The sequence below is a fragment of the Rhodoluna lacicola genome (assembly GCF_000699505.1).
Classification (GTDB): Bacteria; Actinomycetota; Actinomycetes; order Actinomycetales; family Microbacteriaceae; genus Rhodoluna; species Rhodoluna lacicola.
Window position 1 is genome coordinate 170,844 of record NZ_CP007490.1, and the last position, 115,343, is coordinate 286,186.

Annotated in this window: 105 protein-coding genes and 4 tRNA genes (2 of these 109 cut by a window edge); 77 read left to right on the top strand and 32 right to left on the bottom strand. The window is 51.9% G+C overall.

Annotated elements, in window-relative coordinates:
- From nrdE to RHOLA_RS00885, 6 genes are all read left to right on the top strand, one after another.
- A protein-coding gene (gene nrdE / locus RHOLA_RS00860) for a class 1b ribonucleoside-diphosphate reductase subunit alpha (protein WP_038501717.1) crosses the window boundary here: on the top strand, positions 1-929 show its final stretch. It extends 1,198 nt beyond the left edge of the window; only the last 929 of its 2,127 coding nucleotides appear in the window; the start codon falls outside the window, past its left edge; the stop codon is at positions 927-929.
- A gap of 62 nt (positions 930-991) precedes the next feature.
- Entirely contained in the window at positions 992-1,963 is a 972-nt protein-coding gene (nrdF, locus tag RHOLA_RS00865; protein WP_038501719.1) for a class 1b ribonucleoside-diphosphate reductase subunit beta, read from the top strand.
- Positions 1,964-1,994: 31 nt separating this feature from the next.
- A complete protein-coding gene (locus tag RHOLA_RS00870) occupies positions 1,995-3,170 on the top strand; it encodes an Nramp family divalent metal transporter (RefSeq protein ID WP_158384475.1) in 1,176 nt (391 codons plus the stop codon).
- Between the two features lie 103 nt (positions 3,171-3,273).
- Positions 3,274-5,757 (top strand): ATP-dependent Clp protease ATP-binding subunit, encoded by a 2,484-nt coding sequence (locus tag RHOLA_RS00875; protein WP_038501723.1) that lies wholly within the window; start codon positions 3,274-3,276, stop codon positions 5,755-5,757.
- 44 nt (positions 5,758-5,801) lie between these two features.
- Positions 5,802-6,308: an amino-acid N-acetyltransferase gene (locus tag RHOLA_RS00880; protein ID WP_038501725.1), complete on the top strand. Its 507-nt coding sequence runs from the start codon at positions 5,802-5,804 to the stop codon at positions 6,306-6,308.
- A 55-nt stretch (positions 6,309-6,363) separates the two neighbouring features.
- On the top strand, positions 6,364-6,999 hold the full coding sequence (locus RHOLA_RS00885) for a hypothetical protein (RefSeq protein WP_038501727.1): 636 nt from the start codon (positions 6,364-6,366) through the stop codon (positions 6,997-6,999).
- 6 nt (positions 7,000-7,005) lie between these two features.
- Here the strand turns inward: RHOLA_RS00885 and RHOLA_RS00890 are convergent, their stop codons facing one another.
- Positions 7,006-7,974 carry an AraC family transcriptional regulator gene (locus RHOLA_RS00890; RefSeq protein ID WP_084321303.1) on the bottom strand — a complete coding sequence of 323 codons (969 nt, stop codon included), beginning with the start codon at positions 7,972-7,974 and terminating at the stop codon, positions 7,006-7,008.
- Positions 7,975-8,283: 309 nt separating this feature from the next.
- Between RHOLA_RS00890 and RHOLA_RS00895 the strand changes: the two genes are divergently transcribed.
- From RHOLA_RS00895 to RHOLA_RS00915, 5 genes are all read left to right on the top strand, one after another.
- The gene (locus RHOLA_RS00895) at positions 8,284-9,615 is read left to right on the top strand and encodes an ABC transporter substrate-binding protein (RefSeq protein ID WP_051636149.1); all 1,332 of its coding nucleotides are present in this window, start codon (positions 8,284-8,286) and stop codon (positions 9,613-9,615) included.
- A 112-nt stretch (positions 9,616-9,727) separates the two neighbouring features.
- Positions 9,728-10,648: a carbohydrate ABC transporter permease gene (locus RHOLA_RS00900; protein WP_038501729.1), complete on the top strand. Its 921-nt coding sequence runs from the start codon at positions 9,728-9,730 to the stop codon at positions 10,646-10,648.
- Positions 10,648-11,460: a carbohydrate ABC transporter permease gene (locus tag RHOLA_RS00905; protein ID WP_038501731.1), complete on the top strand. Its 813-nt coding sequence runs from the start codon at positions 10,648-10,650 to the stop codon at positions 11,458-11,460. The genes RHOLA_RS00900 and RHOLA_RS00905 overlap by 1 nt, the downstream gene beginning before the upstream one ends.
- Positions 11,461-11,462: 2 nt before the next feature.
- Complete coding sequence (locus RHOLA_RS00910; RefSeq protein WP_038501733.1) at positions 11,463-12,935, top strand: mannitol dehydrogenase family protein; 1,473 nt, start codon at positions 11,463-11,465, stop codon at positions 12,933-12,935.
- A gap of 22 nt (positions 12,936-12,957) precedes the next feature.
- Positions 12,958-13,974: an NAD(P)-dependent alcohol dehydrogenase gene (locus RHOLA_RS00915; RefSeq protein ID WP_038501735.1), complete on the top strand. Its 1,017-nt coding sequence runs from the start codon at positions 12,958-12,960 to the stop codon at positions 13,972-13,974.
- Positions 13,975-13,987: 13 nt separating this feature from the next.
- Here RHOLA_RS00915 and radA read toward each other — a convergent pair whose 3' ends face one another.
- Complete coding sequence (radA, locus tag RHOLA_RS00920; protein WP_038501737.1) at positions 13,988-15,322, bottom strand: DNA repair protein RadA; 1,335 nt, start codon at positions 15,320-15,322, stop codon at positions 13,988-13,990.
- 79 nt (positions 15,323-15,401) lie between these two features.
- On the opposite strand from radA, the gene proC reads away from it, so the two are divergent.
- Complete coding sequence (proC, locus tag RHOLA_RS00925; protein WP_038501739.1) at positions 15,402-16,232, top strand: pyrroline-5-carboxylate reductase; 831 nt, start codon at positions 15,402-15,404, stop codon at positions 16,230-16,232.
- On the opposite strand, the gene RHOLA_RS07025 is transcribed toward proC, so the two are convergent.
- From RHOLA_RS07025 to RHOLA_RS00945, 4 genes are all read right to left on the bottom strand, one after another.
- Positions 16,233-16,910 (bottom strand): TetR/AcrR family transcriptional regulator, encoded by a 678-nt coding sequence (locus RHOLA_RS07025; protein ID WP_051636150.1) that lies wholly within the window; start codon positions 16,908-16,910, stop codon positions 16,233-16,235.
- A 77-nt stretch (positions 16,911-16,987) separates the two neighbouring features.
- Positions 16,988-17,392, bottom strand: a complete 405-nt coding sequence (locus tag RHOLA_RS00935; RefSeq protein WP_038501741.1) for an arsenate reductase ArsC — start codon at positions 17,390-17,392, stop codon at positions 16,988-16,990.
- Between the two features lie 61 nt (positions 17,393-17,453).
- A complete protein-coding gene (locus RHOLA_RS07030; RefSeq protein ID WP_051636151.1) occupies positions 17,454-18,317 on the bottom strand; it encodes an aquaporin in 864 nt (287 codons plus the stop codon).
- Complete coding sequence (locus RHOLA_RS00945; protein WP_038501743.1) at positions 18,314-18,838, bottom strand: SOUL family heme-binding protein; 525 nt, start codon at positions 18,836-18,838, stop codon at positions 18,314-18,316. Before RHOLA_RS00945 ends, RHOLA_RS07030 begins: the two co-directional genes overlap by 4 nt.
- A gap of 93 nt (positions 18,839-18,931) precedes the next feature.
- On the opposite strand from RHOLA_RS00945, the gene RHOLA_RS07180 reads away from it, so the two are divergent.
- Positions 18,932-19,030, top strand: coding sequence for a 30S ribosomal protein bS22 (locus RHOLA_RS07180; RefSeq protein WP_005504750.1), 99 nt, complete (start codon positions 18,932-18,934; stop codon positions 19,028-19,030).
- A 96-nt stretch (positions 19,031-19,126) separates the two neighbouring features.
- Here the strand turns inward: RHOLA_RS07180 and RHOLA_RS00950 are convergent, their stop codons facing one another.
- Positions 19,127-19,846 carry an HAD family hydrolase gene (locus tag RHOLA_RS00950; RefSeq protein ID WP_051636152.1) on the bottom strand — a complete coding sequence of 240 codons (720 nt, stop codon included), beginning with the start codon at positions 19,844-19,846 and terminating at the stop codon, positions 19,127-19,129.
- 66 nt (positions 19,847-19,912) lie between these two features.
- On the opposite strand from RHOLA_RS00950, the gene RHOLA_RS00955 reads away from it, so the two are divergent.
- Positions 19,913-20,185, top strand: coding sequence for a glutaredoxin family protein (locus RHOLA_RS00955; RefSeq protein WP_038501744.1), 273 nt, complete (start codon positions 19,913-19,915; stop codon positions 20,183-20,185).
- A gap of 38 nt (positions 20,186-20,223) precedes the next feature.
- On the top strand, positions 20,224-20,376 hold the full coding sequence (locus RHOLA_RS07360; RefSeq protein WP_158384477.1) for a hypothetical protein: 153 nt from the start codon (positions 20,224-20,226) through the stop codon (positions 20,374-20,376).
- 58 nt (positions 20,377-20,434) lie between these two features.
- Here the strand turns inward: RHOLA_RS07360 and RHOLA_RS00960 are convergent, their stop codons facing one another.
- The gene (locus tag RHOLA_RS00960) at positions 20,435-21,361 is read right to left on the bottom strand and encodes a PASTA domain-containing protein (protein ID WP_038501746.1); all 927 of its coding nucleotides are present in this window, start codon (positions 21,359-21,361) and stop codon (positions 20,435-20,437) included.
- Positions 21,361-21,714: a PadR family transcriptional regulator gene (locus RHOLA_RS00965; protein WP_038501748.1), complete on the bottom strand. Its 354-nt coding sequence runs from the start codon at positions 21,712-21,714 to the stop codon at positions 21,361-21,363. Before RHOLA_RS00965 ends, RHOLA_RS00960 begins: the two co-directional genes overlap by 1 nt.
- A gap of 114 nt (positions 21,715-21,828) precedes the next feature.
- Here RHOLA_RS00965 and RHOLA_RS00970 point away from each other — a divergent pair, with 114 nt between their 5' ends.
- The gene (locus RHOLA_RS00970; RefSeq protein WP_038501750.1) at positions 21,829-22,116 is read left to right on the top strand and encodes an AbrB/MazE/SpoVT family DNA-binding domain-containing protein; all 288 of its coding nucleotides are present in this window, start codon (positions 21,829-21,831) and stop codon (positions 22,114-22,116) included.
- On the top strand, positions 22,113-22,511 hold the full coding sequence (locus RHOLA_RS00975; RefSeq protein WP_038501752.1) for a PIN domain-containing protein: 399 nt from the start codon (positions 22,113-22,115) through the stop codon (positions 22,509-22,511). Before RHOLA_RS00970 ends, RHOLA_RS00975 begins: the two co-directional genes overlap by 4 nt.
- Here RHOLA_RS00975 and aspS read toward each other — a convergent pair whose 3' ends face one another.
- Positions 22,512-23,837 carry an aspartate--tRNA(Asn) ligase gene (gene aspS / locus RHOLA_RS00980; RefSeq protein ID WP_038501754.1) on the bottom strand — a complete coding sequence of 442 codons (1,326 nt, stop codon included), beginning with the start codon at positions 23,835-23,837 and terminating at the stop codon, positions 22,512-22,514. It abuts the gene before it with no gap.
- 35 nt (positions 23,838-23,872) lie between these two features.
- Between aspS and RHOLA_RS00985 the strand changes: the two genes are divergently transcribed.
- The 5 genes from RHOLA_RS00985 to ccsB are packed head-to-tail and all read left to right on the top strand — an operon-like array spanning position 23,873 to position 28,299.
- Positions 23,873-24,496 (top strand): histidine phosphatase family protein, encoded by a 624-nt coding sequence (locus RHOLA_RS00985; RefSeq protein WP_038501756.1) that lies wholly within the window; start codon positions 23,873-23,875, stop codon positions 24,494-24,496.
- Entirely contained in the window at positions 24,493-25,065 is a 573-nt protein-coding gene (locus tag RHOLA_RS00990) for a TlpA family protein disulfide reductase (protein ID WP_038501758.1), read from the top strand. The genes RHOLA_RS00985 and RHOLA_RS00990 overlap by 4 nt, the downstream gene beginning before the upstream one ends.
- A 3-nt stretch (positions 25,066-25,068) precedes the next feature.
- Positions 25,069-25,857, top strand: a complete 789-nt coding sequence (locus RHOLA_RS00995) for a cytochrome c biogenesis CcdA family protein (protein ID WP_227818785.1) — start codon at positions 25,069-25,071, stop codon at positions 25,855-25,857.
- A 22-nt stretch (positions 25,858-25,879) separates the two neighbouring features.
- Complete coding sequence (resB, locus tag RHOLA_RS01000; RefSeq protein WP_227818786.1) at positions 25,880-27,385, top strand: cytochrome c biogenesis protein ResB; 1,506 nt, start codon at positions 25,880-25,882, stop codon at positions 27,383-27,385.
- Positions 27,386-27,387: 2 nt separating this feature from the next.
- Positions 27,388-28,299 (top strand): c-type cytochrome biogenesis protein CcsB, encoded by a 912-nt coding sequence (gene ccsB / locus RHOLA_RS01005; protein WP_051636154.1) that lies wholly within the window; start codon positions 27,388-27,390, stop codon positions 28,297-28,299.
- Positions 28,300-28,302: 3 nt separating this feature from the next.
- Here the strand turns inward: ccsB and RHOLA_RS01010 are convergent, their stop codons facing one another.
- The gene (locus RHOLA_RS01010; RefSeq protein WP_084321305.1) at positions 28,303-29,292 is read right to left on the bottom strand and encodes an o-succinylbenzoate synthase; all 990 of its coding nucleotides are present in this window, start codon (positions 29,290-29,292) and stop codon (positions 28,303-28,305) included.
- A 17-nt stretch (positions 29,293-29,309) separates the two neighbouring features.
- Here RHOLA_RS01010 and RHOLA_RS01015 point away from each other — a divergent pair, with 17 nt between their 5' ends.
- From RHOLA_RS01015 to RHOLA_RS01025, 3 genes are read left to right on the top strand one after another with little or no spacing between them, the layout of a single operon-like run.
- Entirely contained in the window at positions 29,310-30,221 is a 912-nt protein-coding gene (locus tag RHOLA_RS01015) for a 1,4-dihydroxy-2-naphthoyl-CoA synthase (protein WP_038501761.1), read from the top strand.
- Between the two features lie 10 nt (positions 30,222-30,231).
- Positions 30,232-31,356 (top strand): AMP-binding protein, encoded by a 1,125-nt coding sequence (locus RHOLA_RS01020; RefSeq protein ID WP_051636155.1) that lies wholly within the window; start codon positions 30,232-30,234, stop codon positions 31,354-31,356.
- A complete protein-coding gene (locus tag RHOLA_RS01025) occupies positions 31,353-32,261 on the top strand; it encodes a 1,4-dihydroxy-2-naphthoate polyprenyltransferase (RefSeq protein ID WP_038501762.1) in 909 nt (302 codons plus the stop codon). Before RHOLA_RS01020 ends, RHOLA_RS01025 begins: the two co-directional genes overlap by 4 nt.
- Here RHOLA_RS01025 and RHOLA_RS01030 read toward each other — a convergent pair.
- Positions 32,258-32,497 (bottom strand): DUF4229 domain-containing protein, encoded by a 240-nt coding sequence (locus RHOLA_RS01030; protein WP_038501764.1) that lies wholly within the window; start codon positions 32,495-32,497, stop codon positions 32,258-32,260. The genes RHOLA_RS01025 and RHOLA_RS01030 overlap by 4 nt on opposite strands.
- A 38-nt stretch (positions 32,498-32,535) precedes the next feature.
- Between RHOLA_RS01030 and RHOLA_RS01035 the strand changes: the two genes are divergently transcribed.
- Together RHOLA_RS01035 and menD are read left to right on the top strand one after the other, a co-directional pair.
- On the top strand, positions 32,536-32,787 hold the full coding sequence (locus RHOLA_RS01035; protein ID WP_038501766.1) for a hypothetical protein: 252 nt from the start codon (positions 32,536-32,538) through the stop codon (positions 32,785-32,787).
- Entirely contained in the window at positions 32,774-34,351 is a 1,578-nt protein-coding gene (gene menD / locus RHOLA_RS01040; protein WP_051636156.1) for a 2-succinyl-5-enolpyruvyl-6-hydroxy-3-cyclohexene-1-carboxylic-acid synthase, read from the top strand. Before RHOLA_RS01035 ends, menD begins: the two co-directional genes overlap by 14 nt.
- Before the next feature lie 12 nt (positions 34,352-34,363).
- Here the strand turns inward: menD and RHOLA_RS01045 are convergent, their stop codons facing one another.
- Positions 34,364-35,593, bottom strand: a complete 1,230-nt coding sequence (locus RHOLA_RS01045; RefSeq protein WP_051636157.1) for an isochorismate synthase — start codon at positions 35,591-35,593, stop codon at positions 34,364-34,366.
- 120 nt (positions 35,594-35,713) lie between these two features.
- On the opposite strand from RHOLA_RS01045, the gene RHOLA_RS01050 reads away from it, so the two are divergent.
- The 4 genes from RHOLA_RS01050 to RHOLA_RS01065 are packed head-to-tail and all read left to right on the top strand — an operon-like array spanning position 35,714 to position 39,426.
- A complete protein-coding gene (locus RHOLA_RS01050) occupies positions 35,714-36,427 on the top strand; it encodes a hypothetical protein (RefSeq protein ID WP_038501771.1) in 714 nt (237 codons plus the stop codon).
- Between the two features lie 9 nt (positions 36,428-36,436).
- Positions 36,437-37,150: a demethylmenaquinone methyltransferase gene (locus RHOLA_RS01055; protein ID WP_038501773.1), complete on the top strand. Its 714-nt coding sequence runs from the start codon at positions 36,437-36,439 to the stop codon at positions 37,148-37,150.
- A complete protein-coding gene (locus RHOLA_RS01060) occupies positions 37,147-38,157 on the top strand; it encodes a polyprenyl synthetase family protein (RefSeq protein ID WP_084321307.1) in 1,011 nt (336 codons plus the stop codon). Before RHOLA_RS01055 ends, RHOLA_RS01060 begins: the two co-directional genes overlap by 4 nt.
- A gap of 12 nt (positions 38,158-38,169) precedes the next feature.
- Positions 38,170-39,426 carry an MFS transporter gene (locus RHOLA_RS01065; protein WP_038501776.1) on the top strand — a complete coding sequence of 419 codons (1,257 nt, stop codon included), beginning with the start codon at positions 38,170-38,172 and terminating at the stop codon, positions 39,424-39,426.
- Positions 39,427-39,458: 32 nt separating this feature from the next.
- Here the strand turns inward: RHOLA_RS01065 and RHOLA_RS01070 are convergent, their stop codons facing one another.
- Together RHOLA_RS01070 and RHOLA_RS01075 are read right to left on the bottom strand one after the other, a co-directional pair.
- Positions 39,459-39,947, bottom strand: a complete 489-nt coding sequence (locus RHOLA_RS01070; protein ID WP_038501779.1) for a YajQ family cyclic di-GMP-binding protein — start codon at positions 39,945-39,947, stop codon at positions 39,459-39,461.
- Positions 39,948-39,982: 35 nt separating this feature from the next.
- Positions 39,983-41,017: a LacI family DNA-binding transcriptional regulator gene (locus RHOLA_RS01075; RefSeq protein WP_038501782.1), complete on the bottom strand. Its 1,035-nt coding sequence runs from the start codon at positions 41,015-41,017 to the stop codon at positions 39,983-39,985.
- 158 nt (positions 41,018-41,175) lie between these two features.
- On the opposite strand from RHOLA_RS01075, the gene RHOLA_RS01080 reads away from it, so the two are divergent.
- Positions 41,176-41,257, top strand: a tRNA-Tyr gene (locus tag RHOLA_RS01080).
- A gap of 64 nt (positions 41,258-41,321) precedes the next feature.
- Here RHOLA_RS01080 and RHOLA_RS01085 read toward each other — a convergent pair.
- Positions 41,322-42,281 carry a sodium-dependent bicarbonate transport family permease gene (locus RHOLA_RS01085; protein WP_038501784.1) on the bottom strand — a complete coding sequence of 320 codons (960 nt, stop codon included), beginning with the start codon at positions 42,279-42,281 and terminating at the stop codon, positions 41,322-41,324.
- A gap of 86 nt (positions 42,282-42,367) precedes the next feature.
- Between RHOLA_RS01085 and RHOLA_RS01090 the strand changes: the two genes are divergently transcribed.
- From RHOLA_RS01090 to RHOLA_RS01105, 4 genes are read left to right on the top strand one after another with little or no spacing between them, the layout of a single operon-like run.
- Positions 42,368-43,315, top strand: coding sequence for a TerC family protein (locus tag RHOLA_RS01090; protein WP_084321309.1), 948 nt, complete (start codon positions 42,368-42,370; stop codon positions 43,313-43,315).
- 4 nt (positions 43,316-43,319) lie between these two features.
- Positions 43,320-43,589, top strand: coding sequence for a helix-turn-helix transcriptional regulator (locus RHOLA_RS01095; protein WP_038501786.1), 270 nt, complete (start codon positions 43,320-43,322; stop codon positions 43,587-43,589).
- Positions 43,590-43,642: 53 nt separating this feature from the next.
- The gene (locus tag RHOLA_RS01100) at positions 43,643-44,050 is read left to right on the top strand and encodes an acyl-CoA thioesterase (protein ID WP_084321311.1); all 408 of its coding nucleotides are present in this window, start codon (positions 43,643-43,645) and stop codon (positions 44,048-44,050) included.
- Between the two features lie 39 nt (positions 44,051-44,089).
- Positions 44,090-46,180, top strand: a complete 2,091-nt coding sequence (locus RHOLA_RS01105; protein WP_051636158.1) for an MMPL family transporter — start codon at positions 44,090-44,092, stop codon at positions 46,178-46,180.
- On the opposite strand, the gene RHOLA_RS01110 is transcribed toward RHOLA_RS01105, so the two are convergent.
- Positions 46,177-47,865 (bottom strand): glycoside hydrolase family 13 protein, encoded by a 1,689-nt coding sequence (locus tag RHOLA_RS01110; RefSeq protein ID WP_038501788.1) that lies wholly within the window; start codon positions 47,863-47,865, stop codon positions 46,177-46,179. The genes RHOLA_RS01105 and RHOLA_RS01110 overlap by 4 nt on opposite strands.
- A 2-nt stretch (positions 47,866-47,867) precedes the next feature.
- Entirely contained in the window at positions 47,868-49,571 is a 1,704-nt protein-coding gene (locus RHOLA_RS01115; protein WP_038501790.1) for a glycoside hydrolase family 13 protein, read from the bottom strand.
- Positions 49,572-49,633: 62 nt separating this feature from the next.
- Between RHOLA_RS01115 and RHOLA_RS01120 the strand changes: the two genes are divergently transcribed.
- The 6 genes from RHOLA_RS01120 to RHOLA_RS01145 all read left to right on the top strand — a co-directional run bounded on the left by RHOLA_RS01120 (position 49,634) and on the right by RHOLA_RS01145 (position 53,094).
- Complete coding sequence (locus tag RHOLA_RS01120) at positions 49,634-50,821, top strand: sugar ABC transporter substrate-binding protein (protein WP_038503614.1); 1,188 nt, start codon at positions 49,634-49,636, stop codon at positions 50,819-50,821.
- Between the two features lie 101 nt (positions 50,822-50,922).
- A tRNA-Thr gene (locus RHOLA_RS01125) sits at positions 50,923-50,994 on the top strand.
- 42 nt (positions 50,995-51,036) lie between these two features.
- Positions 51,037-51,110 (top strand) — tRNA-Met (locus RHOLA_RS01130).
- A gap of 63 nt (positions 51,111-51,173) precedes the next feature.
- Positions 51,174-51,617: an FAS1-like dehydratase domain-containing protein gene (locus RHOLA_RS01135; RefSeq protein ID WP_038501792.1), complete on the top strand. Its 444-nt coding sequence runs from the start codon at positions 51,174-51,176 to the stop codon at positions 51,615-51,617.
- Entirely contained in the window at positions 51,617-52,039 is a 423-nt protein-coding gene (locus RHOLA_RS01140) for a MaoC/PaaZ C-terminal domain-containing protein (protein ID WP_038501794.1), read from the top strand. Before RHOLA_RS01135 ends, RHOLA_RS01140 begins: the two co-directional genes overlap by 1 nt.
- Positions 52,039-53,094, top strand: coding sequence for a UDP-N-acetylmuramate dehydrogenase (locus RHOLA_RS01145; RefSeq protein ID WP_038501796.1), 1,056 nt, complete (start codon positions 52,039-52,041; stop codon positions 53,092-53,094). The genes RHOLA_RS01140 and RHOLA_RS01145 overlap by 1 nt, the downstream gene beginning before the upstream one ends.
- A gap of 70 nt (positions 53,095-53,164) precedes the next feature.
- Here the strand turns inward: RHOLA_RS01145 and RHOLA_RS01150 are convergent, their stop codons facing one another.
- Positions 53,165-54,364, bottom strand: a complete 1,200-nt coding sequence (locus RHOLA_RS01150; protein WP_038501799.1) for a pyridoxal phosphate-dependent aminotransferase — start codon at positions 54,362-54,364, stop codon at positions 53,165-53,167.
- A gap of 197 nt (positions 54,365-54,561) precedes the next feature.
- Here RHOLA_RS01150 and RHOLA_RS01155 point away from each other — a divergent pair.
- From RHOLA_RS01155 to RHOLA_RS01190, 8 genes are all read left to right on the top strand, one after another.
- A tRNA-Trp gene (locus RHOLA_RS01155) sits at positions 54,562-54,634 on the top strand.
- A 34-nt stretch (positions 54,635-54,668) separates the two neighbouring features.
- The gene (secE, locus tag RHOLA_RS01160) at positions 54,669-54,938 is read left to right on the top strand and encodes a preprotein translocase subunit SecE (RefSeq protein ID WP_038501801.1); all 270 of its coding nucleotides are present in this window, start codon (positions 54,669-54,671) and stop codon (positions 54,936-54,938) included.
- Between the two features lie 34 nt (positions 54,939-54,972).
- Complete coding sequence (gene nusG, locus RHOLA_RS01165) at positions 54,973-55,821, top strand: transcription termination/antitermination protein NusG (protein WP_038501803.1); 849 nt, start codon at positions 54,973-54,975, stop codon at positions 55,819-55,821.
- Positions 55,822-55,869: 48 nt separating this feature from the next.
- A complete protein-coding gene (rplK, locus tag RHOLA_RS01170) occupies positions 55,870-56,301 on the top strand; it encodes a 50S ribosomal protein L11 (protein ID WP_038501807.1) in 432 nt (143 codons plus the stop codon).
- 82 nt (positions 56,302-56,383) lie between these two features.
- Complete coding sequence (gene rplA, locus RHOLA_RS01175) at positions 56,384-57,085, top strand: 50S ribosomal protein L1 (RefSeq protein ID WP_038501809.1); 702 nt, start codon at positions 56,384-56,386, stop codon at positions 57,083-57,085.
- A 111-nt stretch (positions 57,086-57,196) separates the two neighbouring features.
- A complete protein-coding gene (locus tag RHOLA_RS01180) occupies positions 57,197-58,654 on the top strand; it encodes an aminotransferase class I/II-fold pyridoxal phosphate-dependent enzyme (protein WP_227818787.1) in 1,458 nt (485 codons plus the stop codon).
- Positions 58,655-58,659: 5 nt separating this feature from the next.
- The gene (locus tag RHOLA_RS01185) at positions 58,660-59,982 is read left to right on the top strand and encodes an MFS transporter (RefSeq protein WP_084321313.1); all 1,323 of its coding nucleotides are present in this window, start codon (positions 58,660-58,662) and stop codon (positions 59,980-59,982) included.
- Positions 59,979-60,719 carry a VIT1/CCC1 transporter family protein gene (locus tag RHOLA_RS01190; RefSeq protein WP_038501812.1) on the top strand — a complete coding sequence of 247 codons (741 nt, stop codon included), beginning with the start codon at positions 59,979-59,981 and terminating at the stop codon, positions 60,717-60,719. The genes RHOLA_RS01185 and RHOLA_RS01190 overlap by 4 nt, the downstream gene beginning before the upstream one ends.
- On the opposite strand, the gene RHOLA_RS01195 is transcribed toward RHOLA_RS01190, so the two are convergent.
- Positions 60,699-64,259 (bottom strand): TM0106 family RecB-like putative nuclease, encoded by a 3,561-nt coding sequence (locus RHOLA_RS01195; RefSeq protein ID WP_038501814.1) that lies wholly within the window; start codon positions 64,257-64,259, stop codon positions 60,699-60,701. The two genes, RHOLA_RS01190 and RHOLA_RS01195, sit on opposite strands and share 21 nt — an antisense overlap.
- Before the next feature lie 81 nt (positions 64,260-64,340).
- Positions 64,341-65,330, bottom strand: a complete 990-nt coding sequence (locus tag RHOLA_RS01200; protein WP_038501817.1) for a carbohydrate kinase family protein — start codon at positions 65,328-65,330, stop codon at positions 64,341-64,343.
- Positions 65,331-65,360: 30 nt separating this feature from the next.
- On the opposite strand from RHOLA_RS01200, the gene RHOLA_RS01205 reads away from it, so the two are divergent.
- The 12 genes from RHOLA_RS01205 (at position 65,361) to RHOLA_RS01270 (ending at position 84,926) form a co-directional block, all read left to right on the top strand.
- Positions 65,361-66,395 (top strand): hypothetical protein, encoded by a 1,035-nt coding sequence (locus RHOLA_RS01205; RefSeq protein ID WP_038501819.1) that lies wholly within the window; start codon positions 65,361-65,363, stop codon positions 66,393-66,395.
- A 1-nt stretch (position 66,396) separates the two neighbouring features.
- Complete coding sequence (locus RHOLA_RS01210) at positions 66,397-67,041, top strand: HAD-IA family hydrolase (protein WP_038501821.1); 645 nt, start codon at positions 66,397-66,399, stop codon at positions 67,039-67,041.
- A 14-nt stretch (positions 67,042-67,055) separates the two neighbouring features.
- Positions 67,056-67,304, top strand: a complete 249-nt coding sequence (locus tag RHOLA_RS01215) for a glutaredoxin family protein (protein ID WP_038501824.1) — start codon at positions 67,056-67,058, stop codon at positions 67,302-67,304.
- 2 nt (positions 67,305-67,306) lie between these two features.
- Entirely contained in the window at positions 67,307-67,957 is a 651-nt protein-coding gene (locus RHOLA_RS01220) for a response regulator transcription factor (RefSeq protein WP_038501827.1), read from the top strand.
- On the top strand, positions 67,957-69,699 hold the full coding sequence (locus RHOLA_RS01225; RefSeq protein WP_038501830.1) for a sensor histidine kinase: 1,743 nt from the start codon (positions 67,957-67,959) through the stop codon (positions 69,697-69,699). Before RHOLA_RS01220 ends, RHOLA_RS01225 begins: the two co-directional genes overlap by 1 nt.
- A 305-nt stretch (positions 69,700-70,004) precedes the next feature.
- Positions 70,005-72,536: a DEAD/DEAH box helicase gene (locus RHOLA_RS01230; RefSeq protein WP_051636160.1), complete on the top strand. Its 2,532-nt coding sequence runs from the start codon at positions 70,005-70,007 to the stop codon at positions 72,534-72,536.
- 290 nt (positions 72,537-72,826) lie between these two features.
- The gene (rplJ, locus tag RHOLA_RS01235; protein WP_038501832.1) at positions 72,827-73,336 is read left to right on the top strand and encodes a 50S ribosomal protein L10; all 510 of its coding nucleotides are present in this window, start codon (positions 72,827-72,829) and stop codon (positions 73,334-73,336) included.
- 42 nt (positions 73,337-73,378) lie between these two features.
- A complete protein-coding gene (gene rplL, locus RHOLA_RS01240) occupies positions 73,379-73,759 on the top strand; it encodes a 50S ribosomal protein L7/L12 (RefSeq protein WP_038501834.1) in 381 nt (126 codons plus the stop codon).
- A 193-nt stretch (positions 73,760-73,952) separates the two neighbouring features.
- On the top strand, positions 73,953-81,668 hold the full coding sequence (locus tag RHOLA_RS07035) for an InlB B-repeat-containing protein (protein ID WP_051636161.1): 7,716 nt from the start codon (positions 73,953-73,955) through the stop codon (positions 81,666-81,668).
- A 50-nt stretch (positions 81,669-81,718) separates the two neighbouring features.
- Positions 81,719-82,930 carry a multidrug effflux MFS transporter gene (locus RHOLA_RS01255; protein WP_038501837.1) on the top strand — a complete coding sequence of 404 codons (1,212 nt, stop codon included), beginning with the start codon at positions 81,719-81,721 and terminating at the stop codon, positions 82,928-82,930.
- A 12-nt stretch (positions 82,931-82,942) separates the two neighbouring features.
- Positions 82,943-83,533, top strand: a complete 591-nt coding sequence (locus tag RHOLA_RS01260; RefSeq protein WP_051636162.1) for an RBBP9/YdeN family alpha/beta hydrolase — start codon at positions 82,943-82,945, stop codon at positions 83,531-83,533.
- A gap of 106 nt (positions 83,534-83,639) precedes the next feature.
- Positions 83,640-84,926 (top strand): saccharopine dehydrogenase family protein, encoded by a 1,287-nt coding sequence (locus RHOLA_RS01270; protein WP_038501839.1) that lies wholly within the window; start codon positions 83,640-83,642, stop codon positions 84,924-84,926.
- Here RHOLA_RS01270 and RHOLA_RS01275 read toward each other — a convergent pair whose 3' ends face one another.
- The 3 genes from RHOLA_RS01275 to xylA are packed head-to-tail and all read right to left on the bottom strand — an operon-like array spanning position 84,927 to position 88,482.
- Positions 84,927-85,859 (bottom strand): aldose epimerase family protein, encoded by a 933-nt coding sequence (locus tag RHOLA_RS01275; protein ID WP_038501841.1) that lies wholly within the window; start codon positions 85,857-85,859, stop codon positions 84,927-84,929.
- A gap of 10 nt (positions 85,860-85,869) precedes the next feature.
- A complete protein-coding gene (xylB, locus tag RHOLA_RS01280) occupies positions 85,870-87,276 on the bottom strand; it encodes a xylulokinase (RefSeq protein ID WP_038501844.1) in 1,407 nt (468 codons plus the stop codon).
- Positions 87,277-87,291: 15 nt separating this feature from the next.
- The gene (xylA, locus tag RHOLA_RS01285) at positions 87,292-88,482 is read right to left on the bottom strand and encodes a xylose isomerase (protein ID WP_038501846.1); all 1,191 of its coding nucleotides are present in this window, start codon (positions 88,480-88,482) and stop codon (positions 87,292-87,294) included.
- Between the two features lie 143 nt (positions 88,483-88,625).
- Between xylA and RHOLA_RS01290 the strand changes: the two genes are divergently transcribed.
- Together RHOLA_RS01290 and RHOLA_RS01295 are read left to right on the top strand one after the other, a co-directional pair.
- A complete protein-coding gene (locus tag RHOLA_RS01290; RefSeq protein WP_051636163.1) occupies positions 88,626-89,849 on the top strand; it encodes an ROK family protein in 1,224 nt (407 codons plus the stop codon).
- A complete protein-coding gene (locus RHOLA_RS01295) occupies positions 89,850-91,556 on the top strand; it encodes a GMC family oxidoreductase N-terminal domain-containing protein (protein WP_051636164.1) in 1,707 nt (568 codons plus the stop codon).
- On the opposite strand, the gene RHOLA_RS01300 is transcribed toward RHOLA_RS01295, so the two are convergent.
- The 3 genes from RHOLA_RS01300 to gndA are packed head-to-tail and all read right to left on the bottom strand — an operon-like array spanning position 91,477 to position 94,787.
- A complete protein-coding gene (locus RHOLA_RS01300; RefSeq protein WP_051636165.1) occupies positions 91,477-92,403 on the bottom strand; it encodes a DMT family transporter in 927 nt (308 codons plus the stop codon). The genes RHOLA_RS01295 and RHOLA_RS01300 overlap by 80 nt on opposite strands.
- Positions 92,400-93,320: a DMT family transporter gene (locus RHOLA_RS01305; protein WP_038501849.1), complete on the bottom strand. Its 921-nt coding sequence runs from the start codon at positions 93,318-93,320 to the stop codon at positions 92,400-92,402. Before RHOLA_RS01305 ends, RHOLA_RS01300 begins: the two co-directional genes overlap by 4 nt.
- Positions 93,321-93,341: 21 nt before the next feature.
- The gene (gndA, locus tag RHOLA_RS01310) at positions 93,342-94,787 is read right to left on the bottom strand and encodes an NADP-dependent phosphogluconate dehydrogenase (RefSeq protein WP_038501851.1); all 1,446 of its coding nucleotides are present in this window, start codon (positions 94,785-94,787) and stop codon (positions 93,342-93,344) included.
- 326 nt (positions 94,788-95,113) lie between these two features.
- On the opposite strand from gndA, the gene RHOLA_RS01315 reads away from it, so the two are divergent.
- From RHOLA_RS01315 to RHOLA_RS01325, 3 genes are all read left to right on the top strand, one after another.
- The gene (locus tag RHOLA_RS01315) at positions 95,114-96,154 is read left to right on the top strand and encodes a sugar ABC transporter substrate-binding protein (protein WP_038501853.1); all 1,041 of its coding nucleotides are present in this window, start codon (positions 95,114-95,116) and stop codon (positions 96,152-96,154) included.
- Positions 96,155-96,241: 87 nt separating this feature from the next.
- Positions 96,242-96,991 carry an ATP-binding cassette domain-containing protein gene (locus tag RHOLA_RS01320; RefSeq protein ID WP_038501854.1) on the top strand — a complete coding sequence of 250 codons (750 nt, stop codon included), beginning with the start codon at positions 96,242-96,244 and terminating at the stop codon, positions 96,989-96,991.
- Complete coding sequence (locus RHOLA_RS01325) at positions 96,991-98,229, top strand: sugar ABC transporter permease (RefSeq protein WP_084321317.1); 1,239 nt, start codon at positions 96,991-96,993, stop codon at positions 98,227-98,229. The genes RHOLA_RS01320 and RHOLA_RS01325 overlap by 1 nt, the downstream gene beginning before the upstream one ends.
- A gap of 76 nt (positions 98,230-98,305) precedes the next feature.
- Here the strand turns inward: RHOLA_RS01325 and RHOLA_RS01330 are convergent, their stop codons facing one another.
- Complete coding sequence (locus tag RHOLA_RS01330) at positions 98,306-99,964, bottom strand: glycoside hydrolase family 13 protein (protein WP_038501857.1); 1,659 nt, start codon at positions 99,962-99,964, stop codon at positions 98,306-98,308.
- A gap of 124 nt (positions 99,965-100,088) precedes the next feature.
- Here RHOLA_RS01330 and RHOLA_RS01335 point away from each other — a divergent pair, with 124 nt between their 5' ends.
- The 3 genes from RHOLA_RS01335 to hrpA are packed head-to-tail and all read left to right on the top strand — an operon-like array spanning position 100,089 to position 106,840.
- The gene (locus tag RHOLA_RS01335; RefSeq protein WP_038501859.1) at positions 100,089-102,689 is read left to right on the top strand and encodes an MMPL family transporter; all 2,601 of its coding nucleotides are present in this window, start codon (positions 100,089-100,091) and stop codon (positions 102,687-102,689) included.
- A gap of 18 nt (positions 102,690-102,707) precedes the next feature.
- A complete protein-coding gene (locus tag RHOLA_RS01340; protein WP_038501861.1) occupies positions 102,708-103,181 on the top strand; it encodes a DUF3817 domain-containing protein in 474 nt (157 codons plus the stop codon).
- 17 nt (positions 103,182-103,198) lie between these two features.
- Positions 103,199-106,840, top strand: coding sequence for an ATP-dependent RNA helicase HrpA (hrpA, locus tag RHOLA_RS01345; RefSeq protein ID WP_084321319.1), 3,642 nt, complete (start codon positions 103,199-103,201; stop codon positions 106,838-106,840).
- On the opposite strand, the gene RHOLA_RS01350 is transcribed toward hrpA, so the two are convergent.
- On the bottom strand, positions 106,837-107,253 hold the full coding sequence (locus RHOLA_RS01350) for a hypothetical protein (RefSeq protein ID WP_051636166.1): 417 nt from the start codon (positions 107,251-107,253) through the stop codon (positions 106,837-106,839). The genes hrpA and RHOLA_RS01350 overlap by 4 nt on opposite strands.
- A gap of 47 nt (positions 107,254-107,300) precedes the next feature.
- On the opposite strand from RHOLA_RS01350, the gene RHOLA_RS01355 reads away from it, so the two are divergent.
- The 5 genes from RHOLA_RS01355 (at position 107,301) to RHOLA_RS01375 (ending at position 111,619) form a co-directional block, all read left to right on the top strand.
- Positions 107,301-107,747, top strand: coding sequence for a hypothetical protein (locus tag RHOLA_RS01355; RefSeq protein ID WP_038501863.1), 447 nt, complete (start codon positions 107,301-107,303; stop codon positions 107,745-107,747).
- Between the two features lie 108 nt (positions 107,748-107,855).
- Entirely contained in the window at positions 107,856-110,015 is a 2,160-nt protein-coding gene (gene katG, locus RHOLA_RS01360; protein ID WP_038501867.1) for a catalase/peroxidase HPI, read from the top strand.
- 52 nt (positions 110,016-110,067) lie between these two features.
- Positions 110,068-110,718, top strand: a complete 651-nt coding sequence (locus RHOLA_RS01365) for an aquaporin (RefSeq protein ID WP_038501869.1) — start codon at positions 110,068-110,070, stop codon at positions 110,716-110,718.
- Between the two features lie 22 nt (positions 110,719-110,740).
- Positions 110,741-111,211 carry a DUF4188 domain-containing protein gene (locus RHOLA_RS01370; protein WP_038501871.1) on the top strand — a complete coding sequence of 157 codons (471 nt, stop codon included), beginning with the start codon at positions 110,741-110,743 and terminating at the stop codon, positions 111,209-111,211.
- Positions 111,212-111,214: 3 nt separating this feature from the next.
- Complete coding sequence (locus RHOLA_RS01375; RefSeq protein ID WP_338050487.1) at positions 111,215-111,619, top strand: DUF1801 domain-containing protein; 405 nt, start codon at positions 111,215-111,217, stop codon at positions 111,617-111,619.
- On the opposite strand, the gene RHOLA_RS01380 is transcribed toward RHOLA_RS01375, so the two are convergent.
- Genes RHOLA_RS01380 through RHOLA_RS01390 form a run of 3 tightly spaced genes read right to left on the bottom strand, consistent with a single transcriptional unit; the run spans position 111,620 to position 114,303 of the window.
- On the bottom strand, positions 111,620-112,018 hold the full coding sequence (locus tag RHOLA_RS01380; protein ID WP_038501874.1) for a VOC family protein: 399 nt from the start codon (positions 112,016-112,018) through the stop codon (positions 111,620-111,622).
- A gap of 37 nt (positions 112,019-112,055) precedes the next feature.
- Positions 112,056-113,750 (bottom strand): ABC1 kinase family protein, encoded by a 1,695-nt coding sequence (locus RHOLA_RS01385; RefSeq protein WP_038501878.1) that lies wholly within the window; start codon positions 113,748-113,750, stop codon positions 112,056-112,058.
- Positions 113,737-114,303 carry a PadR family transcriptional regulator gene (locus RHOLA_RS01390; RefSeq protein ID WP_038501880.1) on the bottom strand — a complete coding sequence of 189 codons (567 nt, stop codon included), beginning with the start codon at positions 114,301-114,303 and terminating at the stop codon, positions 113,737-113,739. The genes RHOLA_RS01385 and RHOLA_RS01390 overlap by 14 nt, the downstream gene beginning before the upstream one ends.
- A 117-nt stretch (positions 114,304-114,420) precedes the next feature.
- Here RHOLA_RS01390 and RHOLA_RS01395 point away from each other — a divergent pair, with 117 nt between their 5' ends.
- Positions 114,421-115,050, top strand: coding sequence for an LON peptidase substrate-binding domain-containing protein (locus RHOLA_RS01395; protein ID WP_051636167.1), 630 nt, complete (start codon positions 114,421-114,423; stop codon positions 115,048-115,050).
- Positions 115,051-115,184: 134 nt separating this feature from the next.
- Positions 115,185-115,343, top strand: partial view of a DUF6421 family protein gene (locus RHOLA_RS01400; protein ID WP_038501882.1) — the 5' end (the start) only. The gene runs 1,935 nt beyond the window's last position; the window shows 159 of its 2,094 coding nt (coding positions 1-159); it begins with the start codon at positions 115,185-115,187; its stop codon lies beyond the right edge, outside the window.

Here is a 115,343-nt window from a genome sequence, read left to right on the forward strand (position 1 = left end):
ACGACAAGGTGGGCAAGGATATCTCTTGCAACCTTGGCTCACTCAACATTGCGATGGCCATGGACTCACCTGACTTTGGTCGCACCATTGAGGCTGCCATTCGTGCGCTAACCGCGGTTTCTGACTTGAGCGACATTGATTCAGTAACTTCAATCAAGTACGGTAACGAGCAGTCACACGCAATTGGCCTTGGCCAGATGAACCTGCACGGTTACCTGGCACGCGAGCGCGTTCACTACGGCTCAGAAGAGGGCATCGACTTCACCAACATCTACTTCTACACCGTTTTGTTCCACGCACTGAAGGCATCTAACAAGATAGCAATCGAGCGCGGCAAGACCTTTGGTGGATTTGAGAAGTCAAAGTACGCCACCGGTGAGTTCTTTGAGAAGTATGTTTCAAAGGAATGGAAGCCAGCGACTCCAAAGGTTGCCGAGCTATTCGCCAAGGCTGGAATTGCAATTCCAGACCAGACCGACTGGACTCAGTTGAAGAACAGCGTGATGACTCACGGTATCTACAACCAAAACCTTCAGGCGGTGCCACCGACCGGATCGATTTCTTACATCAACAACTCAACCAGCTCGATTCACCCGGTTGCGTCAAAGATTGAAATTCGTAAGGAAGGAAAGTTGGGTCGCGTTTACTACCCAGCCCCGTTCTTGACCAACGACAACCTTGAGTACTACGAGGATGCCTACGAGATTGGCCCAGAAAAGATAATCGCGACCTACGCCGCTGCCACCCAGCACGTAGATCAGGGTCTATCGCTGACACTGTTCTTCAAAGACACCGCAACCACTCGCGATGTTAACAAGGCGCAGATTCAGGCTTGGCGCGCAGGAATCAAGACCATTTACTACGTACGTATTCGTCAGATGGCGCTGGAAGGCACCGAAGTTGGCGAGTGCGTAAGTTGCATGCTGTAGAAATTTTTCAGCATAAAAACCGCTTAAGATAAATAACCCAAGATTCAAGAAGAGAGAACACGATGGCAACCACAACACTTGCTGGTATCACTCGTCCGGTCAACTGGAACAAGCTCGAGGACTCAATGGACCTTGATGTTTGGAACCGACTGACCTCTAACTTCTGGCTGCCTGAAAAGGTGCCGATGTCTAACGACATCCCATCATGGGCAACCCTGACTCCTCAGGAGCAAAACCTGACCCGTCACGTGTTCACCGGTCTGACCATGCTGGACACCATTCAGGGAACCGTGGGAGCCATTTCACTAATTCCTGATGCACTGACCTCACACGAAGAAGCTGTTTACACCAACATCGCCTTCATGGAGTCGGTGCACGCCAAGAGCTACTCATCGATCTTCTCTACCCTGTGTTCAACAGAAGAGATTGAAGAGGCTTTCCGCTGGGCAGAAGAGAACCCTTACCTGCAGAAGAAGGCCGAGATCATTCTTGGCTACTACCGCGGTGACGACCCGCTAAAGCGTAAGGTGGCTTCAACCCTGCTTGAGTCATTCCTGTTCTACTCAGGTTTCTACCTACCTATGTACTGGTCATCACGCGCCAAGCTCACCAACACCGGTGACTTGATTCGCTTGATCATTCGTGACGAAGCCATTCACGGTTACTACATTGGCTACAAGTTCCAGAAGCAAATGGAACTAGAGACCCAGGAGCGTCGCGACGAGCTGAAGTCTTACACCTACGACTTGCTTCTAGAGCTATACGAAAACGAAATCAAGTACACCGCGGATCTATATGACCCACTTGGCTTGACCGAGGACGTAAAGCACTTCCTGCACTACAACGCAAATAAGGCCCTGATGAACCTAGGTTTTGACCCGTTGTTCCCTAAGGAAGTTTCAGAAGTTAGCCCGGCAATCTTGTCTGCACTGTCACCAAACGCAGATGAGAACCACGACTTCTTCTCAGGATCAGGTTCGTCATACGTTATCGGTAAGCACGAAGCTACCGAAGACGATGACTGGGACTTCTAACAGATCATTTCCTAAGGCCGGGCTCGCATTTGTGGGCCCGGCTTTAGCAACTGGTGTTGCCTATATAGATCCAGGCAACGTGGCCACAAACCTAACCGGCGGAGCGCGCTTTGGCTACGCGCTTATTTGGGTAATTGTTTTTGCCAACATCGGTGCCTGGTTGGTTCAATATCTTTCCGCAAAGCTGGCGATTGCCAGCGGCAAATCCATGGCGGAACTACTGGGTTCGGCAATCAAAAAACGTTGGCTGCGTTTGCTTTATTGGCTGCAAGCCGAGGCCATGATTCTGGCCACCGAGTTGGCCGAAATCGTGGGTGGCGCGATTGCCCTGCACCTGCTGTTTGGTCTCAATCCAATATTTGGTGCGGTAATAGTTGGCGCAGCGGCGTTCCTGATTTTGTCACTTGCGCGTCAAGAAAAAGTTGGCATCTTTATTGCCGTTGTGGTCGGCCTGATGGCCGTGACGATTATTGGATTTGTATCCAGTCTCTTCACAAGTCAGATTGACGCGGCAGCACTTGCCCTTGGACTGGTGCCGCAAATTTCAGAGCGCGATGAACTGTTTTTGGCGCTTGGTATTTTAGGCGCCACCATCATGCCGCACGCAATCTACGTTCACTCGGCGCTAACCGCCGAGCGTTTTGGCAAAGCCAAAGATGACGAAAAGCGTCGCCTACTTAAGTGGACCAGGCTAGACGTTTCAGTTGCCATGGGAATTGCCGGCATTGCCAACATCGGTATTTTGTTGGTTGGTGCGGTCACAGTTGCCGGCGATGTTGAAGAGGTGACCATTGACTCAGCCGTGGCACACATTTCGGAATTCCACGGTCAGATCTTTGGCACCATGTTTGCCATCGGCCTGCTGGCCTCCAGCCTGGCTTCGTCAGCGGTGGGTGGCTACGCAGGGGCATCGGTGATGAGCGGGCTGACCAACCTAAAGGTCAGCGCTCGGGTCAGACGTCTGATCTCAATAGTGCCATCGGTGTTGATTCTGGCCCTGGTGCCCGACTCCACCGCGGTGCTGGTGATCAGTCAGATTGCCTTGGCCTTTGGCTTGCCGCTGGCCCTGGGGCCGCTGGTTTGGCTGACCGGTCAGAGCAAGCTGATGGGCAAGTACGTTAACCGTCTTCGCACCAAACTGCTTGCCGGCCTGCTGCTGGCCATTCTGGTTGGACTCAACGCGTGGAGCCTGCTTCCTATCGCCTGACCAACCGGCGCTGATTTACCCCATAGCGAACAGGCCACAAAAGGGTGGCAAGGCAACCTAGCATTTTTACATACGGTTCAATTGGGCTGGCAAAGGAGTAAAAATGTTCGAGAAATTCACCGATAAGGCTCGTCGCGTTGTGGTGTTGGCTCAAGAAGAAGCCAAGCTGCTGAATCACAACTACATCGGTACCGAACACATTCTTTTGGGTTTGATTCACGAGGGCGAGGGAGTGGCCGCAAAGGCACTTGAGTCGCTGGGCATCAATCTTGATTCCGTGCGCGAGCAGGTTCAGGAAATCATCGGCCAGGGTCAGCAGGCACCAACCGGACACATTCCTTTTACTCCGCGTGCAAAAAAAGTTTTGGAACTTTCACTTCGTGAAGCTCTACAGCTTGGTCACTCATACATCGGCACCGAACACCTATTGCTTGGTTTGATTCGCGAGGGTGAAGGCGTTGCGGCTCAGGTGCTTACCAAATTGGGCGCCGACACCAACCGCGTGCGTCAGCAAGTAATTCAATTGCTTTCTGGTTTCCAGGGTAAAGAAGCGGTTGCCGTTGGTGGCGACACATCAGAAAAGCAAAAGGGCTCACAAATTCTTGACCAGTTTGGTCGCAACCTAACTCAAGCCGCCGCAGACGGAAAACTTGACCCGGTGATTGGTCGCGAACGTGAGATTGAGCGCGTGATGCAAATTCTTTCTCGTCGCGGAAAGAACAACCCAATCCTGATTGGTGAACCGGGTGTTGGTAAGACCGCTGTTGTTGAAGGTTTAGCTCAGGCAATCATCAATGGCAACGTTCCTGAAACTTTGAAGGGCAAGCAGCTCTACACCCTAGACATGGGTTCTTTGATTGCGGGCTCACGTTACCGCGGTGACTTTGAAGAGCGCCTAAAGAAAGTGACCAAAGAGATTCGCACTCGCGGCGACATCATCACTTTCATCGATGAAATTCACACCCTGGTCGGAGCCGGTGCTGCCGAGGGCGCGATTGACGCCGCCTCAATCTTGAAGCCACTACTGGCCCGTGGTGAGCTGCAGACCATCGGTGCTACAACTCTTGATGAATACCGCAAGCACTTTGAAAAAGACGCCGCGCTTACCCGCCGCTTTCAGCAGGTAATGGTTAACGAGCCGTCACTGCCACAGGCAATCAATATCTTGAAGGGTCTGCGCGACCGCTACGAGGTGCACCACAAGGTGTCAATCACCGACAGCGCGCTAGTTGCCGCGGCTCAGCTTTCTGACCGCTACATCACCGATCGCTTCTTGCCAGACAAGGCGATTGACCTGATCGACGAGGCCGGTGCCCGTTTGCGTCTTTCGATTTTGTCGTCACCTCCGGAGCTTCGCGAGATCGAAGAGAAGATTGTTGCCATCAGGGTTGAAAAAGAAAAGGCAATCGAGGACCAGGACTTTGAGTTGGCCGCATCAAAGCGTGACCAAGAAAAGCAGCTGAACATTGAGCGCGTAAAGATGGAGAAGCAGTACCGTGCTGGCTCAGTTGCCGCGCAGGGAATTGTTGACGAGGGTCTAATTGCCGAGGTGCTTGCTCAGGCCACCGGCATTCCAGTATTCAAGTTGACTGAGGAAGAAAGCGCCAAGCTGATCTTCATGGAAGACGAGTTGCACAAGCGTGTGATTGGCCAAGAAGACGCCATCAGCGCGATCTCCAAGTCAATCCGTCGTCAGCGTGCTGGCTTGAAGGACCCAAACCGCCCATCGGGTTCATTCATCTTTGCCGGACCTACCGGTGTTGGTAAGACAGAGCTGGCCAAGGCGCTGGCAGAGTTCCTCTTCGACGACGAAGGTGCGTTGATCTCACTAGACATGTCTGAATACGGCGAGAAGCACACCGTGTCTCGTTTGTTTGGTGCGCCTCCGGGCTTCGTTGGATTCGAAGAGGGTGGCCAGCTAACAGAGAAGGTTCGCCGCAAGCCATTCAGCGTTGTGCTGTTCGACGAGATTGAAAAGGCTCACCCAGATATCTTCAACTCACTGTTGCAGATTCTTGAAGAGGGTCGTTTGACTGATGGTCAGGGTCGCGTTGTTGACTTTAAGAACACCATCATCATCATGACCACCAACCTTGGTACTCGTGATATTTCTCGCGGTGCGATGGGCTTCAACCTTGAGGGCGACAACGCCAACGACTACGAGCGCATGAAGGGCAAAGTCAATGAGGAGCTTAAGAAGAGCTTCCGTCCGGAGTTCCTAAACCGCGTTGACGAGACCATCGTGTTCCCTCAGCTCATCAAGAGCGAGTTAGTTCAGATTGTTGATCTGTTCATCAAGCGCCTTGCTGTTCGTCTAGAGGACCGTGACATGACAATCTCGGTAACTCAGGCCGCTAAGGACCGTTTGATTGAGATTGGCTTTGACCCAACGCTGGGTGCTCGACCATTGCGTCGTGCAGTGCAGCGTGAAATCGAGGACAAGCTCAGCGAGAAAATCATGCACGGAGAACTCAAGAATGCGTCACACATTGACGTTGATTTTGTAAACGGTGAATTCACCTTTAGTTCTCGTTTGCACTCAGCGCCGGTAGTTGTAGGCGGACCGATTGGTGAACTAGAAGCATAGTTTAGGCGTCATCTGTTTTTGGGTGGCATAACTATGCTTAAAGGATGACCAGCAAGATCAACGTAAGGCCTGCCCGCACCGCAGACGTAAAGGCAATTCAGGCCATGCGTCAGGAGCTTGAGGGCTCAAAGGTGCTACTTGGTCACGAACTGGTCAGTCTTTATGAAGCGGTGCCAGAGTTCTTGGTGGCAGTTGACGAATCTGGCCAGGTCATTGGTGCCGGCGCGCTGCACGTCATGTGGGAAGATCTAGCCGAAGTTCGCTCAATGGTGGTTCGTGAAAACCTAAGGGGAACCGGAGTGGGTCACGCGGTGCTCGAGGCTCTGCTGGCCAAGGCTGAATCGGTGGGCATCAAGCGGGTATTTTGCCTGACCTTTGAAACCGAATTCTTTGGCAAGCACGGCTTCAAGGAAATTTCTGATGTTCCGGTTGATGAGGTCACCTTTGAACAGATGGTGCGTTCCCACGACGACGGTGTTGCAGAGTTCTTGGATCTAGCCCGGGTTAAGCAGAACACTTTGGGCAACACCCGAATGCTCAAGACCCTTTAATTTCAAAGCCAGCAGCCTAAAGGCATTTATAAGGTTCGCTGGATACTCTATTTTTATGAGTAATTCGCGTCACGACCCAAGAAACCGCCAGCGTCCGGTTGCTCGCAGCAAGTCTGTTTACCTGCGTCGCCGGATTATCGCTCTGGTTGTGTTGGCAGCCCTGGTGGCTTTGGTGGGGGGTCTGGTGGCGGCAGCCGTTAGCTTTGTGCAGGGAATCTTTGGTGGCGGTAGCGCAGCCCCCGGTGGGTCAAATGCCAATGGCACTGTTGCGGCGTGTGCCGCCGAGAGCATTTTGCTTGAGCCAATTGTTGGTGATGCAAACGCCAATCCGCAGGCCAGTTTTGACACCGGGATAAATCCGTTCTTTGGTTATCGGATTACCAATGTGGGGGCTAAAGACTGCACCTTTGACGTAGGTGGCAAGGGCACCTTCTTTACTGTTACCAGCGGTAGCGAAACCATTTGGACTTCAGAAAATTGCGATCGGACGGCTTTGACCTCTGCGGTACTCACTTTGAAACCTAACGAACCCATTAAGAGCCCAATGAGTGATTGGTACCGAGTCAAATCTTCATCAACGGGCTGTGGAGCAGAGCAGGCACCGGTTACTGCTGGCGGAGCTTCGTATCACCTCAGCGTTGAAGTTGGCGGAGCGGTTTCTAAGGAAACCTCACAGTTCATCCTGAATTGAGCAGAATCACTCGCCAACAAGACCAAGACTTAAAATTCTTTTTTCTGGTCTCTTCTGATCATCAAGTAATCGATAGGAAGATGGAGTCATATCCATTTCGGCAAGAAACTGACGATTGAAATTTGCCAGATTGGTGTAGCCACTGGCGGCACAAATGCTTGAAATTGTTTCGTTAGTGTCTTCTAGCATTCGGCAGGCGTGGGCAATGCGCATCTTTCGCACCATTTCACTAAAGGTAAGACCGCTGGCTTTTTTGAAGTACTTTGAGAAAGTTGGTTCCGACATGTGGGCACGCTTTGCTGCCTCTGACATGCGAATGTTTTTAGTTAGGTTGTCAAAAATATATTTCACGCCGGACTCCACTGCTGAAATGCCTTCATCGCTTGCGTTAGGTGTAAACCACTGCTTGGCAATGGTTTGTTTTTCTTTCTTCGGTGCTTCAGCAAAGAGCACTAAGAGTGCAAGCAAGTGCAATATCCTTCGAGTACCAGAGCTTGAATTCACTGCTTCAATTTCTTTTGCGGCGCGCTTAGCAGTTTCACCGGAGTAGATAATTCCCTGACTTGATTCCTTTAGCAGAGGTTTTAAGTCACGCAACTCAGGCATTGTTTCCATTAGGCCGTTTATAAATTCTGGTAAGAACTGAATCACTGCATCGCGATTCTTTATTACTTGACCTGGTTGCAAATTACTCATCCAGTCGTGTGGCAAGCCTGAACCAATAAATGCCACGTGGCCAGCCTCAAAGGTTCCGATCACATCACCGATTAGGTAACTTCCGGTTCCCTCACGAATTAGGTGAATCTCGTATTCCGGGTGGTATTGCCAGCGCGCGATCTCGGCTGGAAAGTCGTGTGAGAAGCTGCGGAATGAGTGGAATGGGTTTGGTGGAATTACCTCAAGAGCAGCCGGTTTACCCAACAGGTTTTGCGCGATTTTTTCGGGCTGTAGCGTTTTTGGGGGTAACGGATTCATAACACTAATTTTCCTAAACTCGGTTTTTAGGGCATTTGCGTGAGTACAAAAAGCGCACTCTTAAATACACACTTTGCCTCTATTTTGCGGGTCTTGCGAGTATCTGATACTTTTTTGCCGATACTATTTTTCCAAATTGGTATTTTTTTGCTTGGCAAAATAGTACCAGTATTTGATGTCATTTGAACCATGAAGTTACTTCTTTGTTATCAAGCCATATGTAACTTCTAAATACAGATCAGCGCATTGGCGCTATCTTCCCGGTGAAAATCCGGAAAAACATGTAGCAACGAAAACAAGGGAGTATCAATGCTTTTGAAGAAGCGCGCAATGACCCTTGGTGCAATGCTGGGTATCTCAGCTCTAGCACTAAGCGGATGTGTATCAGATGCAGGCGCAGGGGAAGACGTAACTCTTACCTTGGCAACTGTTAACAACGGAAACATGGTTGACATGGAGTCGCTAAAGGGCGAGTTCGAGGCAGCCAACCCAGGTATCAAGGTTAACTTCCAGGTTATGGAAGAAGGCGACCTTCGTAGCGCAGTAACCGCTGACGTGGCTAACGCAGCTGGACAGTATGACATCGTGACTATCGGTGCTTACGAAGTTCCACAGTGGGGCGCTAACGGTTGGCTAACTGACCTAACTGCTGATCTAGCCGACGATACATACGACGTAGAGGACATCTTGCCTCCAGTTCGTTCAGCTCTATCAGTTGACGGCAAGCAGTACGCTGTTCCTTTCTACGGTGAGTCATCAATCCTTATGTACAACAAGGAAATTCTTGATGCTGCCGGTCAGAAGATTTCAAACAACCCAACCTGGCAAGAAGTTGCAAAGGTTGCAAAGGCTGTAAAGACCAAGGACACCGCAGGTATCTGTCTACGCGGCAAGCCTGGTTGGGGTGACTTGTTCGCTCCTCTAACTACCGTGGTTCAGACTTTCGGTGGTAGCTGGTACGACATGAACTGGGATGCACAGGTTAACTCACCAGCATTCGTAGAGGCAGTTACTTTCTACAAGAACTTGCTTGACGAGGCTGGCCAGCCAAACCCAGTTGACTACAGCTTCAACGAGTGCATGAACGCACTTAAGGAAGGAAAAGTTGCAATGTGGTACGACGCATCTGTAGCTGCTTCATTCCTAGAAGCTGATGACTCACCTGTAAAGGGCAAGCTTGCATACGCACACGCTCCGGTTGTAAAGACCAAGGAGTCAGGTTGGCTATGGAGCTGGAACCTAGCTGTTCCAGCTAACACCCAGCACAAGGATGCAGCTATCAAGTTCATCAAGTGGGCAACCTCAAAGGAATACCACAACCTAGTTGGAACAAAGCTTGGTTGGTCAAAGGTTCCACCTGGCGCACGTATCTCAACCTACGAGATTCCTGAGTACAAGGAAGCAGCAAAGGCTTACGCCCCAATTACCCTAGAGGTAATGAACGCTGTGAACCCAGTACAGCCTGGTGTAAACCCTCAGCCTTGGGTTGGTATCCAGTACGTAGCAATCCCTGAGTTCCAGGAAGTTGGAAACCAGGTTGCTCAGCTAGTAGCTGATGCGATTGCTGGACGCACCACCGTCAAGGAAGCACTTGATGCCGGTCAGAAGATCGCTCAAGTAGCTGGTGACGCACACAAGTAAAAAGCAGTAAAAAAGTAGTTCCCGGGGCCGGCCGATTTCCGGTTGGTCCCGGGAAACTATTTCTAGTAGTAAACAAAAACGCACTAAAAATTTTGACAAGGAAGTTCTCACGATGGCCTCAAAAACAACCGCTGCAGTTCCGGTTGTGAAGCAAAAGACTTATCTGAAAAAGGTCCGCCTTTCTCGTGCACTTATTCTTCCAGCTCTGATTTTCAGCATTGTGCTGACTCAGATTCCTTTCCTTGTCACCATATATTTCTCCACCCTTGAGTGGAACCTACTTAAGCCGACTGAAGTCAAGTTCGCGTGGTTTGAAAACTATCTAGCGGTTTTTGAAAAGGGTGACCTGCTGCCAGCAACAATTTCAACAGTGGGCATCACATCACTATCGGTGATTTTTTCTGTGGTCCTTGGCTTGGTGCTTGCCATCTTGCTCGACAGAAAATTCCGAGGCCAGGCACTAGCTCGCACTCTGCTAATCACTCCGTTTCTGCTGATGCCGGCGGCTGCGTCACTGATTTGGAAGTACTCAATGTTCGACAGCAACGTGGGCATTCTTAGCTGGGTCACCGAGGTTTTGGGTGGCACACCAATTCAGTGGACCACCGATCTACCGTTCGCAGTGGTTGTAATCATGCTGACCTGGCAGTACACGCCATTCATGATGCTGATTCTGTTGGCGGGTTTGCAGAGCCAGAGCCGTGAGGTGCTTGAAGCTGCATCGGTTGACGGCGCCGGAGCCTGGCGAACCTTTCAATGGATTACCCTGCCGCACCTTCGTCAGTATGTAGAAATTGCTGTGCTGCTTGGCACGATCATGCTGCTGCAGGTGTTTGACCCGATTGCGATTATCACCAAGGGCACCGGAGGCACCAAGACCCTTTCTTACCTCTTGTATGAAAGAGCATTCGTTGGTCTGAACGTGGGTGAGGCCGCTGCCTATGGTGTGGTCACCGTGTTGTTGACCATCGTGGTTGCGACTGTCGCGCTGCGCAATTTGTTCAAGGTGTTTATGGATGGAGGTAACCGCTAATGCGTAATCTAAAAGGCAATCTAATTACAGCGGGAACCTGGGTAATTGTGCTGCTGTTCTTCTTCCCGGTTTTCTGGATGTTCATCAACGCATTCAAGAGTGAGCAGGATGCATCAGCGATTCCGCCAACCATTTTCTTTGAACCGGATCTTGGTGGTTTCCAACGGCTTATGGACCGCGGCATGATTGACTACCTAACCAACTCGGTGACCTCAAGCGTGGTGTCTACCGTAATCGTGCTTTTGCTGGCCATTCCTGCGGCCTACGCGCTTTCAATTCGTCCAATCAAGAGTGTGCAGGATGCACTATTCTTCTTCATCTCAACTAGGTTCATGCCCGCCGCAGCTTCACTGCTGCCGCTGTACATGATCTTCAAGAGTTTGGGAATGCTAGACAACATCAACGCTTTGTCACTGGTTTACGCAGCCATGAACTTGCCAATTGCAGTTTGGATGATGCGCTCATTCTTCAACGAGGTACCAATTGACATCGTTGAGGCGGCTCAGATTGATGGAGCCAACTTCCGCACCGAGCTGATTCGAATTGTTTTGCCAATCGTCCTGCCCGGTATTGCAGCGGTGGCGCTAATTTGTTTCATCTTCTCTTGGAACGAGTACTTCTTGGCTACTCTGCTGACCACGTCAGACGCCAAAACAGCACCTCCGTTCCTTGCATCTTTTGTTGACGGTCGAGGCTTGTTCCTAGGTGTGCTCTCAGCTGCAGCCATGGTTGCCGCTCTTCCGGTTTTGATTGCCGGTTGGGTTGCTCAGAAGCAATTGGTTCGTGGTCTAGCGATGGGTGCAGTGAAGTAACAATGGCACAGCTTTCTATGGCGACTCTTAAGGATGTTTCCCCAGGTGTGGCGACACCTAATTACGACCGCACCCAATTGAAGACCGGCATTGTGCACTTTGGTGTGGGTGGTTTTCACCGCGCACATATGGCCATGACCATCGACCGCTTGCTAAACGCGGGCCTCGCGAAAGAGTGGGCAATCTGCGGAGTGGGCTTGCTGGAGCACGATCGCAAAATGCGCGACGTGTTTGCCGAACAGGATTGTCTTTACACCTTGGTTCTAAAGCACCCCGATGGTCGCCGCGAAACATCGGTGATTGGCAGCATTGTTGATTACATTTTTGCTCCCGATGACCCACAGGTACTGCTTGAAAAGCTGGCTAGCCCAGATACCAAGATTGTCTCGCTAACCATCACCGAGGGTGGCTACAACTTTGATCGGGTAACCGGCGAGTTTATGGCGGAGACCCCGGCCGTTGCTGCCGACCTGCAGGCTAACGCTGTGCCGTCAACCGCATTTGGTTACATCATTGAGGGACTTCGACTTCGCAGAGAACGCGGCATTGCTCCGTTTACCGTTCAATCCTGTGACAACATCCAGGCCAACGGTGAGGTGGCCAAGAAAATGTTTACGGCTTTTGCCAAGCTCAAGGATGCCGAACTAGGCGCTTGGGTTGAGACCAACGTGCATTTCCCCAACTCAATGGTTGACCGAATCACCCCGGTGACATCTGCAGAAGACATCGCCGAGGTACCAACCCTGACTGGTCTTGAAGACAAGTGGCCGGTTGTTGCGGAACCTTTCTTTCAGTGGGTAATCGATGACGAATTCAGTCTTGGTCGTCCGCCCCTCGAAGAGGCAGACGTGCAGATGGTTAAAGACGTTATGCCCTACGAGTTGATGAAGCTGCGTCTGTTGAACGCAAGCCATCAAGGCCTAACCTATTTCGGTTACCTAAGTGGATACCGATACGCCCACGAGGCAACTACAGATCCGGCGATTGCGAAGTTCTTGTTGAACTACATGGAGCACGAGGCAACGCCAACCCTGTTGCCGGTGCCGGGAGTGGACCTAAACGGGTATCGCCACATGCTCATTGAGCGCTTCTCTAACCCAGAAGTAAAAGACACTTTGGCCCGCCTATGCGCGGAGTCTTCCGACCGTATTCCTAAGTGGTTGGTTCCGGTCATCCATGAGCGCTTAGCTCAAGGGGGAGACGTCACCCTATCGGCTGCAATTGTGGCGAGCTGGGCTCGCTATGCAGAAGCAATCGACGAACAGGGTGAGCCAATAAACGTAGTTGATCCTCTTAAGGATGAGTTGATTGCCATCGCAAAGACTCAACGCGAACACCCATTGGCTTTTATTGAAAATAGACAGCTGTTTGGCAACCTCGTTGATAACGAAAAATTCACCAAGCCTTACTTGGCAGCGCTGAACTCGCTGTTTGAAGTCGGTGCGCACAAAACAGTTGAAGCATTAGTCAAGTAGAAATAAAGCAGAGAGAACTTGAATGAGTAACACAATGAGGGCGTCTTACCTGCTCAAGCAAGGTGAAGTGGCAGTCAAGGAAATTTCGATTCCAGAACTAGCCGCTGATGAGGTCTTAGTAAAGGTTGCAGCCGTAGGAGTCTGCGGCAGCGACGTTCACTATTACCAGCACGGAAAGATTGGTCCTTACATTGTTGAGCAGCCACTAATTCTGGGCCACGAACTTTCGGGAACCATCACCGCTGTTGGCTCTGCGGTTGATGCAAGCCGAGTTGGCCAACGTGTGGCGGTGGAGCCACAGCGCCCCTGCCGAGATTGTGAGCAGTGCAACGCCGGTCGATACAACCTTTGCCCAAACATCGAGTTCTATGCCACTCCGCCGATTGACGGCGCCTTTGCCGAGTTTGTGAAGATTCAGTCAGATTTCGCTTTTGAAATTCCAGACCATGTTTCTTTCGAAGCCGCCGCGCTCGTTGAACCGCTATCGGTGTGTATTTGGGCAGCGCGCAGAGCAGAGATCACAACTGGTAGCCGAGTTCTGATTGCAGGTGCCGGCCCAATCGGTGTGATCATGGCGCAGGTAGCCAGCGCGTTTGGTGCCAGTGAGGTAATAATCACCGACATCGCCGAGGATCGTCGCGACTTTGCCCTAAAACACGGCGCAACAAGGGCCATGGACCCAAGGACTGAAAACGTTGAGGGTCTTGCGGTAAATGCTTTCGTTGATGCCTCTGGGGTTGCCCAAGCCGTGTATTCCGGAATCAAGGCGGTTGGACCAGCCGGTCACGTGCTGCTGGTTGGTCTTGGTACCGAGGACATGAATCTTCCGGTTTCGCACATCCAAAATAACGAGATCTGGGTCACCGGGGTTTTCAGATACGCAAATACCTGGCCAACTGGAATCGAGCTGGTTGCATCAGGAAAAGTGAACCTAGATGTCTTGGTCACTCACAAATTTGGTTTAGACGATGTTGAGTCGGCATTGAACGCGGGCAAGCAGCCAGGTTCAATGAAAGTTATCGTCAACCCTGGTTCGTAGTTTTACCAGTTGACTACCAGTTAAGGCCTAAGGCAAGCGCGGCCTTCAAATCACCAACGGCGGAATCAACACTGCGCACAAAACCCAAACGGTTTGCCTCGCTGGCCCGCACCTTGCCATTGGAAACTTTTCGGATTTCACCGGCCAAAGAAATCTCACCAAAGGCAACCAGGTTGTGGGCAATTGGTTTGTCTTGAACCGCCGATGCAATTGCTAAAGCGATAGCAAGATCAGATGCGGGTTCGGTAAGTTTTACGCCACCCACTGTGGACACGTAAACATCCATGTCGCTCAAGCGCAATCCGGCACGACGCTCAAGCACCGCAAGCAACATTGCAACCCGGGCCGAATCAACGCCGTTGGTAACTCGGCGCGGTTGCGGAGTAGATGACTTAACCACCAGAGCCTGAACTTCAGCAATCAGCGGACGCTTGCCTTCAACGGTTACGGTAACACAAGTGCCGCTAACCGGAGCATCGCCTCGAGAAAGAAACATTCCTGATGGGTCTGGCACTTCGTTAATGCCCTCGCCGGTCATCTCAAAGCAGCCGACTTCATCGGTAGGTCCAAAACGGTTTTTCATGCTGCGCACGAAACGAAGTGAGGTTTGACGATCGCCTTCGAAGTGGCACACCACATCAACTAGGTGCTCAAGCGCGCGAGGACCTGCGATGTTGCCATCTTTGGTGACGTGACCAACCAAAATAACTGGCAGGGCGCGTTCTTTGGCAATGCGAATCAAATTTGCCGCAACCTCGCGAATCTGCGATGGCATTCCGGCGGCGCCATCAATTTCTGCGGCGGCAATGGTTTGCACCGAGTCAACCACGAGCAATTCTGGTGAGACGGCATCAATCTGCCCCAGCACGGTGGACAGGTCTGTCTCTGAGGCAATAAATAGGTTGTCGCTCATGGCGCCAGTGCGCTCGGCACGCAGGCGAATCTGGCCAACGGATTCCTCACCAGAGACATATAAAACGGTCTTGCCCGACTTGGCGGTGTTGGCGGCTACCTCAAGCAGCAGGGTGCTCTTGCCAACGCCGGGTTCGCCAGACAGCAGCACAACCGCGCCCGGTACCAACCCGCCGCCAAGCACCCGGTCAAATTCGCCGACCTGGGTAGACCAAGCAGCTACTCGCTCAGTCGAAACATGGGTGATTGGCTTTGCAGCAGATGAGCCCACAATGGCAACGGGCTTGATTTGGCGCACGGTGCCTAATCCGCGGCCGCCACCGGCCTTGCCCTCTTGCATGGTGTCCCAGGCTTGGCACTCGCCGCAGCGACCCACCCACTTGGGGGTGGTCCAACCGCAATCGGTGCAGGTAAAAGAGGATTTTGCAACAGCCATAGGACAAAACTACCAAGTGCTAGGGACACCGATAGTTCTCTCAACAGGCGAGGCAAGGTGCCTAACCTAAACTGAACAGGTGAACATCAAGCGCATCGCAATCATCGGCACCGGATCAATGGGTGGCGCAATTTTGAGCGGCCTGTTGAAGTCAGGTTTCAACCCGGACAACGTATCGGTGAGCACTAAATCCACCGATAGTGCCGAGCGGCTAACCGATGAAGTTGGCGTGCTGTCCTTCGCGATGGAAAACGGTGACGACGCAAACCAGATGGCGGTGGCCGGAGCGAACGTGGTTTTGATCTGCGTGAAGCCTGCATACGTAACAGAGGTATTGGCCGACATCGCCGATTCGCTTGATGACAATGCCCTGGTTATTTCTGTTGCCGCCGGAGTCACCACCTCAGCCATGGAAAAAGTTTTACCTGAAGATGTAGGTGTGGTGCGCGCGATGCCAAACACGCCATCAATAGTTGGCCGCGGCCTAACCGGAATTTCTGCCGGATCACGCGCTACCGATTGGGCAGTTGAAACAGCGGTGCAACTTTTTGAAACCGTTGGTAAAACGCTGGTGCTCGATGAATCAAAAATTGATGCCCTCAGCACAATTTCTGGTTCTGGACCCGCTTATGTTTTTTATTTGATTGAACAGCTAACCAGCGCCGCAAAACATCAGGGCTTCAATGATGAAGAAGCTGCGCTGCTAGTGAATGAAACTTTCCTTGGCGCAGCCGAACTGCTGGTTTCTTCAAAGAAAACACCTGAGGCGTTGCGTAAGCAGGTGACTTCACCAAACGGGACCACAGAACGCGCAATCGCACGCATGACGGAAACTGATTTGCAAAAGATGTTTATTGAAGCCACCGATGCCGCTCTCGCGCGTGCTAAAGAATTGGCTGCCGGAAAGTAATTAGTTTTGGTTTGCCAATCGATTCCAGATTGGTAGCTCGTCTGTTCCAACAAACAAACCGCTAAATGCAGTCAGCATTGATGCGTTCCACTGTTCGTCTTGCACCGGGGTGGAATCAAACTCTGCAATCACACGACCGTGCAACATTCCCAGAGTCATCACCGCTGCTGCACGTGGCTCAAGGTGCTTCTTCAGGATGCCCCGCTCCTTAAGTAGAGTCATTACCTCGGTCAGGCTGGTGATTAATTCCGATTGCACCGCGATGATTGCGTCGCGAAGTAGTGGGCGACCGGTTGTGCTGCCAATTGTGTTTGCGCGAGCACGGGCCGGAAACTGTTCAAAGTGATGATTCAAGAACGCGAGCATCTCGTCATAGTGCTCGGCCATCTCTTTGGCACTGGTCATTCGTGACATGAAGCGTTTGACCCTATCGATGTCACTTTGGATTGCAGTGCGAAATGTGTGCACGTAGGCGGCGCGAATCAAACCGTCGCGGTCGCCAAAGTGGTGATAAATGGAACCGATGGAAACCTTGGTCTGGGCGGAAATCTCTTGGACTCTAACCGCTGCTTCACCGCCGATCCTCATGGCGTCGCTGGCGGCGATTAGCACCGCATCAACGGTCTCGTGGGCACGAGCCTGCTTAGGCTGGGGTGCTGGTTTCTGCGAGTTTGGCATGGTGCCCTTCGGTAGTTTCTAGAAAGTTTGACACTTTCTTTCTAGAAATAACCGGAGGAGCGTCCTAAATAATCCCGCTATTTAGCGTCAATTTCAGCGATGAGCGCCTCTACCTTGGCGCGAACAGCGTCACGAATTGGGCGAACCGCATCCACACCCTGACCGGCCGGGTCATCAAGTGGCCAGTCCAAGTAGGTCTTACCTGGGAAGAAAGGGCAGGTGTCGCCGCAACCCATGGTGATGACGTAGTCGGATTCTTTTACAGCTTCATCAGTCAACTTCTTAGGAAAATTGACGCTGATGTCGATGCCTTCTTCGGCCATTGCCTCAACCGCTGCCGGATTTACTTTGTCTCCCGGGTCTGTTCCAGCCGATCTAACCTCGATTCGGTCACCGGCCAGGTGCTTTAGGTAACCGGCGGCCATCTGTGAACGGCCGGCGTTGTGAATGCAGACGAAAAGAACTGAAGCTTTGGTAGTCATAGAGAAAGGTTAAAGCAAAACGCGCCGGCTAACCGACGCGTTTTGCTTAACGAATAGTGAATTACTTCTTTACTTCAGCCTTTGCCGCTGGCTTCTTAGCTGCCGGCTTCTTTGCAACAGTCTTTGCAGCGGCAACCTTTGGCGCAGCAGCCTTAGCTGGTGCCTTCTTGGCTACCGGCTTCTTGGCCGCCGCAGGTTTTGCCGCCGCAGGCTTTGCTGCAACTGGGCTTGAAGCAGCAGCTGCTGGAGCAGCCACGATAGGAGCTGGCACAAACTTTGGAGCTTCCTGCTTGGCAGGCGCCTTCTTTGCGGTTGATGCACCGGTGATGATTAGCAACAGGATTGCAACCACAAGACCGGCTAGCTGCGCGATGATGATGCTTGAGGTGCTGCCGGTTGAGATTCCGTTGAACATCCAACCAAAAGAAACCGCAGGGTTTGCAAACGCGTTGGTCACTGTGAACGATGACGCTACGAAGAACCAGCTAGCAACACCAATCCAAACTAGGTTTGACTGCTTGTTGTTTACCAAAGTTCCGATGATGAAAATCAAACCTGCAGTTGCAACTACTTCACCCAAGAAGATCGGGGTGTTTACCTGGTTGCCAGCTGAAAAAGGCTGGATGGTCTTTTCCCAAAGAGCAAGACCAGCAGCGGTTCCGAAGAACGCGCCAACTAACTGAGCTGCAACGAATGCAACCAGTGTGCCAAATGAGATGGTCTTCTTGGCAAAGAAGTAAATAGACACAGCAGGGTTAAAGTGACCACCGCTGATGCCACCCAAAGAAAGAATCATTAGACCCAGGGTCAACGCAGCGGTGAGGCCACGGAATGGAGATTCAGATGCTGCTGCACCGGCAATTGCGAGAAGGTAAGTGAAGGTACCGAGGAATTCGGCGATTACCTTTTTTAGAGTTGCGTTCATAGAGCCTTAGGCCTTTCAATTTTTATGATTGCTTCGTTCCGCTTCAGGAAACCGGGTTTCCATGGAGGATCAAATCTTGCCCAGTATATTGCTCCAATTGGTACTAATCCGGCAGCCTTCACGGCGTTTAGCAATTGTTCGCCTTCGGTTTCAAATCGATGTTCGTTCCAACCACCACCAAAACGTCTAGCTGCGGCAAAGTGGGCCGGGGTGGGCACCATCTCAACTCGAGAATCGGTTGGCACGGGAACATCATCGGGGTTCATGCCAGCCGGAAGCACAAAGCTCACCAGATGCTGATCAGTAGCCGTGGGTTCCTGAATTACAGGTGCGGTCATTGCAATTTTCTGACCGGTTTGGTTGTTGCCGCTGATGAAGCGCACCAGTGGCCCAAAGGCCATATTCCCGGCCCGCATAAAGTCACCGGTCACGCTCACCTGCATCAAAACGCAGGGCTCGTACTCGCGAATCTCAAGGTCGTCTAGGCGTTTTACCACTCGGTATTTCTGCTGTTCGGTCACGGTAGAAGCGTACGCCCGATTCGGGCTAGAATAGGGAAATCGTTTTGCTTACGGCCTCCTGGTCGATAATCATCCAAAAACTGTGAGGTCCCTATGGGTTCAGTAATTAAGAAGCGCCGCAAGCGTATGTCTAAGAAGAAGCACCGCAAGTTGCTTCGTAAGACTCGTCACCAGCGTCGCAATAAGAAGTAAATCTTCTTATCGAGCTTTAGCCCGCCGGCATTTGTGCCAGGCGGGTTTTTGCGTTTGGAGGGGTTTTAAATCACACCGATACCGGTGAGCGCGTTGCTACTTTTTATTGGCGCGCAGTTCGCGCTTTTTGAAATCAAGAATTGGCCAGCCGGCTTCATTTGCGTAATAGCGAAGGGCAACATCGGGGTTTACGCAGTGCGGGTTTCCAACGGCAGTAAGCATAGGCAAATCGTTCACGCTGTCTGAGTAGGCGTAGGAACGGCTGAGGCTGATGTTGCGCTCCTCGGCAAGTGCACGAACCGCCTTGCGCTTTGCCTTGCCGTGCAGGGTCTTGCCAATCAACTTTCCGGTAAGAATTCCGTCTTTGCCAACTTCAACGATTGTGCCTAGGCCGCCGGTTAGACCAAGGCGGTGCGCAATTACATCGGCAATTTCCTTTGGGGTTGCGGTGACCAGCCAAACTTCGCGGCCGGCCTTGATGTGCTCTTGCGCGATGCGCACGGTTTCTGGCCAAAGCTTTGGGCTGATGTAGTTTTCGTAAACCTCGTCGGTGAGGTCGGTTAGGTCAGTAGCTTTGTGGCCGGCGATCAGGCTTAGTGCCTTGTCCTTAATTGCATCAAGGGAATTTAGTTTTTCGCCACGCGAAATAAACAGGCTCTGCTGCCAGGCCATGCGCCAAAAATCTTTGCGATTAAAAAAGCCTTTTTTGAATGCTGCCTTGCCAAACAAGAAACTCGATGACCCACGCAAGATGGTGTTGTCGACGTCGAAGAACGCAGCTTCGATCTTTCGGGGTTTCTTTGGAGTTTCGGGCACCTAGCAAGTTTAGAGTGTGCCGGCGGTGAGTATTACTGAATAGGTGCGCTGGCTTAGGCTGGAAACATGAGCATTCAGTTGACCCTAATTGGCAAGCCGGGGTGTCACCTTTGTGACGAGGCTCGCGATGCAATTGATGGCGTGCTGCTTGAGTTTCGCCAGAAGAATCCAAACACCGATGTCACGGTTGAGGAGCTAAACATTCTTGAGGACGAAGCTTTGCGCCTGAAATATGCCGAGGAGATCCCGGTGCTACTGATTGACGGCAAAATGCACAACTACTGGCGAATCGACGACGAGCGTTTGATGCGTGCTCTCTATGCCAAGGCCTCTAAATAAAAGGTCTCAAAATAAGCGTTCGCGGTTAGGCTAAAACAATGCGTTGGATACTGAAGAAGTTCTGGTTCCCGATCCTGTTGATCGCGCTAAAAATGCTGAGCAAGAAGTACCCATGGGCTGGCAAGGCTTACAACGGCATCACCAAGGTGGCCGCCCCAATCAAAACGGTCAAGGGTACCGTCAAGAAATAAGAAAACCCTCGGCAATCACGCACTTGGTTTGCCCGACTACCGAGGGAGTCTTTGGTTCTTATTTTTGGCGATCAACCACAATTAGCAATGTGCTCTTAGGGTCTAGCCATGATCCAATTCCAGGCTCTGTTCGAAGCACAACAACGTCACCCGCTGTATCAGACTCGTTGAGGTAATTAATCTCAACGTTTTCAATGCCAACCGCCGTTAGAGCAGCTTGGAATTCTGGAATCGTCATACCAGTTATGTCTGGTACTTCAATCGGATCTGCTGCAACCGGGAATAGCGGATTTCCGTTTTGGTCTTGGTAGGTAAGCCCATTCACTTCAGCACCAGCGGCATCGAATGCTTTCACCTGCAGGACCTGTTCGCCATTGAGCTGAAGTCCTTGCCTATTTGCATAATCGGTGCTCTGGACTAAATCATTATTTGCCACGTATTGATCGAAGGTTCTAAGCCCAGAATCAATTGCGGGCACTAGGAGCACAATTGCAATCAAGTTGAGTGGCAAAAGAATTGATTTGAATAAGCGAGCGGTGAACCACAGGCCGCGACCCCACATGATGCTTAAGAACACCGCAACTGGGAATAGCCACATTGGCAACAGGAATGTTCCAAAGATTACAAACATCACAACAACTCGAAGGACCCACCAAACCGGGCGAATCGAAATACCAAAATCTAAAACCCAGGTTCCCAGTGATGACTTACGGAACCAGTCCTCAGTGTTTTGAATAAGAGCCATCGAAGAGAAGGCTCTTCGTCTTAGAGTCTTTGGTGCAACGCCCGCTGCCTCACGCAATTCGGCCGCGTAATCAGCAGCAGAAATGTTGGCAAAATCCACACCTTCCTCCGCAAGCTTCTCGGCAAGGTCAGCCTCAAGGCCATCGGTGAGGTCTTGAATTTCACGCTTTGGCAGATCGGCTAATTCGGCACGAACTGCTTCGGCGAATGCCTGGATGTTGATGTCAGTTAGAGATGTCATTAGTTTCCTCCGTTGTTGCGTGATGAATTGCGTTTGCCGGTTTCGAGAAGCGCGGTCATGGTGCTGCTGAATGACAGCCAGCTTTTGCGTTGTTCGGCGAGCATCTTGCTGCCGGTTTCATTGATGCCGTAGTACTTGCGGTGGGGGCCGTCTTCAGATGCCACCACGTAGCTGTTGAGTGCACCGGCCGTGAATAGGCGGCGCAGGGTGCCGTACACCGATGCGTCACCAACCTCATCGAGACCTGCTTGTTTGAGTCGCCGAACTATGTCGTAGCCATAGCCGTCTTCGTGCTCGATAACCGCAAGCACCGCGACGTCTAAGACGCCTTTGAGCAATTGAGTTGAATCCACGTTGCCCCCTTTCAATGGTTAAACTATTACACATTACGGAGTAGTGCGCAATCTGTAAATACTCAGCGTGCCAGGCTAGACATCTATACTTTCTGTATAGACAAAGGAGACGCTATGAAAAACGTGATCGAGGTCAAACCATTTAAAAACGGTGGAAGCAATGCTGTGCGAATTCCCGCGTCGTTCAAGATTGAAAACGGCGTCGTTTACATGACCATCGACGAGGAGTCTGGCGACATAACAATTTCAAGCAGAAGTCCAAAACCTTTTGCGAAGTTGTTCAAGCTGCTTGACGAAATTGGGCCAATTTCAGAAGACGAATGGAACCTAGAGCGCGACAACGAAATTGCACCTTGGCCAGAACGCGATTCACTACGTGAACTAGAAGAGCACTTCAAGTGAAGTACCTCTTGGATACTGACACCGTAAGTTATTTCTTGCGCGGAGATCGCAAATTACGCACCCGCCTTAGTAACACTTTTGGGCAGTGGGGAATTTCGGCTATTACCTATTCGGAACTTGCAGCTCACCAGTTCTCGACCAAAAGCCAGGACCTAGAAGTATTGCTTTCAGAATTCCTAAAAGAGGTTGATGTTGTTCCATTTGATAGTGGTGATGCGTTGGAGGCCGGTCGTCTTCAGGTTTTACTAAAGAGTGCAGGAAACCCAATTGGCATCGCTGATACCTTGATTGCTGGTCACGCGCTGAGATTGAAATTAACCCTGGTCACTAATAATTTGAAGCACTTCTCACGGGTGCCGGAATTAAGCGTTGTGAACTGGTCTGTAAAACAGTAATTAAGGCTCGAGGCGGTTTGGACCGCGGAACAAGAAACCAACCTCGCGAATGTTTGGCTGGTGCAACAGCAGCATCAGCACGCGAAGCAATCCCATTCCGAAACCACCGTGCGATGGGGCACCGTACTTAAAGAAGTCAAGGTAGGTCTTTAGGCCCTCAGGCTCTAGACCCTTCTGCTTTACCTGCTCGATCAAAACATCAAGACGGTGTTCACGCTGAGCACCGGTGGTGATTTCAGTACCACGCCAGATCAGGTCATAGCTCTTGGTTAGCTGCGGGTTGTCTTCGTGACGCATGTGATAGAACGGACGAACACCGATTGGGTAATCGGTGACGAATACAAATTCGTGACCGTACTTTTCTTCGGCCCAGGCAGCAATTTGACGCTCGCCCTCTGGGTCTAGGTCGCCGCCGCGCTCAACGGTGTGACCGCGCTCCTTGATGATTTCAATTGCCTCAAGCAGCGGCACCCGAGGGAACGGAATTGATGGCACCTTTACCTCAATGCCAAAGTGCTTCTGAATTTCTTCGCCGTGCTTTTCCTTGACCGCGCTGATGGCCCGGTGCAGCAACTGCTCTTGAATTGCCATCACGTCTTCGTGTGATTCGATCCATGAAACCTCAATGTCAACTGAGACGAACTCGGTTGCGTGACGCGAGGTGAAAGATGGGTCGGCACGGAACACCGGACCGATTTCAAAAATCTTGCCCAAGCCAGACATCATTGCCATCTGCTTGTAGAACTGAGGTGACTGAGCCAAGTAGGCGTGAGTCTCAAAGTATTCAAGCTTGAAGAGTTCTGCGTTTGATTCCGAAGCAGAGGCCATCAACTTAGGAGAGTGAATCTCAACAAAGTCGTTCTCGGCCCAGTACTGGCGCCAGGCGTGCTCGATGGTGCTCTGGATTCGGAAGACCAGGTTCATCTCAGGGCGGCGGATATCCAGGAAGCGCCAGTCCATGCGCTTGTCGATTGAGGTGTCGTCGGCTATCGGTGTTTCAGGGTCGGCCATGGTGACGATTTCTACGTCGTCAAGCTGGATCTCTAGGCCTCCAAGCTTGACGCGCTCGTCGTGAACTAGACGGCCGGTGATCCAAACGAATGAGCCGCTGGTCAGAGTAGAAACTTTTTCTGCAAGAGCGTCGTCTTCAACCGGTTGGTCGTCGACCACTGGGCGAGGGTAGGTGACCTGCACATCTCCGGTCTCATCGCGGACGATGATGAACTGGATGCGCTTTTGATCGCGAAGCTTCTCAACCCATCCACCAACGGTTACAGGTCCTGCTGGCAGGGCGGAAAGGTCTTTGACTAGGGCACGGGCTCTCATAAGGCACAAGTTTAGCCGAGGGTATACTTGTCACTATGCCCGCCAAACGCATCCACCTAATTCGCCATGGCGAAGTGCACAATCCAGGTGCCGTGATTTATGGACGACTTCCGCATTTTCATTTGAGCGAGCGTGGACACCAGATGGCAGCCGCCGCAGCCGAGGAATTGAAGAAACAGAAGCGCCCGGTCAATCGAGTTTTTGCCAGTCCGCTGTTGCGTACCCGTGAATCCGCGGAACACGTTGAGAGCGCCTTTGGTTTAGATGCCACCACCGATGAACGCCTGATCGAACCGTGGAATAACTTTGAAGGCCGCAAACTTGGCGGCTTGCACATTCTTGCTAGGCCACACCTTTACTACCAATTGCGCAATCCAAAGCGACCAAGCTGGGGAGAGCCATTTGAAGACATTGCCTCAAGAATGCTCGAGGCCATGGATCACGCGTGGAACTCGGTTCCAGACGGGGATGTGGTTTTGGTGACCCATCAGTTGCCGATTGAAATGGTGCATCGAAAGCTCAGCGGCAAGAAGTTACCACACAACCCACGCAAGCGCCGCACAGCGCTTTCTAGTGTTACCTCATTTGAGCGTCAGGGAAACAAATGGGTTGAGGTTGACTACAAGGATCCCGGTGCTCCACTTAGAGGTGTCGTTTGATTAGGGCCTTGATTGCTGCTGCCACTGCAGTTGCTTTACTTACCGGTTGCTCAGCCAATGATCCATTGGCAGCTCAGTACAAAGCTGGTGATAACAAGAACTACATCGCCGGCGATGGCACCGTCACCGAGTTTGCCAAGAGCAACCGTGGCGCAGCAGTTAAGTGGTCAGGCATCTCGGCTACCGGTGAAGAGTTATCCAGCAAAAACCTTGCCGGTGTAATCACGGTTATGAATTTTTGGTATGCCGGTTGCGCGCCATGCCGCGCCGAAGCACCAGACTTGGTTGCCCTGCAAGAAGAATTTGGCAACGTGCAATTTATTGGTGTGAACGTTCGCGACAGCGCCGAAACCTCAATGGCTTTTGAGAAAAACTTTGACATCACCTGGCCATCCGTGATTGATGCCAAGACTGGTTCTGTGTTGCTTGCCTTTACCGGGATCGTGACTCCGCAGGCGGTACCAACCACAATCGTGATTGGTAAAGACGGCAAGGTAACTTCACGAGTAATTGGCCGAATTGATAAATCTATTTTGCGCACTCTAATTAAGACAGCGGTGTATGAGTAGCAAATGGTAAACGCGCTTCTCAATCCAATGTCGCTTAGTCCGCTTGCCTTTAATCCGGGTGACGTGATTTTGAATGGCAATTTGTTTGCGGCTATTTCTATGTCGCTGCTTGCCGGGTTGATCTCGTTCTTGAGTCCGTGCGTGCTACCACTAATCCCTGGCTATCTGGGTTTTGTTTCGGGAACTACTAACGCAGATGAACCGGCCTCGCGTAAACGCACACTAATTGGCGCCGCGCTTTTTGTATTGGGTTTCTCTCTAGTCTTCGTTTCATTCGGTGCGTTATTCGGTGGACTCGGCGCGGTGGTTTATGCATCAGGTTTGCAGTGGGTGCAGCGCGTTCTGGGCGTATTCGTGTTCGCGTCAGGTTTCGTGCTGATTGGTCAGTTCAAATTCATGCAGCGAACTTTCAAGATGCAGGTTTCCAGAAAACTTGGTCTGTTTGGCGCGCCACTATTGGGCGTGGCTTTTGGTCTAGGTTGGACACCTTGCATTGGCCCAACCCTGGCTGCAGTGCTGTCGCTGGCTTCTAATAGCGGTGACCCAGCCAAGGGAGCGCTATTGGCATTTGTTTACGCGCTTGGTATTGGTTTGCCATTTATTGCGATTGCCGCGGGATTCACCTGGGCCACCAAATCAATAAGTTTTGTGAGGCGTCACATTCGTAGTTTCAACATCGCCGGCGGAGTCTTGCTAATGGTGCTTGGCGTTCTGCTGGTTACCGGAATTTGGAATACATTTGCCGCCTGGTTGCAGTTGGAGGTGTATCGTTATTTCCAGCTCGCGATATGACGGTGAAATTGCCTCACCTGAAATGAGCCTGGCCGGCTGGGCTAGGTGGACCTGGCGTCAACTGACCTCAATGCGAACCGCGCTGCTGCTTTTGCTAATGCTGGCAGTTGCCGCCGTACCCGGTTCGGTTTTTCCGCAGCGTTCGGCCGACCCAAATGGAGTTGCTCAGTATTTTGACAACTACCCTGAGGTGGCACCGATACTTGACGCCGTTCAGCTTTTTGATGTCTACACCTCGGCTTGGTTCTCGGCAATTTACATACTTCTTTTTATATCGCTAATCGGTTGTGTGGTGCCTCGCACCGGAGTGCATTGGAACAACCTGCGCTCTGCGCCGCCGGCCGCACCAAAACTTTTTTCTCGCATGCCCGCGCACGCCACGGTGAAGCTTGCAAAAAACTCTGACTTACCTGAGCGCGCAGAAATGTTGTTGCGCAAGCAGGGTTACCGCGTGGTTAGAAAAGGTAAATCGGTTTCGGCCGAGCGCGGTTACCTTCGCGAAACCGGAAACCTGGTTTTTCACTTCTCACTTATCGGTGTTTTGATTGCCGTTGGCATTGGCGGCGGAACTAGTTTCAGCGCACAGCGCGTTTTGGTTGAGGGCGAGACTTTTGTAAATAACCTGGCTTCTTACGATTCGCTTTCACCGGGCACATTTTTTAACGAGCAGATGCTGGTGCCGTTTAGCGTGAGCCTTGACAATTTTGAAGTTGATTTTGATTTGAAGAACCGCACTAACGTGGGGACCCCGTTGGACTTCAGGGCCTATGTGTCGAGCAAGCTATCGCCAGACGATGCTCCGCAAAAAGGCCTGATTAGAGTAAACGAACCATTGGCAATGCCCGGCGCGAATCTTTACCTAACCGGAAACGGATACGCACCGCACATCACGATTCGCGATGTTGACGGCAATGTCACCTATGCGGGCGCCACACCATTTTTGCCACAGTCCAGCACCTACACCTCGCTTGGTGTGCTCAAGGTGCCAGACGCCGAGCAGCAGTTTGGCATCGTCTCTTTCTTCTATCCAACTGTGGATACCCTGACTACCGGTGCCTTGACGTCTATTTATCCGGCTCCGATTGATCCACTGCTAACCATGAATGTTTACGTGGGTGATCTTGGGCTTGACGGCGGTGTGCCACGAAACGTTTATGCACTGGATACCTCAAAAATGAAACAGGTTGCCGGTGGCAAGAGCGGGGTCAAGGGCCTGCGCCTGCAATTAGGCGAAACTGCCGAACTGCCTAACGGCTTGGGCTCGGTTAGCTTTGATTCAATCAAACGCTTTGCCTCTTTGGATGTGAGTTACAACCCGGGTGGCCTTTGGGTTTTGATTTTTGCGCTGCTTTCCCTTGCCGGGGTGACCACATCGCTGTTGGTACCTAGGCGTCGTGTCTGGGTAAGGAATACCGATGAAGGTTTTGAGGTTGCCGCTCTTGCGCGCGGTGACGATCCAATTCTTGAAAAAGTTGTCGCTGATGTTGCCGCAGAATTAAAGGCAACCAATAAAAAAGGAAAGAAGTAGAAGTGGGCATTGTTCTGAATGAAGGTCTGTCACAGATCTCACTCATCTTTATTTATGCAGCAATGGCGGTTTACACCGCCGCATTCCTAACTTTTGCTACTCACCTTTCCCGTCTTGCCTCTGACAAAAAGAAGGTGCGCACCAGCGCCACCAAGCTGGAGCGAGTCGGAATTATTGTGATGGGCTTTGCGGCTTTGCTGCACGGTGTTGGAGTGGTGCTTCGTGGCATCGCCGCCAGCCGAGTGCCATGGGCCAACATGTACGAGTTTTCCATCACCGGATCATTCGTAATCATGATGATTTTCCTAATGGCGCTAGCGATTAAGGAGATTCGACTGATTGCCACCTTTGTGAATGGCTTCGTGTTGCTCGTGCTGGGCGCGGCGACATCGGTGTTTTACGTTGAAGTGAAATCGTTGATGCCTGCATTGCAAACCTATTGGCTGGTAATCCACGTGATGGTTGCGATTTTGGCGACCGCGTTTTTCTACATTGCCGCAGCGTTCTCTATTGCTTACTTGCTCAAGAGTGCCAAGTGGGTAGAGAAATCAAAGGCAAAATCAGTGGCCACATTCCGCCGAGTCTTGGCAGTGTTCCCGTCAATTGAAAACATGGAACGCCTGGCTTACCGCTTCAACATCATTGGTTTTATTTTGTGGAGCTTCACCCTGATTGCAGGTGCGATTTGGGCCGAGCGTGCCTGGCACCGATACTGGGGCTGGGACACCAAAGAAGTGTGGACCTTTATTATTTGGACGATCTACGCGGGCTACCTTCACGCCAATGCCACTCGAGGCTGGACCGGCAAGCGCTCGGCTTGGTTGGGCTTGATTGGTTTCTTGGCGGTCTTGTTCAACTTCACCATCGTGAACCTCTTCTTCAAGGGGCTGCACGTTTACAGCGGCTTGAAATAAGAACTACAGCAACTTATAAACGCGCTCTAGTCTTTCTAGCCACCAATCTTGACGGTGGTCCTGCGCGCTAAAGATCTCTAGTTTGGATTTGTCTACTTCTACTCGGCGCACATCAATGAAGCCATTTTCGGCACGAAGCGGCTCTCTTGTAACGTCACCGGCAAGCAGGGCAGAGGTTGCCAGACCGCAGTCGAAATCTAGATTTGGAATTGCTGCGGCAAGGTAGGCACCCATCGATAAACCAACCGATGAATCCAAGGCACTTGAAACCACGACTGGTAATTCTGCTTCAGCGGCAATTTCAAGTGCGCGCACGATGCCACCGAGTGGTGCGGCTTTGAGAATCAAGATGTCGGCGGCGTTGGCTTGAGCTACCGCAAGTGGGTCACTAACCTTACGCACTGATTCATCGGCGGCAATTTTTATTCCCAGGCGATTGACCTGAAGTTTAAGTTCGGCCATCTCTGCGATTGAAGCAACCGGCTGTTCGAAGTATTCAATATTTATGCCGAGCGACTTCAACTGGTTTATCAAATCAACTGCTTCAGAGATCTCAAATCCACCATTCGCATCAAGGCGTATCTTGCTGTCTGGGTAGAGCTCTAGAACGCGCCTAATTCTTGCGATGTCGTCGCCGATGTTTTGGCCAGCTTCGGCAACCTTGATTTTTACCGTGGCAAATTCCCCAAAATTGGACAGCACTCGCTCAATATGTTCAGGGGCCACCGCAGGCAGGGTTGCGTTTACTGCGATGCGGTCTCGATAGAGGGTCGGCAGGTTTCCGTGAGCAAAATCAATCGCGGCCGCTAGCCAAACGGCTGCTTCTTCATCGGGGTATTCAACAAACGGAGACCACTCAGCCCAGCCATTTGGGCCCTCAAATAACAGCACCTCACGTTCTTCAAGCCCGCGGAATTTGGTGCGCAGGGGCAAGGCAACTATGCGAGCGCCAGAAACCAGGTCGGCAAGGGCGGGAATTTGATTTTGGCTCACGTTGTTAGTCTAGATTCATGGCACACAAGGTATCGGAGCTCTTTGACGAGCAAATTTGGCAAGAGGTTGCTGGCTTTCAGGACCTTGAAGATGTGACCTATCACAAACACAAGACCTTGGGCATGGTGCGAGTTGCAATCAACCGCCCCGAGGTACGCAATGCCTTTAGACCAAAGACCGTAGACGAGCTGCACCGCGCTCTAGAGCACGCTCGCCTTGATTCAAAAGTTGGCGTGGTTTTGCTCACCGGAAACGGACCATCGCCGAAAGACGGCGGCTGGGCATTTAGTTCCGGTGGTGACCAGCGAGTGCGCGGTCGCGACGGTTATAAGTATGCCGATGGTGAGACCGCCGAGACCATTGATGCCGGTAGGTCCGGACGGCTACACATTCTTGAGGTTCAGCGCCTAATTCGTTTTATGCCAAAGGTCGTCATTGCGTTGGTGCCTGGTTGGGCTGCCGGCGGCGGCCATTCGCTAAACGTGGTTGCCGATCTTTCAATTGCTTCTGCCGAACACGCGCGCTTCAAACAAACAGACGCCGATGTTGGTTCGTTCGACGCCGGTTACGGCAGCGCATACCTTGCTCGACAGGTTGGCCAGAAATTTGCCCGTGAAATTTTCTTCTTAGGTGAAGAGTATTCAGCGCAGCGCGCTTATGAGATGGGCGTGATTAATAAAGTTGTTGCGCACAAGGATCTTGAAAAAGTTGGCGTTGAGTGGGGCGCAGAAATCTTGCGCAAATCACCACAGTCTGTTCGCATGTTGAAGTACGCATTCAACATGGTTGATGACGGCCTAGTTGGCCAGCAACTTTTTGCAGGTGAGGCAACTCGTCTTGCCTACGGAACAGATGAGGCCGTAGAGGGCCGTGATTCGTTCCTGCAGAAGCGTGAACCAGACTGGTCGCCGTATCCTTGGCAGGTCTAAAGCTTTTCAAATGGCTAAACCGCTGAAGCTCATTGCTGCAAATGATACGTTTGGCGCACTGGTTGCGTTTGCCGATGTGCTTGATGGCAAGTGTGCCTTATTCATCACCGCGCCAGAGGTAAATGGCAAGATGCCAGAAACCCACGGTTTACCGAATGAAGTTGCCGACGATGTGGCACTAATTGTTGAAACCAGCGGATCAACCGGTCGCCCCAAGAGAATTGAAATTTCACGCGAAGCACTTATTGCCAGCGCCAAGGCGGCAAGTTTCGTTTTGGATGCCGCCGAAAATTCCAGTCAGTGGTTGCTTGCGTTACCAATCAACTACATCGCCGGCGCTAACGTTTTGATTCGCTCGGTGCTGGCCGGAACACAGCCGGTGATGATGAATACCGCAGTGCCATTTACGGCTGAAGCCTTTGCGAACTCTGCGATGCACCTGAAGGAAGAAAAGAAGTTCACCTCGCTGGTGCCAACTCAACTGACTAGGTTGGCAGCAGCTGCCGAGCACGACGAGTTTGTGCTGGAGCAACTGCGTAAGTTTGATGCCATTTTGGTTGGTGGCCAGGCTGCAGACCATGTTTTGATTGGCAAGCTTGAGAGCTTGGGAGTGAACATCGTCACCACATATGGCATGACTGAGACCTGCGGCGGTTGCATCTATAACGGCCTGCCAATTGGCGACACAGAGCTCAAGTTGGTTGATGGCCGCATCGCAATCAAGAATTCCATGCTGGCCAATGTTCCGGTGGACGATGACGGATTCTTTGTTACCAGCGATGCCGGGGAGATCACCGATGACGGACGCCTTGCAGTGCTTGGCCGAGTTGACCGGGTAATTAATTCGGGCGGAGTGAAAGTTTCGCTGGATCGAGTTGAGCAACTGGGAATCCGCGTAACCGGAGTCAACGATTTAGCCGCGGCAGCAATTCACGATATGGAGTGGGGCCAGCGAGTTTGCATAGCCTACGTTGGCAGCCCAGAGGTCGCCGATGACATCGCCCGGGTGCTGGCTAACGACCTAGGACCGGCTGGAAAACCGGTGCAGGTGATTCGCGTAGATAAACTTCCTAAGACTGCGAATGACAAAAATGATTTGATCGCGATTTCCAAACTATTTGAGGAAAACCAATGAGCAAGAAAAAAGCCAACAACAAGCCGCCTCGTCAACGCGGTATTAAGTTGTGGATTGAGGGTGCAAGACTTCGCACTCTTCCGCTTGCTGTATCGCCAATTGCCATCGGTGCCGGTGCGGCAGCAGCGGACAAGAGCTTTGATCTTGGATTAGCCCTGCTTGCTTTGGCGGTGGCCATGTTTCTGCAAATCGGCGTCAACTTTGCCAACGATTATTCCGATGGCATTCGCGGCACTGATGACAATCGCGTTGGACCACTTCGTTTGACTGGATCAAAATCCGTTCGTCCGCAGGCGGTTAAGTTTGCAGCCTTCATGTTCTTTGGTCTTGCGGCCTTGGCCGGTTTGGCAATTGTTCTGCTAACTCAGCACTGGTGGTTTATTCCAGTTGGCATCGCCAGCATTCTTGCCGCCTGGTTTTACACCGGCGGAAAGTCACCCTACGGTTATGCCGGGCTTGGTGAAATTGCCGTCTTTATTTTCTTTGGCCTGGTGGCAACCTACGGAACTGCCTACATTCAAATTGGCAGGTTTGATTTGAATGCGCTGCTTGGCGGAACCGCCGCGGGTCTATTTGCCTCAGCTGTTTTGATGGTCAATAACATTCGCGACATTGACACCGATCGCCACGTGGGAAAGCGCACCCTTGCGGTCAAGGTTGGTAAAAAATGGGCCAAGGCTATTTATCTGGCAATGCTGTGGTTGCCACTCGTGATACTTGCGCCCTACCCGTTTATTTATCCGGTGACGATTTTCGCCTGGGCATCGGTGTTATTGGTGCTGCCGGCTACTTTGATTGTGCTTACAGCCAGGACTCCAAAGGAATTGATTTTGGCCTTGAAGTTGACCAGCTTTGCTTCGCTTGGCTACGCGATTCTTTTGGGAATCGGGCTGGCTGCGATTTAGGCAGTGCCGTCTTCAGACTGGGTGTCTTTGTCAGACTTCTTGTTGTTGAACTTATAGATAGCCTCAGAAACCGCCTCGCGCTGCTTGCCAAAGAAAATCAGCGAAATGGCCAGTGAAACCACCGCGGCAATCAGGGCCGAGAAGAACGGGTCAAAGCCAAAAGCCAGCATGATGGCCAAGATAGCGGAAAAAATACCTACGCGAATGGTGATGTAAAGGATCCATGGGTTCTTCATGGAATAAGTCTAAGTTTGCCGCTGGTTAGAGTTAACACATGAAGTGGTTCATTTTTATAGTTGTCGTGGCAGTCATCCTGCTGGTCTTTGGCCTGGTCTACGCCATCACCGGTGCTGTCAACAAGCGCAAGCGCCCAAAATACAAGACAACTGCGCCAGATGATGATCCAAAGTTTTTGCGGGATCTTGCCGAGAAATTAAAGGCCGAAGACGAAAAGCCTGACGCCGGCAATTCAGACAACACCGATGCCAGTGGCGGTCCGGATAAAGGTGACGATGAGCCAAAGTAGTTCGCCGGCTCAAAGTTTTGCTGCACAACTATTAGCTTCACTGGCCAAAGCTGGTGTTCGCAATTTCTTTCTAGCTCCGGGTGCTCGCTCTCAGGCGCTTGCCATCGCCGCGGGGCAATTGGCTGAAGCCGGAAAAATCGACCTTCACATACGCCTTGATGAACGCGGCATGGGTTTTACCGCGGTTGGTGCAGCGCTCGCCAGTGGGCAGCCATCGGTGTTGATTACTACTTCTGGAACCGCAGTCGCCAACCTGCACCCCGCAGTGCTTGAAGCGCACCACTCAGGTGTGCCACTCATTCTTTTGACCGCAGACCGCCCGCACGAATTGCGTGGCGTTGGCGCAAACCAAACTACAAATCAAATTGGAATTTTTAACGACGCCGTGCGCGAGTGCGTTGACGTGCCGGCGCCAAACGGAAACGACGGCGAAGCACGCGAAGCAAGTCAACTGGCAGTGAATGCAATTGCAGTTGCCATGGGTTACGACGGCGATCAGCCGGGTCCGGTGCAACTGAACCTGGCCTTTCGCGAGCCGCTATCGTCTACCTCGCCAAATGCTGCCGAGTTGAATCCGCTGATTGAACTTCCGGATATTTTTGAACCGAACCCAGAATTTGCGATGCTGTCGGCCGAAGTTCCAACGGTTGTTGTGGCTGGTGCCGGAGCAGGTTCCGAAGCCGTTGAACTTGCCGAAGCCTTTGGTTGGCCGATTCTTGCCGAGCCTTCATCGGGTGCGCGTCACGGAGCAAACGCAATCATTGGTTATCGCCGAATTCTAGAGAACCACGAGCTTGCCAAAGAGATTCGCCGAGTGGTCATCTACGGCAAGCCAACGCTTGGCCGAGCGGTGATTCGACTGCTCTTCAACGAAGAGGTTGAAGTTGTCGTTGTGCGAAGCAAGGTGATGGGGCACTTTGATGTTTCGCGACGAGCCTCGAAGGTCGTTGATGAAATTGCCATTGACAACGAAGTCAGCTTTGAATGGCTTGAGCGTTGGCGGTTGGCAGATGCTGAGGTAACCGCCCCAGAGTCATCGAAGTTAGATCGCCGGACATTGGTGGAGGCGGTTTGGAATGCCACCAACGGGCCGGATCAGCTGTTACTGGGTGCATCGCGTTTGATTCGCGAGGCAGATGCCTGGGCACCGGCCAAGCTTTTGCTGGTCTACTCAAACCGCGGACTTGCCGGCATAGATGGCACCGTGGCCACCGCTACCGGCCTTGCTCTAATCGAGCGCGAGGGCACTACCCGTGCCCTGATTGGTGACTTGACCCTGCTGCATGACGCATCATCGCTGGCAATTGATCCGGCCGATGGAGATCTAAATATCCAGATTGTGGTTGGCAATGACGGTGGCGGCACGATTTTCTCTGGTCTTGAAATGGCAGAGCAACTTGAACCCAAAACTTTTGAAAGATTGTTTACCACCCCGCAGCAGGTGGACATTTGGCACCTGGCTCAGGCTTACGGCTGGAATTACATTCGGGTAGAGAGCACCGCAGAACTTGAGACAGCACTGCAGACCACCGGTCGCGTAGTAATTGATGTGCGACTGAAGTAAAGCTAAAAACTTTTAGGCCAGGGCCTCGCGAATTGGTCGGAACTTGAGATCAGTCTCGGCAAGTTCGGCTTCCGGTTCTGACTCTGCAACAATTCCACAGCCGGCAAAGGCACGAATAGTTTTATCGGTGATTTGAGCACCTCGCAAACCAATTGCCCACTCGCCATCACCATCGGCACCAATCCAACCCACCGGACCGGCATAGCGGCCACGATCGCTTCCCTCAAGCTTTGCGATTAAGTTTTGCGCGACATCGGTGGGGGTTCCGGCAACTGCCGCGGTTGGGTGCAGCGCTGCAGCAACATCAAGCACCGATGCATCTTCGCGAAGCACACCGTGCACATCACTGGCAAGATGCCAAACATTCGGCAGCGCCAAACTAAATGGCGTTGGATCAGCATCAACGTGAGTGCAAAAAGGCGCAAGCGACTTAACCAGCGAATCAACTGCAAAGGCATGCTCGGCGGTATTTTTTGAAGATGCAGCCAGGGCCACGGCAATGGCTTGATCAACTCCCGGGTCAGTGCCGCGACCGGCGGTACCAGCCAGGACTCGGGCAGAAACCTGAGCGTGTGAAACACGAACCAACAATTCCGGTGAGGCGCCAAACATTCCATCGACCGAGTAGACCCAACAGGTTGGATACTGGTGAGCTAATTTCTGCAGCACGCTTCGAACATCAAATTTCTCTGGCAGTTTTGCAATAACGTCTCTGGCCAAGACAACCTTGGCTAGCGTGCCAGAGTTTATTTTTTCAACAGCAGAAGAAACCAGTTCCTTAAATTTTTCTGCCGAAATCTCACCGGTCTCAAAATTGATTGAGGCGTTGGCCTTGTATTCGGCGCTGTGGGTCCAAAAATCTGGCGCGGCTGCTCCCGATACCGTGGTCAGCCAGACTCGACCGTCTCGGCTGCCAAGGATCACCTGGGGCACAATCAAAGTGCTGGCTGCTTTGCTTAGGTCAGAAAATGCAAAGGTGCCAAAGGCAACCAAACCGGTACCTGGCAGTTGCACCTCATCGGTCACCTCAGCCGCGGCAACCAGGGTGCGCCACTGGGCCGCCAAATCTGCTACCCGCCCAGCAGAAAGGTTGCTCTCTAACCGAACCGCCTCGCCCCAACCCACGATTCCATCGCCGCCGCGGATGAAAGCCAAGGGGGTCTCGGGAAGGTGGGAGAGGAGCTTGAAGTCATCGGTGTGCAGTTCACGGGTGGTGAGAGTCAACTTTTGACCAGCTGTCATGCGCCCTCACCTTTCTGAGTGTTATCTGTGAACCTCGGATAGCCCTTTAGTTGGGCTATTTGTCGCGGGTAATCTGAACAAGTAACCCCAAAAAGCCTAAACCCGCCAAGGAGTACCCGAATGCGAAAGACTGCTCCCGCAGCATTTCTCATCTCTGGCATTCTCGTCTTTGGTGGGCTTTTCACTGCCACGCCGGCTCACGCCGACGATGAAGATGAAAACGAGACTTCAACATCGCAGGTAAGCCCCGCACCATTACAAACCCAGAATCCAAAGGTTCATTCCCCAAAGATTCCCAAAGAACCTAAAGAGCCCCGAGAGCACATTAAGCGCCGCGAGCTAGAGCAGAAGTATGGCAAAGAGGGGCGGTTATCTCTGCCACCCCTGGTAATTAGACCAAAGCGCGACACCGATGAAGTTTCCGAATCCAGCGCCTTTGCAATTGAAGAAGATGACGATGAGAGCTCGGCCAGTGGCTCGCCTTCATCAAGCAACGAGGTAGTTGCTGGCACTGCCAATAAGGCCACCGCGGGCTCAGCAACCGCAGGAACATCTGGTGCAAGCTCATCGGGGTCAAACGAAACCGTGGGTAGTGCAAGTGCAGGATTCATCGCGGTCAACCCCGTGGCTAAGGATTCGGTTGTGGCCGTCAAGTCCGGAACCATGGTGAATCCGCAGCAAAACACGGCAATTGATTTATCTACCGTGAACTTCACCAAGAAGACACCGGCAGACACATTTATTCAGGCCGCTCAGGTAGGTCTGTATGCCATGGCAGCCGGAGCGTTTGCCCTTTCGCTGGTAGCAGTATCGCGAGCAATTCGCCGCAAGTAGACTTGTTAGGTGAGTAAAGCCAATCTAGACAAAAAACCGGCCGATGTTGCCGCGATGTTCGATGAAGTGGCACCCACCTATGACCTAACCAACGCCCTACTATCTTTTGGGCAGGATCGTCGCTGGCGCAAAATTGTGCGCAACGCGGTTTCACCAAAGAGCGGTCAGAAAATCCTTGATCTTGCTGCGGGAACCGGGGCGTCATCGGTGGCCTTCTTGAAGCCGGGTGTAAAAGTTGTTGCCGGCGATTTCTCAGAGGGCATGCTTGCGGTTGGCCGTCAGCGTCACCCAGAGATTGAGTTTGTTTTTGCAGATGCCACCAAGTTGCCATTTACAGACGGCGAGTTTGACGCGGTCACAATTTCTTTTGGTCTGCGAAATGTTGTTGACGTGCCCAAGGCGCTCGCCGAAATGTACAGGGTGACCAAGCCCGGTGGTGTGATTGTGATCTGCGAATTCTCAAGAGTCACCAGTCGCTGGTTTGCACCCTTCTACAACTTCTACCTCAACAAGGTGCTGCCGGCATTCTCTAGCTTGGCCAGCAAGACACCAGAGGCCTACAGCTATTTGTCGGAGTCAATCTTGGCCTGGCCAAATCAGCACGAACTCAAATTGAAAATTGAAAAAGCTGGCTACACCGATGTCACTTTCCGCAACCTAACCTTTGGTATCGTTGCGGTCCACAAGGGAACCAAAGCCCCATCGAAGGCTGGCACTAAGTGAGCCCAATCTCGCTGCCTCGTCAGCTAAAGAAAGTTTCAGATCGCGCTCTTCTAAAATCACTTGAAGCTGGCCTAGAAATTGTTGAAGAAAACCTAAAGCAGGCAACCTCTCACGCTGACAAGATTGCTGGCGCCTCGGCAAGGCACCTTGTTGACGCAGGTGGCAAGCGCGTTCGTCCAACTCTCGTCTTGCTTTCGGCCCAACTTGGTGACGCAAAAAACCAAGACATCATTGATGCGGCAGTTGTAGTTGAGCTAACCCACCTGGCCACCCTGTATCACGACGATGTAATGGACGATGCTCCAACTCGTCGTGGCGTGCCGACGGCACAAATGATTTGGGGTAACTCCATTGCAATCTTGACCGGCGATCTTTTGTTTGCTCGCGCATCGCAGGTTGGCTCACGCCTTGGCGAAGAATCTCTTATTTTGCAAGCCGATACCTTCGAGCGTCTTTGCCTTGGTCAGTTACACGAGACCATCGGACCAAACGAATCCGAAGACCCAATTGCCCACTACATCCAGGTGATGGCAGATAAAACCGGTTCTCTTATCGCCGCGGCAGCAAGACTTGGCATCATGCTTTCTGGAGCACCGCGCGAATACCTGGAACCAATGGGTGCCTACGGCGAAAAAGTTGGAGTTGCTTTCCAGTTGATTGATGACGTGATTGACATTTCTGCAGCTGGCCCATCAGGAAAAACTCCCGGCACAGATCTTCGTGCCGGTGTGCCAACTCTTCCAGTTTTGCTCCTCCGCAAAGCAGCAGCAGCCGGTGACACAGAAGCCGTTTCACTTCTAGCTTTGATTGATGGTGGACTTGAAGATGACGCGCGATTGCAAGAAGCCCTCGTGCGTTTGCGCAACCACCCGGTTGCCGAGCAGGCCTATCTAGAGGCCAAGCGCTGGGCCGATGATGCGGTTGCTTCAATCAGTGTCTTGCCGGATGGTCCAGTAAAGAACGCCCTAGCGCTGTTCGCTCAAGCTGTAGTAGATCGCAACAACTAACGAGTCCGATTAATGGCACTTACTAAAGCACGCGCGAATCAGGCTAATAACGCAATTGCCGCAATCTTTTTCATCCAAGGAATTGTTGGTGTCACCCAGATCCCACGCATCCCGGAACTTATTGATCAGGTTGGTGCTGACTTTGGGATTTGGGGCTTAATCTCCGGCCTTGCCGGCCTTGGCGGAATGCTGGGCTTGCTTTACACGTCTCGACTGATTGCAAGATTCGGAACAAAAAATGTAACCATCGTGGGTGGTGCGGGCCAGGCACTATTTGTGATGGCTTTGATTTTTGCCCACGACCCAATTACCTACCTTGTCTTTACGGCGCTGGGTGCACTCAGCGGCAGCACTCTAAATATCTCGATCAACTCACAGTCAGTGGCGCTGCAAAAAGCATTGAACCGAGTGATTATTGGTCGCTTTCATGCCTCCTGGAGCATTGGTGCAACTCTCTCGGCAATTCTGAGTGGATTCTTGGCCACCTTTATGCCGCTCTGGATACACCTGATGCTTATTCCAGGTCTTGGTATTGCGGCACTGTTTATTTTTGGTCGCAATCTTCTGGTTGCAAGTGAAGATGGGCACGGCCAAGGTCAGAGCAAGGGCAAGAAGCAATCCTTCTTCAAGATGCCGGGTCAGGTTTGGTTGCTTTCTGCCGGACTCTTCACCGGAGTGTTCGGTGAACTGGCCATGATGGACTGGTCTGCTGTCTATGCAAAGAACGTGTTGTTGCTTGATGCCGGCCGAGGAGCAATTCCCTACGCAGCTTTTTCAACCGCCATGATTATTGGCAGGCTTTCAATTAATAAGTTGGGCAGTAAGTGGCACATCAGCACAGTGGCTAGGGTTGCTGGTTTGCTGGCGGGAATATCTCTCGCCGCAGGTGTCACACTCGGTTCAATTCTTGCGACCACCAATCAAGACGCTGCTCTGATTGCGGTTGCCATCTGTTTCTTCTTTGCCGGCTTGGGTTCAGCACCCATGGTGCCATCGTTCTTTAGTGCAGCTGGTTACGTAAAGGGCCTCAACACCGCACAAGTTTTGGCTCGCATGAGCTTCATGAACTCGATTGCGATTATCGGTGCCAAATATCTGATGGGTGCATTGGCGCTCAACGTTGGTCTAACGCTTGCGTTTGCATTCCCGGTGCTTACCTTCTTAGCGGCGGGAGTACTGGCCGGCATGGTGGCCAAGCGGGCCAAGGCAAGTGAAACTTTAAATTCTGCCTATCCGGCTACCGGTGCGATGTCAGTGGTTGAGGACTAACGGAAATTCTGACAGTTCCTATGTTTCAAAACTTATCTAAAGTTTTGAAATTGCACATCGACCTCTAGGTCCTTGCCCTTGAGTAGGGCCATGGTTTCCTGTAGGTCATCGCGGCTCTTGCTTTGCACGCGAAGCTCGTCACCCTGAATTTGGCACTTCACACTCTTTGGGCCTTCTTCGCGAATGATCTTTGAAATCTTTTTGGCGTTCTCTTGGTCGATGCCGTTCTTGAGCTCGCCCTCAATGCGGTATTCCTTGCCCGATGGGTAAGGCTTTCCGTCTACAAAACTCTTTAGCGAGATGCCGCGCTTCACTAACTTTGACTGGAACACGTCTAGCACTGCCTTGACGCGCTCTTCGCTAGATGCTTTCATCAAAATCTTTTCGCCTGACCAGTCAATCTCGGCGCCTACTCCCTTGAAGTCATAACGTGACTCAATTTCCTTTTGAGCCTGCATCAAAGCGTTGTTCGCTTCTTGCTTGTCTACCTTGCTTACGATGTCGAATGTTGAATCAGCCATGTGGTTAGTTTACTTACCGTCGCGATAAATGGTTGTTATCGGGCACCCACGGCAGGGCGGGCGGTGCTCGAGCGAATCAAAAGACTCACTGGCCACTCCACGTCTTCTTCAACGTTCACATGACTGTCCAGGGTGGGGTCGCTCAAAACTGAAATTAGCAGTCGCGCAGCTTCAGCCCCTTGAGCTCGAACATTCTGATCAATCGTGGTGAGTCCAAACAGCTCTGCCATGTCGTGGTTGTCGATTCCGATAACTGAAATGTCTTCGGGCACTCGAAGGCCAAGATCTTTGGCGGCCATCATTGCGCCAAAACCCATTTCATCGGAGTTGGCAAAAATTGCGGTTGGTGAATTCTTTGGATCACCCAGCATCTGCTTGGCAACTTTGTAGGCGCCCTGCGCGGTGTAGTCGGCTTCAACCAACCAGTTCTTTCGAGTCTCAAGACCGGCTTCATGCATAGCCTCAAGGTAACCCTCGCGGCGTTTGTCTGCCTGATTAAATTCTCGGTCGGTCTTAACCGCACCGCTAATGTTGGCAACGCGAGTGTGCCCAAGTGAAAGCAAGTGCTCGGTGGCAAGTTTGCCGGCATCGTGGTCATTCATCGAAAGGCTTCTGGCACCATGCACCTGACCACCAATAGCGATGATCGGCTTTTTCATTTTGTCGAGTTGAGCAAGTTCTTCTTCATCGGGATGAACCGCAAGAGTAATCACGGCGTCAACTCGCTTGCGCAAAAGAAAATCGGTGAAAATCTTTTTGCGTTGCTCGGCACCACCGCTCATGTTGTAGAGCGTCAGGTCGTAGCCGTGCTCAATGAGAGTTGATTCAATTGCTTCCAGGGCCGAAGAGAAAAACCATCGATCAACGTATGGCATAACCACACCGATATTTCGATTGCGGCCCGTGGCCAAGGTGTAGGCAGAGTGTGAGGCGATGTAGCCAAGTTCGCGAGCGGCCTCTTCAACCTTTTGACGGGCCTTCTCTGAGACAACGTCTTTGCCGCTCAGGGCACGCGAGACCGTTGCGGTTGAAACGCCCGCAAGCCTTGCAACGTCTTCGATGCCAGCCATGTAAATTCCTGTAAATTTCGTTGGTGAAATGTAAATCTTTTACAAACCTAGGCCCTATGCGCCTCTCAGGGCAATCTGGATTTCAGGCCTGTGGATTATTCGGCTAAACTTTTCAAGCACATCCGTTCGGCTGATTACAGGCGGCCGGAAGTGCACCTGGCTAGTTACCCAAGTGGCCAAAGGGAACTGACTGTAAATCAGCTGGCTCAGCCTTCGGGGGTTCGAATCCCTCACTAGCCACAACAGAAGCCCTCTCATTGAATTGAGAGGGCTTTGCTGTTGTGGTTATAAAGAAGCCAGATCCCTAAAGGATCACCCCGGAGAACCAGGTCAAAAAAGGGATGCCCACGAAAAGGTTCATCGGGAATGTGATGCCCAGGCTGGTGGTGATGTAGAGCCCGGGTTTTGCATCGGGTAATGAAAGCTTGACGGCAGCCGGAGCAGCGATATAAGAGGCACTCGCGCAGAGCAGGCCAAAAACCACCGAGCCACCCTGACTGATGCCAATAGCTTGGGAGATGGCAACTCCCAGAGCGCCCGAGACCAACGGAAATCCCAGGGCAAAGGCCAGCAGACCAAAGCCGGCACGACGCGCTTCCTTCACGCTTTTGCCAGCCTGGATACCCAGTTGCAGCAGGAAGATCGTGAGCATGCCGGTGAAAATGCTGCCAAAGAATGGCTCGACTTTTTCGTAGCCGGTGGGGCCAGTGATGAACCCAATCAAAATTCCACCAATCAAAAGAATCACCGATTTGGAGGTAAACACTTCGTTGAGCGCGGTTGACAGCGCGCCATCTCGCGACGACCGCTTAGCCAACAGGATGCCCACGATGATGCCAGGAACCTCCATGACGGCAAGCAGCGAGGGCATGTACCCCTCAACCGCCAAATTAGCGTTCTCTAGAAAGACCAGACCGGCGGTGAAGGTGACCAGCGATGTAGAACCGTAATGAGCGGCCAGGGCACCACGATTTATTTTGTCCAGCGGAGTAATCAGCTTGAGTCCAAAAAATACCGCGATTGGAATCAAGCAGCCAACACCGATAGCCACCAGCACCGGCAGCCACACCTCGGCGGCTGGTGTGGTGCTCAGCGAAACTCCGCCCTTGATGCCGATTGCAAGCAAAAGGTAGATCGACAGAAAATCAAATATCTGACCGGGAATTTGCAGTTGGCTGCGAACTAGGACCAGCGAAAGCCCAAGAATGAAGGCCAAAACGGGAGGGGAGGCGATATTTGCCAGGGCGAGTTGTATTGAATCCACGGGCGACTTTCCGAAGTTGATTTGACAGGAAATAGAATACAGGAAATAATATTCTGTAATCAAACTTCCTTCGAGAAAGTGTGCAAATGAACGTCGAACTCTGGATGTGGACCTCGGTTATCGGGTTGATCTTGGTGATGCTGCTGATTGACCTGTTCGCTCACCGCAAGGCTCACGAGATTGCCGTGAAAGAGGCTGCAATTTGGTCGGCGTTCTGGGTGGCCACCGGAGTGGCTTTTGGAGTTTTGATGTGGAATTATTTTGGCGCCGAATTTGGCCAGCAGTACTTCGCCGGATTCTTGATTGAGAAATCTCTTGCCGTCGACAACGTATTTATTTGGGCAATAATTTTTGCCAGCTTCGCAGTGCCAAGAAAGTATCAGCACCGCGTGCTTTTCCTTGGTGTTTTGGGCGCACTGGTATTCCGTGGAATCTTTATCGCCGCAGGATCCGTAATCATCGAGAGTTTCGCATGGGTACTTTACCTTTTTGCCGCATTCCTGATCTTCACCGGCATTCAAATGTTGCGCAAGCGCTCAGAGCACAGCGACCCATCTAAGTCGAAATTCTTCAGATGGTTCTCTCGCATCGTTCCTTCGACCAACGAGTACCACGGCCAAAAGCTATTCATTAGAAAGAACGGCGCGCTAATCGCAACACCGCTTTTGATGGTTCTGGTTTTGATTGAGTTCACCGACATAATCTTTGCCGTCGACTCGATTCCGGCTATCTTTGCGGTGACCTCGGAGCCATTCCTAGTTTTCACCGCAAACGCCTTTGCAATCCTGGGTCTTCGAGCGATGTACTTCTTACTTGCCGACATGATGCACCGATTTGTTTACCTCAAGCTAGGTTTGGCGCTGGTGCTCATTTGGGTTGGTATCAAGATGGGTCTGCACGACATTGTCAAAATTCCAACCCCGATATCCCTCGGCGTGATCATTGCAATTCTTGCGGTGGCGATTATTGCAAGCTTCAGAGTCACGCGTGTAAGTGGCGATAACAAGCCTGAGGCGGTAAAAGTAGGAGAATAGTGGCATGGCCAACTGGACTTTTCTTACTCACCACGGACACGTGCTGGTGGCGATTGCCCAGGACCCGGAACTAACCATCGATCAAATCTCAGCAAAAGTTGGCATCACCGCAAGGGCGACCGCCGGCATTCTCAACGATTTGGTTGACGCAGGCTACCTGGTCAAAGAAAAAGTTGGCCGCAACAACCGCTACACCGTTCACGGCGAATTAGCGATGCGGCACCCGCTCAATGACCACACCAAGGTGGCTGACCTGCTATCGCTGTTTGGCTAAATAACCCCCTGCGCCTCTAGAGTTGGATTAACAACTAGCACCAAGGGAGCGCTTTGAGCGAGATCGAGTTCACCACCCGCAAGTGGGTTCGCCCAGAAGACCTGAACGCCAACGGCACCTTATTTGGTGGCAGCCTACTTAAGTGGATTGACGAAGAGGCCACAATTTACGCCATTCTTCAGCTGGGAAACCGTCGCGTGGTCACCAAAATCATCTCTGAAATCAATTTTGTTGCCTCGGCAATTAAGGGTGACCTGATTGAAATGGGTCTGGTAGCTACCAAGTTTGGCACTACCTCAATCACCATGCGAGCCGAGGTTCGCAACATGGTCACAAAGAAGAACATTCTGACGGTGGACCACATAGTCTTTGTAAGTCTGGATCAGGAAGGTAAGCCGCTTCCTCATGGTTATACAGAGGTAAGCACCGATAGGGATCGAATCCCGCAAGAGCATCTCTAGAGATGAAGAACAAAGTTTTATAAACAAGGGGAGACAAAGTTGTCAGGTTTCATCAATTTCATCACCGGACGCAAGAGTGCCTGGGTCACTCTGCTAATTGGACTATTTTTTGCGATTCTTGCATTTGGTCCATTGCGAGCGGCAAGTACAGAGCTAAACCCCGGTGTTGGGCTTCCGGCAGACACCGAATCGGTAATTGTTGATGAAAAGCTGGCGACATTGCCAGGTTCTGATTCAACCGCCGCCGTAATTGTTTACGCGTCAGACAGTGAACTTACCAAGGCTCAGACCCAGTGGCTGCAGGGTGAGTTTGACCCGATGACCCAGCTGCCAACCGGTGGCGCCAACGAGAAGTTCTTGGAATTCACCAACGCTGAATTCAACGATGCCAAGTTTGTTCCACCGGCTTCAATCTCAGAAGACAAAACCACCGCTGTGATCACCGTGCCGATGGAAAAGACAGACGCAACTGAAGAAATCACATCGCGTATTGAAAAAATCAGGGAGATTGCGAAAGAAGATATTCCTGCCGGTCTTGAAGTTTATGTAACCGGTCCAGAGGGATTTAGTGCAGACCTATCCGGTGTATTCGCCGGTGCTGACTTTACATTGCTCCTTTCAACAGTCGTGGTAGTTGCCGTGCTGCTACTGATTACCTATCGTTCACCAACGCTTTGGTTGGTGCCATTGCTGGTTGTAGGTACAGCTGATGGGATGGCTGGGCAATTAGCTCGTCAGGTTGCAAAACTATTTGGCATTACGCCCGATGGTTCGGTAACCGGAATTTTGTCGGTGTTGGTGTTTGGTGCCGGCACCAACTACGCGTTGCTTTTGATAGCCCGATACCGCGAAGAGTTGCTATCCACTGAGGATCGTCACGAGGCCATGGCCAAGGCGGTGCGCGGTGCAGGACCGGCAATCATCGCATCTGGCTCAACTGTCACCCTTGCACTTTTGACATTGGCGTTCGCAGACCTAGCCGGAAACCGAGCACTTGGAATTGTTTGTGCGGTCGGAATTGTCATTGCCATGATTGCGGCGCTGTGCGTTCTTCCTGCAGCGCTAGTTGTTTTTGGTCGTGGATTGTTCTGGCCGTTTGTTCCAAAGTTTGGTGGCGTCAACAAGAGCGACAGCGGACTTTGGGCAAAGCTTGGCCGCGGAGTAAGCAAGAGGCCAGTTGCAGTTTCTGTTCTGGGCGTGCTGATTTTGGGTGGTCTCGCCTCTGGCGTTGGCGGCATTCAAGTTGGTCTGGCATCAACTGATCGATTCCTGAAGACTCCCGAGGCCGTGGTTGGTCAGCAGGTTCTTGCCGAGGCATTCCCGGCCGGAAGTACCAGTCCATCAATCGTGATCACTAATAACGAGCAGATGAACGATGTGAAGCACGCGGCTGAAAAGGTCGAGGGTGTTGCATCGGTTTCAATTGGGGCAAAGAGCTCCGAGTTCACTCGGCTAGATGTTGTGCTTGACGGCGAGAGTCAGTCTGAAGAGGCCTATGCCTCAATCAAGGCACTGCGCGCGGCGGTGCAAGAAATTGATGGCGCCGACGCAATGGTTGGTGGTTTAGATGCTCAGGCACTTGATGTAAAAGAAGCCTACGCACACGACCAGCTAATTGTTATTCCACTGATTCTGATTTTGGTCTTTGTGGTGTTGGTGCTGCTGCTGCGTGCGCTGGTTGCTCCAGTGCTCTTGCTGGTCACCGTGGTTGCATCATTCTTTGCATCGATGGGTGCCGGCTGGTGGATTTTCGTCAACGTGCTTGGCTTCCCGGCACTTGACCTCAGCGTGTTCCTCTACAGCTTCTTGTTCCTGGTTGCCCTGGGTGTTGACTACAACATCTTCCTGGTCACCCGAGCAAAAGAAGAGGCAGAAAAGCTTGGTACCAAAGAGGGAATGATTAAGGCATTGAGCGCAACCGGTGGCGTGATCACCAGTGCGGGTATTTTGCTGGCTGCCGTTTTCGCGGTGCTTGGCGTGCTACCTCTGGTCGCGCTGGCACAGATCGGTGTGATTGTTTGCATTGGTGTGCTGCTGGACACCCTGTTGGTGCGAACCGTGATTGTTCCCGCCCTTGCGTTTATGACCGGCAAGAAGTTCTGGCTGCCAAACAAGAAGTACCAGTCTTAAATCTTTAGCCAAACGGTTTGATCAGCGACCAACGCATGGCCGCTGGTCATTCCGTGCAGGCTTAAGGCAACAACTTCACCGGCTGGAAGTGAAATTGGTTCATGGCCAAAGTTATGAACCACAAGAATTTCACCGTTGCGAAAACCAAGTGATTTTTCACCGATGTATTCCGCAACCCATTCAAACGAGCCTTCTCCAAGTTTTAGTTCGGCTCGTAACTTGAGCGCGTGCTTGTAGAGCTCAAGAGTTGATCCGGCTACACCATCTTGCTGATCTCTTGAATAGGCAGCGTAAATTTCTGGCTGCGGCAACCAAGATTTGCCAGTGGTGTTGAAACCATTTGCCGCGCCAGCCCCAGACTCCCAAGGCAGCGGCACTCGGCAACCATCGCGACCAACTCTTTGGCCATTTGTGCGGGCAAATGTAGGGTCCTGACGGTACTGGGGTTCCAGGGTGGTGTGCTCGGGCAGACCAAGTTCCTCACCCTGATACAAATACATAGACCCCGGCAGCGCAAGGGTAAACAGCGTGGCTGCGCGGGCGCGACGCAGGCCTAGTTCGCGATCCGGCTGCGGATCGTTTGGGCCAATTCCATTTGAGGCGGTTGGCCGACCGGTGAGGCCACCCATGCGTGAAGCGTGACGAATGATGTCGTGATTGGAAAGCACCCAGGTAGACGGGGCGCCAACACCATCGAAGGCGGTAAAAGATTCATTGATTGTGTTGAACAGAATTTCTGGCTTCCACTCTGAATCTAGAAACCGAAAATTGAAAGTTTGGTTGAACTCGTCAGCACGAACCCATAGCGCCATGAATGAGAGCGGAAGCACGTAGGCTTCACCACACATCGCGCGATCACCCGGGTAGCTATCTAGAATTGCTCGCCATTTTCTAAAAATTGGATGCACGGATTCTTGAAACCACATCGGCGGCGATGGTTCGCCCTCAATAAAACCTGCGCCAGCACGTTCGATGTCTGGGTGATCAGGAAGGCCAGCGGCTTTTGCCATTGCGTGTGGTTGATCAACGCGAAAACCATCGACTCCACGGTCCAACCAGAATCGCAGAATTTCTTCGAAGGCCTCTTCAACCTTTGGGTTCTCCCAATTTAGATCCGGTTGAGACGAATCAAATAGGTGAAGGTACCACTGCCCGGGGGTGCCATCGGTGTTGGTGGTTCTTGTCCAAGCTGGACCACCAAACATAGACAACCAGTTATTAGGGGGTAGCTCGCCTTTCTGACCTTTGCCATCTTTGAAATGGTAGAAGGCGCGTTCGGCTGAACCCGGCGCAGATTTCAGTGCGGCTTGAAACCAGTCGTGTTGGTCACTGGTGTGATTTGGAACCAGGTCAACAAGTACTCGGATTTTCAGCAAATGCGCCCGGCTAACCATGGCATCAAAATCATCCAAAGTTCCAAACAGCGGATCCACATCGCGATAGTCGCTTACGTCGTAACCCGCATCTTTTTGAGGTGAGCGCATAAAAGGAGAAAGCCAAATCGCATCGATCCCCAAGGCAGCAAGAGAATCCAATCGTGAAGTTATGCCAGGTAGGTCACCCATTCCGTCGCCGTTTGAATCGGCGAAAGATCGAGGGTAGATCTGATAGATAACCGCTGAGCGCCACCATTCACCATTGAAATTAGATTTGTGACGAACTCCGGCGGTCAGATCAATTGGCATTGCTACAACTTAATCCACACGACCTGGTCATGCTCTAGCTCGCGCTCGGCAGTTAGGTCATGCTGAGTTGTCACCAGAACTTCACCTGCAGGCAGGGCAACAGCGTCGGGTCCAAAATTCATCAACACCAGCACTCCGTTATTGATGTAGGCAAGCGTGTTTTTATCTTGGTACTCATCAGCCCAGCGGAAGGCACCTGCGCCGAGCCCAAACAACTTGCGCTCTTTCAATAGACGTTTGTAGAGCTCCAGGGTTGAGCCAGCAACACCTTCTTGCAAGTTGCGTGAGAAGACTCGGTAGTTGGCTGGTTGAGGCAACCAAGATTCTCCGGTGGTGTTAAATCCATTGGCTGCGCCAACTCCTGCTTCCCAAGGCAGTGGCACGCGGCATCCGTCACGCCCGATTCGCTCACCCTTGGTTCGCGCGTAGGTGGGGTCTTGACGATACTTGCCCTCAAGTTGCCAAGCCTCCGGGAGTCCAAGTTCTTCACCCTGATATAGATATGACGAACCTGGCAGTCCAAGCATGAAAGATGTTGCCGCACGAGCGCGACGCAGTCCAAGCGCCTCGTCCGGTGCTGGATCGGTCGGGTGAATTCCGTCACCCGGACGCGGAGTGTTTTCTGGAGCAATTCCCAATCGGGTTGCATGGCGAATACCATCGTGGTTTGACATCACCCAGGTGCTTGAAGCGCCAACTTTTGTGTACTCAACAATTGAGTCGGTGACAATTTTCTTGATCGCAGCCGGGTCATACTCACCGTGCATGTAGTCAAAGTTAAATGACTGGTGATACTCGTCTGGCCTAACCCACATTGCCAATCGAGGAAGCGGACTCATCGAAGCCTCAGCACACATTGCCCGATCCTCAAATTCATCAATCACTCGTCGGAAGCGACGAATTGCCTCGTGCACCCCAGGCTGTCCCCAGTAAGGAACGGCTTCTTCGGCCTCTTGCATGGTTAAGTTTGAAATTGGACGCTCGCGAAGATTTTCGTCGTAGATAGTTGCGTCTGGTAGCCCAGCACGTTTCACCATGCCGTGGGCAACGTCAACTCGGAAACCGTCGACACCCTTTCTTAGCCAGAAGCGAAGAATCTCATCAAACTCATCGGCTACTGCAGGGTTCTCCCAATTTAGGTCTGGCTGTGATGAGTCAAAGAGGTGCAGGTACCACTGACCAGGGGAGCCGTCTGCCTCAGTAATTCTTGACCAAGCGGGGCCACCAAAGATTGACTGCCAGTTGTTTGGTGGAAGTTCGCCGTTTACACCCTTGCCGTCTTTGAAGTGATAGTAGGCACGTTCGCTAGATCCCGGAGCAGAGTTAATTGCCGCCTGAAACCAAGCGTGTTGATCGCTGGTGTGGTTGGGAACGATATCAACGATGATTCGAATACCAAGTGACTTTGCTTTTTCAAGCAGGATTTCAAAGTCTTCGTTGGTGCCAAAAATTGGGTCAATGAGTCGGTAATCGCTGATGTCGTAACCGGCATCTTTTTGGGGGCTTTTAAAGAAGGGGCTGAACCAAATTGCATCAATACCCAGTGACGCTAGCGAATCAAGTCTTGAGGTGATTCCTTTTAGGTCGCCAAGGCCGTCGCCGTCGGCGTCGGCAAATGATCTTGGGTAGATCTGATAAATGACCGAGGTGCGCCACCATTCGGCCGCAGGGTTGTTCGTGGTTAAAAATTGGCTTGATTCAGACATGTATAAAGCCTAAGTGAAATTAATTACGGTCAATTGAACTGGCTGTGTGCTTTGATATTTCAATGGCCACCATCAAGAAATCAATCATCGCTGGATCTATTGCGCTGGCGTTAGGCCTTGGATTTAGCGGCTGTGCACAGGATCCAACACCTAAGACTGATGCGATTACCGTGTGGGTCGATGAACTGGAAGCTAAGGCGCTAGAGAAGGCGGCCGCTGAATTTAGGAAAGACACCAAGGTAAGCGTGAACCTGGTGGTGCAACAGGATCCTCGCTCTAACTTTCTAAGCCAAGCAGCCACCGGGGGTGGGCCTGATGTCTTGGTGGGTGCGCACGATTGGGTTGGCGAACTCTATGCCAATGGATTAATCGAACCGATGGATCTGGGTGGCAAAAAAGGTGACTTTTATGACAACGCTGTGGCGGCTTTCCAATACGAAGGAAAGACCTATGGGCTGCCGTACACCATCGAAAATTTGGCTTTAGTTTGCAATGCAAAGAAGTTTGAAAAACTTCAGGCCTGGGAGCAACCCAACTGGCAGCAGGTTAAGGAGGTTGGCCTTGCCTTGAGCTTGAATGCTGGCGGAGGAGACCCGTACCACCTCTACCCAATCCAAACCTCTTTTGGAGCTCACGTTTTTAAGAAGGATCAAAACGGCGACTACACACCGGAGCTTGATTTGGCTAACGGCGGCGTGGAATTTGCAAAGTGGTTGAGCAGCGAGGGAAAAATAATGTTGGACCCGGCTTCAACCTGGGACTCATCGGTGTCTGCGTTAAAGAGCGGCAGCAAGGGATGTTGGATTACCGGACCTTGGGCTAAAGATCAGCTTGGCCTTGACTCAGCAGAATTCAACATCTACTCAATTCCATCCGTCGGGGGTAAGGAAGCTGTTTCCTTCTTGAGCTCACGAGGTTTTTACGTATCAAAAGCTTCAAAGGATGCTTTTTATGCAAAGAAGTTTGTCGTGGATTACGTGGCTAAATCAGAGCACCAGAAAGAATTGTTTTTAGTTACCGGAAGAGTGCCAGCAAACAAATCTGCCTTTGACGCCGCAAAAGATGATCGTGTGGTCCAGGGGTTTGGAAACGCTGGACGAAAGGCTGAGCCATTGCCGGCGATTCCGGCTATGGGTTCGGTTTGGGCATCCTGGGGCGCTTCTGAAATCGCAATCATTCGTCGTCAAGGCAAACCAGAGGTTATTTGGAATCAAATGATCGCTGACATCAAGTCGTCAATCAATCAATAACCGCTCTTCGCTTACCTGCTTCATGGCAGATATTTTTGCCAGCACCGCGCTAAAAGTGCTAAAGTCTTTTGGTGCCTGGCGCTTGAAGCCGATGCACAAACGCCCCGATAGCTCAGTGGTAGAGCACTTCCATGGTAAGGAAGGGGTCGCCAGTTCAATCCTGGCTCGGGGCTCGTTTCAAAAACAACCAATTGTCTGATTTGTAGGCAATGCCCGGCTGGGTAGCTCAGGTGGTTAGAGCACACGACTCATAATCGTGGGGTCGCGGGTTCGAGTCCCGCCTCAGCTACTTCTGACTCAAGTCCCTAGCGGGGCTTTTTCGTTTAATGAGAGAAACTGCGACACTTAACAAGTGGTAAATCCAAACGTTCAGGGCAAGAAGTATCCGGCAACAGATCCTTATCTGGTTGGCCGCGAGAAGATTCGCGAATTCGCCCACGCGGTTAAGTCAACAAATGCAATGAACCTGGATGTGTTCGCCGCGCAAGCAGCCGGCTACACCGATGTGATTGCCCCACCAACCTTCGCGGTGGTTATTCAAGAGCGCTCGCTGGCAACCGTGTTGAATGACCCAGAGGCAGACATTGACTTTTCTCGCGTGGTGCACGGTGAGCAGCGCTTCATTCACGCTCGCCCGATTGTGGCGGGCGATGAACTAGTAAGCGAGCTCGAGGTGGCCAGTGTGAAGTCACTTGGCGCCCACTCGATGGTGACTTTTGAAACCAAAATTTACGACGTCAGCAAAGAGTTGGTTTGCACTGCAATTTCAACTCTCGTGGTCAGGGGTGACGAGTAATGACTCACATCAATATCGCTGCGCTTGAAGTCGGCCAAGTTATTGGCAGCACAGAATTTTTACTGACTCGCGATTCTCTTGTGCGTTACGCGGGCGCCTCTGGGGATTTCAATCAGATTCACTACCGCGACGACGTTGCAGCGGCAGTTGGGCTACCCGGCGTGCTTGCGCACGGAATGTTGACCATGGGCGCGGCAGTTCAAGTTGCGGTTGACTGGGTTGGCAACGCTGGATCGATTGTTGACTACCAGGTTCGCTTCACTAAGCCAGTTGTGGTTGATTCGGAAAATGGCGCGGTACTAGTTGTAACCGGCAAAGTTGGCGAAATTGATGCCGAGAACCATGTAGTGCGAATTGATCTTGAGGCTGTCTTTGAAGAAAACAAGGTTCTTGGTAAAGCACAGGCGCGAGTTCAGCTCTAATGGCAACACCAGTTACCCCGCACCCACTTGCAGATTTAACTTCAATGCGGGTTGGCGGCACCCCAGCCGAAATTTACGCTGCAAAAACGCGCGACGATCTAATTGAACACACGCTGAATGTTTGGCGAAGCGGCGATGATTGGTTACTGCTTGGTGGCGGAACAAATATGGTGGTTGCCGACAACGTTGAAAACTTGCGCGTAATAAAAGTTGAGAACATGGGCATTGAGCCTGTGCGCAACAAAGACGAAACCCGAGTCGTGGTGCGCGTGCAAGCCGGTGAAAACTGGGATGACTTTGTTGCCCACACGGTAAAGGCTGGACTTGCCGGAATTGAGGCAATGAGTGGAATCCCTGGAACAGTGGGGGCTTCGCCAGTGCAGAACATTGGCGCCTACGGTCAAGAACTAAGTGACAGCATGGTGCGCCTTGAGTTTGTTGATTACGAGACTCACGAGATTGCCATCCTTGAGGCCAAGGATTTGCAGTTTGGTTACCGCGACAGTGCAATCAAGCGCGGCCGTCCGGGCGTCATTACCTGGGTTGAATTTGAATTGCAAAAACTGGATGGACTAAGTCGCCCGCTTTACTCAACTCAGATTGCTGCTGATCTTGGTGTTGCCATGGGGGCGCAGGTCTCACTTGAAGCTGTTCGTGCCAGCGTTCTAAAGTTGCGCGCACGCAAGGGCATGGTTATTGACGAGAACGATCCGGATTCTGTAAGTTGTGGAAGTTTCTTCACCAACCCGATTGTCAGCGATCGAGTTGCCCGAGGCTTACCAGACGATGCACCAAAGTATGAGTCAGAAGAAGACGACGGACTGACCGTAAAGCTTTCGGCAGCTTGGCTGATTGAAAATGCTGGAATTGAAAAAGGATTTAGGATTGCGGGTTCTAGGGCGGCAATTTCAAGCAAGCACACTCTTGCAATCGTTAACACCGGAGGAGCCACCGCAACAGAAATTTTGCAGTTGGCCGAATACGTTCAGGTGCGAGTTTCAAATAAGTTCGGCATCAACCTGGTGCCCGAACCAAACTTGATTGGTTTTATTTAGCCGAAAAGTTTTTGCGAGCAGTGGGCGTGGCGATAAGTTATGTCGACACGGCATGCGACGCTTGGGCGAATTACTGGAACAGACGCTGTAACCGTTGAATACCATCAAGCAGTGGGGCATCACCAAGGGCGTAAGACAAACGCACGTAACCTGATGGGCCAAAAGCTTCACCAGGAACCAGAGCAACCTCTGCTGCATCAAGAATGTAATCGCAAAGCTCAAGCGAGGTGTTGATGGTTTTGCCACCCCACTCGCGACCAAGCAAACCGGTCACGTCGGAATAAACATAAAAAGCACCCTGCGGCATTGGTGCATTCCAACCAGAGATTTTGTTCAACTCGGCAACCGCAACCTTGCGACGACGATCGAAGGCGTCGCGCATAGCAAGCACTTCATCCTGCGGTCCGGTTAGTGCGGCCAGGGCTGCCTTTTGCGAAATGTTCGAAACGTTCGAAGACAGGTGCGACTGCAGATTTCCGGCGGCTTTCATTGCGTCAAGCGGGCCGGCCATCCAGCCCAGACGCCAACCGGTCATTGCGTAGGTCTTGGCAACACCGTTCACGAAAATCGTGCGGTCGATCAGTTCTGGAACTGCCTCTGTGATTGAGATTGCCTTTAGGCCGTCGTAGGTCAGGTTCTGGTAAATCTCGTCGGTGATTACCCACATGCCATTTTCAAAAGCCCAGCGACCAATAGCCTCACTTTCCTCGCGGCTGTAGACAGATCCGGTTGGGTTTGATGGTGAAACAAAAAGCAGCACCTTGGATTTTGGGGTGCGGGCAGCCTCAAGCTGCTCAACGGTGACCTTGTAGTTTTGGTCGGCGCCAGCAAAAACCTCAACCGGCACACCACCGGCCAGGCGAATGGCCTCCGGGTAGGTGGTCCAGAACGGGGTAGGCATCAAAACTTCGTCACCCGGGTCCACGATGGTGGCAAATGCCTGATAAACGGCCTGCTTACCGCCGTTGGTCACCACAACCTGAGCCGCGGTGATATCGGTGCCGGAATCTAGCTTGGTCTTGGCGGCAATTGCCTCGCGTAGGTCCGGAAGGCCAATCGCAGGGGTGTATCGGTGGTTTTTGGGGTCAAGAACTGCCTTGGCGGCGGCCTCAACGATGTGGGCCGGGGTGGCAAAGTCTGGTTCGCCGGCTGCATAAGAGATGACTGGGCGGCCCGCTGCCTGAAGGGCTTTGGCCTTGGCATCCACCTTTAGGGTCGCAGATTCAGCAATTGCGCCAATGCGCTTAGAGATACGAGGGAATTCAGGCATGAATAAAGGTTACAACGGCAACACCGATGACCGGTGCCGGCAACTTCCCTTTGCATTACTGGGCGCTGGCGGGTATCCTTTAGGAAGTGAGTTTGACAACTCAGGAAGCCTAATCTGGCAAATTAATCAATTCTTAGATTTATCTAATTTTTTGACGCCCGGATGACTGCCGCTCGCGTTGTCAGATTTTCCCTCAAAGGGTGGTGGCTCAATTGGTAGAGCATCGGTCTCCAAAACCGAGGGTTGCAGGTTCGAGTCCTGTCCGCCCTGCTAGCAGTACTTAAACGAAGAAGAAGGAATGAGCATGGCTGAAGAGCTAGAGCAAGTCTCAGAAGATGTAGTCGAAAAGGCTAAAGCCGACAAGGCTTCAAGCCGCAACTTCATCGCACGCATCATCTTGTTCTTCAAGCAGGTTGTAAGTGAGTTGAAGAAGGTCACCAAGCCAACTTGGGCCGAGCTTCGCAACTACACCGGAGTTGTGTTGGCATTCGTGGTCGTTGTGATGTTGATCATTTCGTTCTTCGACTGGATTTTCTACCAGGGTGTGGTGTTCATCTTCACCCCAACGGCTTAACAATCAAGCGCATTAAAAACTTCTAAGTAAGGAAATCGAATTGACTGAAACAGAACGCGACGAACTAGAGGCATTGGCCGAGGTTCAAGACGTTGCTGCTGACGCGGTAATTGCTGAGGCCGATGCAGACTTTGCTGACCTTGCGCAGGACGCTGCTGCAGAACTTGAGCAGGACCTAGAGCTCGAAGAAGCAATTGTTGAAGCTAAAGAAGAAGTTGCAGCAATTGATGCCGAAGTAAACGAAGGCGGATCAGACGATCCTTATCGTGAATTCAAGGCGGAGCTTCGTCGCCTTCCTGGCAAGTGGTACGTGATTCACTCTTACGCGGGTTACGAGAAGCGCGTTAAGCAGAACATTGAAAACCGAAAGCTTGCAATCGAGGGTGGAGACGACATCTTCCAGATTGAAGTACCAATGGAAGACACCATTGAGATCAAGAACGGCCAGCGCAAGTTGGTCACCAAAGTTCGCATCCCAGGCTACGTTTTGATCCGCATGGAAATGAACGAAGAGTCATGGTCATTGGTTCGCCACACACCTGCTGTAACCGGTTTCGTTGGAAACTCACAGAACCCAACTCCACTTCGCCCAGACGAAGCATTCAACATGTTGAAGTCAATGTACGTACTTCCTGAAGAAGCAGCCGCAAAGACTGCCGCTAAGGGTGGCGTTGCAGTCAAGGGCAAGGCTAAGGCCATCCCAGTCAACATTGATTTCAAGGTTGGCGAAAGCATCATGATCAAGGACGGATCATTCGCTGGTCTGCCTGGCACCATCTCAGAAATCAAGCCAGAGAGCGGCAAGCTCACTGTTCTTGTTTCACTGTTCGAGCGCGAGACTCCTGTGGAGCTTGGCTTCGACCAGGTTGGCGCACTGAACTAGCAATAAAACGAATTTAAAAGTTTCCAAACAAACAAAAGGAAAAATCAAATGGCACCGAGCAAAAAGATCACCGGAATGATCAAGCTGCAGATCCAGGCGGGCGCTGCTAACCCAGCTCCACCGATTGGTCCAGCTCTTGGTCAGCACGGTGTGAACATCATGGAGTTCTGCACCGCGTACAACAACGCAACTGCAGACCAGAAGGGCAACGTAATCCCAGTAGAAATTACTGTTTACGAAGACCGTTCATTCACATTCGTTCTAAAGACTCCACCAGCAGCTGAACTAATCAAGAAGGCAGCTGGCGTAGCAAAGGGTTCAGCAACTCCTCACACCGTGAAGGTTGCAACCTTGTCTAAGGACGCGCTTTACAAGATTGCCGAGCAGAAGATGTCTGACCTGAACGCCAACGATGTTGACGCAGCAGCAAAGATCATCGCGGGTACCGCACGCTCAATGGGAATCACCACCGAGGCTTAATAAACCTCATCCACTAAGTCGTGGGAGTACCGTGCGCGGTACGTTGACCACAACTGTGACCAATTAGAAAAGGAACAACAGCATGGCAAAGCGCTCAAAGGCTTATGTAGCAGCCGCCGCTCTTATTGAAGAAGGCAAGCTATATACTCCAGCTGAAGCAGTTGCGATTATTCGCGAGACTGGTTCAAAGAAGTTCGACTCAACCATCGAGGCTGCATTCAAGCTCGGTGTTGACCCTCGCAAGGCAGATCAGATGATCCGTGGAACTGTTTCACTTCCACACGGAACTGGTAAGACTGCACGCGTTATCGTTTTCGCAACCGGTGCTGCAGCAGATGCAGCTAAGGCTGCGGGCGCTGACGAAGTTGGTGGAGACGAACTTATCGAAAAGGTAGCCGCAGGTTGGACAGACTTCGACTCTGCAGTTTCGACTCCTGAACTCATGGGTAAGGTTGGTCGTCTAGGTAAGGTACTTGGTCCTCGTAACCTAATGCCAAACCCAAAGACCGGTACCGTGACCCCAGATGTAGCGAAGGCTGTAAACGACATCAAGGGTGGACGTATCGAGTTCCGCATTGACAAGCAGTCAAACCTTCACTTCATCATTGGTAAGGCATCGTTCACCAAGGAGCAGTTGGGTGAAAACCTTGCTACCGCAATGGACGAGATCCTACGTTTGAAGCCTTCGTCTTCAAAGGGTCGCTACCTAATCAAGGGTGCACTTTCAACCACATTTGGTCCTGGCATCTTGCTAGACACCAACGTGACCAAGGTTGAGTTCTAAACCTTCGAACAACAAGAATTCCGATGAGGGGATCAGGTCAAAAGACCTGGTCCCTTTGTCATCGGTGTTTATTTCATTAGGCTAAAAGCCGATTAACCGAAAGGCGGGATATTGCCTCAGCACGCATTTGGCGCAGCCACACTTCTTGACACGAAAGACCCAATGGGTTTGCGAACCAGCGCACCCCTGCTAGACGCGTGGATCCGCGATATGGAGACCGATAGATCACCATTTCAGATTCCTGGACATAAGGGACGCACCGACCTAACCGGTGCCATTGTTGACGGTGACATTCCAGTACTACCTGGCAATCACACCCACAGAATTTCACCCTCGCTCATTCTTGAAGCTGAGGCGATCGCCGCAAAACTTTGGGGCGCCGAACTTTGTCGTTTTGGTGTAAACGGCTCATCAGGTTCAAATCACGCTGCGGTGATGGCAGTTGCCTCACCCGGTGACAAGGTCATTGTTTCGCGCACGCTTCACAAATCCGTCTTGGTGGGCATGGTTTATGCCGGCGTTGTTCCGGTTTGGATCCGGCCTGAGATCAACCCGGCAACCGGTTTGCCGGAGTACTTGCCATCGTCAAGATTGGCTGAAACCATTGCTGCGCACCCAGACGCAAAAGCGGTGCTAATTGGTGAGCCTTCATATGTGGGCACCATGTCAAACATTCCCCGCCTTTCCAAGGTTTGTCACGATGCCGGAATTCCGTTGATTGTTGATGCCGCGTGGGCTGCCCACTACGGGTTCCACCCAGAGCTGCCAAACCACCCGATTGCTGAAGGTGCTGACATCGTGGTGACCTCAGCGCACAAGACATTGCCCTCATATTCGCAAGCGTCATTTGTTTTGGTTAGAGACGAGTACGTTGATCTTGCTCGATTCAACAAAATGTTTGACTCTACCCAGACCACCTCAATGTCTGGTCGCATTCTTGCATCGATTGATGCCGCGCGGGCCCTGCTTGAGCGCCACGGTGAGGAACTAATCGGCCCGGTAATTGAAGCAACCGAGCGTGGCCGAGCAGCCCTAGTTGCAGCCGGTATTGAAGTTATTGACGGCGAATATATTGACCCGCTGAAGCTCGTGATTTTGCTAAGTGGCTGCGGTGCCGATGGAAACAAGATTGAAGCCGATCTGCTGGCAGCCAACATCGATGTTGAAATGGCAAATCGTGACCTGATCATTCCAATGATTACCTTTGCGGACACCCCAGACCGAATCAACGATCTGGTTAAGAAGATCATTGCCTCGGTTGAGGCGCACCGTGGAGAGCCGCGTCCGATTGAAATTCTGCCGGCGTTCTCAATTGAGCCAGAAGTTGTAGTCACCCCGCGTGAGGCATTCTTCTCTGATTACGAAGTTGTTGCGGCCGAGGATGCGGTTGGCCGAGTGTCTGCAGAAATGATTTGCCCTTACCCACCAGGTGTTCCGGTGCTTTCCCCGGGCGAGCGAATCACCCAAGCCGCACTCAGCGCGCTTTTCAAGGCACGCGACATGGGAGTGCGTATTGCGTTTGTGGCCGACCCAACTCTAGAGACACTAAAAGTCCTACCAAAGGAATAATCCAAATGGATGCAGCGACGACAAACCAACCAGACACCGCAACCGACTTAGACAGTCAGTCCAGCGCAAACATGCCTGGGTGGAAAAAGCGCGTAGCCATTTTTATGACCGGGCAAACCGTTTCAATGTTTGGTTCATTCTTGGTGCAGTACGCAATCATGTGGCACTTGACCCTCACCACCAAGTCTGGATTAGTTCTAGCGCTGGCAGCCATATTTGGCTTCTTGCCTCAGGCGATTGTTTCCATTTTTGCCGGAGTCTGGGCAGACCGAGTCAACCGCCGAGCCATGATCATTGTCTCGGACTCGGTGATTGCTCTGGCCACTCTGGGACTTGCGCTGTTGATGCTATCTGGAGTCGATGACCTATGGCTGATTTTCTTGGTGATGGCGGTTAGATCCGTTGGTGCCGGTGTGCAAATGCCAGCGGTTTCAGCATTGCTACCTCAGATTGTGCCAACAGATAAGTTGATGAGCATCAATGGAATCAACAGCAGCATTCAATCTGCACTTGGTCTTCTGGCGCCGGTGGCTGCTGCCGCGGTGTACGCCAACATGTCTATCGTTGCCATTTTCTTTATTGACGTAATCACTGCAGTAATTGGAATTGGGCTGCTCACTTTGATTGCGGTACCTACTCTTGAGCGTGCCGCGAGTGCCGACAAGCCTTCGTACTTTGCCGATCTAAAAGACGGAATTAATTACATCTTTACTCACGACCTCGTGCGCTGGGTAATGGGTATTTTTGCAATCGTATTTCTGCTGACAGTTGCCCCGTCAAACCTGTCACCACTTATGATCGCCAGAAACTTTGGCACTGAGGTGTGGAAGCTAACAGTTTTGGAAGTTTCCTTCAGCGTGGGCATGGCCTTGGGTGGAGCCTTGATTGCTGTGTTTGCTAAAAAGGTGAATCGTATCTCTTTGATTATTGGAACATCAATTTTCTTTGGCATGCTGGCGGTGGCGCTTGGATTCACCACCAACCTGATTTTGTATTACGTGCTGTTTTTCATTATTGGTTTGGCGGTGCCAGCATTCTTCACCTCGGCTATGACTCTCTTGCAAGAAACGGTTGAGTTAGAGCGCCAAGGGCGGGTGTTTGGATTTGTGGGCATAGTGATCTCTGTTGCCATGCCTCTTGGTATGGCGGTGCTTGGTCCGCTGGCCGATGTGTTCCGGGTTGAGAGCCTGCTAATTGCAACCGGAGGTTTGATGGTGGTTGTTGCCGCAGCCGCTATTTTGTTACCATCGGGTCGCAAGGCTATTGCGGCAGCGCACGCATCAACCGGAAAGCAATCCTCTGAGACAGAAGCAAAGGTTGGCTCATGAATGAGATGAAACCAAACACCGATCAAATCAGAACAGCCGACCCGCACGATTACGATCACAGTCACCCGGATATTTCCGGCGGTTGGTTGCGAGCAGCGGTATTCGGCGCCATGGATGGTTTGGTGTCGAACATCGCTTTGATTGCTGGTATTGGTGCGGCAGGTGCTTCGGCCCCGGTGATTTTGGTTACCGGCTCGGCTGGTTTGGTTGCCGGCGCTTTTTCTATGGCACTGGGCGAGTATGCGTCGGTCAAGACGGCTAACGAACAAGTTCATTCAGAGTTGGCAATTGAAATCGCAGCCCACGAGAGAAATCCCGAAGGTGAAATTCACGAATTAGCTAGACACTTCAATTCCATGGGAATGTCGGATAAAACTGCCGCCGCGGCTGCTCGAGAAATTCACGAGAACAAGGCTGTTGCAGCTCGCGTGCACATCACTCAGGAACTTGGCATAGACCCACACTCAAACCCGTCACCCTGGATTGCCGCCTTCTCTTCTTTTGCGATGTTCGCGGCTGGGGCTGCTGTTCCTTTGATTCCTTATATTCTGGGCTTCGACTCGCTGATACTAGGTCTTGGCATTGGCGCGATTGGGTTGCTACTTGCCGGCGGTATCTCGGCAAGATTCACCCGCAAATCATTTGTGAAGAGCGCCCTGCGTCAACTTGTTTTTGGAGGCATCGCAGTTGGTGCAACCTATCTAGTCGGTATGTTGCTAGGCGTCAGCGAAATTTAACAGACCGGCCAATCGGCTAATGGCCTTAACGTCTTCAACATTGTTGAACCTGGTGCGGATTAGGTCTGGACAAAACACAAGGTAGCTGTTTGTCTTGGCCCGAGACAGTGCCACATTCAATCGATTTCGATCAAGCAGGAACTCCAGGCCGCGGGGCGCATCGTCAGAGGTTGAAGCCGCTAGAGAAATAATTACGATTTGGGCTTCGCGACCCTGGAATTTATCAACCGTGCCAACCTGCACCTCAGTGAGATTTACTTCATCAAGCGCATTACGAATTGCATCTACCTGCGCGTTATACGGAGCCACGATTAGAACCTGGTCCTGACCTACCAACTCAAGATGCTTTTTCGTTAGGGCAAGCACCGCTTCAACTTCTTCGGCGGAGTGTGACGAATTACCAATGTGCCTAACGGGGTGAAGTTGGAAGCCTGGACTCAGTCCGGGAATCTGTTGAGAGTGGGCATCGTGGTGAGAGTGCAAACGATTTTGGTAGGACAACCATGACACCGGAGCATTAACTTTGGGGTGCATTCGCCGAGTGACCTCAACGAAGTACCCGTGCTCTTGATCAAGAATTTGTTGATCACCCATGTAATGGCCAAGTGCCGAGTTGTCGACTCCGCCGGGATGCACAGCCTGCACCACCTGGGTTAGCTGCATGGGGTCGCCAAGCAGCACAATGTTGATGGAACCGCCGCCAACGGCTATTGCGTCCACCAGCGAGAACTGTGCAGCCTCGTCAATAAAGATGTAGTCGAACTCCTCTTGCAAAATGAAGCTGCTGCAAAAGGTCCAGGCGGTACCGCCAATCACGTAGCCGCTGGTCTGCCTGGCTCGCCAATTCTTCATTACTGAATAACCCGATGGGGTGGTCCAGGCCCTTGGTGTGCGGTCCTCTTTTTTGGGTTGCTTGGCAATCGCGCTGCCGGATACCCCGGCTTCAATACAACCCGAAAGCAGATTCTCAACTGCAGAGTGAGAGTTTGCCACCACGGCAATCTTTTTACCTTGCTCAACCAGGTGCGCGATGGTCCGTGAGCCTAGGTAGGTCTTGCCAGACCCAGGTGGCCCTTGAATTGCCAGCACTGTTCGGTGCATGCGCTCAACCGCATTGATAACGGCCGGAAGGTACTCATCGCCTGACACTGGCAATAACGAGCCATCGTCAATCAGTGATGGTGGCCGCCGCATCAGCAAATCTAAGGTGGCGTTTCCGGTTGGCGCCTCAAACATGGGTGAGACCCACTCGTTGGCTAAGCCAAGAGCGTTCTCGCGGACTGCATCTTGTTTGCCACCGGCACGAATGAACAGATCCTCGAAGATAGCGTTGGGCTCAAAGTTTGCGTTGGCAATTGTGGTCACACGCTTAAAGCTGATGCGATTTCCTTCAACCGCAACCAGCGTGCCTTTATCAAGTTCGTTTTGATTTGCCCCGTAACTGAAGCGAACGTAAATTGCTGTGCCCGGTTTTAACATCAGGGTTTGCCCCGGGTCTAACACGTAGTTGTAATCCAAAGTGATTTTCACGGTTGGATTCAGGTGCATGCCATCAAAACCACTTGCCTCACGCTGGCAGCCGGTGACCACAAGTGCCTTGCGATCGGCATGTAAAGTTTCGTCTACGGCCTCGCGACGTAGGTAGCGCTCACGGAAAGTGATAACTTCTTCGCGCTTGTAATAGAGCACGGAGTGCATCAGAGCCTGCCAAATCTTTGCCCGATAATCCGCCTGGCTGTCTTCACCCCAGCGCCAGTCGGCGACTGCTTTAGCCATGTGGTTAGTGGCACGCTGTAGCTCGGCTAGTTCGCGCTCAGCTCTGTTGGTTGCGCTGTCTTCATCATCTGGGTCAGCGGCCCACTCAGCTTTTTTTCTATCGACCGCCTGGCGGAACTCTTCATACTTGGCGTGCGCCCCTGGCATTGATGACAGCCATTCGTAGAGTGCAAGCGTTGAGACACAGTCGTCTTCGTTGTAATCGGCAATAGTCTGCAGGACCCGCTTGGCCTCAACCGGGTCTTGATCGGCAAGTTGGCGATAGTAGTCGTACTCTTCAATGCTTGAACCGGCATCAACCACAGTGCTCTTGCGGCCAAATTCGTAAAATGCCTCAAGCTTCTTGATTGAGTAACTTGGTTGGCTAACCATGATTGAACCCTTGACGACTTTGTAGAGGTCGATCATTTTGCCCTGGGTGATTAGCCAGTCAACCTGGGCTTCCATTACGCCGTGACGTGCCGCCAACTTATTGAGTGCGGTTACCTCATAGGGTGCGTAGTGATAGATGTGTGCAGTTGGGTCGGCTTGGAGCTTGTTGAAGGCAAACTCAACAAAGGCTGAGAAGGCCGTAGCCTCTTGTTCGCGGTTGTGTGCCCAGAATTCGTGGAACTGCTTGTCGCGGGTGATGGCGCCAAATAGATACTCAAGCCCGCCCTTCTCTTCAAAGTAGGGAAAGCCCTCCATGTCAAAAAAGATGTCATTGGCAGACGGTGGTGGAAGAACACCAATCTCTGGGTCATCGACGACTAAGAAAGAGTGTTTACCGGTTTGGCGAAAGCTAGTTTGCAATTTTGCTTGCTTGCGTAGTTTGTCAAAACTCCCGGGTACAAAATCGCTGGGGCGCTGTTCATCAGTTGCTTCAGAAAGCGCAGTCATTGTGGTGATGCCGGCTTTCTTGAGCTTTTCAATCTGTGACTTATTGATGCCAGCAATCTGAACCAGGTGGTCTACTTCTTTGCGATCGTGTGCACATAGATCTGGGTACTCACAAATTGAGCAGGTGCTTTGCACCTCACAGTGCAGCGACAGGTGCTTGAGTTCAAAACCTTTCAAATCACCCGATGCCGCTTGCTCAAAGGCAGCCTCTAGATATGAGCGAGCTTGACGCATCGCCGGAACAATTTCACCCTCTTCAAAGAGTTCTAGAGTGCGCGAGCCCAAAATCAGACCGTGCATGGCGTTTGCCTTTAGGCCAAGCGCATCAAGAGCTTCAACATACAGAGCAACCTGAAGTAGGTAGTGGGGTTTGGCAGAGCTGGCTAGTTTGGCGTCCCAAGCGATGTAGCCCAATGTGCCGTGCTCGTTTTTGGAACCAGCACGATCTTTGGAAAGCTTGGCGGTGAGTTTTCCGTTGACAAACTCAAGGTCGTAGTCGCCGCGCACCAAAAAGTCTGGGCGCCCGGTGAATTCCGCCAGCCCCGAGCGGTGACGCAGGGCACCCTGATAGATAACCGGCACACCGGAATGCATTAGTGAGACTGTTTCGGCAAAGGTGTCTTTGCCTTCCGGTCGCTTGAAGTTGGCGTCACCAAGTGAGGCCCGGAGTTCTGCTTCAATTTCGGCCTCAAATTTGTCACCGTAGGCCATGGCAAGCGTCTTGCCCTCAAGCTCGTATGGCTCAACCAGGGCACGCACACCGGGCATGTCTAGCTCTTTGGCAATAGCCAGCTTGATGCAGTGATCACAGGTTGCGGCCCGCATGAGGTCACGCGTGTTGAACGCCCACAGGTTGGGCGAATCGGAATCTTTTAACTTATACATGTGGATCTCTCCAAGATTTTTTTAGAGCTGGTCGCCCAGCTGTTTTCTTTATGGAGAGATTCTCGCACGCAGCACTGACATTTAGAGCGTTGCTAACACCGCATCCAGATCTGCCTTGGTTGGCGGCTCGGCACCGGCACGCTCGCAGGTGATTGAAGCTGCTATACCCGCAGTCCAGACAAATTCACGAATCACGTCATCGCTCAAGTTCTGCAAGCGATCAAACGGATCGGTACCCAGGGCGTCCACGTCAGAAAGCTGCCCAAGCAAATTCGCACAGAAAGTGTCACCTGCTCCAACCGTGTCAACCACATTGATTTTGCGCGATGCCACATCAAAGCGGGTACGCGAGCCATCTGCTGCTAGTCGATACACCGATACGCCATCGCCGCCGCGAGTAATGAAAACGTGACGAGCCGAGTCGCCAATCCACTTCCAAACGACCTTGTCAACGTCTTCGCCATCGGCCATGTCGTATAGCCAGTGAATGTCTTCATCGGACGCCTTGATGATGTGCGAAATATCATTGATGCGTTCAACTCTCAGGCGCTCGTGATTGCGTTCAAACCCCAGTGCCGGACGCATGTTGATGTCGTGGCTTATCGTCACAGATTTTTGCTTGTAGTGCTCTCGGGCCCAATCTTCGATAACCAAATTGCCCGGACCCATCGCCATGGTTAGGCACCCAAATTGAATTGCGGTGGCGTGCAAGTTTTCTAGGTCGGCATCGGTGGGAAGTTCCTGCGGAGTCCAACCCCAGTCGGCGGTTCCGTTTACGTAGAAGGAGTAAGACGGAACGCCATTTGAATCAATAGAAACTGTGACCATGGTGGTCTGCTCTTTGGCGTCAACCACATAGTCAAGACCCACGTTGTTTGACTTGAGTTTTTCGCGAATGATTTTGCCAAAGCCATCGCCTGAGATGCGCGCTAAAAATTGCTGTGGGGTTCCTCGTCTGGCGAGTGCAATTGAAACGTTGGCATTAGCTCCACCAACAATCGCATTGAATGAGCCCGCTTGGTAACGGTTTTCGATTAGGTCAATCAGGGCTTCGCCAATAACAAGGATCATGCAAAAAGTTTAGGGGGATAGGCTGGTGCCATGAACAGAATTCCTCTTGCCAACCGTGCAATTGCCCTACCGCTCATTGGTCTTTTGGCTGCCTGGCTTAGCTTTATGGGGGCAACCCTGGCCAATCTGTACGTGCCTCAGCCACAGTACGGCCCTAACGGCAATGTCTTCTTCAAAGAAGAAATCTTTCAGGTTGCTCCGTACCTATTTCTCTTAGGCATCGCAGCAGTTGCGGTTTCTTCGTTGCTGGCTCAGGGCCTGGCCATCAAGGCTCGCGAGCAGTCGCAGGATTCAAGTTCGCTGGCGCGTGCGGCTCATCGCTTTAGCACTCTGGGCATCATTGTTGGTTTGGCCGGCGGTGCTATTTTTGCGATCGGTAATTTCTTGGGCGCATTCAATTCATACGCTGGTCGTTCTGAGAGTGCGTTCCTGCGAATCTTTAGCGTTTACGTGCCGATTCTTTTGGCCACCGGTTTGGTGGTTTACGTTTTGCTTGCGGCATTTGTGTTCCGTCATGACGAATCAACCAACACCGATGGCGTTAAGCAAAAGATGTCGGAAGCGCAAAAGGCCCTTGGGCTTGGTTATGCGGTGCCGATTTTGGCAACTGCGGTGGCCATCATTTTTGGACTGGGTGTCTACGATGTGACTCGCACCAACTTGCAGGTTTGGGTTTGGGTGATAATCATCGCAATCGTGGCTGCCGGTGTAGTTTGGGGCACTCGCTTTGCTGCCAAAGCAAAGTCTGCAAAAGCAGCTCCGCCAAAACCACGAACCGCACTTGCTGCTGGCGCAGCAAACCTCAACCTTGTACTGTCAATAATTTTTGGTTCGGTGGTAACCATCATGGCTTTCGCGTTTGGCACCGATGCAATTAGCAAATTGCAAACCTGGCCACAGCCACCGATTAATTGTGAAGGTGTTGACTGCGCAACTGAGCCGATTATCACTGGCCCAACTTGGAACTGGTTTATTCAAGAACTTGCGCCAGCAAAGGTCTTGTTGCTGCTGGCAGTAGTTGGCATTTACGTGACAATCACTGAGCGCAATAAAGAGAGTAAATAGTTTGAAGTATTTTGCATCGGGGTTGTTGTTTGACAACGATGGCGTATTGGTTGATTCACACCAGGCAGCAAACGTAGCCTGGAGTCAATGGGCCAGTGAGTTTGCGCCGAATTTCAAATGGGATGTGCCCGAAAACGCGGGGGTACGTGCCGAAGACAAAGTGCGTGAGCACGTTGGACCAGAGCAATTTGAGGTTGCCAATAATCGCATCAATGAACTTGAGCAAGCCTCAGCGGGAGAGACTTTGGCCCTAGCTGGTGCGGTTGAATTGCTGACTTCGCTCACCCCCGGAACCTGGACGGTCTGCACCTCAGCAAACGCAAACCTTGGCCGGGCTCGCCTAGCCGCCGCCGGACTGCCAATTCCTGCCGAGTTGGTTACCGGTGATGACGTGCAGCGCGGCAAGCCGTTCCCGGACCCTTATTTACTGGGCGCCGAGCGTCTGGGTTTTGATCCGGCGGATTGCGTGGTTTTTGAGGACGCCCCTGCCGGTGTTGAGGCTGGCATTGAGGCTGGAGTTGGTTTGGTTATTGGGGTCAGTGAACGAGCGCTGGCGTCAATGGCGGACCTTGTAATCAAGGACCTATCAGGCATTACATTTGATGGAGAAGTCTTATTCATTCCGGATAAATCCAGACTGCGATAAAAGAGAGAAACAAAATGGCTGAAGTTACTTTTTACGGTGCCGATTGGTGCAGCGATTGCCGTCGCTCAAAGTCGTTGCTTAACACTCTTGGTGTTGAGTACGACATGAAAGATGTTGAGCAAGATGTAAATCTAGCTGCCGAGGCTGAGGGCATCGCCGGTCGCAAGAACATTCCAGTGGTTGTTTTTAAAGACGGTGAATTCATGGTTGAACCAACCGATGCAGCTTTGCACGCAGCCCTGACCAGCCGAGGCTTGATCTAAGCATGTACAACCGCCACGTTGTTGTAGTTGAAGATGAGTCGCTGCTTCGCGACCTCATCGCCAAAACTTTGGAGACCAGTGGTTTTCAGGTAACTACAGCAGCGAACGCGGCGGATGCGGCGCGAGTATTCAAGGCAACAGATCCAGACGCGGTAGTGCTTGATGTTGAGCTGGGCCCTGGTCCAAATGGTTTTGATTTTGCAGAGTCACTGCAGAAAACCTCACCAGAGGTTGGCATTGTATTTCTAACCAATCTGCCAGATGCAAGATTTGCTGGCCGTGAGACCAAAGATTTACCAACCAACATTTCTTATCTTCGCAAATCACAACTTATCGATTCCAATGAATTGGTTAATGCGCTTGAGGCTGTGCTTCACGATTCAATCACCGCTGACTTCAGGCACGACCTAGATGAAAGCCGCCCACTACGTGGCTTATCGCGCAAACAAATATCGGTGTTGCAGCTTTTGGCCATGGGATACACCAACGCCCAAATCGCTGACAAGCGCGGCACCACAATTCGCGCCGTTGAGGGAATCGTAAGCCGCATCTTCCAAGCGCTAGACATTGACGTGCAGGCCGAGGGAAACGCTCGTGTTGAAGCCGCAGCAACCTACTTGCGCGCATCTGGAAAATCTCTCTCTGACGTCTAATGGCTGAACGGTTTGTCACCCCAAAGACCAGCCTTCGCGATGCAATCAATAATGCAGCTGGTCCAATCGCACTAAGCAATCGTGTGTTGCTACAGTTTGCGCCGCTGTCTTTTGCGCTTTTTATTGGCAGCAGCCCAACCAGACTTTCGGGTTCGATCCTGGAGTGGTTCATAGTTGCAACGGTTGGTTATCTGGCTACGGTTATTGTTTTGCTGGCATTTAGGGCTACCGTGTTGCCAGTCACACCGGGGCGCAAACCCAAGCTGCTGCTGACCTCACTTGCCTACGTGGTGGCGGGATTAGCCAGAGGCCTATCTGTTTACACAACCGGGGCAGCGCTGGGCGTAATGCCAGAGGCAGAGCTTTGGTATCGCTTGGTTGGTGGTCCACTTTATGTCTATGGATCGATTGCCATCTTGGCGATATTCAACGCTTCGCGAATGCGCCACGAAAAAACTCTCGCCGAATTGGAAGCTGAAAAGGCGGAACTCGATGAACTTCGCGGTGGTATTCGTGAGCGAATTAGGTTGCAGCGCGCGGATTTATTACGTCGCGTTCAGGTGGCTTTAGAGCCGGCAGTTAAGCAAATTCAATCTGAGCTGGAAAGCTCGTCAAAAACAGTCTCGGCAAAACTAACTGACTTAGTAGAGACAGTTGTTCGCCCACTCAGCCGAGACATTGGTCTTAACTCGCAGATCGATAATCAGGTTAATCAAATTACTCGCAGGGCATCTGGTGCTTATTCCAAGAGCAGATTTCCTAGCCGATTGTCTGCGGGCGCAATGATTGTTCCTGAGATTGCTTTCTTTGGAACCGCTTCAATTGCAATTGCGTCAAACGTGATCACTTTTCCAGACGCGGTGTTATTAACCAGCGTTGTGAGTTTGTTAGTTATTCTGGCCAGCTACAAGTTCTTTCAATTCATCTTGAAAAATGTTTGGGTGCCTTTTGTGGTTGCCTTACTGATTTCGATGCTGATCGCAGCAGTCTGTGGCGTCATGGCGAATACTGCGTTAGCTTTGCTGGGTTTTGGCTTGAACCCAACTCTTTACATTCAATCAATCTCCGCTCAGGTAGTCATTACCCTGGTTTCGTTCTACATGCAGTTTCTGCGAACCCAGCGAAGTGATGCTGAGCGTGAAATGAAAAACGTTGTTTCTGATCTTGCCATTATGAACTCGCAACTGCGTCAAGAGGTTTGGCTAAATCGCCGGCGCATTGCTTCAATTCTTCACGGGTCAGTTCAGTCCGCTTTGTACGCGTCTGCAATTCGCCTGGCAAAGTCGCAATCGCCAAGTGCCGAAGAAATTGAATCAGTGCAGTCAGATATCAGCGCGGCTATTAACAAACTTGAATCAGGTGAGGGCACCGAGAACTTCGTTGATGTTCTAGAACAGATTCGGGATGTTTGGGAAGGGGCGGTTGAAGTTGAATTGCCGCAGCTTTCAAAGGAACTGGTGGCTCAGCTTGAGGCAAATCCAGTGGCTTCTGCTTGCGCCGCCGAGGTTGTTCGCGAGGCGGTAAGTAACGCGGCAAAACATGGCAAGGCTGAGCACGTTGTTATTGCCATTGAGCTAACCGGCCCGCATTTGCTGGGCATCACCGTGACGAACGATGGCCAGCCACTGCCTGCTGAGATTGAGGCGGGCTACGGATCATCGATTTTGGATGAGGTGGCCTTTAGCTGGCAGTTGGAAAACCGCGGGGGATACACGGTTCTGGGGGCGGCCATCGCCATTTAGCCGGTCAAACCCAACACCGATGAGCGTCTGGCTGGCATCGGTGTGAAATTGGGTCTAGCCAAATCAGGTCTGCCAAGTTAGGCTTATAGCGTTACAGAAATGTGACAGTAGTCGTTTGCAGTACATCACTTGATTCAAGTGGCCACAGAAGCGCCACCGCTGAAGATGTACCAGTCTTTTCCTCTAAATAAGATCTGCCGTTATGCAGAGTTTTTCTTGTGTGTGGGTTTAGCAGCTGTTCGACTAACCCACCGGTTCACAGCGGCTACTCCCCGCCGAACCACACAATTGAATGAGGAAAAATTATGCCAACTTTTGGCAAATCAAACGCGCGCGCTCCAAAAAAGGCAGCTGCGGGTCGTAAACCACGCACATCATCTGCAGATAAGGCCGCCGCAAAGGCAGGCTTCCCTAAGGGTGCCGGAAGCGGCCGCGCAGGTTCAAACTTCAAGCCACGCGAAGACGGTAGGGGCGGGCGTTCGGAATTCCGGACAGGCCGCGACAGCGGGCTTCCTGGTAATGAGCGTGGCAAATTTGCGAACGCTGATGCTCCACGCGCACCTCGCGCCAAGGGTGCATTCTTTGAAGCTCGTGCACCTAAGCAGTACGGCACAACCCGCGACAGCGGGTTTGCTGGTAATGAGCGTGGCAATTCTGCAGGTCGCCCTTCATACGGCAACCGCGATGGAATGAATCGCGACAGCGGTTCTTCCCGCAGCGGCGGTAGCCGCGAGGAGTCAACCCGTGGCGGATACCAGGGTCGTTCAGAACGTCCTTCATATGGCCGTCCAGGTTCAGCTTCCGGTGGCCGCAACTCTCGTGAAATGAACGGTGGTCGTGAAGACCGCGGTCGCGACTGGACGCCTCGTGGAAATGAAGGTTCGGGTCGTCCATCACGTCCTGCTTACAACTCAGATCGTCCAAGCTACGGCAATCGCGACGATCGTGCTCCTCGTACTTGGGGTTCACGCGATGATCGTGCACCTCGTCGCGATGATCGCGATGCGCGTCCAGCACGCCGTGATGGCACAAGCCGCGACAGCGGGTTTGCAGATAAAAACCGTACTTTTGGTAACCGTGAAGACCGCCCAGCACGTTCAGGTTTTGGTGGTGGCTTCGGCGACCGCAACCGTGCAGAGCGTCCTTCATACGGTAAGTCAGATTCAACTCGTTTCGAAGACCGCACTGCAAAGCGCGGTTGGTCAGAAGACCGTGGTCGCGAAGAGCGCAATCCGAAAAGTCGCGACAGCGGGTTTTCCTCGCGCGAGAGCAATAACGATTCGAGAAACCCTAATCGTCCAGACCGTGCAGCACGCGATGATTCACGCGAATCATCATTCCGCGGTGCACGCGACTCAAACCCAAACAAGAAAGCTTTCTTCGAAGACAAGGTGCTTGAACGTCTAGATGCTGTTGAGGCTTCAGAGGCAATCACCACTGACACCTTTGCCGAGATGGGACTTCACCCTCGCATTCTCGAGGCACTAACCGGAATGGGAGCAGCCGCTCCGTTCCCAATCCAGGCAAGCACAATTCCTGCCGCTATTTCTGGTCGCGATGTTCTTGGTCGCGGTAAGACTGGTTCAGGTAAGACCATTGCCTTCACCGTTCCACTAGTTATGAAGCTTGTTGCAGCAGGTTCCGTTCCTCGCAAGCCAGGTAAGCCACGTGCGCTAATCCTTGCTCCAACCCGTGAGCTTGCAGATCAGATTGACCGCACTGTAAACGGCATTGCCCGCGCAGTTGGTTTCTACACAACCTGTATCTACGGTGGTGTTCCTCAGCGCAAGCAAGAGAACGCAATGAGCCGCGGTGTTGACATTGTTGTGGCAACCCCTGGTCGTCTAGAGGACCTAATCTCACAGCGCATCGTAGATCTATCAGAAGTTGAAACTCTTGTAGTTGATGAAGCTGACCACATGTGTGATCTTGGTTTCATTGAAGGTGTGCGTCGCATCATGCGCGCAACCGGCGACAGCCAGAAGCTTTTGTTCTCGGCAACTCTTGACCGCGAAGTAGATGCACTTGTTAAGGAATTCCTTCCTGACCCTTACGTTTACGAAGTGCCAAACGAAGAGAACGACACTGCAAACATCATTCACCGAGTCATGACCGTTGACCCAGAAGACCGATCTCAGGTTCTTCTTCGTCTAGTTCAGGGCCACGGAAAGTCGATCATCTTTACTCGCACCAAGATGACTGCAGAGCGCCTAAGCGAATCACTAACCGCAGCGGGTGTTCCAGCCGCGCGTCTTCACGGTGACCTAAACCAGAACCAGCGAAACCGCAACCTTGAGCGTTTCACCAAGGGTGGTTGCCGAGTTCTAGTTGCAACTGACGTTGCAGCTCGCGGTATTCACGTTGACGACGTTGCATTCGTTATTCAGGTTGATCCACCTGAGGAATACAAAACTTACCTACACCGATCAGGTCGTACCGGCCGTGCGAACAAAGAGGGAACAGTTATTACTTTGATTCCTCGTAGCCGTCGCCGTCGTATGGAAGACCTGCTTCGTCGTGCAGAGCGCGATGGAATCTTCTCTGAGGTTCGTCCAGCTAGCGAATTGCTAGTTGAGCTTGCTGGTCCGATTGCGCCGATCCCGGCTCCTGAGTCTTTGGACTTTGGTGACAGCCGTGGCGGTTCATCACGCGAGGGTGGCCGCGGCGGTTCAGGTCGTTCTGGTGGCGGACGCTCAGGTGGCGGTCGTGGCAACTACGGCGGCTCTGGCAAGGGTCGCTGGGCTGACAAGCCTAAGGGGAATCGTCGCGGCAGCGGGGATTCAGGTAATGAGTCGCCAGCATCTTCTCGTCCTCGCGCCAAGAAGTACGCCAACTAATTAGCTTCACGAGACCCCCGCTGGCCAGTGCCGGCGGGGGTTTTCGCTATCCCGTGCCCAAAACCAGGGGTTGCGCCCGGCCCCACACCTGGCTTAGACTGGGGGAAGCCAAAGACCGTCGGTTTTGTCCTTTACGGGACAACGAAGGATACGAAAGTGTCAACCCACGCAGGTGTATTTAGAAGTCACAGTTATCGGTGTTTTCACTGAGACCTTTTACTGCTCTATGCGTCTGCATGGAGCATTTTTTATTTCCCGGGGCTACCGACATAAACAAATCAAGGAGCGCCATGGCGAACAAGGTCGAGAAGGTAGCTGAGCTAACTGGTCTATTCCAGAACTCAAACGCCGTCTTTCTAACCGAGTACCGCGGTCTCACCGTTGCACAGCTCAAAGAGCTTCGTCGCAACATCAGTGCAGACGCAACCTACGCCGTAGCAAAGAACACTCTTATTGAGATCGCTGCAAAGAACGCTGGAGTAACCGCATTTGACGGCCAGTTGTTCGGACCAACCGCTCTCGCTTTCGCACACGGTGACGCAGTCAACGTTGCAAAGGCTTTGCGTGACTTTGCCAAGGCAAATCCTCTACTAGTTGTAAAGAGCGGTGTCTTTGATGGCGTTGCTGTTACAGCTGCAGAGGTGCAGAAGCTTGCAGATCTTGAGTCTCGTGAAGTTCTACTGTCAAAGGCAGCAGGACTATTCAAGGCGCCAATGTCTCGTGCAGCTGCCGTTACTCAGGCTCCGCTATCTCAGGCAGTACGCGTCATCGACGCACTACGCGCCAAGCTAGCCGCCTAAACCACAAGCTTTATAAACACTTAAACAACAAGGAGAAACACCATGGCAAAGTTGACAACTGAGCAGCTTATCGATGCATTCAAGGAACTATCACTAATCGAGCTTTCAGAGTTCGTAAAGACTTTCGAAGAAGTATTCGAAGTTACTGCTGCTGCACCTGTTGCAGTTGCTGCTGCACCTGCAGCTGGCGGCGGCGAGGCTGCTGCTGAGAAGGACTCATTCGATGTAGTTCTTGAATCAGCTGGCGACCAGAAGATTGCAGTTATCAAGGAAGTACGCGCACTGACCAACCTAGGTCTAGGCGAAGCAAAGGCTCTAGTTGATGGTGCACCTGCAACCATTCTTGAGGGCGCAAACAAGGACGCTGCTGACAAGGCAAAGGCTGCTCTAGAGGGCGCTGGCGCAAAGGTTACCCTTAAGTAATCTGCGACTTACAGCTACAAAGACTCCCTCGGACTTCGGTTCGGGGGAGTTTTTCTATGTCCTGGGGTCTTTTTACCCCGATAAATATCCCGATACGAATGTTCGGGTGGCCCGAACATAAAGAATATTCGTTTTGCACGCTTTTTAGACTTGAAACATCCCTGGTTCCCAGTGTTTTCCTAAGGAGCACCCCTTGCATCGCAAGTTTGACGTTCGTCGTTATCTCACCGCTTTTTTCGTTGGCATTTTTGCAATCGTCGGATCAATCGTTGGGATTGATGCGCCAGCAAATGCTGTTGCAGGTGATTCTTCAACTGTGGACTACACCGGTACTTTTAATTACACAACCGGACCAAGCAGTGCTTCTGTGTCACCAATTGCGAGCAACGACACAACTTTTACGGTTGAAGCCTGGGTAAATCCAGCAGCTTGGACTTCGACTCATGACTACATGGTTATCTTTGGCCAAGGCTTGACAGGTGCAGGCTGCATTTCTAATCGGTATGGTCTCTTCCTGAGCAACACAGAAAACAATGGTTGGAAGTTGCACTTCGCGCATAATGACTGCGGTGTTTTCAGCCCAGTACTTGTGCCAAACAATTCGTGGACTCACATTGCCCAAGTCGTTAACGGAAGCTCGGTAACCATTTTTATAAACGGTGCCCAAGCATGGACAACGACATATAACTGGTCGGCAAGTTTTAGTTCTGGGTCGGTAATTGGTTCCGCTGTCGATGGCGCAGACTCGTTTAAGGGTTCAATTGACCAAGTGAAGGTTTGGGATTCAAACCTATCTCAGTCTCAAATTCAAACGAGTATGAACGCCTTCGGTGCTGGAGGTATCAGCGGACTAAACGCACACTTTGACTTCAATGAAGGCTCTGGCAACATCATCTATAACCGGGTGAACACCGGTCAAAGTCTTAGCGCAACTTCAATCTCGCGTGACGACGTGAAGGCAACGTCAAAAGTGGCCGGAAAAACTGTTGTTACCTTTCCTCGTAGTTACCTAACACCTGGTGGTGGTTGGACTCCACCTTCAGGAATCAATAGAGCAGAAGTCCTAATTGTTGGCGGTGGCGGTGGTGGTGGAAAATCTGCGAGCCCAACTCAAATTACTGGTGGCTCCGGAGCAGGTGGAGCCGTTTACCAAATTTCTAGTTTGCAACTCCCAACAACTGCAATACCAATTGGAGTTGGAGCTGGCGGCTTGGGAAGTTCCGAGAATACTGGTATCGGAAGTAGCGGCGGCTACAGTTTGTTGGGTTCACTAAAAGTAGCCGGTGGTGGTGGCGGCTACAGCTACAACTCTTCGGGGACTGGCGCAACCACGCCAGGCGGAGCAGATTTCGTAGCTGGCGGAAATGGTGGTGGCGCAAAGCCCGGTGTCTCGAGTCTTGGAGGCCCGGCAGGCACAGCGCAGAATCAGACATTCAATGGGGCAACATTCACAGCTCTTAGTGGAGTCGCAGGCAGTGGTGGATCTGATGCACAATCTGGAGGTTGGGGCGGGCAATCTTCCGTGCGCACATCGTCAATTTCTGGTACTTCCGTTGAATACGGAAAGCGAGGACAGTACCTAGCCTGGACGGCAGGAAATAAAACACCGGGATCCGGAGGCTCCACTGATTATCGTTATGCGACCGGAACAACAACGCTTATTGGCGAGATTGGCGCGAACGGAATTGTTGTGATTGCGTATGCACCAATTGACGACAACTTTATGAACTTCAATGGAACCTCGCAGTATGCGGTTGCCTCTGGTGCTCAAGTAATTCCATCAACGGGTGCTTTCACGCTCGAGGCTTGGATAAACCCGACTTCCTCTGGTGCGCCATCGACGGCAATTATTGCATCCCAGGGAACTGGCTCAACACGTTTTTACGTGAAGAGGGCAAACAATCAACTTGTTACTTACCGTGACCAAGCGGTGAACTCCTCTGAAGTTGTGTGTGGCACACTCCCAGTCGATCAGTGGGTGCACATCGCAATTGCCTATGACAATTCAAAAGCATATTGCTTCATTAATGGATCGCTCGTGGCATCACCAAACTTTGTTTATGGCTCTGAGACTGTAAGTACAGGATTCTATGTTGGGCAGTACTCCGCGGCACCGAGCGATCCAAATTCCTGGTGGAAGGGCGCAATCGACCAGGTAAAGGTTTGGAATACAGCAATTACTGATTCTGCGCTTATTGCGCGAAGCATGAATGCCTACGCGGATCAAGACACAACTGGATATATTTCCGGTTCATCAGGCACCCCAGTACTTACAAATCTTTATCCATTCAACGAAGCAACAGGCACAGCAACGGTGGCTGACATGGTTGGAAGCGCAAACCTAACAACTACTGGTAGCCCAACCAGCACCTCAATCGTTTCTTCTTCAACTCCTTCTGGAGCGACGGTTTACTCATTCCCGCGTACATTCCTAAATGCTTTTGGTGGATGGTTCCCTCCTGTAAATTCCAGCACTGCTAGCGCCCTTGTGGTCGCCGGCGGTGGCGGTGGCGGAGGCTGGGCCTGGGGTGGCGGTGGCGGTGCCGGCGCAATGCTGACCGCCTCTGCCAATCAAACATTGTCTGTCAACACACCGAAGACGGTCATTGTCGGTGTTGGCGGTGCCGGTGGATTACAGGTCGACGGAGACACGAACAAAGGTGCAAACGGTGGTGACACAACATTTGGCTCTGCAACAGCCAAGGGTGGTGGCGCCGGCGCCGGGTGGGGATACATGTCGCAGACCAGCTCGCGTTCAACTGGTTCTTCAGGAGGATCAGGAGGCGGTCACAGCGAGTACCAATCGACTTTGGCTGCAGCTGCATCTAATCAACCTGATGTGTCCGGATTCACAAAACGTGGGAATGCGGGTGGTGCCATGGAGCGAACCGCCTCGCAAGGAGGTTCTGGTGGTGGTGGAGCTGGCTCAGCTGGCATTTCCATAGTGTCAAGCGCTGCACAAGGCACGGCTGGGGCCGGGGGAGCTGGGTTCCAATCGAGCATCACCGGTGTGGCCACTTACTATGCAGCCGGTGGTGCCGGAGGTCAATCAGCTACTGATACTGCATCCTTGGGTGGATCGTCTATTGGCGGAAATGGTGGATCCTCAACATTGGCTCCTACAGCGGGTGTTGCAAATACGGGTTCCGGTGGCGGTGGTGCAGGTATGTCTTCTAAAGGTGGTTCTGGTGGTTCCGGTGTCGTAATCGTTTCATTGCCGTCAAGTGTTCAAACCCCAACAATCAGCTCGCAACCCGCCGACCTTACAAAATCAGCGGGAGAGACAGCAACCTTCAGTGTTACTGCTGCAGTAACTGATGGCGGTACCTTGAGTTACCAGTGGGAAGTTTCTGCAAATAATGGCAGCACATGGATGAATGTTGCCGATGGCACTGGTGGGACAACAAATAGCTACACAACTGCTTCGTTGGTGAGCGCTGATTTGGGTAAGCAATATCGCGTTAAGGTCACCAATACCCTGAGTGGCTTAACGGCTGTCACAAGCTCAACAGCCGCAACGCTGACAATTGGACTTGACAAGATCAACGTCAATTTTGACGAGCTGAACTTTGATTTTTCGAATGTCTTGCACGTTGTTGGAACTAATGGAAAAGCCCAGGGCAATAAAGTCCTGTTCCTAAACGTCACGACCAAGGGTGGTGTCCAGGTTGACGCACTGGTAACAACTGAAACCCTCTCAGGCGCAACAATCACAAACTATGAAACCGGTGCTCGCGCTGGTGGAGCAAACAGTTACTTCCAGACGGACGTAGACTTTACCGCTGCGAATGGTTTTGCACAGTTCAAGTTTGATTTCTACAAGCACGGCGTAGCTGGTGCTGGAGGTAACCCTTGCACTGTCGCAAACCCGAACTGCACCGGTGCCACCAAGGTTGTAATTCAAAACGTAAACGTCAGTGCAATTGACATCGACTACTACCAGTGGAACGACTTCACGCTGGCTGAAAGTTACACGCTTGCTGGAAACACAAAGCTTAAAGAGTGCGTGATTCCAAATACTGGAACATGTACGACTCGTTCAGCTCCAGCAAGTTTCCCTGCGGACATGCGCTTCCAAGGATCGCCAGATACAGCAAGAACTAACGATCCAGTTGACATGGCGATTGTGACTTATGCGGATATTGAAACCTTCCGAATTAAGTTTGGTCGCGACCGAGCGGGATCACCTAACTACTACGGTGTGGCATTCAAGGCTCTGGACTGGGGAGTCACTACGCCGCAGACCACAGGTGGCACGAACTACACAATTAGTTACAACTCAAATTCCCCAACATCTGGATCTCAGTCTGGAACTCACGTTGGTGCCGCTGGTTCAACTTTCACGGTCCTAAGCGCGGGGACTGCGGTAAAGACCGGCTACACCTTTGCGGGTTGGGCTACCTCAAGTACTGCAACCACAGCTGATTACACTGCATCAAGCAAGGTAACCATGCCGGGAAGCAACCTGACTCTGTATGCAGTTTGGACACCGATTAAGTACACCCTGACCTATAACGTCAACGGTGGAAGTGGTGCCCCAGCCGCTGGTTCGTATGAGACCGGCACAAATAATGTGACATTGTCCTCAACTGTGCCAACTAGAACTGGTTACGTGTTTGGAGGATGGGACACCGTTGTAAACAGCGGGGCCGGCAATGTGAACTACGCATCTGGTGCTACGTACTCGATGCCTGCATCAAACACCACTCTTTACGCAAAGTGGACCATTGCAAACGGAACCCTTGCCTACAACGGAAATAATGGAACCACCACGCAGGCGAGTGTCACCGCTGCAGGAAACACCACCACCACCGTGGCAAACGGAAGCAATACCTCGCGCACCGGCTATGACTTTGTGGGTTGGAATTCAAAGGCTGACGGCACCGGCACCTCGTATGCGGTTGGTTCGACCTTTACTCTGCAGGCAACGGTAACGACAACCATTTATGCGCAGTGGACTCTCAGCAAATACACCCTGGTCTTCAATGTGAATGGTGGAACGGGTACCCCGCAGTCGCAAAGCTATGTTCAGGGTGCAACCACAACCATGCCGGTGACCAACCCAACTCGTGCGGGTTACACATTTGCTGGATGGAACTCTGCTGCAGACGGAACAGGAACCAACTACACCGGTTCGTTCCTAATGCCGGGTAACAACCTCACCCTTTATGCCAAGTGGACACCGATCACCTACATCGTGACCTACAACAACAACTCGGCAACTTACTCAGGTGCAACCGGTACCGTGAGCGACGCAACAAATTACACCGCGGCGCAAACAGTCACAGTTGCGGCTGGAACCGGATTGAGCAACACCACTGGTTCGATTACCTACGTATTCACCGGTTGGAACACTAACGCTGATGGAACTGGCACCGACTACATGCCGGGAAGCACTTTTGCGATGCCGGCAGGCAACCGCACACTCTATGCAATGTGGGTTGATGCAAGTATTGAAATTGCCTACAACGCTAACGGTGGAACCGGTGCACCGGCAAATACCAACGCAACTACTGGCCAGTCATTTACCATCAGTGCCACTCAACCAAATCGTTCTGGTTACACATTTGGTGGCTGGAGCCTGCAAGATAACAGCCCATCAGGTGGGCCTTACAGCGCCAGCGGAACTTTCACACCAAACAGCAATGAAGTTTTGGTGGCTCAGTGGACTGCCGTCAACTACACCGTCACTTACAACTCCGACGGTGGATCAACGGCACCGGCTCAGCTAACCAACAAACACATTGACGACACAATTTCTGTTGATGGTTCGGCTCCAACCAAGACTGGATACACCTTCTTAGGTTGGAAGGACGGCGCTGGAAACATTTATCCAGCGGGCGGAACTTTCAAGATGCCTGCTGGTGATGTGACCTTGACCGCTCAATGGCAAGGCAACGCCTACACACTTACCTATGATGCAAACGGCGGTGCTAGTGCGCCGGCTGCTGAAACCAGAAATTACACCGCAACGGCTAACCTGTCTTCAACAGCACCAACACGGACTGGTTACACGTTCCAAGGTTGGAACACCCTGGTGGGTGGAAATGGCACTGCCTACAACGCGCCGAATTCACTATCGTTCACGATGCCAAATTCAAACACCACATTGTTTGCTCAGTGGACAGTCAACAACTTCTTGCTGACTTACAACACCCAGGGTGGTTCCACAGCGCCTTCCGGTGGAAGCACCAATTACAACGTTGAAGTGACCGTAAGCGGCAGCACCCCAACCAAAACCGGTTACAGCTTCGCCGGTTGGAATACCTTGGCTGATGGGTCTGGAACAACCTACTTGCAAAGCGCCAAGTTCAACATGCCGAACGCGGATGTGACCTTGTATGCCCAGTGGACAAAGACCGCTTACACCCTGTACTACAACACCAACGGTGGTCAAGGAGTGTTCTCTTCGCAGCCGGTGAAGTACAGCGAAAGCGTAACCGTTGACAGCACAACTCCTACCAAAACGGGCTACACCTTCAGCGGTTGGAACACTGCTGCTAATGGGTCAGGCTCTGACTTCAACCCGATGGGTGTGTTCACACTCAACGTTGAATCTAACGTGACTCTTTACGCCAAGTGGACTGCAATTAGTTACTCGCTTGCCTACAACGCAAACTCTGGTTCTGGAGCACCTACCGGTGGTTCGCATAACTTTGGGGCCTCAGTGACCACGGCTAACAAGGGTTCGATGAACCTATCGGGGTACCGCTTTGTTGGCTGGAACACACGCGCAGACGGATCGGGAGCCACATACATCGAGGGCGCAGCATTTAGTATGCCAGCTGAAAACGTGATTCTTTACGCACAGTGGATTGATTCACGTTTTGAGATTGCCTACAACGCCAACGGCGGATCAGGTGGCCCAGAAGGCGCTGACATTGACGACGGCACCTTGTACACGGTTGATTCGATCCAGCCGGTTCGCCCGGGCTACACATTTGATGGCTGGAAGCTTGCAGATGGCACCCCTTCAACCTCAACCTATAAGGCGGGTACCGGTACCCAATCTTTCACCATCTCTGGAAACGAAGTTTTGGTTGCTCAGTGGACTGTCAAGACAATCACTGTTACCTATGACTTGAACGGTGGCGGTGGCACAACTCCAACAGCTGATTCTGGAAACTACAACACCAACATCACATTGGCAAGTTCTTCTGGAGTGAATCGAAACAATTACCAGTTTGTTGGTTGGTCAACAACGCCAGACGGTAGCGGCCCAACTTACGTTGATGGCAGCACATTCAAGCTACCGGCCGATGACGTAATTCTTTACGCCAAGTGGGCACCGATTTACTACGTCATCGAATACAACCCAGCCGGCGGAAGTGGTGAGCCAGCAGACCAATTCGCCACCCCAAGTTCAACAGTGGCAATTGCGACTCAGGAACCAACCAAGACCGGCTATGAATTTGATAAGTGGACAGAAGTTTCGCAGGGAACGGAATTCACTCCCGGCAGCAGCTTGACCATGCCAAGTAGCAACGTGGTGCTGGTTGCCAGTTATACAGTGCGCGCGGCTTCGGTGCCAGGTTCGGGTTCGAATACCGGTGTGGTTGATCCAGGCGGAAAACCAATCATCGCTAAGCCAAAGCAACTTGTGCTTTCGGTTTACTTCGCGGGTGACTCATCGGTGTTGACTCCTAGGGCCAAGACTGCATTGAAGAAGTTGGCGGCAAAAGCAAAGGCCTATGGTCGTGCCAATAACATCACCATCTACGGTCGCGTCAAGGAGACAAACGACAAGAGTTACGACCTGCGCCTGTCAAAGGCCCGCGCCGCAAATGTTGCCGCTTTCCTAAAGAAGTACGGCGTGACCGGTGTCTACAGGGTCTCGGCAAAGGGAATCTCTCCGGAGAACACCTTTAGATCCAGACGTGTGGACATGACGCTCTGGTGGGCTAAGTAATTCTGCGAAAGGCGGTCCTTAGGGGCCGCCTTTTCATTTAGTCTTGAGGGGTGTCCAGCCCTTCAATAAGTCAGCGTGAGCGCTGGAAGTACATCCTTATCATTGGTGGACTGCAGACACTTCAGCCCTTCTCGCTTGATCCTTACCTTCCTTCTGGCCCAATCATTGCTCGCGGCTTTGATGTTCCGGAATCACTAATCCAACTAACCCTCAGCGCGCTGACCCTGGGCTTTGCCCTTGGGCAGTTGATTGCTGGGCCGCTGAGTGATTCGATTGGCCGCCGCCGACCAATGTTGATCGGCTCCGTGCTTTATGTGCTGGCCAGTTTCTTGGTGGCACTGGCCCCAAATATCGAACTGTTTTTTGCATCAAGGTTTATTCAGGGCGTTGCCGGAGCAGCAGTTCTAGTCGTTGGCAACGCGGTACTGCGCGATCTTTACGATGGCCTGCCACTGCTGAAGATTATGGGGCGGGTGCTATTGATTCAAGCACTGGCCTGGTTTATTGGTCCCTTCGCCGGATCGCAACTCTTGCAGTTCATGGATTGGCGTGGAGTTAGCGCAATCTTGGCGACCTACGCGATCTTGATGTTAATTGCCGCAATTAAGTTCTTGCCAGAAACGCTAAAACATGAGGATCGCCGCGATCAGATATTCGCCGGCATGGCCATGCGATTTGTACATGTGCTGAAGGATCGAATTTACGTTGGCCTAGTGATCATTTCTATGCTCAACGGCATTTCTCTTTGGGCCTACCTTGTGGTGACGCCATTCGTGCTAACCAATCAGTATGGCCTTAGCCCGGCTGAATTTGGTTTGTTGCTCACGATGAATTCTTTTGGCGCATATCTTGGCGTGCAGGTTTCTTCAAAGCTTGCGCAGCGAGTCCCTGCGCAATGGATTTTGGTTGGGCTACATGTGGTGAGTGTGGTTATCGGCGTTGTGCTTTTGGTGTTGTCAGCCGGCAATCCACCGCTTTGGCTAGTTGCCGGTTTGGTTTGGTTGTTCGTGTTCTTCTTTGGCATGACCGTGACACCTATTGGTGCACTCTCACTTGCACCGCACGGAAACGAAGCTGGCACCGCCGCCTCACTGTTGGCCGTGCTGGGATCCCTCGCCACAGCAATTGCCGGACCGTTTTACACAACCCTGTCGAAGCAAAACATGAGTGGAGTTGGACTAACCATCGCCGCGGCCCACGCTCTTGCACTATTGACGATGGTAACAATTGTTAATCCAAGAAAAGTGCCAACCCTAAAGTAATAGTCTGTTGTCATGGCTCGCGTATTGATAATGCACGGTTGGACAAACCGCAGACAAGAAAACACTTGGCACCGGATTCTCACCGCTGCACTTCGCAAGCAGGGTCACCAGGTGTTGTATCCGCAATTTCCAAACACCGATGCCCCTCATCACGATGACTGGCAAGAACTTCTCTTAGCCGAGCTGGCGCTGCTTGAAGAAGCTGGCGAGGGAGAAAAGATTGTGATTGGTCACAGCCTTGGTTGTGTGAATTTCATTCGTGCCGCTGTGGATGGAAAAATTAGCAATCCCGTGGATCGTCTGCTTTTAGTAGCTCCCGCCGACCCAAACTTGCTAGATGAGGTGCCGGGCTTCAAGGTTGACCTAGCCAAATCAGCCACTAAAGCTGCCTTGGCTGCAGCAGTGAAGTCGCTAACCATTGTGGGCAGCGATGCCGACCCGTGGAGCCCAGATGGTGTTCAAGAAACCTTTGGTAAACACCTGGGAGTTGAGGCAATCATTATCGAAGGCGCACAGCACTTCAGGGCCGATGAGGGCTGGGGTCAGTGGCAGGGGCTGCTTGATTGGGTCAATGATCCGGCGGCCGACATCACGGTCCGCTAGCTTCCCTAGATTCGGTAGCGAGCAGCGATTTGCGATAAGCCTAGGTAGGCTAATGGAGTGCTCCCGATTTGCCCCAGGGACAAACTTCTAATTTAGGAATTTAACGATGCGTATTCTGCTCGTTGGTGCTGGTGGTGTTGGTGACGCAATCGCCAAAATCGCCGCTACTCGCAACTTTTATGAACTATTCGTGGTCTCTGACTACGACCTCTCACGCGCTGAGCGCACAATCGAATGGATTGCCAATCGACACGGCCGCGATGTTGCTGCCAAGTTCTTGGCAGCCAAGATTGATGCATCCAGTGCTGCAAATGTGACCGAGCTTTGCAAGGCGCACAAAGTTGATTTTGTGATCAACGCCGTTGAACCAAAATTCTTGCCCACTGTTTTCTCTGGTGCTTTCACTGCTGGGGTCAACTACCTTGACATGGCCATGAGTCTTTCTGAGCCGCACGAGGCTGATCCATTCCACTTACCGGGTATCAAACTTGGCGATGCGCAGTACGCACTGCACGATCAGTGGGAACGTGCTGGAAAACTTGCGCTGGTTGGTATGGGTGTTGAGCCGGGACTATCCAACGTTTTTGCGCGCTACGCCCAGGATTACCTATTCAGCGAAATCGATGAGTTGAGCATCAAAGACGGTGGCAATCTAACCGTGGTTGATGATCAGGGTAACGAAATTTTTGCGCCGTCATTCTCAATTTGGACCACCATCGAGGAATGCCTTAACCCGCCAACTATCTATGAGCGGTCAAAGGGTTGGTACACCACCCGTCCGTTTAGTGAGCCAGAGATTTTTGAATTCCCTGCCGGTATTGGTGCGGTGGAATGTGTGAACGTTGAACACGAAGAAATTTCAATGTTGCCGCGAAACATCAAGGCCAACCGGGTTACCTTTAAGTACGGTTTGGGCGAGGAGTTCATCGGTGTTTTGAAGACCCTGCACAAGCTGGGACTAGATGCAACCAAGTTGCAGCGCGTGCGTTCGGCGCAGGGTCCGGTTGATGTTGCGCCACGCGATATGGTGGCGGCGGTATTGCCGGATCCGGCAACCATTGGGCCACGCATGACCGGAAAGACCTGTGCCGGATTGTTGGTGACTGGTAAAGATAAGGACGGCCGCGACCGGGCGACCTACCTGTATCACGTTGCCGATAACGCCGAGACCATGGCCGACATTGAGGCGCAGTGCGTTGTTGCCCAAACGGCCTTCAACCCGCTAATTGCGCTTGAACTAATTGCTGAAGGAACCTGGAAGGGCGCCGGAGTTATGGGGCCAGAGGAGTTTGATGCCAAGCCTTTCCTTGATTTGATGAGTTCGTCTACCGGCTACAACATCAAGTGGGAGGCGCAGGAGCGCCTACCGGCAAGCCCGCTTCGTCACCCGTAGTTATTTTGCCGAGGTGAAGACAACGCCCCAGCTAGCTTTGAAGACCTGACCTGGTTCAAGCCAGATTAGGTCTTCTTTGGTATTGAAAGCATTTGCCGGTCCGGTCTGTGGCTCAATCGCGATGGCCTTGCGAAGGGTTGGGTCAGCGTTGTTGTGAAAATTGTCCGGGGTGAAAATAAACGAGTACTTGAATTCCGCTGATTGCCAAATGTCCAGCATTGAACCATCTGGGCTGCGCAAGAAGTGATGGGCAAGTCCGGAATCATCAAAAACTAGATCACCAAAGCCGTGATCAAAATCACAAGTTGATAGTTTGCGCCACTCGGAAATGTCGTATTGGGTTCCGGCGGTTGCAATTTTCTTGATTGGTATCTTGCGCTCGTTTACCAGGTTCACTGATCTTGCCGCTGACTTGATTTCAAGTTCTTGGGTTGGCGTTCCAGAAATTTGAAACAAGGGGTGCGCGCCAATTACAAAAGGTGCCCTTGCAGCACTTTGGTTGACTGCACTTTGAGTCACTGTGATTCCAGTTTCTGTCAGCTGATAAGAAATCGAGATTGTCAATTCAAATGGATAGCCAGCGCTAGCCGCCAGGCGGTAGCCAAGTTTCAGGTGAGACTCGCTCTGTTCGTCGATTTCAAAAATGACCTGACTAACCAATCCGTGAATTGCGTTATCTAGTTCGGCATCGGTTATTTCAAGCTGCAAAGCTATGCCATCTAGATTCCACTTGCCCCGGTCAATGCGATTTGCCCACGGGGCCATGACGATTCCGTCAGCGTATGGGTTTAGGTCGTGACCAGTGGTTGGCGTGATTATTTCAGTGCCAGAAACCGAGAGATTCTTTAGCGCCGCACCAACATTTGAGACGGTTGCTGTGACTTTGGATTTATCGGTGACTAGTGAAAGTTCAATAAATTTAGGCGCCGACATTTAGTTCAGATCAGGCTAGGTATGCGTTTGCGTATTTTTTGTATTGGGCTAGCGCAGGGCCTTGGCCAGTGGTTGGAATTTGTGCCAGGGTTTCAATTTTCCAATCGGGCGCTGAGCCAAGCAGGATTGAAGCTGCCTGTCGCGCTGCTCCGTTGGCAACGTATTCACCCGGGGCAGGAACCGTGATGGGCGCTCCAAATACCTCGGCAGCAATCTGTTGCACGGCCGGGTTGGCGGCGGCGCCACCAACCAAAATCACACGCTCAGTCTTTACGCCTGCCGCCGCAAGAGCCTCCAGGCCTGCGGCCAGACCGCAGAGCATGCCTTCGATTGCGGCTCGCGCAATGTTGGCTCTGGTGTTGTTCTTTAGGGTAAGGCCATGCAAGCCCGCTTTTGCATCTGGCAGGTTTGGTGTGCGCTCGCCCTCAAAGTAGGGAACCAGCACAACCCCATCGGCTCCAGGTTCTGCCTGCAGGGCAAGTGCGCCAAGTTCGTTGTGGTCCACGCCAAGCATGCTGCACATGCTGTCTAGCACTCGAGCCGCATTGAGGGTGCAGACTAGCGGTAAGAAATCGCTTGAGACGCTGGCGAAACCAGCGATGGTTCCGGTGCTGTCATTGGTTGCGGTTTTAGAAACTGCAAACACGGTTCCGCTGGTGCCAAGTGAGACAACTACATCGCCGGCTTTGGCCAGTACTCCAAAGGCTGCGGCAGCGTTATCGCCGGCACCGGCGCCGATTGCCAGTGCACCTTTGGTGTGGGCTGCTTTATTTGGCTCAATAATTTTTGGCAGAACTGGCAAATGACCTAGTACGAATTCAAGAACCTCGTTCACGTATTCGCCAGTCTTTGGATTGAAGTATCCGGTGCCGCTGGCATCGGAGGCATCGGTGGTAAGAGCTGACAGATCAGGCCCCAGCGCGCTTTCGCCAAGCGGCCCGTAGCCCGCTAGTCGCCAGGTAAGCCAATCGTGTGGCAAACATACTGCGGCAACTTTGGCTGCGTTTTCTGGTTCGTTTTGCTTTAGCCACAGCAACTTGGTTGCGGTAAACGAGGCAACCGGTAGAGAACCGGTGAGATCGGCAATGCCCTGCGCACCAAACTTTGCGACGATCTCGTTTGCCTGACCGGCACTTCTGGTGTCATTCCAAAGCAGGGCATCACGAATGACTTTGCCATCGGTGTCTAGGACAACCATGCCGTGCTGCTGGCCACCGATGGAAATTGCAGAAACGTCATCGATGCCGCCGGCTTGCTTGATTGCTTCATTCAGAGCATTCCACCACGCCTGCGGGTTTACCTCTGTGCCGTTTGGGTGACTTGCTCTGCCCTCGCGCACAAGCGCGCCGGACTCTAGATCGCGAATGACAATCTTGCAGCTTTGGGTAGATGAATCAATACCGGCAACTAAAGGCACTTTGCAGCTTTCTGTTTAGCGAGCGCCCATTAGGTGCTCGAGAGCCAACTGGTTCAAGCGTACAAAGTTGAAGCCCTTGGCGTTGAAGTAAGAATCGGCGTCGAATTCTTCGTAGGCACTGCGGTCTGCCAAAAGATCACTGTAGGTTTCACCTGGGTTCAAGGTTGCCTTGTGAATCTCGTGCACGCGCGAGGCCTTTAGCGCCTCCTGAACTTCTGGGTCTGCGTTGAATGCCTTGGCACGTTCCTTTAGTAATAGATAGGTTGCCATGTTGGCCTTTGCAGATTCCCAAACGCCGTTCATGTCTTCTGTGCGGCTTGGCTTGTAGTCAAAGTGGCGCGGGCCGTCATAGGCACGTCCGCCGTTTGGCCCACCGAACTCCAGCAAACCAACCAGGCTAAATGCGTTGAAGATATCACCGTGACCAAACACAAGGTCCTGGTCAAACTTCACTCCGCGCTGACCGTTAAGGTCAATGTGGAAGAGCTTGCCGTGCTCAATTGCCTGCGCAATACCCGATGTGAAGTTCAGGCCAGCCATCTGCTCGTGACCGGTTTCTGGGTTTAGGCCAACTAGTTCCGGGTGTTCCAAAGTGTCAATAAAGGCCATGGCGTGACCAAGAGTTGGCAGCAGAATGTCACCGCGTGGCTCGTTTGGCTTTGGCTCAATGGCAAAGCGAATGTCGTAGCCCTGGTCAATAACGTACTGGCAAAGCAGGTTTACACCCTCGCGGTAGCGCTCCATGGCACCGCCAACATCTTTGGCGTGGTCGTACTCGGCACCTTCGCGGCCGCCCCACATAACAAATGTCTTGGCACCCATCTCAGCTGCCAGATCTAGGTTGCGCAGAGTCTTGCGAAGAGCAAATCTGCGAACCTCACGATCGTTGCTGGTGAATGCGCCGTCCTTAAAGACTGGGTGGCTGAATAGGTTGGTGGTGATCATTGGCACAATGACGCCAGTTTCTTCAAGCGCCTTCTTGGTGCGGTCAATCTCGTGACGGCGTTCGGCGTCGGTGCTACCAAATGCAAATAGGTCGTCGTCGTGGAAGGTGAGGCCGTAGGCACCAATCTCAGAAAGCTTGTGAATGGCATCAACGACATCAAGTGGGGCACGAGTTGGGCCACCAAACTGATCCTGCGCGGCCCAGCCGATAGTCCAGAGACCAAAAGAGAACTTGTCTTCGCGTGTTGGGTTGGGCGCCATGTGTCTAATCCTTCGTCATTGAACGGTTTTGTTGCCTGTGACAACATAGTATTCTTCGAACTGCTCTGGGCAAAATTTTGGGCGCCGATTATTGCTCACAATTTCGTAACCTCGCAAAGATTAGTGAATGTAGATTTGTAAACATGCTGAACCTAGACAATCAGGCATCTAAGACGCTGGGGCAAAACCGCGATGACGTGCGCCAGCACAACCTGTCTGCTTTGTTGAAGATGATTCACCAGTCCCAGACTGTGTCACGCGCTCAGCTAACCACCAGCTCTGGCCTTAACCGCTCAACAATTTCTGACCTAGTTTCTGAGCTTGAGGGGCTGGGTTTGGTCTATGAGACTGAGGCCTCAGCAAACGGAGTTGGGCGACCAAGCCTGCAGGTTTCCGCCAGCGATCAGGTGGTGGCCTTTTCAGTCAACACCGATGTCGATGCCGTGACCGTGGCCACGGTGACATTCTCTGGAGCGGTAATTGCAAAAAAGCGTTTTGTGACCACCAACCTAACTAAGCCAGAGAAGGCTGTATCAATTGCGGCAGAACTGATCGCAGACTTTCGTAAAGATCTCAAGCCCGGCACGCGCATAGTGGGAATCGGTGTTGCAATTCCCGGTCAAGTCAGAGTCGCCGATGGCGTAATTCGTTTGGCCCCGCACCTGGGTTGGGTTGAGTTTCCGTTTGGCCCAATGCTGAGACAAATTACGGGTCTTCCGGTTTATGTTGACAACGATGCCTCACTTGGTTGCGTTGCCGAGCGTATCTACGGAAATGCAAAAGGTTTCTCTGATGTGGTCTATCTATTCGCCGGTTCCGGAGGTATTGGTGGCGGCGTGGTTGTTGACGGCATTCAGTTGCGCGGCGCGGCAGGTTATGCGGGTGAGTTGGGACACGTGCGAATATCAACCAGCAACGCCAAAGATTATTCAGGTCTTGAAGGAACGCTGGAGGCACTTGTGCGTCGCGATGATTTGCTTGAAGTCTTCAAACTTTACGCGGCCACCGATGATGAGCTGCTTTTGGAAATGAGCAGAACCAAAGCGGCTAAGGCCAAGAAGTTAATTGAAACTCAAATTGATGGCTTGGCAGCGGCGCTTGGAAATTTTGTAAACATATTCAACCCAGAGGTAATCGTGCTGGATGGATTCCTGGGTGGACTTTTTGAGTTTGACTCTGAACGTTTGATTAGTGGCATCAAGGCCAATTCACTTGCGGCCGCCAACGAGCGCGTGGTTTTGCGCACCGGTGGCTTAGGTTCTGATTTGCTGATGATTGGTGCGGCCCTGCTGCCGTTCAGTGAGTTGACCGCCAGCCCATCTGGCACGCAACTGTACCCGGCTAAAGCCAAGGCAGCGAAGCCGTAAATGACCGTCGGCTTTGATGTTGCCGTAATTGGCTCCGGCTTTGGTGGCTCTGTTGCTGCGCTGCGACTGACAGAGAAGGGCTACCGAGTACTGGTGATTGAAGCGGGCGCTCGTTTTGAAGATCACCAGTTTGCCAAAAACTCTTTTGATCTCAAGCGCTTTTTGTTTTTTCCAAAACTTGGCATGCTGGGCATCCAGCGAATTGACTTTCTAAAAAATGTCTTGGTGATGTCAGGTGCCGGGGTAGGTGGCGGTTCGCTGGTTTACGCCAACACTCTTTACCGTCCACCTAATGATTTTTTCAATACCGGTTCGTGGGCGCAGATTGCCGACTGGCAGTCACTGCTGAATCCCTATTACGACATCGCCGAGCGAATGCTTGGTGTGCAGGTGAATCCATTTTTCAGCCCAGCTGACTTGGTGCTCAAAAAAGTAGCCAAAGATCGCGGCGTTGAAAACACTTTCCAAATGGCACCGCTTGGTATCTACTTTGGTGAAGCGGGTAAAGAGGTGCGTGACCCATACTTTGACGGTAATGGTCCGCGCAGAACCGGGTGCATCAATTGCGGTGAGTGCATGACCGGTTGTCGGCACGGGGCTAAAAATACCCTGGTCAAAAATTATCTTTACCTTGCTGAGAACGCCGGCGCCGAAGTTTGGGATCTGACCACCGTCTCGCACATTCAAAAACTCACCGATGGCGGCTTTGAACTAAAACTTAGGCGAACATCACTTGCCGGAAAATCTAGGCCACAAAGCATTCACGTGCCACAGGTCATTGTGGCCGCCGGAGCCCTCGGCAGCGCCAAACTCTTGCAGAAGTCCCGCGACCGCGGCGGCTTACCGGGCATCAGCAAAAAGCTGGGCGAACTCAGTCGCACAAATTCTGAAAGCCTGCTGGGTGTGGTGGCAAAAAAGAATGACCATGATTTCACTGCGGGCTCGGCAATCACGTCATCGGTGTTTCCTGATGCTCACACCCACATTGAGCCAGTTCGCTACGGCAAGGGCAGTGGTTTCATGGGGTTGTTGCAATCGGTGCTGGCCTCAGGCGCCAACGGTGAATCACCAAACTTTGGTCGACTAGTGAAAGCAACGTTTAAGAATGTTTTGCGGTTGCCAAACTTTTACAACCTGCGCACCTGGCCGGAACGCACTTTGATTTTGTTGGTTATGCAGTCGCGCGATAATTCGCTGACCACTTATTTGAAGCGCAGTAAATTTTTCACAAAAAAGTTAACCTCTCGGCAGGGTTATGGCGAGGTCAATCCAAGTTGGGTTCCCGTGGGTCACGAATTTGCCCGTGACATCGCCGCCGAAATCAACGGAACTCCCGGGGCTGTTGTTGGCGAGCCATTCGGCATTCCACTAACCGCACACTTCTTGGGCGGGGCGGTTATCGGTGCTGATGAAAATAGCGGGGTGGTAGACCCTTACCTCAGAGTATTTGGCGTGCCGGGGCTTCACATTTGGGATGGGTCAACACTGTCGGCTAATCCGGGGGTGAACCCGTCGCTGAGTATTGCTGCGCAAGCGGAATGGGCCGCAGCACACTGGCCAAACCGGGGTGAGGCCGATGCCCGCACCCCACTTGGTTTCAAGTTTGGTTTTGTTCGACCAACCCAGGCTAGGTGGCCGGTGTTAAAGCGCGCGCCTCGCGTGCACGGTTCTCGATTCCAAGACCCCAGTAGCACGCAGCCACAATAATCGCGCCGCCCAGCCAACCAATAGCGTTCATTAGCTCGCCGCCAATAACCACTGCAATCACCACTGCCCAGATTGGCTCGGTGCCCTGAAGCAGAGCAACTCTGGAAGCGCTAGTTTTTCTGATCGCCCAAAGCATCACTATGAATCCGTAGACGGTGCTAAACAACACCAGCGTGCCCATCAGCATCCACTCGCGAGCGCCATAGGTCACGGCCGCATCAACGGTTCCGATTGGGTCAAGCACTAAGAAAAACAGACCAGCAAAAATCAACTGCAGAATAGTGACGTTGGTGGTGTCAACCGGCTTACCCTTGGTGAATTTGCCGTGGGTGAAGTAGCTCTGTGAAACCGTGTGCACCGCGCGCAAAGCCGCAGCCACAATCATTAGCAGGTCACCAAGATTTGGCTCTGTGAAACCATTTCCGCTGATCAAAATCGCCACCCCGATAATCGCGCCGATGGCCGAAACGTAAAACATTCGCGGCATCCAGAATTTAGAAACCAGACCTTCGATTATGGGTGTGAAAAGAATCGACAGCGAAATAATCAAGCCAGAGTTAGTTGCCGAGGTCAGATAGATTCCGGTGGTCTCAACAGTCATAACTGTGGCCAGAGTTACCGCGATGCCGAGTGAAGAAATCACATCCATCTTGGTGAACTTGACCGGTTTGAATGCTCTAATCAGATACAGGATTACCCCGGCGAGTACGAAACGTATTGCCATCATGCCCCAGAGGCTGGCGAAGTGAGTTAGCTCTCGAGAGGCAAGGTAGCTGCCGCCCCAAACCAAGGCGGCGCCAAGAATCGCTATATCTACAGAACTCAGTCCACGTTTTGGCTGGTTCAATTTTTTACATCCCGTTTGAGTTCAATTCGACCCAGTCTTATTCGACCCTGTGCCACTGCGGCACCAAACAAAATGACAGCCGCACCAATCGGCTCGTTCCAGGTGATTTGTTCACCCAGCAGCAGCACACCAAGAATTACGCCGACGATTGGAGACATGTAGGTCACCGCCGAGCCGATTGCACTGCCAACCTGTGCGAGCAGTCGGTAATACATCACGTAGGCCAAGCCGGTTCCTAAAATGCCAAGTGCCAACATTGAAGCCACCGAGCTGAAACCCAACGGTCCAACAAAAAGAGCACCGGTTAGGTAGAAGGGCAACAGGGTGATGGCCGAGGTTAGTACCTGACCAAAAACTGCCGCCTCTGGTTTTAGGTTCAGTGGCTCCACATACTTGCGAAGAAACGGGCTGCCAATTCCGTAGCAGGTCACCGCAAGAATCAGTGCGCCGATAGCCAGCGGTTCGTTTTCGCCAAAGCCATCCCAGATTCCAAGAACTACAAAAACTCCCAGCAAGCCAACCGCTAGGCCAACCAAAACCTCCGGCTTGGGCTTCTCTGCTCTAAACGCAATCAGAATTGCGATGACCGTAAAAATAGGAGTTGAGGCGTTGAGAATCGCCGCGAGTGCACTGGTTACGTGTTGCTGGGCGTAGCCAAAAAGCACGGCCGGCATTGCCGACATAAACAGTCCGGCTATCCAGAGCTTTACCCAGGCAGACCAGCCCCTAACTAGTTTGATGCGCAGCACCAGCAAAACCAGCAGCAGAGTCAGGGCACCGATAGCAGATCGCCAAAAGGCGATTCCGGTTGGGGTCAAGGCATCAAGCCCAAACGAGATAAATAGAAAAGACGACCCCCAGATCGTTCCCAAAAGAAGGAACTTGTAGATCCAGGAGGTCGTCTTTGCTTGGCTCATTATTCGAGCCTACATCTTGATTTAGTGGGTAGAAGGAGCCTGTTCAACCTCTGATCGGTCGCCCGACCAAAGGGTGTGGAAGGTGCCTTCCATGTCTACGCGCTTGTAGGTGTGGGCACCAAAGAAGTCGCGCTGTCCCTGCACCAAAGCGGCCGATAGGCGCGGTGAACGCAAGCCATCGTAGTAAGAAAGTGACGATGCAAAGGCTGGAACCGGAATTCCGGCGAGCGATGCATTGGCAACTACTTGGCGCCATGAAGACACCGATGTAGCTACAGCCTGTTTGAAGAATGGGTCAAAGATAAGTGACTCTAGGTTGGCGTTTTTGTCATAGGCGTCAGCGATTCGGTTTAGGAACTGCGCACGAATGATGCAACCACCACGCCAAATCTTTGAAACGGCACCTAGGTTGATGTTCCAGTTGTATTCCTTGGCGCCGGCGCGAATCGCATCGAAGCCCTGAGAGTAAGCAACCAACTTTGACGCGTAAAGCGCACGGCGAACGTCTTCAACAAATGCAGCCTTGTCAGAAACTGACCACTTGGTTGCATCAGCTGGCAATCCGTCAACGGCTGCGCGCTGTGAAGCCTGAGATGAAAGTGAACGAGCGAATACCGCTTCGGCAATTCCTGATACCGGGGTACCTAGGTTCAGTGCAGTCTGCACGGTCCAAACACCGGTTCCCTTTGAGCCGGCCTGGTCAAGAATTACATCAACCAGTGGCTTGCCGGTCTTGGCATCAACCTGCTTTAGAACTTCAGCGGTGATTTCAATTAGGAATGACTCAAGGTCGCCCTTGTTCCACTCTTCAAAGATCTCGGCAATTTCGGCGGGTGAGTAGCCACCGGCGTGACGAAGAATGTCGTAGGCCTCGGCGATCAACTGCATGTCGGCGTACTCAATACCGTTGTGAATCATCTTCACAAAGTGACCGGCGCCATCGGTGCCCACGTGAGTTACGCATGGCTCGCCCTCGGCGATTGCCGCGATTGAAGCAAGGATTGGGCCAAGAGTTTTGTAGGCCTCGGCAGAACCGCCAGGCATGATCGAAGGTCCCTTTAGTGCGCCTTCTTCTCCACCGGAAATTCCTGCGCCTACAAAGTTGATGCCCTTAGCTGAAACTTCTTTTTCGCGACGAATGGTGTCGGTGAATAGGGCGTTGCCGCCGTCAACAATAATGTCGCCTGGTTCAAATCTTTCGGTCAGCTGTGAGATAACGGCGTCGGTGCCTTTTCCGGCTTGCACCATGATGATTGCGGTGCGTGGCTTGGCCAAAGATGCAACGAAAGCATCGATGTCGGCGGCGGCGATGAAGCCAGCCTCTGGGTGCTCAGTGATTAGAAGTTCGGTGCGCTCGTATGAGCGGTTGTAAACAGCAACTGTGTTGCCTTCTCGGCTGGCCAAGTTGCGAGCCAGGTTCGAGCCCATTACAGCGAGCCCAACAACACCGATGTTTGCCTTAGTCATGATTCATTCCTAGAGATAGGTGAGAGGTTGTTTGGCCGAGGCTTCGTTGCGTGGACCTAGAAACAACAATATCGCATAAAGTTCGAGTGCCTAGACCGGCTGGCTGGCCGAAGGCGGATGCCGTTCGTTACCTATTTGTTGTATTGGCAAACAAATTTATAACGATTAGATAGCGTTATCGAAGCGTTAGCGAAAAACCGGCTTTTCAGTTTGCTTGTATTTGTTGTTTTCAGGAACATATACCTAAGCCGCATGTAATCATGGGCTAACCGCGGGGGATGACGATGTTCAGCGCGGTAAACCAACCACATTAGAAAGGGTATGAAATGAAGAAATCTTCATTGATCACCATGACCGCTTTTGCAGCGGTAGCAGTTCTAGGTCTCTCAGGTTGTGCAGCTGAATCAGCACCTGCTGGCTCAACTCGCGCTTGTGTAATTCTTCCAGACGCTGATTCAGGAACTCGCTGGGAGCCAGGCGACCGTCCAGCTCTTGAGAAGGGCCTTGCAGAAGCAGGTTTCGAAGCTGACATCCAGAACGCTCAGAACGACCCAGCTAAGTACGCAACCATTTCAGACGCACAGCTTACAAAGGGCTGTGGAGTTATGTTGTTGGTTGACCTACAGGGTGCAGGTGTAGCAGTTGCTGAAAAGGCAAAGGCTGCTGGCGTTCCAGTAATCGCATACGACCGTCCAATCGCGGGCGCTGACTACTACGTATCATTCGACAACGAGACCGTTGGTGCTCTACAGGGTCAGATGATCGTTGATGGTCTAGCTGCTGCTGGCAAGGACATCAAGACCGCAAGCATCATTTACGGTTCAGGTGACCCAACTGACGGTAACGCAAAGATGTTCCTTGACGGTGCTCTAGGCGTTCTTGACGCTGCTGGCGCAAAGGCTGCTTTCACCATGGAAGGTACATGGGATGGCGCAAAGGCTGGAACTCTATTCGAGCAGGCATTCACTGCTGTAAAGGGTAAGGTTGACGCCGTTCTTGCTCCAAACGACAACAACGCAGCATCAATCATCCAGGTTCTAGACAAGAACGGTCTAACCGTTCCTGTATCAGGCCAGGACGCATCGATTGCAGGTCTACAGAACGTTCTTCTAGGCAAGCAGTACGGTACCGTTTACAAGCCATTCACCCTTGAGGTAGCAAAGGCTCTAGAAGTTATCAAGGCAATCTTTGCTGGTGAGACATACCCAACCACAAAGAGCAACGATGGCGTACCTTTCGTAACAATCGACCCAATCTCTATCACTGCTGACACCGTAAAGGATGTTGTAGCAGCTGGAGACGCGACTGTTGAAGCTCTCTGTACTGCAGAAGTTGCAGCTGCATGTGAGAAGTACGGCGTTAAGTAAAAACTAAGTAGTAAGGGTTCTGGGCGCCAGTCTTTGGCTGGCGCCCAGAATCGTCTAAATTTCAAAAATAAGAATTGGAGTTTGCAAGTGAGCAAGCCGTTGATTGAACTCTCAGGAGTAAAAAAGAGCTTTGGACCTGTCGACGTCCTAAAAGGCGTTGACCTTAAGGTTTACCCGGGCCGCGTGACCGCCCTAGTTGGTGACAACGGTGCTGGTAAGTCAACCCTAATCAAGGGCCTGGCCGGTGTTCAATGGTACGACGAGGGCAGCGTTAAGTTTGAAGGCGAAGAAGTCTCACTAACCACCCCACGAATTTCCTCAGCCTTGGGTATTGAGGTTGTTTACCAAGACCTAGCTCTTTGCGAAAACCTAGACATCGTTCAAAACATGTTTCTGGGTCGCGAGGAACTGCAGCAGTTCACGCTAGATGAATCTGCTATGGAATTTGCCGCAGCAAAGGCGCTGCAATCTCTATCAGTTAGAACTGTAAAGTCAGTTCGCCAAAAAGTTTCGTCGCTATCTGGTGGTCAGCGACAGACCGTGGCTATTGCACGTTCTGTATTGCGTGACGCCAAGGTGGTAATTCTCGATGAGCCAACAGCAGCCCTTGGTGTTGCGCAAACAGAGCAGGTATTGAATCTGGTTCGTCGCCTGGCTGACAAGGGAATCGCGGTAATCATGATTAGCCACAACCTGCACGACGTGTTCCAGGTTGCAGATGACATTGCAGTGCTTTACCTAGGCACCATGGTCGCGCAGTTGGAAACCAAGAAGACCAATCACAACGAGATCATTGGTTACATCACCGGACTTAAGACCCAAAAGGAAAAAGCATAATGTCTGACAACATCACAATTAATACTGGTCACGAGGGCTCGGCCCTTGATCAGATCAAGGCATATGGCTCACGACTAAAGAGCGGCGAGATGGGTGCATTGCCCGCTATCGGTGCTTTGATTCTGCTGATGACCTTGTTCGCATCGCTTTCGCCTTACTTCTTGACACCAATCAACTTCGCCAACCTGTTCACTCAGGCTGCGACTCTGATGATGATTGCTGCGGCGCTGGTATTCGTGCTGATGCTGGGTGAGATTGACCTATCAGCTGGTGTGACTGCCGGTACCGGTATGGCGATTTTTGTGAAGATGCATCTTGAGGGCACACCATGGCTACTTGCTCTGGCGCTGGCATTTGTCTTTGCACTTGCCACCGGTTGGGTGCTGGGTTACTTCGTGGCCAAGATTGGTGTTCCATCCTTCGTAATTTCGCTTGCACTGTACCTAGCTTTCCCCGGTGTGATGCTAATCATCCTTGGCGATGGTGGAATCTTGCGCCTTGAGGTTCCAGAAATTAAAGCGGTCATGAACACTAACCTGCCGCTCTGGGGTGGCTGGGCAATGCTTGCCATTTGTGTTGGCCTAACCCTTGCCATGGGTCTTTGGGATCGCGGCCGCCGCGTTCGTGCAAACCTACCAACCCGCCCACTTTCACTGCTTTTCATCAAGGTTGCTGGAATCACCGTTTTGGGTGGAATTGGTGTGGCCATTTTGAACCTGCCACGATCACTGGTCGCAACTAACCGCATCGAGGGTGTGCCTACCGTTATCCCAATTGCGCTGTTGATTTTGTTCATCGGTACTTTCATGCTGGACCGCACAAAGTTTGGTCGCTACATGTATGCGGTTGGTGGAAACCCTGAGGCTGCGCGTCGTGCCGGTATCAAGGTTGCCAAGATTCGCATCACCGCGTTCATGATCTGTTCCGTACTTGCAATGGTTTCCGGTGTATTCAACGTCAGCCGAATCGGAAATGTTGAGTCTTCAGCAGGTCGTGCCATCGTGCTTTCCGGTGTTGCTGCCGCGGTTGTTGGTGGCGTTAGCCTCTTCGGTGGTCGCGGTCGTTTGGTTCACGCAGCTATCGGTGCATTTGTAATTGCGATTATCGACAACGGTTTGGGTCTGCTAGGAATGCCAGCGGGTATTGCCTACATCATTACCGGTTCGGTTCTAACAATTGCTGCTACCGCAGACGCACTTGCTAGAAAGCGCAGTGGTGGTTCGCTAACCAGGACCTAAAAATAAGCCATAAGAAATCCCCACTCAGAAACCAATTCCGGGTGGGGATTTTTTTATTGGCTCTAGACCCTAAGACTTAGGCCCTAATCCAGGCTGTGGTGTTGGCAGGCAATTTGCCATCGCTTAGCGGTTGAGAGCTGGCTAGAACTTCGCCAGCAGGAAGCTTCACCGGCTTGTTGCCAAAGTTTGTGACGCAGTGCCAGCCACCCGGGCGGCTAAAGTGCAGCAGCTTTGGCGCAAACCAGTTTCTGTGCCAGGTGATTTCTTCGCTGGTTTGCAATTGCTTTCGCAGATTAATTAGCTTGCGGTACAGCTCAAGCGTTGAACCCTGCACACCATCCTGAGTTTCAACTGAAACCGAGCCGTACCAAGAAGGTTGCGGCAAGTGCGAACCACCGCTACCAAAACCAAACGAGGAACCTGTTTTGGTCCAAGGCAGTGGCACGCGGCAACCATCGCGACTTAGACCTAGCTCCGGGTTGCGGAAGAACTGTGGATCCTGCATGTCTTCGGCTGGGATATCCAAAACCTCTTGCAAGGCAAGTTCTTCACCTTGGTAAATGTAGGTGGAACCAGGCAGGGCAAGTAACAACATCGTCATTGAATTCGCGCGGGCAGTGCCAAGTTCAATGTCTGGTTTTGCAGTGAAACGATTTGCTTTGTACCAGCCAGCAAAGTCGCTGACCATTGGAAAAGCAAAACGAGTTGCGTGACGAATGATGTCGTGGTTCGAAAGCACCCAGGTGGTGCTGCTGCCAGATTTCTTGGCAGCGGTTAGGTTGTAGTCGGCAATCTCGCGCACCTTCTTTGGTCGCCAACCGGCGCCCAACATATCAAAGTTGAAACTTTGACCCAGCCCCTCAGTGCTGGCATAAGCCGGTCTACGGTTTGCGTGCACCCAGGCTTCTGCAACCGCCATGCGAGGCGGGTCGTATTCGTTGAACACCTCGCGCCAAGAGGCGTAAATTTCGTGCACCTCGTCGCGGTCGAACAAATCATCGGTGCCATCGTCTTTCATGACCTTGACGTCAAAAGATTGACGCTCTGGCAGGTGACCATTCTTTAAGTCCTTCACCAATGCGTGTGCCACGTCAACACGGTAGCCATCAACGCCGCGATCGCTCCAGAACCTTAGGGTCTTCAGAAAGTCTTCGCGAACCTCTTGGTTGTCCCAGTTCCAGTCCGGCTGCTCCTTGGCAAAAAGGTGCATGTACCACTGACCCGGGGTGCCGTCTGGTTCTGTGATTCGGGTCCAAGCGGTTGGGCCAAAGTGGCTGGCCAACTCGGATGGGCGAATCTCGCCATTTTCACCCTTGCCATCTCTAAAGATGTATCGGTTGCGCTCTGGTGAGCCCGGAGCCGCCTTGAGGGCAGCCTGGAACCATACGTGCTGATCGCCGGAGTGGTTTGGCACCAGGTCTGCAATCAGCCGAATGCCATTTTTGTGCAGCTCTTCAATCAGTTGGTCAAACTCGGCCAGGGTGCCAATTCTTGGGTCAATGTTGCGGTAGTCGTCAACGTCGTAGCCGCCGTCGGCCAGTTGCGACGGGTAGAACGGGCTCATCCATACCGCGTCAATACCCAGACTTTTTAGGTAAGGCACTCGGCTGATGATTCCATTTAGGTCGCCAATCCCGTCACCATTGCCATCGGCAAAGCTCCGTGGGTAGATCTGGTAAATAACGGCCTGACGCCACCAGTTTTGGTCACCCTTGAGAAATGTGTATTCAGCCATGCAAAAGCCCCTGCTTCTAAGTAATAGGTACACAATATCGCAGGTTTAGGGATGAAAATTGACCCCGATAGGGTTGTAACTTCTATCGGGTTTCCCCGCAATTTATGAAAGTTGCTCACTTCACATGGCCTCACTGCTCTACCGTCTAGGTAATTTTTCTGCCCGTCGCGCCTGGTTTGTTGTTTTGGCCTGGGTCATCATTTTGGCGGCTGCCGGTGGCGCCGCGTTGACCGCGGGTGGCAAATTCACCTCAAGCATGTCAATCAACGGCGTGCCTTCACAGGTGGTTATCGAGCAGTTGAAGAAGAGCTTCCCTGAGGCTAGCCGCGGCTCCGGTCAGGTAATTTTTCAGAAGGCTGACGGTTCAAAATTAAACACCGATGACCGTGCGGCCATCACCGCCGCTCTTGAGGGTGTGCTCACTCTCGACGGCGTTTCCGACATCATCAACCCCTTCACCGTTGAAGAGGAAATCAACTCTCAGCGAGCAGATGTTGCAGATGGCTGGAAGAAAATTACCGACGGTGAAAAAGCCATCGCCGACGGCAAGGTTGAGATCGCATCGAACAAAACCAAACTCAGCGACGGAATTAAGAAACTAGATGCGGCCGAGGCAAAACTAAAGACTCAGTCGGCGCAACTTGAAGCCGGAATTGCGCAGGCTCAAGCTGCCGGCGCACCGCAGGCCCAGGTTGATGCACTAATCGCACAGCGTGCCCAGATTGCCGGTGGCTTTGCCGAAATCAAAAAGCAACGCGCTGCGATTGTTGCCGGTCAAGGCAAACTGGTTGAGGCTGAAGCAAAGCTGGTATCTAGTGCCGATGATCTGGTGACCGGCAAGGCCGATCTTGAACTGGCCGATCAACTTTTGAAAGTTAGTAAAAACTTTGGCACCGTATCAAATGATGGTTCGGTAGCCCTGGCAACCGTTCAATTCGATAAGCCGGGTGCCGAGCTAGAAGAGCCAACCAAGATGGCCGTGGTGGATTTTCTCAAAGAGGCAAACATCCCTGGTGTGAACATTGAGTTTTCACAGGATCTACTTCGTTCCGTTGAAGGCATTCTTGGCGTCGGCGAAATAGTTGGCCTGGTAATTGCGGCCATTGTGCTTTTCATCATGCTTGGCACTTTTATTGGGGCTGGTCTGCCTCTGATCCTGGCGGTGATTGGTGTGGGTGTGTCCGGTGCGGTTACCTTTGCCCTGTCATCGGTGATTGAAATGAGTTCCACCACTCCAGTTCTTGGAGTCATGTTGGGTCTGGCTGTAGGTATTGACTACGCGCTGTTTATTTTGAACCGTCACCGTCGCCAACTTAAGGCTGGCGTTGAGCTGCGCGAGTCAATCGCGCTTGCCACCGGCACATCTGGTAACGCTGTGCTTTTCGCCGGCATCACCGTGATCATTGCTCTAGCTGCGTTGAACCTAACCGGAATTGATTTTGTTGGCTTGATGGGATCGATGGGTTCACTGTCTATTGCCGTATCTGTGGCGATTGCAATTACTGGAACACCGGCAATCCTTTCGTTGGTGGGCAACCGCATCCTCTCTAAAAAGGAGCGTTCTGCGGTAGCCGAAGGAACTCATTTCCAAGAAAACGCCGAGCCAAAGAACGCCGGCAAGCCCGTTTGGGCAAATAAGCACCCTTGGATTGCGTTGCTCACCGTGGTAGCCGTTCTTGGCATTGCAGCGATTCCGGCATCGTCAATGCGTTTGGGGCTGCCGGATGGTTCCGCCGAAGAACGAGAATCCTCAGCGTTCAAGGCCTACACGATCACTAGTGAAGCATTTGGCCCTGGCTTCAATGCGCAGATTCCAGCCGTGCTCACGCTAGAAAACGCGGTGAGTGAAGATGACAAACTTGCCCTGCAGGCAAAGGTTGCTACTGAACTTTTTGAATTAGAAAATGTAGCCGCGGTGGTACCCGCTGCAATCTCTGATGACAAGAAGACGTTGTTGTTCCAGGTTGTGCCATCGGTTGATCCTTCTAGTGAAGAAACCGAAACATTGGTTTACGACATTCGTGCTCTTGGAGATAAATTTGAGTCAGACCAGGTGGGCGAGCTTGGAGTAACCGGAATCACGGCAACAAACATAGACATCTCAAAGAAAATTGCCGATGTTTTGCCACTGTATCTAGGTACCGTGCTGTTGCTATCTATGTTGCTTTTGATTTTGGTTTTCCGTTCCATTTTGATTCCGTTGATCGCAGCTGGTGGCTTCCTGCTAACAATTTTTGCCACCTTTGGTTCCGTGGTTGCGGTTTATCAATGGGGTTGGATTGCCGATTGGTTTGGAGTCACAACTCCGGGGCCGGTGCTTAGCTTCTTGCCAATTTTCTTGATTGGAATTTTGTTTGGTCTAGCTATGGACTACCAGCTGTTCCTAGTCTCAGGAATGCGCGAGGCATATAGCCACGGCAAAGACACAAATGCATCGGTGAATTATGGAATTCGCCTGAGCCGTGCCGTAGTGGTGGCTGCGGCGCTGATCATGATCACAGTGTTTGGTGGATTCGCATTTTCACACTTGACCATGATTCGACCAATGGGATTTGGATTGGCTGTTGGCGTGCTAGCCGATGCCTTCCTGGTTCGCATGCTGCTGGTGCCAGCGGCCATGACGATCTTTGGCAAGGCAACCTGGTGGATTCCAAAGTGGCTAGATCGCATCCTTCCTGACGTTGATGTTGAGGGAACTAAACTCGAGGGAAAGCAACTGCACTAAAGCTTGAAAGGTTCCAGAATGTTTGCCACACCGCGTTCGCTTTACCGCGCTTTTGCCCTTAGCGAGGGTGTCACCTGGACCCTGCTTCTGGGGGCGCTTTTGATTCGTGCACTTTTTGGCATCAACCCAATTTTGCTGACCGTAATTGGTGGTCTGCACGGAGCTGTGTTCTTGGGCTACGGAGTTTCGGCTGCGCTTATCGGGGTAAATAACCGATGGGGTCTTGGCCGCACAGTGCTTGCAATCGCGCTGGCGATTATTCCTTTTGCAACAGTGCCGTTTGAAATTTCGGCTGAGCGCAAGGGCCGACTGGTGGGCCAGTGGCGACGCACCAAGAGTGATGATGCCCGCGATTCAAATTGGTTTGATGGACTTTACCGCTGGTTCATTAATCGGCCAATCCTGTTGGCCTTCGTTTTGCTTGTGGTCATCAGCGCAATCTTTGCCACACTGCTCTACATTGGCCCCCCGGGTGGCTGGGGCCAAGACTAGGCACTTAGCATTGCTAGGTGAGCACTCCTGAGTCAACTGCGCTGCAGATAACCTACCCGGTTGATCTGCCAGTAAGTCAGCGCCGGCAGGAGATCCTTGAGGCCATTCGCGATAACCAAGTTGTCGTGATTGCCGGTGCCACCGGTTCGGGCAAGACCACCCAAATTCCAAAGATGTGCCTGGAGCTTGGCCGCACCAGCATCGCTCACACCCAACCTCGTCGCATCGCGGCCCGCGCCGTGGCCGAACGAATTGCCGAGGAGCTAAAAGTTGAGCTTGGCGATTTGGTTGGCTACCAGGTGCGCTTCACCGATAAAGCCGGGGCCAACACCAAGGTAAAGGTAATGACCGACGGCATTTTGCTGAACGCGATGCAGCGCTACCGAAACCTTGAGCCATACGACACCATCATCATCGATGAGGCACACGAGCGCAGTTTGAACATTGATTTCTTACTTGGCTACCTGAAGCAACTTTTACCTAAGCGCCCAGACCTCAAGGTCATTGTCACCTCGGCAACTATTGACCCGGAATCTTTCAGCAGACACTTCAACGATGCGCCAATCATTGAAGTTAGTGGGCGAACTTTTCCGATTGAGATTCGCTATGCCGAGACCGCAAGGGAAGCCGGTGACGACACTGACCCCGATGAAGAAACCACTGCCAGTGATTATTTGGATGGCATCGTCAAGGCACTAGATGATTTGCAGTACGAGCCCGATGGCGACACTTTAGTTTTTCTCTCCGGTGAATCGGAAATTAGAGATGCTCAGGAAGCTATCGAGGGGCGGATTAACTCTGGTGCACTGGGTAAGGGTGTGGAGGTGCTACCACTTTACGGACGGCTAAGTGCCGCTGAGCAACACCGAGTTTTCGAGAGCAGCAAAATGGTAGGGCTCAAGCGAAGAATCATTCTGGCCACCAACGTTGCCGAGACCTCGCTGACGATTCCAAACATTAAGTACGTAATTGATGCCGGTACCGCGCGTATTTCGCGCTACAGCCCAAGGGCTAAAGTTCAGCGATTGCCAATTGAAGCAATCTCAAAAGCTAGCGCCAATCAGCGTGCCGGTCGTGCCGGTAGAACCAGCCCGGGCGTCGTGATTCGGCTTTACTCGGAAGATGATTACGAATCCAGACCGGAATTCACCGATCCTGAAATTCTGCGCACCAACCTTGCCTCGGTAATTCTGCAAGCCGCCCAGTTGGGGCTTGGGGACATCACAGCATTCCCCTTTCTGCAGGCACCTGACGCCAGAGGAGTACAGGACGGCCTTGGCCTTTTGGGTGAGTTGGGCGCGGTAAAGGACCCTAAGGGAAAGACAGTTGAGCTCACCAAGGTGGGCCGGGAATTGGCCAGATTACCAATTGAGCCGCGCTTTGGGCGCATGCTTTTGGAGTCAAAGAAGCACGACCTAGTGCGAGAGGTCATGATCATCGTGGCCGGACTTACCATTCAGGATCCGCGTGAGCGCCCTTTGGCTAAGCGGCCGCAGGCCGATCAGGCGCACGCAAGATTCGCCGACCCAACCAGTGATTTCTTAAGCCTGCTGAATCTTTGGAATTACATAGAAGAGCAGCAGAAAAAACTTTCATCATCAGCTTTTCGTAGGCTCTGCAAAAACGAGTTCTTGAATTACTTGCGAGTGCGTGAGTGGCAAGACCTAATCAAGCAATTGAAGTCGATTGCTAAACCGCTAGACATCCTGCCCGGTAATCCAAAGGTCAACCCTGATGGCATTCACCAGTGCTTGCTGGCCGGTTTGCTCAGTCAAATTGGGCTGAAGCAACTGAGTGATAAAAAAGCTGCCGATCAGGTAAAGAAAAATTCAGATAAGCCAGTCAGGGCGTCAAACGAGTATCTGGGTTCAAACGGTAAAAAGTTTGTTATTTTTCCTGGTTCAACTTTGGCCAAGAAGCCACCCGCGGCAATCATGAGTGCTGAGTTAGTGGAGACCAGTAGATTATTTGCTCGCATGAATGCGGCTATAAATCCTGAGTGGGCGGAACCGCTTGCTGGTGACTTAGTAAAGCGCAGTTTCAGCGAGCCACACTGGGAGAAATCGCAGGGCGCAGTAGTTGCCTACGAGCGCGTCATGCTTTTTGGAGTGCCAATTGTTGTGTCGCGTCGCATGCAGTATTCGCGAATTGACATTCCGCTTTGCCGCGACTTATTTATTCGTCACGCTCTTGTTCACGGTGAGTGGGATTCCAAGCAGGCTTTTGATCGCGCAAATCAACAACTTCTAAAACAACTTGAGTCTCTTGCAGACAGAGCTCGTAAACCGCAGTTTGCGCCCGATGATGAAGATGTCTTCCGGTTCTACAACGCTCGAATTCCGCAGGATGTTTTCTCAACTCGCACTTTTGAAGGTTGGTGGCGCAAGGCCAAGCACGAGACCCCCGAGTTGTTGACCATGACCCGTGACGATCTGCTGCCGCCAGAGGTGCAGGCACCAAGTGACGCAGACAACCCAAAGATTTGGAATTTTGGGGAGCGTGAACTCAAACTTCGCTATCGCTACGAACCAGGCGCACCTGATGATGGCGTCACGGTTGATGTGCCGGTTTCGCTGCTTGCCCAGATTAACTCCGATGAGTTCGATTGGCTGGTGCCGAGCATGCGGGTTGACCTGATTGCCGAGCTAATCCGCGGTCTTCCCAAGAACCTGCGCCGCACCGTGGTGCCGGCGGTGGACTGGGCCAAGAAAGCAATCGCCGCCCTGCCAGAGCACCCAGACGAGGCCCTGTTAGCAACGCTGGCCAAGACTCTGCGTACCCTCAGTGGCACCCACATGACCGCTGACGACTTTGACTTTGCAGCCCTGCCTACCTCACTTCGAATGACCTACCGAGTGGTTGACGAAAAGGGACGCACCCTTGGGTTGGGGCTGGACCTTGCTGCGCTGCAGCAGAAGTTGATTCCGGTAGCAAATGGCGAAGCACCAAAAAAGGTCGTGCCTGATATCGCCAAGAAGACTAGTGAACTGGCATCGGCCGTGCGCGAAAAAATCGCATCACCTGCCGATTACGTTGCTGAGCACCTAAGTAAAGAAGAGAAATTATCCTTGGTTGCGGTTGGCTACAAGAACTCGGCAGCTTTTGTTGACGATGTAATCACCGCGTTGATCAACCAAGAAATTACTGCTCGTGGTCTGGATGCAAACCCAGATGACCTTCGCGCGGCAGTGGTCGAGCGAAGCATCGAGCAATGCTTTGATGCGGCCAAGGTGCTTGAGAAAATATCAACTCACTATCGGCAGACTAGTAAAGCTATCTCTGAAGTTCAGGACCTTTCAGTACTGCACGTGCTGGCTGCCGAAAAAGCTCACATTGCAGATTTGATGCGCAGCAACATTATTAGTGCCACGGGCATTGAACGAATTACAAGAATTCCTATTTATCTGCAGGCTAGCAAAATGAGAATTGAAAAATTGCTGGAAAACCCGGAGCGCGACCGAATAGCCGAGCTAGAACTCAATGAGGCGCTAGCGCTGGTTGAAAAAACCCCCGCAGACAAAATGCCTGAAGAAAAACTACAGACAGTTCGTTGGATGATTGAAGAACTACGAGTGAGTTTATTCGCTCAGGTTCTTGGTGCCGCCGAGACCGTATCGGTGCAGCGCATCAAAAAGGCCTTGAATTCAGCAGTGGGCTAGCTAATAGCTTTCTTGATCAAAGCGGATATCTTTTTTTCAACATCTGCATTCCAGCCAATTACGGCAAACGAGGTGGCCCACATTTGGTCTTTGTCTAGGTTGGCTGCGTCTTGAAAGCCCAGGGTTGAGTAGCGTGCCTTGAACTTGCCCGCGTCTTGAAAAAACAGGACGGTTTTGCCCTCGTTGTCACAGTAAGCCTGCATGCCATACCAGGTCTTGGCTTGAAGGCCGGGTGCGATTTTCTTGACCAGCGCATGGATCTTTTTTGCAATTGCCTTGTCGGCCGCAGCCATGGCGTTTATCTTTTCGACCACATCAGCTTCGTGCTGCTCCGGGGTCATTTTCTTTCGTGCCTTTGCGCGCTCAGCCATGGTCTCTTTTAGGGCTTGCTTCTCAGCATCGGTCATAGCCATTTGAATCTCCTAAAACTTTCAACTGGGTAATAGCGTAATCTCAAAGAATGAGTGATTTGAATGAGGTTGGCGAACGCGATAACTGGATTTGTTGGTTATGCGATACCCCGGTGGATCCAGACGGATCCGTTAATTCAGATCTAGGCCCAAGCACCGATAGCTACGCTGCTGCGAAAGCTAAAAAGGGTGCCGATGTAGTCGAGCGCCTGGCCCACCGCCAGTGCAACACCATGCGAGGCAAAATTGCTCCGGTAGTGCCGTGGTCGAAGGACTTGTTTGTAGTTGACCCCTCGCCAATTTTTGAATCGGTGGAGCGCTTGAAAGCGAAAGGTGGCCGCGAGATTGTTGCTCGCTGCCCAGATGAGAATGACGCTAACCAGGCAGCTGAATGGCTCTTGGACCGCCTATCTAGGCTGGCCCCGGATTCCAAATTCGCCACTGAGATCAAGCCCGGCGGCGGGCAATTCATGCTGGCCTTGCGTTTAGATCGCTAAACCGCACCTTTTGTATCTTCAGGGGTGCTCGAGGCTGGAATAGCCCAGAAAACTCATCGGTTGTAATGTTGGTGCCCGTTTTTGGCCGACCAGTAATAAGGAGAAACCATGGATTCAGCAGCTAAGTGCCCGGTGCCACACGGCGCCAACTCAACAGCCTCTCAGGTTCCAACCAAATGGTGGCCAAAGGCGTTGAATCTGGACATCCTTCACCAGCACGACACCAAAATTAATCCGCTGGGTCAAGACTTCGACTACCGCGAGGAGCTCAAGAAGCTTGATGTTGATGCCTTGAAAAAAGACATGCACGACCTTATGAAAGATAGCCAGGCATGGTGGCCGGCTGACTGGGGTCACTACGGCGGGCTGATGATTCGCATGGCATGGCACTCTGCGGGTTCTTACCGAACCACCGATGGCCGCGGTGGTGCCGGAACCGGAAACCAAAGATTCGCCCCGCTGAACTCGTGGCCAGATAACGCAAACCTTGACAAGGCTCGTCGTTTGCTTTGGCCAATCAAGAAGAAGTACGGCAACAAAGTTAGCTGGGCAGACTTGATGATCCTGGCCGGAAACATTGCCTACGAATCAATGGGCCTCAAGACATTTGGTTTTGCCTTTGGCCGTGCAGATATCTGGCACCCAGAAACTGACATCTACTGGGGTAGCGAAACCCAGTGGCTAGCACCATCAGAAAACCGATACCGCAATCTAGATGATGCCTCGACTCTGGACAGTCCGCTAGCTGCAACCCACATGGGTTTGATCTATGTGAACCCAGAGGGTGTGAACGGAAAGTCAGATCCACTAAAGACAGCCGCGCACATTCGCGAAACTTTTGCTCGCATGGCGATGAACGATGAAGAAACAGTTGCGCTTACCGCAGGTGGTCACACTGTTGGTAAAGCTCACGGCAACGGTGACGCTTCAAATAACGGCCCAGAGCCAGAAGGCGCGGATATTGTTGAGCAGGGACTTGGTTGGCAAAATCACAAGACTCGCTCCGTGGGCCGCGACACCGTGACCAGTGGCATCGAGGGTGCCTGGACCACAAACCCAACCAAGTGGGACAACGGCTACTTCTACCTATTGTTCAAGTACCAGTGGGAACTGACTCACTCACCTGCGGGTGCCTCACAGTGGCAACCAATTGGTATCGCAGAAGAAGACAAGCCAGTGGATGTTGAAGATTCATCGATTCGCACCATGCCGATGATGACTGACGCAGACATGGCCATGATTATGGACCCTGAGTACCGCAAAATTTCTGAGCGATTCCGCGATGACCAGGATTACTTCTCAGAGGTGTTCGCACGCGCGTGGTTCAAGTTGACTCACCGTGACATGGGGCCAAAGGTTCGCTACATTGGCCCAGACGTTCCTGCTGAAGATTTGATTTGGCAGGATCCGATTCCTGCAGGTAGCCCTAAGTTCGATGTCGCCGCGGCTAAGGCAAAGATTGAGGCAAGCGGGCTTAGTGTTTCCGAGCTAGTCAGCACTGCCTGGGACAGCGCTCGCACATTCCGCGGTTCAGATCTTCGCGGTGGCGCAAACGGAGCACGCATTCGACTAGAACCTCAGCGCAGCTGGGTCGGTAACGAGCCAGAGCGACTAAACAAGGTGCTTGCTGTGCTGGAGCCAATTGCCGCTGAAGTTGGCGCGAGTGTTGCCGACATCATCGTGCTTGCCGGAGGTGTCGGTGTTGAAAAGGCAGCCAAGGCAGCCGGTTTCAATATTGAGGTGCCATTCGCGCCGGGTCGCGGCGACGCAACCCAGGAACACACCGATGTTGAGTCCTTTGCCGTGCTTGAACCACTGCACGACGCCTACCGTAACTGGTTGAAAGACGACTACGCAGTTACCCCTGAAGAGTTGATGCTTGATCGCACTCAGCTAATGGGCCTGACCGCTCCTGAGGCAACCGTGTTGCTTGGTGGAATGCGCGTGATTGGCACTAACCACGGTGGAAGTAAGCACGGAGTTTTGACTGAGCGCGAGGGAGCGTTGACCAACGACTTCTTCGTAAACCTAACCGACATGAATTTGGTCTGGGAGCCAGCCGGCGAGAACCTATACAAGATGCGTGATCGCTCAAATGGCCAGGTTAAGTACTCGGCAACTCGCGTTGACTTGGTTTTTGGTTCAAACTCAATTCTTCGTTCATACGCCGAGGTGTATGCACAGGACGATTCAAAAGAGAAGTTTGTGCACGACTTTGTGGCCGCCTGGGTCAAGGTCATGAACTCGGACCGTTTTGATCTAAATTAACAACTGACAAACTCGGCTCAGGCTTGGCCATTCCTGCGGTAGAAATGTAGGGATGAAGAAATTATTAGGTACAGGCCTGGCCGAGTTTTTTGGCACTCTGACCCTTGTTTGCGTTGTGGTTGGTTCTGGAATTATGGGAACCAATCTTTCAAATGACGCTGGTGTTGCACTTCTGATCAATACCGTCTCAACAATTTTTGCGCTCGCGCTTTTGATTTTGATTTTAGGTCCGGTTTCAGGGGCGCATTTCAATCCGCTGGTAACCCTGGCCATGTTAGCCAGCAAGAGAATTTCGCCCGTCACGGTGTGGGCTTATATTCCGGCTCAAATTCTTGGTGCCATAGTCGGCGCGGTTCTAGCCAACCTGATGTTCAACCTTTCCGCGGTGCAGATTTCTGACAACTATCGTGTGAGCACTGGAACGTTTATCGGTGAAGTGCTGGCCACCGCCGGCTTGTTGATTGTGATTTTGGTGCTTTTGCAGCGAGACCAAGGCGGCTTGATTCCGGTATCAGTTGCAGCCTGGATTGGTTCGGCATATTTCTTTACATCTTCAACTTCGTTCGCAAACCCAGCGGTCACAGTGGGGCGAATGTTTAGCGACACCTTTGCAGGAATCTCACCAGATTCAGTCTTGCCATTTATTGGTGCTCAGCTTGTTGGTGCTGCTATTGGTATCCTCGGGGTGAAGGCAATCAAGTAGCTCAGAGGAGCTGAGGAGACACGTGGCCAAGATAAATAAGAATCGAATCACATCGGTCGCGGACAAGGATTTTGTCGTATTCCTAATTGGAATGCGAATCAACAATTGGTTTGCAATCCACCATTGGTTGCCGGTTTTCTTGGCCATGGGCAAAATGCTGCCTGAGCTATATAAAAATCCAGACCTAGGCTTCAAGTCTTATGAAATGGGCTTTGGCCGCACCATTATTTTGATTCAGTACTGGGAAAACACCGACAAATTAATCGCCTATGCCAAAGCCAAAGACTCAGAGCACCTGCCAGCTTGGAAGGCCTTCAATAAAGCAGCCATGAAAACCAGTGCCGTTGGAATCTGGCACGAAACCTATGTGATTGATAAGTCAAAGACTGAGAACATCTATGTGAACATGCCTCCGTTTGGCTTTGGAAAGGTTGGCGAGATTCAGCCAGCCCAAGGAAAGCGAAACTCAGCAGCCCAAAGATTAGGCGAGTAAGGTTTGGCTATGAAATTGGGTCAAGACATCCTCGATTATCAGAGCAACCTGAGTGAAGATGAAGCCGCTATCGGTGCTGCACTGATCAAAATGATTTCCAAGGCTCTTCCCCAAGCTGAGGGCAAAGTTTGGCATGGTCACCCGGTCTGGTTTATTGACGGCAATCCCGTGGTTGGTTACAGCCTGAAGAAGGCTGGCATCGAGGTTCTGTTTTGGAGTGGTCAGTCATTCAACCTTGAAGGGCTTCGCGCTATGGGAAAGTTTAAGGCTGCTAGCTTGAGCGTTCCAGCACTGAAGTCGCTTGATAAAACGGCGCTGACAACGTGGCTGGGTGAGGCCAAGGAAATCCAATGGGATTATCAAAACCTGCCCAAAAAGAGAGCGCTGGTGAAGCGCACCAAGTTTTAGTTACTGTACGTGCTCTGGGTTCATCCAGAAGAGATCCCAAAGGTGACCATCTAGGTCTTCGAAGCCCCAGCTAAACATAAAGCCGTGGTCCTCAGGTTCATTTAGTTTGCGGGCACCAAGTGAAAGAGCCTTCTGTGTCATTTCGCGCACCTCGTCGGCAGAACCTAGGCTGAAGGCAAGAATTGCCTCAGTGGTTGACTTGTCAGCAATTGGCTTTGAGATGAAGCCTTGAAACTTTTTGTGCTCTAACAGCATCACATAAATCGTTTCATTAACGATCATGCAGGTTGACTCATCATCGGTGAATTGAGGATTGAATTTGAAGCCAAGTTCAGTGAAAAAATCCACTGACTTGGTTAGGCTCTCGACCGGTAGATTCACAAAAATTGAACTAATCATGGGTCAAGGTTAGACCACGAATTAGAACGGTCTTTTTCTATCGGGTAAATCGGCCAAATCCTAGGGCGTAAAGCATTGGTAGGGCAGAAATGCCAAGCAACGTGAACCCCAGGTTCTGATTTTCTGGCAAAGAGAGAACCCCAGCAATTACCAGTCCGGTAAAAACCAAACCTGCCGTTGCGCGACGAATGCTGGAATCTAAAACCCTCATTCGGCGCTCGAGCTCTGGGTTTCTAAGCACAAGGTCACCGCGTTCAACTCTGCTGACCACACTTTCAATGCGTCCAGGTAGTTGGCTTAGCGTAAGCAGGTTGGCTAATAGATCCTTGCCCAGCCTCTTTACTGTTCCGGTGCCTGATCCGTTTAGTAGTGATCTTGCGAAAGGGTCAACCGCATCCCAAATGTTGAATTCACGATTTAGTTCGCTGGTGACTCCTGAGATAAGTGAAAGAGCCCTGATCAAGAATAGAAAGTCATTTGGAAGCTGGAACGGAAGGGTGCGCACGAGTTCACTGAACTCAATACCAAACTCCCTGAGTTCAGCCGGATCTGTTTGAATCAGCTCGCCCACTCGCACGCCGCCAAAGCGGTCAAATAGTTTGCTGACTGCCTCTTCTAGAAGCAAGGTGTCGGCTGATGGTAGGAGAACCCCTAAGCGCTCGCAAGCCACGACCCAGGCTCGCGCGTCTCTAGATGCAACAGCAAAAAGGAATCTCTGCAGGTTGGCCTTTAGTTCCTCGCTTACTTGGCCCATCATTCCAAAGTCAATGTAGGTCAGCGTGAAGTCAACTGCCGCACCTTCCGGGGCCTTGGTAATAAATATGTTGCCCGGGTGTGGGTCGGCGTGAAAGAAACCGGTGACAAAGAATTGCTCAAAGGTGGCTCTGGCAAGCTCGGCGGCAACGGCATTGGGATTAATTCCGGCTGCTACTAACCCTTCAACATCAGAAATCTTGATTGCACTGACGTCAGTCAGAGTTAGCACTCGCTTTGCGCTGCGCTCCCAAATTACATTCGGGGTCTGAATTCTGGGATCGTTTTCAAAAGCCTCTGCAAACCGCTCAAGGTTTTCTGCCTCGTGCAGATAGTTGATTTCTTGAAGAGTAATTTCTGAAAACTCGCGAACCAGAGCGAGGGCATCGGTGCGTTTTGAAACTAGTTTGACTTTTGATAACCAGCCACCAACCTTGGTCAATGCTTTCAAGTCCACGTCAACAATGTTTTCTATGCCCGGTCGTAGAACCTTCACCACCACATCTGTGATACCTAGGTCACCAGCAAGTCCGGGGGAGAGTTTAGCTTTGTAGGCCTGCCCCAAAGATGCGGCGGCAATTGGTTCGGCAGTGATTTCTGCGAAAGCTACACCCGGTGACATGCCAAGCTCGCTCTCAATTGCATGCAGAATGCTTTCGAAAGACTCAGGGGCAACTTCATCCTGCAGACCAGATAGTTCCTTGGTTATCTCTTCTGGGAGCACATCCAAGCGAGCAGATAAAAACTGGCCAACTTTAACCATCAAACCGCCTAAATCGGCAGCTAGGTTGTGAAATTTTCTAGCTAACTTTTGAAAGCGCCTGATTCGGCCACGGGCGGCAATCTTCTTCAAACCAAATTGCGGCAAAACAATCTCAAACCACCAAGCTTGAGCTAATGCAAGAGCAGCAAACCTAAGAATCCTTTGGTAGCGAGACTTGAGTGCCCTGCTCTGATTTGAAAGATTACTTTTCGGCAAGAACTTTGTGTAGTTCGTGACGAGCTTTGTCTAAAATCTCTGCCGCTCTTGCTTGCTGCTCGCGTGACGCGGTCTGGGCGACATCAAACATAACCGGTGGCAGCTTGGACGCTGCTTTCAAGAATGTTGGTTCACAGCTCATCCAGTTCAAATTAGAGAAATTCATTGTTGGTGATACTGATGGTGCCTCGGCCATTTTGTCGCGCGCTGATTCAAGTTCTGCTTCGCCAGTTTTTGTCAGTGAGAACAATTTGCGATCACCTTTAGTCTTTGCGGCTACGAATTCGGCCACAGTGAGTTTGGTAAGAGCCTTGTTAACCTGACCGTCAGTTGGGGCCCAGGTTCCGCCGGCTACAAGGCTGATGGACTTCACAATTTGAGTCGCTGTTTTGGCACCTGATTCCAAGGCTGCCAGCACAGCGACCTCTAGCCGGGCTTCATCGGGTTGGGCCTTGATGCCACCCTTGAGGGTGTTCGATGCCATGTCCTTGACATAGCCAAATAGCCCTTCGATGGCCTGACGTGGGTCAAAACTGTTCGATGTTGTGCTCACAAGAGTCCTTTTGGTTATGTTGGGGTACTTATCTACTACAAGGCAATTATCGGGTTTTTCATTCCTTGATTGACCCGGTTTAGGCTTGTCAAACAAGCTCTAGAGAACGGGGAACAAATGCCAGTTATGCCAATGTTTCCGCTGAGCACTGTCTTGATGCCTGCGATGCCGCTCTCGTTGAGAATTTTTGAAGAACGCTACCTGAAACTTCTTGGGGACTTAGTCGGCCAGGAAAATCCTGAGTTCGGCGTTGTGCTGATTGAACGAGGTCAAGAGATTGGCGGCGGTGAGAAGAGGCTTGGAATTGGAACTTTGGCCTCCGTCACCGACATCGGAACCTTGGATGAGTTTTATGGGATTGAGTCAATTGGCACACAACGCTTCAGGGTGAATGCATGGTTGCCCGATGATCCGTATCCGATGGCCGACATCGACTTCATCCCAGACTTAATCTGGGACGACTCTCTGACCATGGCTAAAAACCAACTGGAAACCAAAGTGCGGAACTTATTGTCGTTTGCCAGCGAGTTCGGAGATTTGCAGTACGGCTCAGATACAGAGTTCAGCGAGGATCCAATGCAGGCCTGTTGGCAAATTGCCGGGGTACTGCCAGTTGGGCCCCTGGATCATTTAGATCTTCTGCAGTCACTTTCAGCAGCTGATCTTGTCTTAGAGACGCAAGCCCTGGTGTCAACGCTCGACCAGGCTCTCAAGGCCATGATTGAACAACTGGGGACCAAAGACTGAATCGGATTACCCCGGTAAAAAGTCCCGAAAATTTGCGATACTTGCGCAAAATTTATGATAAATCTATTGCTAGACTAGAGAAAATCCGCAAGTATGTTCTTTAATAAAGAATAAATCCGTAATTGGAGGCAAAGATGCAAAAAATTGCTCGTATTTTGATTGATCAGGCACACAGCCAGGCTTGGGCAGTTAAGTCTGAGATAGCGGCAACAATGAACCCCGCAAACCCAGCCGACTCCAGTTACGCCAAAATGGCCCAAATCGCCAAGGTCTCAGAGTTTGAAGTTGAGTTA

Bases quoted from the DNA above. Each gene is read 5' to 3' on its own strand.
- radA (WP_038501737.1), bottom strand. From the start codon at position 15,322: ATGGCTGTTGCAAAATCCTCTTTTACCTGCACCGATTGCGGTTGGACC.
- RHOLA_RS01095 (WP_038501786.1), top strand. From the start codon at position 43,320: ATGGCCAACTGGACTTTTCTTACTCACCACGGACACGTGCTGGTGGCG.
- nrdF (WP_038501719.1), top strand. From the start codon at position 992: ATGGCAACCACAACACTTGCTGGTATCACTCGTCCGGTCAACTGGAAC.
- menD (WP_051636156.1), top strand. From the start codon at position 32,774: ATGAGCCAAAGTAGTTCGCCGGCTCAAAGTTTTGCTGCACAACTATTA.
- RHOLA_RS00905 (WP_038501731.1), top strand. From the start codon at position 10,648: ATGCGTAATCTAAAAGGCAATCTAATTACAGCGGGAACCTGGGTAATT.
- RHOLA_RS00935 (WP_038501741.1), bottom strand. From the start codon at position 17,392: ATGACTACCAAAGCTTCAGTTCTTTTCGTCTGCATTCACAACGCCGGC.
- RHOLA_RS01045 (WP_051636157.1), bottom strand. From the start codon at position 35,593: ATGACAGCTGGTCAAAAGTTGACTCTCACCACCCGTGAACTGCACACC.
- RHOLA_RS01330 (WP_038501857.1), bottom strand. From the start codon at position 99,964: ATGGCTGAATACACATTTCTCAAGGGTGACCAAAACTGGTGGCGTCAG.
- RHOLA_RS01020 (WP_051636155.1), top strand. From the start codon at position 30,232: ATGGCTAAACCGCTGAAGCTCATTGCTGCAAATGATACGTTTGGCGCA.
- RHOLA_RS01205 (WP_038501819.1), top strand. From the start codon at position 65,361: ATGAACAGAATTCCTCTTGCCAACCGTGCAATTGCCCTACCGCTCATT.
- RHOLA_RS07030 (WP_051636151.1), bottom strand. From the start codon at position 18,317: ATGAACGCAACTCTAAAAAAGGTAATCGCCGAATTCCTCGGTACCTTC.
- RHOLA_RS01380 (WP_038501874.1), bottom strand. From the start codon at position 112,018: ATGATTAGTTCAATTTTTGTGAATCTACCGGTCGAGAGCCTAACCAAG.
- RHOLA_RS00880 (WP_038501725.1), top strand. From the start codon at position 5,802: ATGACCAGCAAGATCAACGTAAGGCCTGCCCGCACCGCAGACGTAAAG.
- RHOLA_RS00910 (WP_038501733.1), top strand. From the start codon at position 11,463: ATGGCACAGCTTTCTATGGCGACTCTTAAGGATGTTTCCCCAGGTGTG.
- RHOLA_RS01190 (WP_038501812.1), top strand. From the start codon at position 59,979: ATGAATGAGATGAAACCAAACACCGATCAAATCAGAACAGCCGACCCG.
- RHOLA_RS07360 (WP_158384477.1), top strand. From the start codon at position 20,224: ATGCGTTGGATACTGAAGAAGTTCTGGTTCCCGATCCTGTTGATCGCG.
- RHOLA_RS01065 (WP_038501776.1), top strand. From the start codon at position 38,170: ATGGCACTTACTAAAGCACGCGCGAATCAGGCTAATAACGCAATTGCC.
- katG (WP_038501867.1), top strand. From the start codon at position 107,856: ATGGATTCAGCAGCTAAGTGCCCGGTGCCACACGGCGCCAACTCAACA.
- RHOLA_RS01365 (WP_038501869.1), top strand. From the start codon at position 110,068: ATGAAGAAATTATTAGGTACAGGCCTGGCCGAGTTTTTTGGCACTCTG.
- RHOLA_RS01145 (WP_038501796.1), top strand. From the start codon at position 52,039: ATGGCAACACCAGTTACCCCGCACCCACTTGCAGATTTAACTTCAATG.
- RHOLA_RS01200 (WP_038501817.1), bottom strand. From the start codon at position 65,330: ATGATCCTTGTTATTGGCGAAGCCCTGATTGACCTAATCGAAAACCGT.
- RHOLA_RS01025 (WP_038501762.1), top strand. From the start codon at position 31,353: ATGAGCAAGAAAAAAGCCAACAACAAGCCGCCTCGTCAACGCGGTATT.
- RHOLA_RS00875 (WP_038501723.1), top strand. From the start codon at position 3,274: ATGTTCGAGAAATTCACCGATAAGGCTCGTCGCGTTGTGGTGTTGGCT.
- RHOLA_RS07025 (WP_051636150.1), bottom strand. From the start codon at position 16,910: ATGCCAAACTCGCAGAAACCAGCACCCCAGCCTAAGCAGGCTCGTGCC.
- resB (WP_227818786.1), top strand. From the start codon at position 25,880: ATGAGCCTGGCCGGCTGGGCTAGGTGGACCTGGCGTCAACTGACCTCA.
- RHOLA_RS01050 (WP_038501771.1), top strand. From the start codon at position 35,714: ATGCGAAAGACTGCTCCCGCAGCATTTCTCATCTCTGGCATTCTCGTC.
- RHOLA_RS01120 (WP_038503614.1), top strand. From the start codon at position 49,634: ATGGCCACCATCAAGAAATCAATCATCGCTGGATCTATTGCGCTGGCG.
- RHOLA_RS01340 (WP_038501861.1), top strand. From the start codon at position 102,708: ATGTTTGCCACACCGCGTTCGCTTTACCGCGCTTTTGCCCTTAGCGAG.
- xylA (WP_038501846.1), bottom strand. From the start codon at position 88,482: ATGGCGCCCAACCCAACACGCGAAGACAAGTTCTCTTTTGGTCTCTGG.
- RHOLA_RS00900 (WP_038501729.1), top strand. From the start codon at position 9,728: ATGGCCTCAAAAACAACCGCTGCAGTTCCGGTTGTGAAGCAAAAGACT.
- RHOLA_RS01355 (WP_038501863.1), top strand. From the start codon at position 107,301: ATGAGTGATTTGAATGAGGTTGGCGAACGCGATAACTGGATTTGTTGG.
- rplK (WP_038501807.1), top strand. From the start codon at position 55,870: ATGGCACCGAGCAAAAAGATCACCGGAATGATCAAGCTGCAGATCCAG.
- RHOLA_RS00985 (WP_038501756.1), top strand. From the start codon at position 23,873: ATGCCCGCCAAACGCATCCACCTAATTCGCCATGGCGAAGTGCACAAT.
- RHOLA_RS01260 (WP_051636162.1), top strand. From the start codon at position 82,943: ATGGCTCGCGTATTGATAATGCACGGTTGGACAAACCGCAGACAAGAA.
- RHOLA_RS00895 (WP_051636149.1), top strand. From the start codon at position 8,284: ATGCTTTTGAAGAAGCGCGCAATGACCCTTGGTGCAATGCTGGGTATC.
- RHOLA_RS01035 (WP_038501766.1), top strand. From the start codon at position 32,536: ATGAAGTGGTTCATTTTTATAGTTGTCGTGGCAGTCATCCTGCTGGTC.
- RHOLA_RS01275 (WP_038501841.1), bottom strand. From the start codon at position 85,859: ATGTCGGCGCCTAAATTTATTGAACTTTCACTAGTCACCGATAAATCC.
- RHOLA_RS01075 (WP_038501782.1), bottom strand. From the start codon at position 41,017: ATGGCTGGCATCGAAGACGTTGCAAGGCTTGCGGGCGTTTCAACCGCA.
- RHOLA_RS01090 (WP_084321309.1), top strand. From the start codon at position 42,368: ATGAACGTCGAACTCTGGATGTGGACCTCGGTTATCGGGTTGATCTTG.
- gndA (WP_038501851.1), bottom strand. From the start codon at position 94,787: ATGACTAAGGCAAACATCGGTGTTGTTGGGCTCGCTGTAATGGGCTCG.
- RHOLA_RS01140 (WP_038501794.1), top strand. From the start codon at position 51,617: ATGACTCACATCAATATCGCTGCGCTTGAAGTCGGCCAAGTTATTGGC.
- RHOLA_RS01290 (WP_051636163.1), top strand. From the start codon at position 88,626: ATGCTGAACCTAGACAATCAGGCATCTAAGACGCTGGGGCAAAACCGC.
- RHOLA_RS00970 (WP_038501750.1), top strand. From the start codon at position 21,829: ATGAAAAACGTGATCGAGGTCAAACCATTTAAAAACGGTGGAAGCAAT.
- RHOLA_RS01230 (WP_051636160.1), top strand. From the start codon at position 70,005: ATGCCAACTTTTGGCAAATCAAACGCGCGCGCTCCAAAAAAGGCAGCT.
- RHOLA_RS01225 (WP_038501830.1), top strand. From the start codon at position 67,957: ATGGCTGAACGGTTTGTCACCCCAAAGACCAGCCTTCGCGATGCAATC.
- RHOLA_RS00885 (WP_038501727.1), top strand. From the start codon at position 6,364: ATGAGTAATTCGCGTCACGACCCAAGAAACCGCCAGCGTCCGGTTGCT.
- RHOLA_RS01315 (WP_038501853.1), top strand. From the start codon at position 95,114: ATGAAGAAATCTTCATTGATCACCATGACCGCTTTTGCAGCGGTAGCA.
- RHOLA_RS01350 (WP_051636166.1), bottom strand. From the start codon at position 107,253: ATGGCTATGACCGATGCTGAGAAGCAAGCCCTAAAAGAGACCATGGCT.
- RHOLA_RS01270 (WP_038501839.1), top strand. From the start codon at position 83,640: ATGCGTATTCTGCTCGTTGGTGCTGGTGGTGTTGGTGACGCAATCGCC.
- RHOLA_RS00955 (WP_038501744.1), top strand. From the start codon at position 19,913: ATGAGCATTCAGTTGACCCTAATTGGCAAGCCGGGGTGTCACCTTTGT.
- RHOLA_RS01110 (WP_038501788.1), bottom strand. From the start codon at position 47,865: ATGCCAATTGATCTGACCGCCGGAGTTCGTCACAAATCTAATTTCAAT.
- RHOLA_RS01325 (WP_084321317.1), top strand. From the start codon at position 96,991: ATGTCTGACAACATCACAATTAATACTGGTCACGAGGGCTCGGCCCTT.
- RHOLA_RS01335 (WP_038501859.1), top strand. From the start codon at position 100,089: ATGGCCTCACTGCTCTACCGTCTAGGTAATTTTTCTGCCCGTCGCGCC.
- RHOLA_RS01115 (WP_038501790.1), bottom strand. From the start codon at position 49,571: ATGTCTGAATCAAGCCAATTTTTAACCACGAACAACCCTGCGGCCGAA.
- aspS (WP_038501754.1), bottom strand. From the start codon at position 23,837: ATGAGAGCCCGTGCCCTAGTCAAAGACCTTTCCGCCCTGCCAGCAGGA.
- RHOLA_RS01215 (WP_038501824.1), top strand. From the start codon at position 67,056: ATGGCTGAAGTTACTTTTTACGGTGCCGATTGGTGCAGCGATTGCCGT.
- RHOLA_RS01305 (WP_038501849.1), bottom strand. From the start codon at position 93,320: ATGAGCCAAGCAAAGACGACCTCCTGGATCTACAAGTTCCTTCTTTTG.
- RHOLA_RS01185 (WP_084321313.1), top strand. From the start codon at position 58,660: ATGGATGCAGCGACGACAAACCAACCAGACACCGCAACCGACTTAGAC.
- RHOLA_RS01070 (WP_038501779.1), bottom strand. From the start codon at position 39,947: ATGGCTGATTCAACATTCGACATCGTAAGCAAGGTAGACAAGCAAGAA.
- RHOLA_RS01220 (WP_038501827.1), top strand. From the start codon at position 67,307: ATGTACAACCGCCACGTTGTTGTAGTTGAAGATGAGTCGCTGCTTCGC.
- RHOLA_RS01015 (WP_038501761.1), top strand. From the start codon at position 29,310: ATGGCACACAAGGTATCGGAGCTCTTTGACGAGCAAATTTGGCAAGAG.
- RHOLA_RS00960 (WP_038501746.1), bottom strand. From the start codon at position 21,361: ATGACATCTCTAACTGACATCAACATCCAGGCATTCGCCGAAGCAGTT.
- RHOLA_RS00995 (WP_227818785.1), top strand. From the start codon at position 25,069: ATGGTAAACGCGCTTCTCAATCCAATGTCGCTTAGTCCGCTTGCCTTT.
- secE (WP_038501801.1), top strand. From the start codon at position 54,669: ATGGCTGAAGAGCTAGAGCAAGTCTCAGAAGATGTAGTCGAAAAGGCT.
- RHOLA_RS01150 (WP_038501799.1), bottom strand. From the start codon at position 54,364: ATGCCTGAATTCCCTCGTATCTCTAAGCGCATTGGCGCAATTGCTGAA.
- RHOLA_RS07180 (WP_005504750.1), top strand. From the start codon at position 18,932: ATGGGTTCAGTAATTAAGAAGCGCCGCAAGCGTATGTCTAAGAAGAAG.
- rplJ (WP_038501832.1), top strand. From the start codon at position 72,827: ATGGCGAACAAGGTCGAGAAGGTAGCTGAGCTAACTGGTCTATTCCAG.
- rplA (WP_038501809.1), top strand. From the start codon at position 56,384: ATGGCAAAGCGCTCAAAGGCTTATGTAGCAGCCGCCGCTCTTATTGAA.
- RHOLA_RS01395 (WP_051636167.1), top strand. From the start codon at position 114,421: ATGCCAGTTATGCCAATGTTTCCGCTGAGCACTGTCTTGATGCCTGCG.
- RHOLA_RS01030 (WP_038501764.1), bottom strand. From the start codon at position 32,497: ATGAAGAACCCATGGATCCTTTACATCACCATTCGCGTAGGTATTTTT.
- RHOLA_RS00890 (WP_084321303.1), bottom strand. From the start codon at position 7,974: ATGAATCCGTTACCCCCAAAAACGCTACAGCCCGAAAAAATCGCGCAA.
- RHOLA_RS01195 (WP_038501814.1), bottom strand. From the start codon at position 64,259: ATGTATAAGTTAAAAGATTCCGATTCGCCCAACCTGTGGGCGTTCAAC.
- RHOLA_RS00915 (WP_038501735.1), top strand. From the start codon at position 12,958: ATGAGTAACACAATGAGGGCGTCTTACCTGCTCAAGCAAGGTGAAGTG.
- RHOLA_RS01295 (WP_051636164.1), top strand. From the start codon at position 89,850: ATGACCGTCGGCTTTGATGTTGCCGTAATTGGCTCCGGCTTTGGTGGC.
- rplL (WP_038501834.1), top strand. From the start codon at position 73,379: ATGGCAAAGTTGACAACTGAGCAGCTTATCGATGCATTCAAGGAACTA.